The sequence below is a fragment of the Pseudomonas sp. MWU13-2517 genome, assembly GCF_023242545.1.
Classification (GTDB): Bacteria; Pseudomonadota; Gammaproteobacteria; order Pseudomonadales; family Pseudomonadaceae; genus Aquipseudomonas.
The window spans coordinates 55,983-169,292 of the sequence record NZ_JALMFA010000010.1; the positions used below are offsets into that span (position 1 = coordinate 55,983).

A 113,310-nucleotide genomic window follows, 5' to 3' on the forward strand; every position below is an offset into this window, starting at 1 on the left:
CCGCTTCAATGCCGAGGTGCCGCAGATCTGGCAGTGGGACGATCACGAAGTGGTCAATAATTGGTCGCCGAGCAAGCAACTGGATGAGCGTTATCAGATCAAGGACATCAACACGCTGGTGGGGCGCGCACGCCAGGCCTGGCTGGAATACTCACCGATGCGCCGACAGAGTGCCGACGGTGGCGGGCGCATTTATCGCAAGCTCAGCTATGGTCCTCTGCTGGATGTATTCGTATTGGATATGCGCAGTTATCGCGGGCCTAACGATGACAACCTGGGCGGCGAAAAAGCCTTTCTCGGACGCGAGCAATTGGATTGGCTCAAGCGTGAACTCAAGGGCTCGCAGGCGCAGTGGAAAGTCATCGCCGCCGACATGCCCATCGGCCTCGGCGTGCCTGACGGCGAGGTCCGCCCAGGCGTGCCGCGTTGGGAAGCCATCGCCAACAATGACCCGGGGGCACCCCAAGGGCGTGAGTTGGAAATTGCCGAGTTGTTGGGCTTTTTAAGGGAGCAAAAGGTACGCAACCACGTGTGGCTGACCGCTGATGTGCATTACTGCGCGGCGCATCACTATCACCCGGATCGCGCGGCGTTCCAGGATTTCGAGCCGTTCTGGGAGTTTGTCGCCGGACCGTTGAACGCGGGGAGTTTCGGGCCTAACCCACTGGACAAGACGTTCGGCCCCGAGGTGGTTTTCCAAAAGTCCCCGGCAGTGCAGAACAGCTCGCCGTTCGCCGGGTTCCAGTTTTTTGGCGAGGTGCAGATTGATGGGCAGACGGCGGAGCTGACGGTGATTCTTCGCGATCTGGATGGGGTGTCAGTGTTCGAGCAGAAGCTGCAACCCGCCTAAGCGTAAGTGCCACCTGTAGGAGCGAGCAAGCTCACTCCTACAAAAAGCCTTAACTGGGCTGGGATTATGCGACCCGCCTGACTTCGAATGCAGCCTGCATTGTGGGAGCGGACTTACTCCCACATTTGATCTCCAGCGTTATCAGGGGTCAGTAGACATCCCGACGATAACGACCTTGCGCAATCAAGCGTTCCACCGCTTCACTGCCGAGCACATCATGCAGCACGCGGTCCACGCCTGCTGCCATCCCCTGCAAACTGCCGCACACGTAGATGGCCGCGCCATCGGCCAGCCATTTGCGCAGGACGTCTGCCGACTCGCGCAGGCGGTCCTGCACGTAGATTTTCTCTTCCTGGTCCCGGGAAAACGCCAGGTCGAGCAGGGCCAGATCACCGCTGGCCAGCCAGCCTTGCAGTTCATCCTGACAGAGGAAGTCGTGCTTGATATTGCGCTCGCCGAACAGCAGCCAGTTACGCTGCTGGCCGTCGGCAATGCGCGCCTTGAGCAAACTGCGTAGCCCCGCCAGGCCGGTGCCATTACCCAGCAATATCAGCGGCACCGGTGTGTCTGGCAGGTGGAAGCCGCTGTTGCGGCGCAGGCGCAGGCTGATGCCCGAGCCGATCGCGGCGTGTTCGGTCAGCCAGCCGCTCGCCAGGCCCAGGCTGCCGTCGGGGTGGCGTTCCTGGCGCACGATCAGCTCCAGCACGCCATCGCTGGCAATCGAGGCGATGGAGTATTCGCGCATGCCCAGCGGCACCAGCGCGTTCACCAGCGCCTGGGCGTGCAGGCCGACCAGATGCGCGCGATGGGTCGGCAGCTGGCGGCTGGCCAGGGCTTGATCGAGGGGTTGCGTCAAACCGTCGATGACCACGGCGTCGCTGCCGGTGAGGCCCAGGCCTTCAAGGAAATGTTCGACGGCCCGCGGGCAGTTGCGCGGCAGCACTTCCACCAGGTCACCCGCCAGCCAGCTTTGCGGCGAAGGTGCGGTAAGGCCGAGCAGGTAAATATCGGCGCCGACGCTGTCGCGGTTGAGCAGGGTACGTTGGCTGAGCGTCCAGTTCTCATACGGTGCTGCCTGCCAGGCCGCTGCAGGCGTATGGCCAGTGAGTTGGCCCAGTTGTTGTTGCCAGGTCGACAGGGCTGCGGTGTCGCCGCTGTCGACTTCCACCGGGGCAAACAAGGCATTGCCGCCCTGATGGGTCAGCCAGAAATGCAGGCGACGGGCAAAGCCGCAGAAATGTTCATATTGACGATCGCCCAGGGCCAGCACCGAGTAGTTCAAGCCTTTGAGGGACAGGTCCTGGCCGAGCACGCTGCGCTCAAAACCACGGGCGCTGTCTGGCGCTTCACCGTCACCGAAGGTACTGACCACGAACAGTGCATTTTCCGACTGGCTCAAATCGCTTTGGCTGACGCTGCCCAAAGGCTGCACCTTCACCGGCAACCCTGCGGCCTGCAATTGCCCGGCCGTTTGCCATGCAAGTTGTTCGGCAAAGCCACTCTGGCTGGCAAAGCCGATCAACCAGGCCGGCGCGCTGCCCGGGTTGGCGCCCTGGCTCAGGCCCTGGCGTGCATCGCGCACCTGGCGTTTTTTGCGGCGACGGTCGAGGTACAGCAGCCATCCCGTGATAAAAAACAGCGGCATCAACAGCGAGCTGACGGTGAGGATGATCCTGCCGGTCAGGCCGAAGTAGCTGCCGGTGTGCAACGCGTAGATGCTGGTGAGCCATTGGGACTTGAGAGTCTTGGCGGCGTACTGGTCGTGGGATTTGACCTCACCGGTGGTCGGGTCCAAGTTGATCTGGTTCAACGCCTGGTTGTGGGGCGATGAGTCGAGCAAGTAGTAGACGATGGCCGGTTGCCCTGCGACGGCCGGCATACGGATGTTGTAAGCGCTCAAGCCGGGGCCGGCATTGGCGTAGATGCTGCTCCAGATGGCGTCGTAGTTGGCCACCGGGGCCGGGCCCTCGGGCGGCGGCCCACGTTTGCGCATCCGCTCGTTATGCGGGGCGTCTGACAGCAGGTTGGTCAGCCCCTGCCGGTACCAGTCGTAGGACCAATACAAGCCGGTCAGCGCCGAAAACAGATAGAACAACAGGCACCAGGTGCCGAACACCGAGTGCAGGTCCCAGTTGAAACTGCGACCCTTTTTGCGCCAGTCCAATGTCAGCCAGGCACGCCAATTCGCCACTTGGCGCGGCCAGCGCAGGTACAGGCCGGAGAGGCAGAAGAACACCAGGATCAGCGTGCAGGCGCCGGTGATGTTGCGCCCGGTTTCGCCCATGGCGAGGAAGCGGTGCAGTTGCAGAATGAAGCCGAGGACGTCCTGGCCGACGGCATCGTCCCTGTAGTCGCCGGTGTAGGGGTCGAAGTAGCGCATCTGGCCACGCCGCTCGCCCGGCGGCGGGGTGAAGAATACGCGGGCGGCATTGCCGCTTTCGATTTCCACCCACAACATCGACACGGTCTTGCCTTCGCGGGCTTCGAGCTTGCGTACCAGCTCTGCGGGCGGCAATACGCCAGCCTCGCGTTTTTCCACGCTCAGTACCGTGGGGTTGAGCGCCCGCAGGATTTCATCCTGAAACGACACCGCAGCCCCAGTAATCCCCATCAACGCCAGCACCAGCCCGGCCGTGATGCCGAAGAACCAGTGCAACTGAAACAGGGTTTTCTTCAACACGTCTGACCGCCTCGCTCATCTGGGTTTGTTCGTCACGGCGCGCATTATGCCGTGAGTTTTCGAGAAACATTCTGTTTTACATGCAAAAGCCCCGCGCATCCGATGCGTGGGGCTTTCAGCAGAGCGTTGACCGTTTTTTAGAAGTGGAAGCTGGTGGTCAACAGCGCCGTACGACCGGCCGCCTGGTTGGCGAAGTGCGCCGCGTAGGCTTTGTCGTAGTAGGTCTTGTCGGTCAGGTTTTGCACGTTCAATTGCAGGTCGATGTTCTTGGTCAGCTTGTAGCTGGCCATGGCGTCGTAGCGGGTGTAGGACGGCACGTAGACGGTGTTGGCCGCATCGCCGTAAACCTGGTCGACGTAGAACGCGCCGCCGCCGATGGTCAGCTTTGGCGTGATGTCGTAAGTGGTCCACAGGCTGAAGGTGTTCTTCGGCGTGTTGGGCATTTCGTTGCCTTTGTTGGAACCGCTGCTGACGACACCATTACGGCCGTTGAGACCGGCATCCACCAGTTCGCTTTTCAGGTAGCTGTAGCCGGCAAACACCTGCCACTGGTCAGTGAGCTTGCCGCTGGCGGACAGCTCCAGGCCGTCAACGCGGGACTCACCGGCGTTTTGGTAGGTCATCGAATCGACCAGGATTCGCGTGTTTTTCTTCTCGGTGCGAAATACCGCGGCGGTCAGGGACAGGCGGTTGTGGAACAGGTCCCACTTGGTACCCAGCTCGTAGTTGACGGTTTCTTCCGGTTGCAGGTCGCTGGTGGCGGCGCCGGCCGACAGTGGGTTGCCATCGGCGCCTTCACCGACCAGGCCACCGGCAGGGGAGGCCGAGGTGGCGTAGGAGGTGTAGATGCTGCCGTTCTCCATCGGCTTCCAGACCAGGCCCGCCTGCCAGTTGAAGAATTGGCTGTCGTCCTTGATTTTGCTGCGACCGGTGGTTGCATTGGTATTGGCGACGGTGTCGAAGGTGTCGTAGCGCAGGCCCACGTTCAACAGCCATTTCGGATCGAGTTCTATAGTGTCGAACACATACGCGGCGCGGCTGGTGGCCTTGGTGTTGGTGCCGTTGTAATTGCGCGCGACGCTGCCGTTCCACGCATCGTCCGGGTTCGGGTTGCTCAATGACGTGCACTGACCGCCCAGGCTGCCCTTGGCTACGGTGCAAACAGGGTTGGCGTTGGGGCTGACGGTGTAGCCGCTGACACGGGTTTCTTCACCGGTGAATTCCAGCCCGGTGGAGTAGGAGTGCTTCATCCCCGCCAGTTGGAAATTACCAAACAGATCGGTTTGGTTGGTGGTGGTTTCGGTGGTCGAAACACGGGTGTTGGCGCGGCGCCATACCGTACCGAACTGGTTGACGTTGTGCTGGCTGTCATCCGGCTGGGTAAGGATGTAGTCCTGGCCGGTGCTGCCATGGCGCAAGGTGTTCTTCAGCGTCATGTTGTCGTTCAAGTCATGCTCGACGGAGAACGTGCTGATGTCGGCGCGCGTCTCGCGGAAGTCTCGGTCTTTCAAACCATAGAAGTTGCTGCTGTTGCCACCGTCGGTGGGTTTGTCGTGCACATGGACGGCTTTGGCGCCGCTGTTGCTGTAGCCGTAGGGAATGCCCGAGTCCGGCAGATCATCGCTTTCCATGTGGTAGTAGCTGAGGTTGACGCGGGTTGGGGTGCCCAGGCCGAACGTCAGCGACGGCGCCACGCCCCAACGGTCGTAATTGATCGCATCGCGGCCGGCCACGTTCTGCTCGTGGCTCATCAGGTTCAGGCGGAACGCGGCGTTGTCGAGGAACTGACGGTTCACGTCGAGTACGTAGCGGCGGGTCTGGTCGGAGCCGTAGGTGAAGCCACCGTTGGTGAAGTCCCGCGCCTGGGGCGTCTTGCTCACCAGATTGAGGCTGCCGCCTGCCGAGCCGCGGCCGCCGAAAGACGAGTTCGGGCCTTTACTGACTTCAATCGATTCGATGTCGAAGATCTCGCGGCTCTGGCCGCCGGTATCGCGCACGCCGTCCAGGTAGGTGTCGCCCTGAGCGTCAAACCCACGGATGAACGGGCGGTCGCCTTGAGGGTTGCCGCCTTCACCAGCACCGAAGGTGATTCCCGGGACGGTACGCAGCGCATCTTGCAGCGAAGTGGCGGCAGTGTCTTTCAGCACTTGTTGCGGCACCACGGTGACCGAGCGCGGAGTGTCCACCAGCGGTGCGGTGTACTTCTGCGAGGAGGCTTTTTCCACCTGGTAGGACGTGTTGTCCTGTTCCTGGCCGGTAATGCTGGTGGCGCCGAGGGAGATGCTGTTGCGCTCACCTTTTTGTTCGGTGTCTTCAGCCGCTTGCGCCAGGTGGGCGACAGAGCTGGCACTGAGGGCGACGCCGATGGCCGAAGCCAGCATGCGTGGTGAACTGGCGGGTGTTTTTGTAGTGGTGCGCGACATGACGTGTCCTTTCCCCAAGGATGTGAGGCCGCGAAATATAGGGTCAACAAGACTTTCTATCAATTGCGATACATTGCTATTTGCATTGAATTTACATTCTTTACACTTTTGGCTTACGGTTTCTGCGAACTCGTTCGTCCGGTGTTTTACACAGAGGATAAGAATCAATACCATTAGCGCCTTTCCGTTTTCAGGATTGCCCCCATGCTGCTGCACATACCCGGCCTGTTCTCTCGTGAGGAAGTGCAGCGCATTCGCCAGGCCCTGGAAACCACTGAATGGGCCGATGGCAAGATCACCGCCGGGCATCAGTCGGCCAAAGCCAAGCACAACCTGCAATTGCCCGAAGGCCACCCGCTGGCCAAGGAAATTGGTGCGGCGATGCTGGAGCGGTTGTGGAAAAACCCGCTGTTCATGTCAGCGGCGTTGCCGCACAAGGTCTTCCCGCCGTTGCTTAACTGTTACACCGCCGGCGGCAGTTTCGACTTTCATATCGACAACGCCGTGCGCCAGGCGCGGGGCAGTCACGAGCGGGTGCGTACTGACCTGTCGTCGACCCTGTTCTTCAGCGACCCGGATGAATACGACGGTGGCGAATTGGAAATCCAAGACACCTTCGGCCTGCAGCGCGTCAAGTTGCCGGCCGGCGACATGGTGCTGTACCCCGGCTCCAGCCTGCATAAAGTCAACGCCGTGACCCGTGGTGCGCGCTATGCCTCATTCTTCTGGACTCAAAGCCTGGTGCGTGAAGACAGCCAGCGCACCTTGTTGTTCGAGATGGACGGCGCCATCCAGCAGTTGACCCGCGACGTCCCCGACCACCCGGCCCTGATCCAACTTACCGGCACCTATCACAACCTGTTGCGGCGCTGGGTCGAGGTCTGACATGGGCTTTTTATTGCGCCGCGAAGAAGTGCTTGATGTCGAGCAACTGCAACGCATGCTCGACGATTCCCCAGTGCGCGCCGCCCAGGCGATCCTGATGGCGGCGAAGGAGGGCGTGATCGACGCTCAAGCGTTGCTGGGGCAAATCTTGCTGGACGGGCGCGGCATCGAACGGGATGAAGCGTTGGCACTGCGCTGGTTCCGGATTGCAGCCAAGGGCGGCCATTTAATGGCGCGCAACATGGCTGGGCGTTGCCTGGAACAGGGTTGGGGTTGTGCCGTCGATGAGAGGGCGGCTGCGCGGGAATATCGTCTGGCGGCAGAGGCCGGGCTGGATTGGGGCCAGTACAACTATGCCAACCTGCTGGCAACCGGCCGAGGCGTCGCTGAAGACCGAGCGCAAGCGTTGGTGTTTTATCGCCTGGCGGCAGAGCAGGGTCATGCCAAATCCATGAATCTGGTGGGTCGTTATCTGGAAGACGGGCAGTTTTGCCCAAGGGATCTGGATGCCGCTGTCGAGTGGTACCGCCGCTCCGCCCAGGGCGGTGATTTTCGCGGGCAGTTCAGTTACGCAGCGGTGTTGGCTGATCGCGCCCAGACCGATGAAGCGTTGGATTGGCTGCGCAAAGCGCTGGCGGGCGGCAATCTCAAGTTTCTGCAAACGGCTCAAAAAACGTTGGCCGCGGCCAATGATCCGCAGATCCGCGCCATGGCGGACGCTTACCGGCAACGCGCCGCTAGCCTGTCGTGAGGCATAAAAAAACCCATGACATGTCATGGGTTTTTTGTGTGCGGTGGCGTTATACGTAGTAAGACTTCAACGGTGGGAAGCCGTTGAATTCAACCGCGCTGTAGCTGGTGGTGTACGCGCCGGTCGACAGCCAGTACAAACGGTCGCCGATCGCCAGGTTCAGCGGCAGGCCGTACTTGTAGTTTTCGTACATGATATCGGCGCTATCGCAGGTAGGGCCGGCGATGACCACTTCTTCCATCTCACCTTTCTTCTCGGTCCAGATCGGGAATTTGATGGCTTCGTCCATGGTTTCGATCAGGCCGGAGAACTTGCCCACATCGGTGTACACCCAACGCTCGACGGCGGTACGGGACTTACGTGCCACCAGCACCACTTCGCTGACCAGGATACCGGCGTTGGCGATCAGCGAACGGCCCGGCTCCAGGATGATTTCCGGCAGGTCGTCGCCGAAGTCCTCCTTGAGGAAGCGGATGATTTCCTCAGCGTAGGTTTCCAGGCTGTTGGTGCGGGTGATGTAGTTGGCCGGGAAGCCGCCGCCCATGTTGATCAGCTTGAGGTGGATGCCGTCTTCTTCTTTCAGGCGCTCGAAGATCACTTTGACCTTGGCAATCGCCGCGTCCCAGACGCTGATGTCGCGCTGCTGCGAACCCACGTGGAACGAGATGCCATAGGGAACCAGGCCCAGGTCGCGGGCGAGGATCAACAGGTCCATGGCCATGTCGGTCTGGCAACCGAATTTACGCGACAGAGGCCAGTCGGCCGTGGTGGAGCCTTCGGTAAGGATACGCACATACACTTTCGAGCCCGGCGCAGCCTTGGCGATGTTGCGCAGGTCGGCTTCGGAGTCAGTGGAAAACAGGCGCACGCCTTTTTCGAAGAAGTAGCGGATGTCCTTGGATTTCTTGATGGTGTTGCCGTAGCTGATACGGTCCGGGCTGACGCCGCGGCCCAGTACCTTGTCCAGCTCGTAGATCGAGGCGATGTCGAAGCTCGAGCCTTTGTCCTTGAGCAGGTCGATGATCTCGACCGCCGGGTTGGCCTTGACCGCGTAATAGACTTTGGCGAATTCGAAACCTGCACGCAGGTCATCATAGGCCTGGCTGATCATCGCGGTGTCGATCACCACGAATGGGGTTTCTTGCTTGTCGGCGAACGCCTTCATTTTGTCAAAAGTGGCGCGCGCGAAATAATCTTCGACCTGAATCGACATGCTGGGAACTCCTAAGGGCAAACTGAAATTAGCAATGGGTGCAAATGAACGTCCTCCGTATCCCCACTTTGGTTCGCCTACTTCCCAAGGCATGTCGCCGAAAGCAAAAAGGCCATGGGTTCAACCGCTTCCCTTGGCCTTGCTGTCTCGTCGTCAGTACTTGAGCCGGATGGATCGTTTCCAGCATGGACGTTCGGCGCGAACTTTAGGACGTGAGGGGCTATAGATCAACAAAAAATGTCGCGTTTTTGCACGCGTTCGTCGCAGCACCCCGTGCAGCTACCTATGTAACCGACCGGTATGACGGATTGATGTTCCCAAGAGGGGCCAAATTGGCGGGAATCGGGGTGGCTTTTGTGGCGAGGGAGCTTGCTCCCGCTGGGCCGCGAAGCGGCCCCCTAACAGCGCGACACCCTATACCTGACACAATTGAGTCGTCTGTTCTGGGGCTGCTGCGCAGCCCAGCGGGAGCAAGCTCCCTCGCCACAAGGGGGTTGTGTCAGGCCAGGGCAGTCTCGGCAGGCGACGCAATGCTGGTCTTACCCCCACAGGACTCAAGAGTGGGCCAATTGGCCGGAATCGGGGCGGCTTTTGTGGCGAGGGAGCTTGCTCCCGCTGGGCCGCGAAGCGGCCCCCTAACAGCTCGACACCCTATACCTGACACTATTGAGTCGTCTGTTCTGGGGCTGCTGCGCAGCCCGACGGGAGCAAGCTCCCTCGCCACAAGGGGGTGTGTCAGGCCAGGGCAGTCTCGGCAGGCGACGCAATGCTGGTCTTGCCCCCACAGGACTCAAGAGTGGGCCAATTGGCCGGAATCGGGGTGGCTTTTGTGGCGAGGGAGCTTGCTCCCGCTGGGCCGCGAAGCGGCCCCCTAACAGCTCGACACCCTATACCTGACACAATTGAGTCGTCTGTTCTGGGGCTGCTGCGCAGCCCAGCGGGAGCAAGCTCCCTCGCCACAAGGGGGTGTGTCAGGCCAGGGCAGTCTCGGCAGGCGAAACGATACTGGTCTTGCCCCCACGGGACTTGCCCGAGCTCAGGTACTCGGCAATCGACTCCTGAGTCACTTCACCCAGAAACACCCGCTCCGCATCCATCACCGGCAACCAGGAGCGGTTGAATTCGTACATGCGCGACAACAGGATGCGCAAATGCTCGTCATACGCTGCCGTGGCGTTGAACTCGCGCAGGTATTGACCGCAGGTGCCGGTCTGACGGTGCAGATCACGACGTCGTACATATCCCAGCGCCTTGTTCTCGGCACAAGTCACCACCACGTAGCGACGGTCGTGTTCGTCCATCAACTCCAGCGCATCGGCCACCGGGGTTTCCGGGCTCACCGATGGGGCGTTGTCGGCCGCATCCTCGGCTTTCACCAGCAGCAGGCGCTTGAGGGTGCTGTCCTGGCCCACGAAGTTGCTGACGAACTCGTCGGCCGGGTGGGCCAGCAGGGTGTCCGGGTGATCGATCTGCAGCAGTTTGCCGGCGCGGAAGATCGCGATCTTGTCACCCAGCTTGATCGCCTCGTCAATGTCGTGGCTGACCATGATCACGGTCTTGTTCAACGCTCGCTGCATCTCGAAGAACTCGTTCTGGATCATCTCGCGGTTGATCGGGTCGACCGCGCCGAACGGCTCATCCATCAGCAGCAACGGCGCATCGGCCGCCAAGGCGCGGATCACGCCGATCCGCTGTTGCTGGCCGCCGGACAGTTCACGCGGGTAGCGATGCAGGTACTGCTTGGGTTCCAGCTTGATCATGCTCATCAACTCACGGGCGCGGTCGTGGCATTTCTGCTTGTCCCAGCCGAGCAGTTTCGGCACGACCACAATGTTTTCCTCGATGGTCATGTTGGGGAACAGGCCGATCTGCTGGATCACATAGCCGATGTTGCGGCGCAGGGTCACTTCGTCGAGGTCGGTGGTGTCTTCGCCGTTGATCAGAATCTTGCCCGACGTGGGCTTGATCAGGCGGTTGATCATCTTCAGCGTGGTGCTCTTGCCGCAACCCGACGGGCCGAGGAATACGCAAATTTCGCCTTCGTTGACGGTCAGGCTTACATCGTTGACGGCAGTGATGGTCTTGCCGTTGCTTTGGAAGGTCTTGGACAGGTTTTGAAGTTCGATCATTTGAGCAATCCTTTTGGAGTCAGCGAGCGTTGCAGCCATTGCAGAAGCAGGTCGGCGAAGATGGCCAGGAGACTGACCAGCACGGCGCCGACAATCAGCATCGACATGTCGCTGCGGCTGATGGAAGCCAGAATAAGTACACCCAGGCCACCGGCGCCGATGGTGGCGGCGATGGTCATCACACCGATATTCATCACCACGGCAGTGCGCACGCCGGCGAGGATCACCGGTACGGCGATGGGCAATTCGACCATGCGCAGGCGCTGGCTGAAGGTCATGCCGATGCCGCGTGCGGCTTCGCGAATGCCCGGTTCCACGCCGGTCAGGGCCAGGTAGGTGTTACGCATGATCGGCAACAAGGAGTAGAGGAACACGGCGGTGATCGCCGGCATCGGCCCCAGGCCCTGGCCGAACTTGGAGTAGAACGGCAGCAGCAGGCCGAACAGGGCGATGGACGGCACGGTCAGCAGCACCGTGGCGCTGGCCTGCAAGGGGCCGGCGAGTGTCGGGAAGCGGGTCATCAGGATGCCCAGGGGCACGCCAATGAAGATCGCCAGCAACACGGCGATGCCGACCAGCGTGATGTGCTGCCAGGTCAGGTGCAGGACTTGCGCCCAATCAAGATGGGAAAAGGCGTTCAGGAATTCCATGTCTTCTCCTCTTATTGGCTGATGGGGTGTTGGCGCAGGAAGTCTGCAGCCACGGCGGACGGGCTTTCATGGTCGACGTCGACTCGCGCGTTCAGCTGGCGCATGGTTTGGTCGTCGAACAGTGCGGCCAGCGGCTTGAGGTCCGCCGCCAATTGCGGATGGGCATCGAGATAAACCTGACGCACCACCGGCGCAGCGGTGTAGTCCGGGAAGTAGTGCTTGTCGTCTTCCAGCAGCGTCAATTTGAAGGCATTCAGGCGACCGTCGGTGGTGTAGACCAAACCGGCGAATACCTGGCCATTACGCAACGCGGTGTAGACCAGGCCCGCGTCCATCTGCCGGGTGTTTTTGCGCGTGAGGTTCATGTCATACAGCTTGACCATGCCGGCAAGGCCGTCGGAGCGGTTGGCGAACTCGGTGTCCAGGGCCACCAGACGGTGGTCCTTGGTGTGTTCGGCCATGGCTTTCGTCAGGTCGCTGATGCTCTTGATGTCTGGATGTGCCTTGGCCACTTTCTCGGGCAGCGCCAGCGCATAGGTGTTGCTGAAGCGCGATGGCGCCAGCCAGACCAGGCCCTTTTTCGCATCGAGCTCTTTTACTCGGGCGTAGGACTGCTCACTGTCGAGTTTCTCGTCGATGTGGTTATAGGCCACCAGCGACACGCCGGTGTATTCCCAGATCAGGTCCAATTGCCCGCTTTCCTGGGCACTGCGTGCCAGGTTGCTGCCCAGGCCGCCGGTCACGCGGGTGTCATAGCCTTTGGTGCGCAGGTATTGGGAGGTGATTTCCGCGAGCAGGGTCTGTTCGGTGAACACCCGGGCGCCGATGCGGATGACGGGTTTTTCAGCCGCCTGTGCAAAACCTGCAAACAGCAGGACGCAGCTCAGTATCAAGGTCAGTTTTTTCATGTCGGTTCCTTAGGACGCACGCAGCCCGCGTTCCAGCCAGAGGCGGCTGGCCAGGGTCACCAGACCGTCAAGCAGCAACGCCAGCAGTGCGGTGCACGCGGCGCCGAGCAGCAGTTGCGGCTGATTGTTCAGGGCGATACCGGGGAAGATCAGGCTGCCCAGGCTGTTGGCGCCAATCAGGAACGCCAGCGGCGCCGTACCCACGTTGATCGCCAGGGCCACGCGCACGCCACCGATGATGATCGGCACGGCGTTGGGCAGTTCCACGCGAAACAGCACCTGGCGCGGCGTCATGCCGATGCCGGTGGCGGCTTCTTTGAGGGAACCCTGGACGTTTTTGAGACCTTCGTAGGTGTTGCGCACGATGGGCAGGAGGGAGGCGAGGAACAACGCGAAGATGGCCGGGCCGCTGCCGATGCCGAGGACGCCAAGGGCGATGGCCAGGACGGCCAGGGGAGGGACGGTGTTGCCGATGTTGAATATCTGCATGAAGCGTTCTGCGCGCCCGACCATGTGCGGTCGGCTGAGCAGGATACCGGCGGGGATGCCCACAACGAGGGCGGCCAGCATGGAGACAAGAACGAGGATCAGGTGAGCTTGCAGGTAAAACAACAAATCGTCGCGGTACAGTTCGATCGTGTTGATGCCGATCCAGTGGACCAGCAGGGCCAGGAGAGCGACGACAACCGCTCCTCCTATCAGCCCTTTGCCATAGCGAATAGCCACAGGCGGACTCCTTTTTTTCTTCTGTCGGCGAACACATTCCTTCGTGGCATGCCATTGCTGGCTGTCGTCGAATGTGTTCGCGAAAAGCAGCTCGCCGATACCGGCAACGCGGTATGCGATCGAGCCATGAGCGCAGCCTCGTCAGGCTAACTTGCTGATTTTTCAGCCCCTGTTCCGAGTGCGGTAGCAGGGGAGTGGACGTCTCTACCTTTTAAAAGGTTCCACACTTGGCAGCATTTAGCCACCCCCAATCGGGTGAACGGTGGTCCGGCCCGCGGGGTTTGCGCTATACTCGCCGCCCTTTTTTGACTCACCTGCCAGGCGATTTCCCATGACCCACCAGGCCGCCGAAGTCGCGAAACGCCGCACTTTCGCCATTATTTCCCACCCCGATGCCGGTAAAACCACTATCACCGAGAAGCTCTTGCTGATGGGCAAGGCAATCGCGGTGGCCGGCACGGTGAAATCCCGCAAATCCGACCGCCATGCCACCTCTGACTGGATGGAGATGGAAAAACAACGGGGTATTTCCATTACCACGTCGGTCATGCAGTTCCCGTATCGCGACCATATGGTCAACCTGCTCGACACCCCCGGCCACGAAGACTTCTCCGAAGACACCTACCGCACCCTGACTGCGGTGGACTCGGCGTTGATGGTTCTCGACGGCGGTAAAGGTGTCGAGCCACGTACCATCGCGCTGATGGACGTGTGCCGTCTGCGTGACACGCCTATCGTCAGCTTCATCAACAAACTCGACCGTGATATTCGCGACCCCATCGAGCTGTTGGATGAAATCGAAGCCGTCCTGAAGATCAAGGCCGCGCCGATCACCTGGCCGATCGGTTGCTACCGTGACTTCAAGGGCGTGTACCACCTGGCCGACGACTACATCATTGTCTACACCGCCGGCCACGGTCACGAACGCACCGAAACCAAGATCATCGAGAAGCTGGACTCGGACGAAGCCCGCGCCCATCTGGGCGATGAGTACGACCGTTTCGTCGACCAGCTGGAGCTGGTGCAAGGCGCCTGCCACGAGTTCAACCAGCAGGAGTTCCTCGACGGCCAACTGACGCCGGTATTCTTCGGCACCGCCCTGGGCAACTTCGGTGTCGACCACGTGCTCGACGCCGTGGTGGACTGGGCCCCGCGCCCGCTGGCGCGTGTAGCCAACGAGCGCACCGTGGAGCCGGTGGAAGAGAAGTTCTCGGGCTTCGTGTTCAAGATCCAGGCGAACATGGACCCCAAGCACCGTGATCGTATCGCCTTCATGCGTATCTGCTCCGGCAAATACGAAAAAGGCATGAAGATGCGCCACGTACGCACCGGCAAGGACGTGCGCATCGGCGACGCCCTGACGTTCTTCTCCTCCGAGCGTGAACAGCTCGAAGAAGCCTACGCCGGCGACATCATCGGCCTGCACAACCACGGCACCATCCAGATCGGCGACACCTTCACCGAAGGCGAAACCCTGGGCTTCACCGGTATCCCGCACTTTGCGCCGGAACTGTTCCGCCGCGTACGCCTGCGCGACCCGCTGAAATCCAAGCAACTGCGCCAGGGCCTGCAGCAGTTGGCGGAAGAGGGCGCCACCCAGGTGTTTTTCCCCGAGCGCAGCAACGACATCATTCTCGGCGCTGTGGGTGTGCTGCAGTTCGATGTGGTGGCCAGCCGTCTGAAAGAGGAATACAAGGTCGAATGCTCCTACGAGCCGATCACCGTGTATTCCGCGCGCTGGATCGATTGCAGCGATAAGAAGAAGTTGGAAGAGTTCTCCAACAAGGCCGTGGAAAACCTGGCGATGGACGGCGGCGGTCACCTGACCTACCTGGCACCGACCCGGGTCAACCTGGCGCTGATGGAAGAGCGCTGGCCGGACGTGAAATTCCGCGCGACCCGTGAGCACCACTAAGGTCTGAGCGGTAGAGAAAGGGCGAAGCTGTCATGGCTTCGCCCTTTTTTATTGTCTGGCGCAAACAAGAAGATGGGAGGAGGCTGTTGCAGATAGCAGGGGGCCAGTGTCTGCAACAGTTGACTGACCCAGCGTAGCCGGACGCCAGCCCTTTCCCACATGTTGATCACCTCCAGGGGCCGGATTGGCGAGAACCTCACATTCCGTCTAGCGTTTCAAATATTTCACCCTTTCACCGACGGATCAGGAGACGCCCGTGCGTATAACTCAACGCATCACTCAACTGGTGCTGCTGTTCGCCTTGGGGCTGTGCGGCTCAATGGCGCTGGCGGATGCGGGCACACCCCAGTGGAAGGACACCGGGCCTGTAAGCAAAAAAAAGCAGAAGGAGGTCAACTCCGGTGGCTGGCAGCCCCAGGCTCAACCCGCGCCCAAGGAAGATGCGGAAAACCCCTACAACGAAGGCGAAGACAGCGAAACCTACGATGACGGTGATACGTAAGGCGCAAGTGGCGTAAAACCGGTATCGGAACTAGCTTAATCCACAGCGCCGGTCGAATGCTGGCGCACATGATTCACTGACTGGACGGAAATCGACCATGACTATCTTTCAACGTTTAGTGCTGATGCTAAAAGTGCTGGTGATGTTGTCCCTGGGCATTTCGTCTGCATGGGCCAATACGGCTGTGCAGAGCAAGGCCCCGGGGTACGTGACGGCGAAGACGGCCCAGGCCGCAGGCTTGCAACTGGCCAAGAGTGAATCGGAACCCGGTGATGAAGACCAGGGTGGCTCCAAGGATGACGACGATCAGCAAGCACCGCCGGACGACGATGACACCAGCGACGGTGACAGCGATACATAAGTCGACGTGAAAAAAAGCCCCGCCTGCCGGACTGATGCGCAATCCGACGGGTGGGGCGGTGGAACTCATCCAATGCTCCGGTCTCAACACCCGGAGCATTTTTATTGCGGGGTCAGGCGACGAACTGTTCCGCGTAGTGACACGCCACTTGGCGGTTATCCAAGGCGCGCAACTGCGGCTCCTCGCTGCTGCAGCGAGCCGTCGCGTACGGGCAGCGCTTGTGGAAGGCGCAGCCAGGTGGCGGGTTCAGCGGGTTGGGCAGCTCGCCGACGATCTTGATCTTCGGCTTGTTCGGGTCCGGGTGGATGGTCGGGGTGGCCGACAGCAGCGCCTGGGTGTACGGGTGCAGCGGGCGTGCATAGATGTCTTCCTTGGGGCCCACTTCCACCGGGCGGCCGAGGTACATCACCATCACGTCGTCGGCGACGTGCTGCACCACCGCCAGGTTGTGGGAGATGAACACGTACGCGGTGTTGAACTCCTGCTGCAGGTCCATGAACAGGTTGAGCACCTGGGCCTGGATCGACACGTCCAGCGCGGAAGTCGGCTCATCCGCCACCAGCACTTTGGGTTGCAGCATCATCGCCCGGGCCAGGGCGATACGCTGGCGCTGGCCACCGGAGAACATGTGCGGATAGCGCTGATAATGCTCAGGGCGCAGGCCCACTTGCTTCATCATCGCCTGCACTTTCTCGCGGCGCTCGCTGGCGGACAGGTTGGTGTTGATCAGCAAGGGCTCGGCCAGTTGATCACCGACTTTCTGGCGTGGGTTCAATGAGGCGTACGGGCTCTGGAATACCATCTGCACGTCTTTGCGCAGTTGCTTGCGCTGGGCCCTGTCGGCGCCCGCCACTTCCTGGCCGGCGATTTTCAGCGACCCTGACGATGGCTCTTCAATCAGCGTCAGTGCACGGGCCAGGGTGGATTTGCCGCAACCCGACTCGCCCACCACGGCGAGCGTCTTGCCGGCTTCCAGCTCGAAGGACACGCCATTGAGGGCACGCACCGTGGCGTGGCCCTTGAACAGGCCACGGGACACTTCGTAATGACGGGTAAGGTCGCGGGCGGTAAGAACGACGGCCATTACGCCACCTCCTGGTTCAGCGGGTAGAAGCAGCGGGCGAGGCTGTTGCTTTTCGGGTCAAGGCCTGGACGCTGGGCACGGCAGGAGTCCTGCACGTACGGGCAGCGCGGCGATAGCAGGCAACCCTGCGGGCGGTCATAGCGGCCGGGCACGATACCCGGCAGCGTGGCCAGGCGCGTGGCGCCAAGGCTGTGCTCGGGAATCGCCTTGAGCAGCGCTTCGCTGTAGGGGTGTGCCGGAATATCGAACAGTTGTGGCACCTGGCCGACTTCGACCGCCTGGCCTGCGTACATCACGCACACGCGCTGGGCGGTTTCAGCCACCACCGCCAAGTCGTGGGTGATCAGCACCAGGCCCATGTTCTGCTCTTTTTGCAGGGCCAACAGCAGGTCCATGATCTGGGCCTGGATGGTCACGTCCAGTGCAGTGGTCGGTTCGTCGGCGATCAGCAGCTTGGGTTCGCCGGCAATTGCCATGGCGATGGCCACACGCTGGCTCATACCGCCGGACAATTGGTGCGGGTAGGCATCCATACGGCTGGCGGCGCCTGGGATTTCCACTTTTTGCAGCAACTCGATAGCGCGTTTGCGTGCTTGCTTGCCGGACATCTTCAGGTGCAGACGCAGCACTTCTTCAATCTGGAAACCCACGGTGTAGCTGGGGTTCAGTGCGGTCATCGGGTCCTGGAAGACCATCGCCAGGTCCTTGCCGACGATCTGGCGACGCTGACGGTTGCTCAGCTTGAGCATGTCCTTGCCGTCGAAGGTCAGCGCGTCGGCGGTGACAATGCCCGGGTGCTCGATCAGGCCCATCAGCGCCATCATGGTCACGGATTTACCCGAGCCCGACTCGCCAACGATCGCTAGTACTTCGCCTTTGTCGACCGACAGGTCGAGGCCATCGACCACCGGTACGGCGGTCTTGTCGCCGAAGCGGACGTTGAGATTCTTGATTTCTAACAGTGACATGGGAATCTCCTCAGGCGGCGTTCTTGAGTTTCGGGTCCAGCGCATCGCGCAGGCCGTCGCCCATCAAGTTGATTGCCAGCACGCTGAGCAAAATGGTCAAACCAGGCAGGCTCACGACCCACCAGGCGCGTTCGATGTAGTCGCGGGCCGAGGCCAGCATGGTGCCCCACTCCGGGGTTGGCGGTTGCACGCCAAGGCCGAGGAAGCCCAGTGCCGCGGCATCGAGGATCGCCGACGAGAAGCTCAAGGTGGCCTGAACGATCAGCGGCGCCATGCAGTTGGGCAGCACAGTAATGAACATCAGGCGTGGCAGGCCGGCTCCGGCGAGACGGGCGGCCGTCACGTAGTCGCGGTTCAGTTCGCCCATCACGGCCGCGCGGGTCAGACGTACATAGGACGGCAGCGACACGATGGCGATGGCGATTACGGTGTTGATCAGGCCAGGGCCGAGGATCGCGACAATGGCAACGGCCAGCAGCAGCGATGGCAGGGCCAGCATGATGTCCATCAGACGCATGATGGTCGGGCCGAGCATGCGCGGGAAGAAGCCGGCGAACAGGCCCAGCAGGATCCCCGGGATCAGCGACATCACCACCGACGACAAGCCGATCAGCAGCGACAGGCGCGAGCCCTGGATCAGGCGTGAGAGCAAGTCACGGCCCAGTTCGTCGGTGCCGAGCAGGAACTGCATCTGCCCGCCTTCCAGCCACGCCGGAGGGGTCAGCAGGAAGTCACGGTATTGCTCGCTCGGGTTATGCGGTGCGACCCAGGGCGCGAAGATCGCGCAGAACACGATCAGCAACATGAACAGCAAGCCGGCAACCGCGCCTTTGTTCTTGGAGAACGCTTGCCAGAATTCTTTGTACGGGGACGGGTACAGCAGGCTTTGATCGACTGCTGACACTTGAGTAGGTGTGGTCATGGTCATGATCTCAGCGCTGGTGACGGATGCGTGGGTTGGCGAAGCCGTAGAGGATATCCACCACGAAGTTCACCAGGATCACCAGACAGGCGATCAACAGGATGCCGTTTTGCACCACCGGATAATCCCGTGCACCAATGGCTTCGATCAGCCATTTGCCGATGCCGGGCCACGAGAAGATGGTTTCGGTCAATACCGCACCGGCCAGCAGCGTGCCCACTTGCAGGCCGACTACGGTCAATACCGGGATCAGCGCGTTACGCAGGCCATGCACGAAAACTACACGCGTTGGCGACAGGCCCTTGGCCTTGGCGGTGCGGATGTAGTCCTCACGCAATACTTCGAGCATGGAGGAACGGGTCATCCGCGCAATCACCGCCAGCGGGATGGTGCCGAGCACGATGGCCGGCAGGATCAGGTGGTGCAGCGCATCGAAGAACGCGTCCGGCTCGTCAGCCAGCAGGGTGTCGATCAGCATGAAGCCGGTGCGCGGCTCGATGTCGTAGAGCAGGTCGATACGCCCGGAAACCGGGGTCCAGCCCAGGCTGACCGAGAAGAACATGATCAGGATCAGGCCCCACCAGAAGATCGGCATCGAATATCCCGCCAGGGAGATGCCCATCACCCCATGGTCGAACAGGGATCCTCGCTTCAAGGCCGCGATCACCCCGGCCAGCAGGCCCAGGATACCGGCGAACAACAGGGCGGCCATGGACAGTTCCAGGGTCGCCGGGAAGAGCGCGGTGAACTCAGTCCACACGCTGGTGCGGGTACGCAGCGATTCGCCAAGGTCGCCGTGGGCGAGTTTGCCGACGTAATCCAGGTATTGCGCATACAACGGTTTGTTAAGACCAAGGCGTTCCATTGCCTGTGCGTGCATCTCTGGGTCGACGCGCCGCTCGCCCATCATGACTTCGACAGGGTCGCCAGGGATCATGCGAATCAACGCAAATGTGAGCAACGTGATGCCGAAAAACGTGGGGATCAATAACCCCAGTCGGCGGGCAATAAAACTAAACATCGGGTTGTGTACCTCAATCAGCCGGTTAGGCAGGTCCGGCGCCGTCAATGTCGACGGCGCCGAGCGTTTTTCTTATTACTTCACCTGGGTGGTGGCGAAGTTATTGGTCGTCAGAGGGCTTTGGATATAACCCTCGACGTTCTTGCGCATGGCGGTGAACATTTTCGGATAGGCCATGGGGATCCAGGGTTGGTCCTTGTCGAAAACGTCCAGAGCTTGTTCATAGAGTGCCGCGCGCTGGGTCGGTTCAGCGTTGCCACGGGCTTTGTCGATCAAGTCCTGGAACTCTTTGTTACACCAACGTGCGTAGTTTTCGCCGTTTTTTGCGGCGTCGCAACTCAGGTTCGGGGTGAGGAAGTTATCCGGGTCCCCGTTATCCCCCGCCCAGCCGGCGGATACCATGTCGTGCTCGCCGGCTTTGGCGCGCTTGAGCATTTCGCCCCATTCCATGACCTTGATATTGACCTTCAGGCCGATCTGGGCCAGATCCGCTTGCATGCGCTGGGCGCCGAGCAGCGGGTTAGGGTTGGTCGGGCCGCCGCCGTTACGGGTGAACAGGGTGAACTCGGTACCTTCCGGCACGCCGGCTTCCTTGAGCAGGGCGCGGGCCTTGTCCAGGTCACGTGGCGGGTTCTTCAACTTGTCGTTGAAACCTAGCAAGGTCGGCGGATACGGGCCGGTGGCGTCGACGGCGTTGCCTTTGCCGTAGAGCGATTCGTTGTAGCCTTTTTTGTCGAACGCGATGTTGATCGCGTGGCGCACCCGCGCGTCGCTCATGTACTTGTGCGTGGTGTTCAGGGCGGTGTACGCGGTGGTCATCGCCGCCAGTTCATCGACTTTCAGGTTCGGGTCTTTCTTGATGCTCGGAATATCATCGGGCTTGGGATACAGCGCGACCTGGCATTCGTTGGCCTTGAGTTTCTGCAGGCGCACGTTGTTGTCGGTGGTGATTGCCAAAATCAGCGGATCAGCCGGCGGCTTGCCACGGAAGTACTCCGGGTTGGCCTTGAAGCGTACCTGGGCGTCCTTGGCATAGCGCGTGAAGATGAACGGCCCTGTGCCGATCGGCTTGGCGTTCAGGTCATCGGTGTTGCCGGACTTGAGCAACTGGTCGGCATATTCGGCGGAGTGGATCGAGGAGAATGCCATGGCCAGGTCGGCCAGGAAGGGTGCCTCAGGACGTGTCAGGGTAAAGACGACGGTGTAGTCATCGGTCTTCTCTACGCTCTTGAGCAGTTCCTTGAAGCCCATGCTTTCGAAGTAGGGGTAGCCCACAGCGGACTTTTTGTGCCAAGGGTGGTTCGGGTCCAGTTGGCGCTGGAAACTCCAAAGCACGTCGTCGGCGTTCATATTGCGCGTGGGTTTGAAATAGTCGGTGGTGTGGAACTTGACGTCGTCACGCAGGTGAAAGGTGTAGGTCAGGCCATCGGCACTGATATCCGGCAGGGCCTTGGCCAGTGCTGGAATCACTTCAGTGGTGCCGGGCTTGAAATCCACCAGGCGGTTGAACATGGTTTCAGCGGCGGCGTCGGCGGTGACGGCCGTGGTGTACAGAACCGGGTCAAAACCTTCCGGGCTGGCTTCGGTGCAGACCACCAGCGGTTTGGCCGAAACGCCGATCGCCACGCTCAGCAGCGCAGCGGCCATGGCGGCTTGTAACGGGAGCATTTTCATTCAGAACCCTCTGCAATCGATGGAGCCAGACAAGCGTAGACGGCAGGCTCGTCCTGAGCCCGCCGTGTACCTGGCGCTAATTAAAGAATATTGAACGGGATGGTGGTGACCAGGCGGAATTCACGGATGTTGCCGTCAGCCTGGTTTTCACTGGCGCGGTGGGTCACGTAGGTGCCACGAATGGTGGTTGCCTTGAGTGAGCCGCTCTGGATCGCGTAGGACGCGCCCACGCCATATTCCTGGTGGGTTTCGCCGTCCATCAGGCGCAGGTCGCTGCGGCGCACGCCCGATTCACCGTAGGCGGTGCCGGTGTAGTGAGTACCGTCGATACCCCAGCCGCGCGCCGAGTAGGCATTGAATTTCAGGCCTGGCACGCCGTATTCAGCCATGTTGAGGCCGTAGGCGATCTGGAAGGACTTCTCGTTCGGTCCGTTGAAGTCGGACGTCAGGGAGTTGGCCAGGTAGATGCCGTTGGTTTCGTGCAGGTAGTCGAAGTATTCGTCACCGTTGATGGCCTGGTAGGCGAAGGTCAGGCTGTGGGCCTGGTGAGTCAGGCCCAGAGACAACGAGTAAGTGTCGTTGTCGATCTTGCCCATCTTCTTGCTGCCGGTGTCGGTGGTTTTATAGTAGTTCAGGCCGGTGGTCAGACCCAGGACGCTGCTGTCGCCCAGTTCGTGAGTGGCGCCGACGTAGTACTGGTTCCAGAAGTCCTCGACGTTAGCCGCGAACACGCTGGTTTTCAGGCTCTTGAACGGCTGGTAGTTGAAGCCCAGGGTTTTCACCTTGTCGGTGGTCTGGCCGTTGCCGTATTCGGAACGGAACTTCGACAGGCTTTGTTCGGTACGCGGCGAAACGCGATCGAAGACGCCGCCCTGGAACGACAGGTTGCTGAATTCCTGGCTGTCGATCGAAATACCTTCAAAGCTCGAAGGCAGCGCACGGTTGCCGATGGTGTCGACGATTCCGCTGCTGAAGTTCTGACGACCGGCGGTCAGTGTGGTGTTCGAAGCGCGGAACTTGACGTTGGCCAGGCCCAGTTTGCTCCACTGGTCAACGGCGTCGCCGTTGGAGTCGGCCAGCGTACGGTTGGAACCACCCTTGATGTCGCGCTTGCTGCGATCCAGAACCAGGGCGTTATAGACGGCTACTTCGGTGCTCACGCCAATGGTGCCCTGGGTGAAGCCAGAGGTGCCGTTGAGGATGGTGCCTTGTACCCAGTTGGTGCGGTAGGCGTCGGTACGGGTCTCACCATGTTTTTCATAGGAGAATTTACCGCCACGGAATTTGTTTTCATTGGAAAACCAGTTCCGGGTGGTACCGCCCAGGCTCGCTCCGTCGATAAAGCCCTTGGCCTCGCTTTGGGCGCTGGTGCCGGCCAATGTGGTTGGAACGAAGTCCTGGCTTTGGGTTTCAGCGAAGGCGGTTGCCGTGATGCTGCTGATGGCCAGGGCCAGAAGCGCTTTGCTGCTCAATTTCATGGGTGGAGCTCCTTTGGTTCTCTTTTTATGCCGGTCTTTTTAGGTGAACCGGCTATTGGTGTGTAACTCGTTCAAGCTATTGCAAACGTTTGGCGTAGGAAAAATCCTAACAAAAGGCTGCGCGTTTGCAGCAGAGCCGTTCCCGCCCTGCGCAATCCGGTTATTTATTTTTATGGGTTGATACTGACGCCCGAGAACACGTTGCGGCCGAAGGGGCTTACCTTGAAGCCTTCGACTTTGGCGCTTAACGGCTGATTGACCGTCGAGTGGGCGACTGGCGTGATCGGCACCTGGGCTTTAAGCAGTTGCTGCGCCTGTTTGTACAGAACAGTCCTTTGTTCGCGGTCGGTAACGACCTTGGCTTGCTTGATCAGCTTGTCGTACGCCGGGTCGCACCACATGGAGTAGTTGTTCCCGCCGATGGCGTCGCAGCTGTAAAGGGTGCCCAGCCAGTTGTCCGGATCACCGTTGTCGCCGGTCCAGCCGATGAGGCTGATATCGTGCTCACCGTTCTTGGTGCGCTTGATGTATTCGCCCCACTCGTAGCTGACGATCTTGACCTTGAGGCCGATCTTGGCCCAGTCGTTCTGCAGCATCTCGGCCATCAGCTTGGCATTGGGGTTGTATGGCCGCTGCACGGGCATGGCCCACAAGGTGATCTCGGTGCCTTCCTTCACGCCGGCAGCCTTGAGCAGTTCCTTGGCTTTTTCCGGGTTGTAGGCGGCATCCTTGATGGTGTCGTCGTAGGACCACTGGGTAGGGGGCATCGCGTTGACCGCCAGTTGCCCGGCGCCCTGGTACACGGCGTTCAGGATGCTTTGCTTGTTGACTGCCATGTCCAGCGCCTGGCGCACTTCGAGCTGGTCGAAAGGTTTGTGGCGCACGTTGTAGGCGATGTAGCCGAGGTTGAAACCGGGCTTGGTCAACAGTTGCAGGTTCGGGTCGGCCTTGAGCGCGTCGACATCGGCCGGGCGCGGGTGCAGGGTCACCTGGCATTCGCCGGCCTTGAGTTTCTGCACCCGTACCGACGCGTCGGTGTTGATGGCGAAGATCAATTGATCGAGCTTGACCCGGCTCGGGTCCCAGTACTGTTTGTTCGCCACATAGCGGATCTGTGAATCCTTCTGGTAGCGCTGGAACACAAATGGGCCGGTGCCGATCGGCTTCTGGTTGATGTCGCTGGGCTTGCCTTCCTTGAGCAACTGCTCGGCGTATTCAGCCGAGAGGATCGCGGCGAAGCTCATGGCGATGTTCTGCACGAATGCAGCGTCGACCGTGTTCAGGGTCATCACCACGGTGTGCGGGTCGGTTTTCTCGACCTTGGCAATGTTCTTGTTCAGGCTCATCCCGTTGAAGTACGGAAACTCGGTGGGGTAGGCCTTGCGAAACGGATGGTCGGGGTCAAGCATGCGGTTGAAGGTGAACAGCACGTCGTCGGCGTTGAAGTCGCGCGTCGGCTTGAACTCCTTGTTGCTGTGGAACTTCACCCCTTCGCGCAGGTGGAAGGTGTAGGTCAGGCCGTCTTCGGAGATATCCCACTTGGTTGCCAGCCCAGGCACCACGTTGGTCGCGCCTTTTTCAAACTCGACGAGGCGGTTGTACAGAGGCTCTGCCGCATCGTTGTCGGTGGCGGTGGTGTATTGCGCAGTGTCGAACCCGGCGGGGCTGCCTTCGGAGCAGAACACCAGGCTCTTCTTGTCGGCGGCTTGGCCCATCGTGGCCACAGCCAGCAGGCTGGTGCCAAAAATTGCGGATAGAACGGTGGTATGGCGCATGACGATCCCGATCCTTGTTTGTAGTTATCAACCAGTCAGCAATCTCCCAGGCCTGGGGCCGAAGAGACCTGACTGATCCCACACACAGCAAGTGCCTTTCTCAGAATGAAGCTGCTGCTGTCCTACGACGTTATGGGTCGTGGATCCTGCAGTAAATGCGTCAAATCTGACTGACCTTGTAGGTAACGGAGCCGCGGATCGCAGTTCATTGCTGTAGGACGGCAATGAGTTCGCTGTGGTCTGTTTCCTACAGTCTCGGCGGATGTAATAACGGCGACGCTGGGAAGCGTCGCCGTTATAGATCCTTACTTGCCGCTTACGCTGACGCCGTAGAAGGAGTTCAAGCCAAACGGGCTGATCTTGAAGTCCTGCACGGTGTTGCGCATGGGTTGATACACCGTCGAGTGCGCGATAGGTGTCATCGGGACTGCATCTTTGAGGATATGTTGCGCCTGCTTGTACAGCTCGGTGCGTTTGGCGACATCCGATGTGGCCTTGGCTTCTTTTACGATGCCGTCGAATTTTTTGTCGCACCATTTGGAGAAGTTGTTACCGCTCAGCGAGTCGCAGCCGAACAGCACGTTCAGCCAGTTGTCCGGGTCACCATTGTCACCGCTCCAGCCAATGATCATGGCCTGGTTCTCGCCGCCTTTGGAGCGCTTGATGTACTCGCCCCACTCGTAGCTGGTGATTTTCACGTTGAGACCGATCTTCTTCCAGTCGTTCTGCAGCATTTCAGCCATCAGCTTGGCGTTCGGGTTGTACGGACGCTGAACCGGCATGGCCCACAGGACGATCTCGGTACCTTCCTTGATGCCGGCTTCCTTGAGCAGCGACTTGGCTTTCTCAGGATCGTACTTGGCGTCCTTGATGGTGGTGTCGTACGACCATTGGGTCGGCGGCATGGCGTTGACGGCCAACTGACCAGCACCCTGGTAGACGGAGTCGATGATCTGCTGTTTGTTCACCGCCATGTCCAGCGCCTGGCGCACGCGCAGGTCTGCCAGCGGGTTTGGCTGGTCACTGCCCTTGACCTTGTCCATGACGTTGTAAGCGATGTAGCCCAGGTTGAAACCGGCCTGGTGCGGCAGTTTCAGGTCCTTGTCTTCACCCAGCGCCTTGAGGTCGGCCGGACGTGGGAACAGGGTGACCTGGCATTCGTTTTTCTTGAGCTTCTGGATGCGTACCGATGGGTCGGTGGTGATGGCGAAGATCAGGTTATCGATCTTGACGTCCTCCGGCTTCCAGTAGTCTTTGTTGCCGGTGTAACGAATGTTGGAGTCTTTCTGATAGCTCTTGAACACGAACGGGCCAGTACCGACAGGCTTTTGGTTGATGTCGGCAGCTTTGCCTTCTTTCAACAGTTGCGCGGCGTATTCGGCCGACTGGATCGACGCGAAACTCATTGCCAGGTTCTGGATAAAGGCGGCGTCCACAGTGCCAAGGACGAACTTGACGGTGTGGTCATCGACTTTTTCGATGTTCTTGATGTTTGTGTCCATCCCCATGTCCGTGAAGTACGGGAACTCGGTGGGGTAGGCTTTGCGGAACGGATCGTCCTTGTTGATCATGCGGTTGAACGTGAAGAGCACGTCATCGGCATTGAAGGTACGCGTGGGTTTGAAGTACGGGGTGGTATGGAACTTCACGCCGTCGCGCAGGTGGAAGGTGTACGTCAGGCCATCTGGGGACACCTCCCAGCTGGTAGCCAGCCCAGGAGTTACAGCGGTGCCGCCGCGCTCGAACTGGGTCAGGCGGTTGAACATGGTTTCGGCCGAGGCATCGAAGTCTGTTCCGGTGGTGTACTGGCCCGGGTCAAAACCTGCGGGGCTGCCTTCGGAGCAGAACACCAGGTTAGTCGCCGCTTGGGCGAAAGGGGCTGCTGCCATAAGGCCAGCGCTGACTATTAGCGGAATGACTGCGTGTTTAAGCATGTTGGCCTCATGATTTGTTGTCATTTTTGGTGGTGAGGGCGACCTCGTGAGTCGGCCTGCGGATACTTATGCAGGGGCCATACCCATTGCAAGATGCAGAACCGTTGCGAGACTTAAAGTGTGGTACGAACGTACAGGAATGTCGCAATTATGAAAGTTTGTACATAATTACGTACGTATTGAGGTTTTTTTCGGTGCAGTGCGCGCACCAAAAAAGCCCAACCGAGGCGTCTGGCGCACTCGGTTGGGGCGGCGCTGTTACTTATCTAGACTGACACCATAGAACGGTGTGAGCCCAAAAGGGCTGATTTTGAAATCACGGACTTCCTTGCGCAGGGGCTGGAAAACCGTCGAGTTCGCAATAGGCGTTATAGGTACTTGTTCCTTGAGGATTTTTTGTGCCTGTTGATACCACTTGATGCGTTGCTCACGGTCGTTGCTGACCTTGGCCTGCTGCACCAGTTTGTCGTAGGCCGGGTTACACCATTTGGCGTAGTTGCTGCCCTTGACCGCGGCACAACTGTAGAGCACGCCGAGCCAGTTATCCGGGTCGCCATTGTCGCCGGTCCAGCCATAAATCATCGCATCGTGTTCGCCGTTTTTGGCGCGCTTGATGTATTCGCCCCACTCATAGCTGACGATGTTGGCTTTGATGCCGACTTTTCCCCAGTCCTGCTGGATCATTTGGGCGGACATCCGCGCATTCGGGTTGGAGGCGCGCTGGACAGTCATTGCCCACAGGTTGATGGTAGTACCGGGTGCAACTCCTGCTTCTTTTAGTAGCGCCCGGGCCTTGGTCGGATCATACGGGGCATCCTTGATTGCCGGGTCATAAGACCACTGCGCTGGAGGCAAGGCGTTTTGCGCCAATTGTCCGGCGCTCTGGTATACCGCCTTGATGATGGCCGGCTTGTCGATGGCCATATCCAGGGCCTGGCGTACTTTCAGCTGATCCAGTGGCGGGTGGGTCACGTTGTAGGCCAGAAACCCCAGGTTGAAACCGGCTTGTTGCAGCACCCGCAGGTTAGGGTCCTGCTTCATGACTTCGATATCGGACGGGCGCGGGTAACCGCTGACCTGGCATTCGCCGGCCTTGAGTTTCTGCAAGCGTGCGGCGGCGTCCGGGGTGATGGCGAATATCAGGTTGTCGAGCTTCACGTCCTCGGGCTTCCAATACTGCTTATTGGCCGCGTAGCGAATCTGCGAGTCTTTCTGATAGCGCTTGAACACGAACGGCCCTGTACCCACCGGCTTCTGGTTGATGTCTTCGGCCTTGCCTTCCTTTAATAACTGGGCGGCGTACTCGGCCGATTGCACGGAGGCGAAACTCATGGCCAGGTTCTGCACGAACGATGCGTCGACGTTGTTCAGGCTGAAACGCACGGTGTGCTCGTCGAGTTTGTCGACGCTCTTGATCGTGGTGTTCAAGCCCATGTCGGTGAAGTAGGGCGATTCGGATGGATACGCCTTGCGAAATGGGCTTTCAGCGTCCAGCAGGCGATTGAAGGTAAACAGCACATCGTCCGCATTGAAGTCGCGGGTGGGCGTGAAGTAATCGGTGGTGTGGAATTTCACCCCGTCGCGCAGATGGAAGGTATAGGTCAGGCCGTCGTTGGATACGTCCCAGCGGGTCGCCAGCCCGGGCTCGACTTCGGTGCCGCCGCGCTTGAACTGAGTCAGGCGGTTGAAGACCGTTTCGGCGGAGGCATCAAAGTCGGTACCGCTGGTGTACTGGCTGGGGTCGAAGCCGGCGGGGCTGGCTTCGGAGCAGTAGACCAGGGTGCTCGCCGCCTGGGCCATCGGCATGAAGGCCAGGAGTCCAGCGGCGAGGATGAGCGGTTTTACGGCGATTCTTTCCATGGAGACCCCTGAAATGGCAGGCATATATAAGCTGCCCAAACGAAAACGGCGGAACCGAGGTTACCGCCGTTAACGTTTGTCAGATAGGGGTCATTGCATCTGCACTTCGATCACGCCATCAGCGCTCATGTTGACCTGGCTGGTGCCGGCTTCGACTTGCGGGGTCGGCGCCGAATCCATCATGGCCGCCTTCATCATCATCCCGCCATTGCGGGCGTACGGTTGTGGGTAACCGTTGGTGTTGAAGTTCAGGTTGACGATCTTGTAGCCCTTGCCGCCCAGAGCATCAGTGGCCAGTTGCGCGCGGGCCTTGAAGGCGGCAACGGCCTCTTTGAGCAGGGCATCTTCACTGGCCTTGCGCGTGGCATCGGCGATGGCGAAGTCCATGTTTTCCATTTTCAGGGTGTTGAGCATTTCACCGGTGAGCTTGGACAGCGCCGGGAAGTCTGCGCTTTCCAGGCGCAGTTCGGCGCGCTCACGCCAGCCGGTGATCTTCTGGTTCTTGCTGTCGTAGATCGGGTAGCTGTTGCGGCTGCCCTGGCGCAGGGTCACCGCTTTGACTTCACGGGCCTGGTCCAGGGCCTTGTTCAGGGTGGTGGTGATTTCGGCAGCGAGTTTGGCAGGGTCGCTGTTTTGGGATTCGGTGTAGAGGGTGACGATCATCTTGTCGCGGGCAACCTCCTGGCTGGCCTCGGCACGCAGGGAAATCTGGTTGTAGTTCAGCCCTTCTGCCGCCATGGCCGGCAGGCTGGCCAGGGTGGCAACGCCGAGGGTGATAACAGCTGCACTGCGAATGAAACGAGACATGGAAGTTCCTTGTGAAAGTCGTGTTGGGACAGTCGTGTCCGGTATGACTGTAGACGGGAGCGGTGGGTTCTTCGGGTTTACACATTCGCTACAAGTTACGAGGGGCCGACGAGCGGTCATCTGCCCGGCCTGCGTCAAAGAGCCACACACGCCGTGCCGTGCGGTCTGCTTCGTTTATACTCCTGCCGATCCGCCTGCTGCGCTCACCGGGAGAGCTCATGCTCGCCGCCGTAAAACTGACTTCCGCCACCCGCCAGAACCTCTGGCGTCTGACGTTCATTCGCACCTTGGTACTGGCCGCCCAGGCCGGCTCCGTCGGGCTTGCGTATTGGTTTGACCTGTTGCCGCTGCCATGGCTGCAACTGGGCGTGACCCTGGCATTTTCCACGGTGCTATGCGCGTTCACTGCTATTCGCCTGCGTACCACGTGGCCAGTGACCGAGCTGGAATATGCCCTTCAATTGGCGTGCGACCTGTTTATCCACAGTGTCTTGCTGTATTTCTCGGGGGGGTCCACCAACCCCTTTGTTTCTTATTACCTGGTGCCGCTGACGATCGCTGCCGTGACGCTGCCGTGGCGCTATTCGGTGGTACTGTCGGGCATTGCGTTGACGCTCTACACCTTGCTGCTGGCGCAGTTCTATCCGTTGCAAACCTTCCCCATCGCCCGGGAAAACCTGCAGATCTACGGGATGTGGCTGAGCTTTGCGCTGTCCGCTGCCGTCATCACCTTTTTTGCGGCGCGAATGGCTGAAGAGTTGCGCCGCCAGGAGGAACTGCGCGCCATTCGCCGCGAAGAGGGCCTGCGCGACCAGCAATTGCTGGCCGTCGCGACCCAGGCCGCCGGCGCCGCCCATGAACTGGGCACGCCGCTGGCAACCATGAGCGTGCTGCTCAAGGAAATGACTCAGGATCATCATGACCCGGCCCTGCAGGATGACCTCAGTGTGCTGCAGGAGCAGGTCAAACAGTGCAAGCTGACCTTGCAGCAACTGGTGCGTGCTGCCGAAGCCAATCGCCGCCTGGCGGTTGAAATGCAGGATGTGACCCAGTGGATCGACGAAGCGCTGAACCGCTGGCATCTGATGCGCCCCGAGGCCAGTTACCGCTTTCATCTATTGGGGCAGGGCAGTGTGCCGCGCATGGCGCCGCCGCCGGACCTGACCCAGGCGCTGCTGAACCTGTTGAACAATGCGGCCGACGCCTGCCCCGAGGGCTTGGGCGTGCAGTTGGACTGGGACGCGGAAAACGTGACCATCAGCATTCGTGACCACGGTGCGGGCGTGCCGCTGGCCATTGCCGAGCAGATCGGCAAACCCTTCTTTACCACCAAGGGCAAAGGCTTCGGCCTGGGCCTGTTTTTGAGCAAGGCCAGCGTGACCCGCGCGGGCGGCTCAGTGAAGCTCTATAGTCATGAGGAAGGTGGCACGCTTACCGAGCTGCGCCTGCCCCGTGTCGCACGAGGAGATATCGATGAGTGACGAGATCCAAGTCGAAGGCGAAGAACTGCCGCACCTGTTGCTGGTAGATGACGACGCTACCTTTACCCGCGTCATGGCGCGGGCCATGAGCCGTCGCGGTTTTCGCGTGAGCACCGCCGGTTCCGCCGAAGAGGGCCTGACTATCGCCCAGGCCGACCTGCCGGACTACGCCGCGCTCGACCTGAAAATGGACGGCGACTCAGGCCTGGTGCTGCTGCCCAAGTTGTTGGAGCTCGACCCGGAAATGCGCGTGGTGATCCTCACCGGTTATTCGAGCATCGCCACCGCCGTCGAGGCGATCAAGCGCGGCGCCTGCAACTACCTGTGCAAACCGGCGGACGCCGACGACGTACTGGCCGCCTTGCTCTCCGAGCACGCCGACCTCGATACCCTGGTGCCGGAAAACCCGATGTCGGTGGACCGTCTGCAGTGGGAGCACATCCAGCGCGTGCTGACCGAGCACGAAGGCAATATCTCGGCCACCGCCCGCGCTCTGGGGATGCACCGCCGCACCTTGCAGCGCAAGCTGCAGAAGCGTCCGGTACGGCGCTGAACGCCGGCTGAACAATCTGTTTCAGGCTGTACGGAGCTGCGAACCGATCCTCTATGATCGGTTCAAACGCCTGCCATCTTTTCCTACCGAGCCTGAACGATGAATCAAAACGCTGAGTATTCTGCGGTCAATGACGCCGTGCGTGGGCAATTCTTTCGCCGAACCTGGGCGATGATCACGCCCTATTGGCGCAGTGAAGAGAAAGGCAAGGCCTGGTTGTTGCTCGCTGTCGTGATTGGCTTGTCGCTGTTCAGCGTGGCAATTTCCGTGTGGCTCAACCACTGGTACAAGGATTTCTACAACGCTCTGGAGAACAAGGACACGGCTGCCTTCTGGCGACAGATCGGCTACTTCTGCGGGATCGCGGCGGTGGCTATTCTCGGCGCGGTCTACCGCCTGTACCTGACGCAGATGCTGACCATTCGCTGGCGTGCCTGGCTCACCGAAAAGCACTTCGCCCGCTGGCTGGCCGACAAAAACTACTACCAGCTGGAGCAGGGCGGCTACACCGATAACCCCGACCAGCGGATTTCCGAAGACCTCAACACCTTCACCTCCAGCACGTTGAGCCTGGGCCTGGGCCTGTTGCGCAACGTGGTCAGCCTGGTGTCGTTCTCGATCATCCTGTGGGGCGTATCGGGCAGCATCGAAGTATTCGGCGTCACCATTCCCGGCTACATGTTCTGGTGTGCGCTGTTGTACGCCGCCGTCGGCAGTTGGCTGACGCACCTGATCGGCCGCCGCTTGATAGGTTTGAGCAACCAGCAACAACGCTTCGAAGCGGACCTGCGTTTCTCCATGGTGCGCGTGCGTGAGAACGCCGAGAGCATCGCCTTGTACAATGGCGAGCCGAATGAAAATCAACGCCTGAGCGCACGGTTCGGCAAGGTTTGGCATAACTTCTGGGACATTATGAAAGTGTCCAAGCGCCTGACGTTTTTCACCGCCGGCTACGAACAGATTGCCACCGTCTTTGCGTTTGTTGTGGCCGCGCCGCGCTACTTTTCCGGCAAGATCGAACTGGGTGAGCTGATGCAAATCAACTCGGCGTTCGGCAACGTGCAAGGCAACTTCAGTTGGTTCATCAGCGCTTATTCCGACCTGGCCGGCTGGCGCGCGACCAGCGACCGTCTACTGAGTTTTCAACAGGCCATGAGCGAAAACGAGCAACGCCCGGCGACTATCGACGTCAGTGCGCAGGGCGAACGCCTGGTGGTGCAAGGCTTGGGCATGAACCTGGCGGATGGTCGTCACCTGCTCACCGATGCCAACATGATCGTGGAGCCGGGTCAGCGCGTCATGCTCAGCGGCCGCTCCGGCAGCGGTAAAAGTACCTTGCTGCGTGCGATGGGGCACCTTTGGCCTGCCGGCCACGGCAGTATTCGCCTGCCGGACAAACGTTACCTGTTCCTGCCGCAGAAGCCCTACCTGCCGATTGGCACACTCAAGGCCGTGTTGAGTTATCCACAGGACGACAGCGTCTACTCGGCAGAACGTTATGCACAGGTCCTGGAAACCTGCCGCTTGCCGCATCTGGTTGGCTGTCTTGATGAGGCCAACCACTGGCAACGCATGCTTTCACCGGGGGAGCAGCAACGCCTGGCCTTCGCCCGCGCCCTGTTGTTCGCACCGCAGTGGCTGTACATGGACGAGGCTACTTCCGCCATGGATGAAGAGGATGAAGCAACGCTTTATCAGGCGCTTATCGATGAACTGCCGGGCCTGAGTATCGTCAGCGTCGGCCACCGCAGCAGCCTCAAGCGCTTCCATGGGCGGCATGTGCGGATTGAGGGTGGGTGGTTGCAGGAGCAGCCTGTGGCCTGAACGCGGTCAAAATGTGGGGCGAGCAAGCCCGCTCCCACAGCCGCTGGTCTTGAGAATGAGCACTTAACAAAAAGCCCGGCTGATCATCGATCAGCCGGGCTTTTTTTGTGCTTGGAGAAGACTTACTTCTTCAAGCCGTAATGCTCATCCAGCATGCCGGGGGCGTTCGGCGTTTTTGGCGCGTAGTCCCGTGGTGGCTCCTGGTTTTCCCGTGGTGGGGTCAGGCGCTCACGTGGGGCTTGCGGTGCATCGGAATGCAGCGCGGCCAGCAGGCGCTGACGGGTGATGTCGTCGAGGGCCAGGCGGTTGGCGCCATCGGCGAGGTGGTCCTGTACTTCCTGGTAGCTCTGGGTGAGCTTCTTGACCAGGGTCGCGGTGCTGTTGAAGTGGGTAACAACCTCGTTCTGATAACTGTCAAAACGTTCCTGAATGTCATCCAGCTGACGCTGCGTGCGGTTAGGCGCGGCATTTGGCAGCAGGCGAGCAACCAGGAATCCAATGGCGACACCGGCAACCAGGGCGAGAGTCGGCAACAACCAAACTAAGAGCGAGTGTTCCACGAGTCCTTCCTCTATAAACGGCTTTGCTTTACGTTAACGGCTCGGACCTGCGCTGTATACCGCGATTAAGCTCGCAATCATGCCATGCACAGACTTTTAGCTAGACGAGTCGACCCCTTGAGAGGTCACGGAGTTCATCCTTGCTCATGCGTGAAACCCCCGTTTTGATCGAAGGCCCGGTGGGTCAATTGGAAGCCTTGTACCTGGATCACCCCGAGCCACGTGGCCTGGCGCTGATCTGCCACCCCAATCCGGTGCAGGGTGGGACCATGCTCAATAAAGTCGTGTCGACCCTGCAACGCACCGCCCGCGATGCGGGTTTGATTACTTTGCGTTTCAACTACCGTGGTGTCGGTGCCAGTGCCGGTACCCACGACATGAGCACCGGTGAAGTGGATGACGCCGAAGCAGCCGCGACCTGGCTGCGGGAAAAACACCCGGACTTGCCGATCACGCTGCTCGGTTTTTCCTTCGGCGGCTATGTGGCTGCCAGCCTCGGCGGGCGCCTGGAAGCCAAGGGTGAAAAGCTTGCGCACTTGTTCATGGTGGCGGCGGCGGTGATGCGCCTGCGCGATACGGACCCGCTGCCGCTGGGCTGCCCACTGACCCTGATCCAGCCGGAAACCGACGAAGTGGTCGACCCCCAGACCGTCTACGACTGGTCCGCTGCCCTCAAACGCCCCCATGAGCTGCTGAAAGTGGCAGAATGCGGACACTTTTTTCATGGCAAGCTGACCGATCTCAAGGATCTGGTACTGCCGCGCCTCTCGAATTGATAGCAGTCTGATAAGCGATTACCCATGACGACTCGTACCCGTATCCTCACCGGCATCACCACCACCGGCACGCCGCACCTGGGCAACTACGCCGGCGCGATCCGCCCGGCGATTCTCGCCAGCCAGGACGCCAATGCCGATTCCTTCTACTTTCTGGCTGACTACCACGCCCTGATCAAATGCGATGACCCGCAGCGCATCCAGCGCTCGCGTATGGAAATCGCCGCGACCTGGCTGGCCGGCGGCCTGGATGTGAACCGGGTAACGTTCTATCGCCAGTCCGATATCCCGGAAATCCCCGAACTGACCTGGCTGCTGACCTGCGTGGCCGCCAAGGGCTTGCTCAATCGTGCCCATGCCTATAAGGCCTCGGTGGACAAGAACGTGGAAGCCGGTGAAGACCCGGATGCGGGCATCAGCATGGGCCTGTACAGCTACCCGGTACTGATGGCGGCGGACATCCTGATGTTCAACGCGCACAAGGTGCCTGTCGGCCGTGACCAGATCCAGCACGTGGAAATGGCCCGTGACATTGGCCAGCGCTTCAACCACCTGTTCGGCAACGGTAAAGAATTCTTCACCATGCCCGAGGCGTTGATCGAAGAAAGCGTCGCCACCTTGCCGGGCCTGGATGGCCGCAAGATGTCCAAGAGCTACGACAACACCATCCCGTTGTTCACCAGCGCCAAGGACATGAAAGACGCCATCTCGCGCATCGTCACCGACTCCCGTGCGCCCGGCGAAGCCAAAGACCCGGATAACTCGCACCTGTTCACCCTGTACCAGGCGTTTGCTACGCCGGCCCAGGAGCAGGAGTTCCGCGCCGAACTGCTGCAGGGCCTGGGCTGGGGGGAGGCGAAGAATCGCCTGTTCCAACTGCTGGATGGCCAACTGGGCGAAGCTCGTGAGCGTTACCATCAGCTGATGTCGCGCCCCTCGGACATGGAAGACCTGTTGCTGATCGGCGCCAAGAAAGCGCGCGCCGTGGCCGCACCGTTCCTGGCCGAGCTGCGTGAAGCGGTGGGCCTGCGTTCGTTTGTCGAACAGACAGCAGCGCCGGTCGCCGCCAAAAAGAAAGCGGCGAAAGCGGCGCGTTTCGTGAGCTTTCGCGAAGACGACGGCAGTTTCCGTTTCCGTTTGCTGGCGGCCGATGGCGAGCAACTGCTGCTGTCGCGCAACTTTGCCGATGGCAAAGCCGCGGGTGCGGTGACCAAGCAGTTGCAAAGCGGTGACCCACTGGACGTACGCAGCGAAGCCCTGGGCTTCACCGTATGGCTGGGCGGCGAGGCCGTGGCCGACAGTGCCAAGTTCGCCGACGAACAGTCGCGCGATGCGGCCATCGCCGCATTGCGCGTAGCGTTGACCCCTATCGAGGATTAACCCGACCAAGGGTTGATTGCCATTATCCAGGGCCGTCGCTACAGTGACGGCCCGTTTTTGTTGCCTTGCTAACGAAATTATGACGCCCCTAGAACGATATCAAGCTGATCTGAAACGCCCTGAGTTCTTCCATGACGCGGCTCAGGAAAATGCGGTGCGTCATTTACAGCGCCTGTACGACGACCTGCTCGCGGCCTCGCAAAGCAAGCCCGGGATGCTCAGCAAGCTGTTTGGCAAGAAAGACCGCACGCCGGTCAAGGGCCTGTACTTTTGGGGCGGCGTGGGGCGCGGCAAGACTTATTTGGTCGACACCTTCTTCGAAGCGCTGCCGTTCAAGGAAAAGGTGCGGACGCACTTCCACCGCTTCATGAAGCGTGTGCACGAAGAGATGAAGACCCTGCCGGGCGAGAAAAACCCCCTGACCATCATCGCCAAGCGGTTCTCCGAAGAAGCGCGGGTGATCTGCTTCGATGAGTTCTTCGTCTCCGACATCACCGACGCCATGATCCTCGGCACCCTGATGGAAGAGTTGTTCAAGAACGGCGTGACCCTGGTCGCGACTTCGAACATCGTGCCCGATGGCCTGTACAAGGACGGCCTGCAACGTGCGCGCTTCCTGCCGGCCATCGCGCTGATCAAGCAGAACACCGAAATCGTCAACGTCGACAGCGGCGTCGACTACCGCCTGCGTCACCTTGAGCAAGCCGAGCTGTTCCACTTCCCGCTGAACGAAGCGGCCCACGAGAGCTTGAAAAAGAGCTTCCGTGCGCTGACGCCGGAATGCACTCAGGCGGTGGAAAACGACAAGCTGATGATCGAAAACCGCGAAATCATTGCACTGCGTACGTGCGATGACGTGGCGTGGTTCGACTTCCGTGCGCTCTGCGACGGCCCGCGCAGCCAGAACGACTACATCGAACTGGGCAAGATCTTCCACGCGGTGATCTTGAGCGGCGTCGAACAGATGAGCGTCACCACCGACGACATCGCGCGGCGCTTTATCAACATGGTCGACGAGTTCTACGACCGTAACGTCAAGCTGATCATCTCGGCGGAAGTCGAGCTGAAGGATCTGTATACCGGCGGGCGCTTGAACTTCGAATTCCAGCGCACGCTGAGCCGTTTGCTGGAAATGCAGTCCCACGAGTTCCTGTCGCGCGGACACAAACCCTAAGACCAGCTTCTGTGGCGAGGGAGCTTGCTCCCGCTGGGCTGCGCAGCAGCCCCAAAAGCTTAGGAACGCTGCGCGCTGGAGCGCCAGCCCGGTCCAGCGGGAGCCAGCTCCCTCGCCACAGTAAATCTACGCCGCTTGCTGGAACTGCTGGCGGTATTGGTTCGGCGACAACTCGGTGTGCTGCCTGAACAACCGCGCAAAGAAACTCGCATCGTCATACCCCACCTCATAACTGATGGTCTTGATGCTCTTGCGGCTGCCCGAGAGCAGGCCCTTGGCCGTCTCGATTCGCAGGCGTTGCAGATAATGCAGCGGCTTGTCACCGGTGGCCGTCTGGAAGCGGCGCATGAAATTGCGGATGCTCATGCCGTGTTCGCGCGCGACATCTTCAAAGCGGAACTTGTCGGCGAAGTGCTCTTCGAGCCAGTGCTGGATCTGCAGGATGATCACGTCCTGGTGCAGCTTCTGCCCGCCAAAACCGATGCGTCCCGGTGCGTAGTTGCGCTGCACTTCGTAGAGGATATCGCGGGCCACGGCCTGGGCGATGTTGGCGCCGCAGAAACGTTCGATCAGGTAGATGTAGAGGTCGCATGCCGACGTGGTACCGCCGGCGCAATACAGGTTGTCGGCATCGGTGAGGTGTTTGTCCTGGTTGAGTTGGACCTTGGGGAAACGCTCGCTGAAGGCATTGAAGAAGCGCCAGTAGGTCGTCGCTTCCTTGCCATCGAGCAAGCCGGCCTCAGCCAGCCAGAACACCCCGGTGGCTTCGCCGCAGAGCACGGCGCCACGGCTGTGTTGTTCGCGCAGCCAGGGCAGCACTTGCGGGTAGCGCGTGCAGAGGGCACCGAAATCGTCCCAGAAGGCCGGCAACACGATGATGTCGGCGTTTTCCAGGCCGCCATCCACCGGCATGATCACATCGCTGAAGCTACGCACCGGTTGCCCGTCGGGGCTGACCAGGCGCGTTTCGAATGCCGGGGTCAGGCCCAGGCCCTGCTGTTTGCCATAGCGCAGGCTGGCGAGGTGGAAGAAATCCTTGGCTTGCATGAGGGTTGAAGCGAATACCCGATCAATGGCCAAAATGCTGACGCGCCGCAAGGGCGTGGAGATTTGGTTAGACATAATTTCATTTATTCTTATAGGGGAAAGTGGTCACCAGACGGCTGGATCGTCTTATTTTTTGTCGCATGTGTCCAGTGTCCCGTGACGCCATCGCGGCATAGTCTCTGTGGGCTCGTCCTTGTCCGACAATCCTTGCAGGTGACCCATGATTCCCAGAACCTTGTTCAGCCCGGAGCACGAACTCTTTCGCGAGAGTGTGCGCACCTTCCTCGAAAAAGACGCGGCGCCATTCCACGGGCAATGGGAGAAGCAGGGCTACATCGACCGTAATTTATGGCGCAGGGCAGGGGAGGCGGGAATGCTGTGTTCCCATCTGCCGGAGGCGTATGGCGGGCTGGGGGCAGACTTCCTCTACAGCGCGGTTGTGATCGAGGAAATCAGTCGCCTGGGTCTGACCGGAATCGGGTTCTCTTTGCATTCGGATATCGTTGCGCCCTACATCCTGCATTACGGCAGCGAGGCGCTGAAGCACAAATACCTGCCCAAACTGATCTCGGGCGAGATGGTCACGGCCATTGCGATGACCGAGCCGGGCGCCGGTTCCGACCTGCAGGGCGTTAAGACCACAGCAGTCCTGGACGGTGATGAGTACGTGATCAATGGCTCCAAGACCTTCATCACCAACGGCTACCTGGCCGAGTTGGTGATCGTCGTGGCCAAGACCGATCCCAAGGCCGGCGCCAAGGGCACCAGCCTGTTTCTGGTCGAAGCCGACACGCCGGGCTTTGACAAGGGCAAGCGTCTGGAGAAGGTGGGCATGAAGGCTCAGGATACCTCGGAGCTGTTTTTCCAGGACGTGCGCGTGCCCAGGGAAAACCTGTTGGGCCAGGCGGGCATGGGGTTCGCTTACTTGATGCAGGAGTTGCCCCAGGAGCGTTTGACTGTCGCGATTGGTGCCTTGGCGTCCGCCGAGGCTGCGTTGGAGTGGACCTTGGAATACACCCGAGAGCGCAAAGCGTTCGGCAAGGCCATTGCGGATTTCCAGAACACTCGCTTCAAGCTCGCAGAGATGGCGACCGAGATTCAGATTGGCCGTGTGTTCGTCGATAAGTGCATGGCATTGCATCTGGAGGGCAAGCTTGATGTGCCTACGGCGGCGATGGCCAAGTACTGGGCGACGGACCTGCAGTGCAAGGTGCTCGATGAGTGCGTGCAGTTGCATGGCGGTTACGGCTTCATGTGGGAATACCCGATTGCCCGGGCCTGGGCGGATGCGCGGGTGCAGCGGATCTATGCGGGTACCAATGAAATCATGAAGGAAATTATTGCGCGGGCGCTTTGAATGGGTGTGTGGCTGATGGCCTCATCGGAAGCAGGCCCACATTTGAACTATTCATCCATCAAATGTAGGGCTTGCTCCCGATAGCGGCCTAAAGGTCAATCAAGGCGCTGGATTCGGATGATCCTTCTGGATCGCCTCAATCCCTTCCAACACTTCCTTCGACAGCTTCAGGTCAGCGCTGGCAATGTTGCTGTCCAGCTGCGCAAGCGTTGTGGCCCCGATAATGTTGCTGGTCACGAACGGCTGCTGCGTCACGAATGCCAGTGCCATCTGTGCCGGGTCCAGGCCGTGTTCACGCGCCAGCGCGACGTAACGGCTGCACGCGGCTTCCGACTGCGGGTTGAAGTAGCGGCTGAAGCGGCTGTATTCGGTCAGGCGTGCCTTTGCGGGGCGTGCGCCGCCTTCGTACTTGCCGCTGAGCATGCCGAACGCCAGGGGTGAATAGGCCAGCAGGCCGCATTGTTCGCGAATGGCGACTTCCGCCAAGCCCACTTCGAAGCTGCGGTTGAGCAGGTTGTAGGGGTTCTGGATCGACACTGCACGGGTCCAGCCGCGCGCTTCAGCCAGCGCCAGGAACTTCATGGTGCCCCATGGGGTTTCGTTGGACAGGCCGATGTGGCGGATCTTGCCGGCCTTCACCTGTTCATCCAGTGCCTCGAGGGTTTCTTCCAGCGGGGTGAGGTCGTCTTCGTCCTTGTGCTTGTAGCTCAGTTGGCCGAAGAAGTTGGTGCTGCGTTCCGGCCAGTGCAGTTGATAGAGGTCGATCCAGTCGGTTTGCAGGCGCTTGAGGCTGGCATCCAGGGCTTCGACGATGTGCTTGCGGTTGTGGCGCAGGTGGCGGTCGCGGATGTAGTCGATGGTATTGCCGGGGCCGGCGATCTTGCTGGCCAGGACCCAGTCGGCACGGTCGCCGCGACTCTTGAAGTAGTTGCCGATATAACGCTCGGTGGTGGCGTAGGTTTCGGCCTTGGGTGGCACCGGGTACATCTCGGCCGTATCGAGGAAGTTGATCCCCGCGGCCTTGGCCCGTTCGATCTGCGCGAAGGCCTCTGCCTCGCTGTTCTGCTCACCCCAGGTCATGGTGCCCAAGGCTATCGCGCTCACGTTCAGATCCGTACGGCCCAGCTGTCGATAATCCATCGGGTACTCCTTCAGGGAAAACAATCATAAAAGCAGGTTGAATTTTTTTTCGCAATCTGCATAATTGCCCACCTCTTTCTGCAGTGGAAGTGATGCGCCGCCTGCCGAAGAATCTTGCCGTTGAACGGACGCGCCGACCCGAGCCCCCGATAGCGTCTGTATCCGGCTGCCTTTGACCTTGTCAAAGTACGCACTATTCAGTAAGATCCGCCGTCTAAATTTACAGGCGGCCCCTGAGGCTATTAAAGAATGACAACTTTTACTGCAAAACCGGAAACAGTTCAGCGCGACTGGTTTGTCGTCGACGCCGCTGGTCAGACCCTGGGTCGTCTGGCCACTGAAGTCGCCAGCCGTCTGCGTGGCAAGCACAAGCCTGAGTACACCCCGCACGTTGATACCGGTGACTACATCGTCATCATCAACGCTGAGCAGGTTCGTGTAACCGGCAACAAAGCAAGCGACAAAATGTACTACCGTCACTCCGGTTTCCCAGGCGGTATCAAGTCTTCCAACTTCGAAGGCCTGATTTCCAAGAAGCCTGAAGCCCCGATCGAAATCGCGGTCAAAGGCATGCTGCCGAAGGGCCCACTGGGTCGCGATATGTTTCGCAAGCTGAAAGTCTATGCGGGCGCAGCTCACCCTCATGCTGCTCAGCAGCCCCAAGAACTGAAGTTTTAACGGAATAGTTCATTATGTCGGCGACTCAAAATTACGGCACTGGCCGTCGCAAAACCGCAACCGCACGCGTTTTCCTGCGTCCGGGCACTGGTAACATCTCGATCAACAACCGCTCCCTGGATAACTTCTTCGGCCGCGAAACTGCCCGCATGGTAGTTCGTCAGCCGCTGGAACTGACCGAGACAGTTGAAAAGTTCGACATCTACGTCACCGTTATCGGTGGCGGTGTAAGTGGTCAAGCTGGCGCAATCCGCCACGGCATCACTCGCGCGCTGATGAGCTACGACGAAACCCTGCGTAGCGCTCTGCGCAAAGCTGGCTTCGTTACTCGCGATGCCCGTGAAGTTGAACGTAAGAAAGTCGGTCTGCGTAAAGCGCGTAAGCGTCCGCAGTACTCGAAGCGTTAATTCGCTTTACGTTCCACAAAAACGCCCAGTCTCCTCACGGAGCTGGGCGTTTTTTATTGCCTGCGATTTGTGCAGAAAATTTGCCGTGACAACTTGCCACATCCGTAGACCCCCTATACTACAAGGCTTGGAGAGGGAGCCCCGGGCAATTCCCTTGTCATACGTGGGGCTTTTCATTACCATCCGTCAAAATTTTTATAAGTAAAGATTCAACACTTAGTAGACGCCTGATTTAACAGGCCAAAAAGCTGATGGGAGAGGACTGAATGAGCAATGACGGCGTGAATGCAGGCCGGCGTCGCTTCTTGGTAGCAGCCACATCCGTGGTGGGTGCTGCAGGAGCGGTGGGGGCTGCGGTCCCGTTCGTGGGGTCATGGTTTCCCAGTGCCAAGGCGAAAGCCGCAGGTGCACCGGTGAAGGTGAATGTCAGCAAGATCGACCCAGGCCAGCAGATGATTGCTGAGTGGCGCGGTCAGCCAGTGTTCATCGTTCGTCGTACCGAGGAGATCCTGGGAAATCTGAAGAAAATCGAAGGTCAACTGTCTGACCCCGACTCGAAGAATTCCGACCAACCCGCTTACGTAGATAAGGAAATCCGTTCGATCAAGCCGGAGATTCTGCTGCTGATCGGTATCTGCACCCACCTGGGTTGCTCGCCTACTTTCCGCCCTGAAGTTGCTCCTGCCGACCTTGGCAAAGATTGGGTCGGTGGTTATTTCTGCCCTTGCCACGGTTCTCACTACGACCTGGCTGGTCGCGTCTACAAAGCACAACCCGCACCCTTGAACCTGCCAGTTCCGCCACATCATTACGAGACTGACAGTGTCATTGTCATTGGCGTCGACGAGGGGGAGAAAGCCTGATGAGCAAGTTCATGGATTGGGTGGATGCGCGCTTCCCCGCCACTAAAATGTGGGAAGACCATCTCAGCAAATATTACGCACCAAAAAACTTCAACTTCTTCTATTTCTTCGGCTCCCTGGCACTGCTGGTGCTGGTCAACCAGATCGTCACCGGCGTCTGGCTGACGATGAGCTACACCCCGTCGGCGGAAGAGGCGTTCGCCTCCGTCGAATACATCATGCGTGACGTCGAGTACGGCTCGATCCTGCGCCTGCTGCACTCCACAGGCGCTTCGGCGTTCTTCATCGTCGTCTACCTGCACATGTTCCGTGGCCTGCTCTACGGTTCGTACCAGAAGCCCCGCGAACTGGTGTGGGTCTTCGGCATGCTGATCTACCTGGCGCTGATGGCCGAAGCCTTCATGGGTTACTTGCTGCCATGGGGCCAGATGTCGTACTGGGGCGCCCAGGTGATCATCTCGCTGTTTGGCGCGATCCCGGTCATCGGCAACGACCTGACCCAGTGGATCCGTGGTGACTACCTGATCTCCGGCATCACCCTGAACCGCTTCTTCGCCTTGCACGTCGTGGCCTTGCCGATCGTGATTCTCGGCCTGGTAGTGCTGCACATCCTGGCGCTTCACGAAGTGGGTTCCAACAACCCGGACGGCGTGGATATCAAGAAGCACAAAGACGAAAACGGCGTACCGCTGGATGGCATTCCATTCCACCCGTACTACACCGTGAAGGACATCGTCGGCGTAGTGGTCTTCCTGTTTATCTTCTGCTCGATCGTGTTCTTTTTCCCGGAGATGGGTGGTTATTTCCTGGAGAAGCCTAACTTCGAACAGGCCAACGCTTTCAAGACCCCCGAGCATATTGCACCGGTCTGGTACTTCACGCCGTTCTACGCCATCTTGCGGGCAATCCCCGACAAGCTGATGGGCGTGATGGCGATGGGCGCTTCGATCGCGCTGCTGTTCGTGCTGCCGTGGCTTGATCGAAGCCCGGTCAAGTCCATGCGCTACAAAGGCTGGCTGAGCAAAATCTGGCTGTGGGTATTCTGCATCGCCTTCGTGATCCTGGGTGTATTGGGTGTACTGGCGCCGACCCCTGAGCGTACGCTGCTGTCGCAGATCTGCACCTTCCTGTACTTCGCTTACTTCATTCTGATGCCGTTCTACACCCGGCTCGAGAAGACCAAACCGGTTCCGGAAAGGGTGACTGGCTGATGAAAAAGTTATTCGTTGCTTTGATGCTTGCGGCGCTGCCGCTCCTGTCCTTCGCGGCCGAGCATGGGCCTGATCTGGAAAAAGTCGACATCGACGTATCCGACAAAGCTGCCCTGCAAGACGGTGCGCGCACCTTCGCCAACTACTGCATGGGCTGCCATAGCGCCAAGTTCCAGCGCTATGAGCGCGTTGCCGATGACCTGGGCATCCCACACGAAGTGATGCTCGACAAGCTGGTGTTCACCGGTGCCAAGATTGGCGACCACATGAACATCGGCATGCAGCCGGCGGACGCCAAGGCCTGGTTCGGTGCCGCACCGCCCGATCTGACCCTGGTAGCGCGCGTGCGTGGGACCGATTGGTTGTATGGCTACCTGAAATCCTTCTATGAAGACCCGGCGCGCCCATGGGGTGTGAACAACAAAGTGTTCCCGAACGTCGGTATGCCTAACGTTCTGGTCAGCCTGCAGGGCCGGCAAGTGGTAGGATGCAAACAGGTTCAGGTCGTTGAAGATGGGAAGAAGCAATATGATCCGTTGACCGGTACGCCTTTGACTCATGAAGCGTGCGATCAACTGACCATCGTGCCCAAGACCGGTACGCTGAACGAAGAGCAGTTCGACGAGAAGGTCAAGAACCTGGTGACCTTCCTGGCCTACTCGGCCAATCCGGTCAAACTGCAGCACCAACGTATCGGCACCTATGTATTGCTGTACCTGGCTTTCTTCTTCGTATTCGCTTATCTGCTCAAGCGCGAATACTGGAAGGATGTGCATTGATCCAACCGTAAGCAATTGCTGTTAATCTTGCGCGCCCAGCGGCATCTCTGAACATGTAGCAGTCTGGTTGAACCGGACGTTACGGAGATGCTCACTGGGCGCGCTCGTTTTTGAGCTTTCGATAATTTCAACAAGCGAGGAGGACCGCCATGGGCGTGACCAATCGGTTGGCCTGTTACTCCGACCCCGCCGACCACTATTCCCACCGAGTGCGTATCGTGCTCGCAGAGAAGGGTGTCAGCGCCGAGATCATCAGTGTGGAGGCGGGCCGTCAGCCGCCGAAGCTGATCGAAGTGAACCCTTACGGCAGCTTGCCCACGCTGGTCGATCGTGACCTGGCATTGTGGGAGTCGACTGTGGTGATGGAATACCTGGATGAGCGTTACCCGCATCCACCTCTGCTGCCGGTGTACCCGGTGGCGCGTGCCAACAGTCGCCTGCTGATCCACCGGATCCAGCGTGACTGGTGCGGGTTGGTGGATGTGATTCTGGATTCGCGTACAAAAGAAGCCGTTCGAGTGCAGGCGCGCAAGGAGTTGCGCGAGAGCTTGACCGGTGTGTCCCCGCTGTTCGCTGATAAACCTTTTTTCCTCAGTGAGGAACAAAGCTTGGTGGACTGCTGCCTATTACCGATACTCTGGCGCTTGCCGATTCTCGGTATTGAATTGCCGCGGCCGGCCAAGCCGTTGCTTGATTACATGGAGCGCCAGTTTGCGCGTGAAGCTTTCCAGGCGAGTCTGTCTGGTGCCGAACGCGATATGCGCTAAGGCTTAAGGAGCCGCTGATGAACTCCAGTCGACCCTACCTGGTCCGCGCGCTCTATGAGTGGATTGTGGACAACGATTGCACCCCGCACGTACTGGTCAACTCTGAATTTCCCGCGGTTCAGGTACCGCAGGGTTTCGCCAGTGACGGGCAGATCGTCCTGAACGTATCGCCCAGCGCCGTGCGCCATTTGCACATGGACAATGAAGCGATCAGCTTCGAAGGGCGTTTTGGTGGCGTGCCGCATACGCTGTACGTGCCGATTGGCGCCATTCTTGGGATCTATGCCCGTGAGAATGGCCAAGGCATGGTATTTGATCTGGAGGCGCCTTTCAGCGATGACGAATCGATTGAAGGCGAAGACGGTGATGATGTGCCACCACCGGACACCGAGCCACCGCGTCCCAGCGGCCGGCCGAGCCTGAAAGTGGTGAAGTAACCGGTTTACCCTGGGTGGTAATCCTGGAAAATGCCTCGACCTGCGTCGGGGCATTTTTTTGCGCAGATGATAAAGATGAAAGTCGCGACGGGACGGTGATCGTACAACCGCCATGGGCTATCATGCGTGCTCAAGTTCGCCGAGAAAGATGATTCATCATGGATAACACCCACACCGCCCCGCGTCTTCCCCGCAAGCGCCGCAGTCTTGCCCAGGAACTGGTCACGGTGTTGTCCGAGCAGATCCGCGATGGGCAACTCAAGCGCGGCGATAAATTGCCGACGGAGTCGGCGATCATGGACGCCCATGGGGTCAGCCGTACCGTGGTGCGTGAAGCGATCTCGCGATTGCAGGCCGCAGGGCAGGTGGAAACCCGCCACGGTATCGGCACTTTTGTGTTGGATACGCCAAGCCCCAGCGGCTTTCGGATTGACCCGGCCACGGTCGTGACGCTGCGTGATGTGTTGGCGATTCTGGAGCTGAGGATCAGCCTGGAAGTGGAGTCTGCCGGGCTCGCGGCCCTGCGCCGTAGCGATGAACAATTGGCGGCCATGCGTGCAGCCCTCGATGCCCTGAATGAAAGCGCGGCCCATGCGGGTGATGCGGTGGCCTCTGACTTTGCATTCCACCTCGAGATTGCGCTCTCTACCGGCAACCGTTACTTCACCGACATCATGACCCACCTGGGCACCAGCATCATTCCGCGAACGCGTTTGAACTCCGCACGCCTGGCCCACGATGACCAGCAGCACTACATGGACCGCTTGAGTCGTGAACACGAAGAGATTTATGAGGCGATTGCGCGGCAGGATTCGGATGCCGCGCGGGCAGCCATGCGGTTGCATCTGACCAATAGTCGGGAGCGGCTGCGCCATGCCCATGAAGAGGCGCAGGCGCAGCGCGGTTAACGGTTACGCGGGTTGGTTGGGCTTATAGTCCTTGAGTAGCAGATAGGTGCTCCATCCCCACCAATCATTCGTCCAGTGTTTGTCGTTCAGGTCATTCACGTCCTTTCGACGCAGCACTTTGTCGCCGTCCATCTTGAACAGCGGCGAAAAGTTATTCGCCGGGTTCTGCGCGGCATTCAGATCAGGCACGTACAGCGGTGCCTTGAAGTTGGCCGGGGAGGGCGCGACACCACTGATAAACGTGTCGAAAATCTCATCCGCCGAAGCCTGCACCGCACGTTTGACCTGCACCCGATTGTCCGCGTCGATCGCATCGAAATAGCGTTTATCCCCATACGCGTGCCACTGATCGCCCATGGCATTGCGCACCTTGAGCCCGAATTTGCTGTCTTCGTCGTGCATGAAGCGACTGATCAGTGAACCCAGTTCGCCGGGAGTCACCACGGCCGCCAGTTGTTTGCGCGGCACACGCAAGTGGCCGGCGGAGAACAGGTCAGTCAAGAAGTGATCCGCGAAGCTGTTCATGGCATACGCCAGCTCCAACGCCTGGTCGGTGCCAGTCTGATGAGCGACGACGGCTTGTTGAAGTGCTGCCGTGTGCCCCGCCAGATAGGCCGAAAGTGCCCACTCGCCGAAATGGTCGGCATTGTCCGCCGCCAACTTCAAGTAGCGTCCCAGTGGGATCAGCGCCGAAACCGCACTGCCGCCGCCGGTGATCCGGTTCCATTCTTCAGATAACGTATCACCCAGGGCGTCATACGCTTCATGGGGCTGCTTGCCGTCTTTGATGGCCTGGTTGACCGCGTTGATCTCCTTTTGCATCACCGCCAGAATTTTCCTGGCCTCTTCCCGCGATGCCGGTAGCACGGCCAGCGAGTTAAACGCTGCGCTAAAGCGTTGCACACGGTCGGCAGGGGAAGCACCATCGCTGATGGGTTGGCCGGGGATGCCATAGAAGTCGCCACCCAAGGCGATCACTTGGCCATACGTCAGCGCCAGGCCGTTGGGCAGGTGCAACTCGACCTGGTGTGCCGGAATCGCCGGAGCGTCTTTGACGAAGCGCAACAGGGTGTCGTCGCCGATGGCGGTGTGTTCACCCCCTTCGAAGCGCAGGGTAGGTGGGTTTTTTTCGGGTGCAGCGAGTTCAAGACCTGACATGTTAGCTCCTTGCTATGTCGTAGGAATCTTCCTTGATAACTGTATGCATATACAGTTAATCGAAGAGTAGAGGAAAAATTTCCTACGTCAAGAAGGAGCGTCTCAACACCGCACAGAATGAAGTCTGATGAATTGCAGTTGACGAATCTTTTTATAGTTGTACGATGACGTACGACATCGCCAAACCAACAACAACCTTTCACAGAAGTCTTTGCCAGGGTGTTCGAATAATGAATCCACAAGAACTGAAGTCCATCCTTTCCCACGGTCTGCTGTCTTTCCCGGTGACCGATTTCAATGCACAGGGTGACTTCCATCAGGCGGGCTACATCAAGCGCCTGGAATGGCTGGCACCCTACGGCGCCACCGCGTTGTTCGCCGCCGGTGGTACCGGTGAGTTTTTTTCCCTGGCCGCCAGCGAATATTCCCAAGTGGTGAAAACCGCCGTTGATACCTGCGCCACCAGTGTGCCGATCCTCGCCGGCGTGGGCGGTTCGACCCGCCAGGCCATCGAGTACGCCCAGGAAGCCGAACGCCTCGGTGCCAAAGGCTTGCTGCTGTTGCCGCACTACCTCACCGAAGCCAGCCAGGACGGTGTTGCCGCCCACGTTGAAGCGGTGTGCAAATCGGTCAAAATCGGCGTGGTGGTCTACAACCGCAACGTTTGCCGCCTCACTGCGCCATTGCTTGAGCGCCTGGCCGAGCGCTGCCCGAACCTGATCGGCTACAAGGATGGCCTGGGTGACATCGAGTTGATGGTGTCGATCCGCCGTCGTCTGGGCGACCGTTTCAGCTACCTCGGCGGCCTGCCGACTGCCGAGGTTTACGCTGCGGCCTACAAGGCCCTGGGCGTTCCGGTGTACTCCTCCGCGGTGTTCAACTTCATCCCGAAAACCGCGATGGACTTCTACCACGCGATTGCCAAGGACGATCACGCCACGGTCGCCAAGATCATCGACAACTTCTTCCTGCCTTACCTCGACATCCGTAACCGCAAGGCGGGCTATGCCGTGAGCATCGTCAAGGCCGGCGCCAAAATCGCCGGCTACGACGCAGGCCCGGTCCGTACCCCGCTGACTGACTTGCTGCCGGAAGAGTACGAAGCCCTGGCCGCGCTGATCGACAAGCAAGGTCCGCAGTAACTTATCAACAAGGCCGCTGAGCAATCAGCGGCCTTTTGCGTCAGGAGAAGATTTGTGTCCCAAGCCAAGCGTTTTGAAAACTACATCAACGGCGAGTGGGTGGCCGGTGCCGACTATTGCGTCAATCTCAACCCGTCGGAGTTGTCTGATGTCATCGGCGAATACGCCAAGGCTGACGTCGCCCAGGTCAATGCGGCTATTGATGCCGCCCGTGCCGCGTTCCCTGCCTGGTCGACATCCGGTATTCAGGCTCGACACGATGCCCTGGATAAAGTCGGCAGCGAAATCCTCGCCCGTCGTGAAGAGCTCGGCACTCTGTTGGCTCGGGAAGAGGGCAAAACCCTGCCCGAAGCCATCGGCGAAATGACCCGCGCTGGCAACATTTTCAAGTTCTTCGCCGGTGAATGCTTGCGCCTGTCGGGCGACTACGTGCCGTCGGTGCGCCCAGGCGTGAACGTTGAAGTGACCCGCGAGGCATTGGGGGTGGTCGGCTTGATCACGCCGTGGAATTTCCCGATTGCTATCCCCGCCTGGAAAATCGCCCCGGCCCTGGCCTATGGTAATTGCGTGGTGATCAAGCCTGCCGAGTTGGTGCCGGGCTGTGCCTGGGCCCTGGCGGAAATCATCTCTCGCGCCGGTTTCCCCGCCGGCGTGTTTAACCTGGTGATGGGCAGCGGCCGTGTGGTCGGCGACGTGCTGGTCAACAGCCCGAAAGTCGACGGCATCAGCTTCACCGGCTCGGTGGGCGTGGGTCGCCAGATCGCTGTGAGCTGCGTGTCGCGCCAGGCCAAAGTGCAGTTGGAAATGGGCGGCAAGAACCCGCAGATCATCCTCGATGACGCCGACCTCAAGCAGGCTGTCGAGCTGTCAGTACAGAGCGCGTTCTACTCCACTGGTCAGCGTTGCACCGCATCCAGTCGCTTGATCGTAACGGCTGGTATCCACGACCGGTTCGTCGCGGCCATGGCCGAGCGCATGAAGTCGATCACCGTCGGCCACGCCCTGAAAAGCGGCACCGATATCGGCCCGGTAGTGTCCCAGGCCCAGTTGGACCAGGACCTGAAATACATCGACATCGGCCAAAGCGAAGGCGCACGGCTGGTCAGCGGTGGCGGCCTGGTGACCTGCGACACCGAGGGCTACTACCTGGCACCGACGTTGTTTGCCGACAGTGAAGCCGCCATGCGCATCAGTCGTGAAGAGATCTTCGGGCCGGTGGCCAACGTGGTACGCGTAGCGGATTACGAGGCGGCGCTGGCCATGGCCAACGACACCGAATTCGGTTTGTCAGCCGGTATTGCCACCACGTCGCTGAAGTACGCCAACCACTTCAAGCGCCACTCCCAGGCCGGGATGGTCATGGTCAACCTGCCGACCGCAGGTGTGGACTACCACGTTCCTTTCGGTGGCCGTAAAGGCTCATCCTATGGTTCGCGTGAGCAAGGTCGCTATGCGCAAGAGTTCTACACAGTGGTGAAAACCAGCTACATCGGGTCGTAAGACGTACCCGCAGTAGGAGCCGGTAGCCTGCCGGTTCCTACACCCAACACAGAAATGCTTACCCGCAAAAAAAATAATTAGTGGGAGTACATCTTCATGCAAGCGACCAAGCCGACCCACGTCCGCTATTTGATCCTGCTCATGCTGTTTCTGGTGACGACGATCAACTACGCCGACCGGGCCACTATCGCAATCGCCGGCTCCAGCCTGCAAAAAGACCTCGGCATCGACGCGGTCACCCTCGGTTACATCTTCTCCGCATTCGGTTGGGCCTACGTAGCCGGGCAAATTCCCGGTGGCTGGCTGCTGGACCGCTTCGGCTCGAAAAAAATCTATGCCTTGAGCATCTTCACCTGGTCGCTGTTCACCGTGCTGCAAGGTTATGTTGGTGAGTTCGGGGTTTCCACTGCGGTGGTCGCGCTGTTCATGCTGCGTTTCCTGGTGGGCCTGGCCGAAGCGCCGTCGTTTCCCGGTAATGCCCGTATTGTCGCGGCGTGGTTTCCTACGGCGGAGCGCGGTACGGCATCGGCGATCTTCAACTCGGCGCAATACTTCGCCACCGTGCTGTTTGCACCGCTGATGGGCTGGATCGTCTACACCTTCGGCTGGCAACACGTGTTTATCGTGATGGGTGCGATCGGCATCATCTTTTCGCTGGTCTGGCTGAAAGTGATCCACAGCCCGCGCCACCATCCGATGATCAACGAAGCCGAGTTCAATCACATCGCCGCCAATGGTGCGATGGTCGATATGGATCAGGACAAAGGGAAGGGCAAAAAAACCGACGGTCCGAAGTGGGATTACATCCGCCAGTTGCTGACCAACCGCATGATGCTCGGTGTATACCTGGGCCAATATTGCATAAACGGTATCACGTACTTCTTCCTCACCTGGTTCCCGGTGTACTTGGTGCAGGACCGTGGCATGACCATCCTCAAGGCCGGTTTCATTGCCTCGTTGCCAGCTATCTGCGGGTTTATCGGCGGTGTACTGGGTGGGGTGATTTCCGATTATCTTCTGCGCAGGGGCCATTCGCTGACCTTCGCGCGCAAGGCGCCGATCATTGGTGGCCTGTTGGTTTCCAGCAGCATCGTGGCCTGCAACTATGTGGATATCGAATGGATGGTGGTGGGCTTCATGGCCTTGGCGTTCTTCGGCAAAGGCGTTGGCGCACTGGGCTGGGCGGTAGTGTCCGACACTTCGCCGAAACAAATCGCCGGCCTCAGCGGCGGCTTGTTCAACACCTTCGGTAACCTCGCGTCGATTACCACACCGATTGTCATCGGCTACATCATCAGCTCCACCGGTTCCTTCAAGTGGGCCCTGGTGTTTGTAGGGGCAAACGCGCTGGTGGCGGTGTTCAGTTACCTGGTCATCGTTGGCCCAATCAAGCGTGTAGTACTCAAAGAGCCTCCAAGCAAAGGGCCTGAGCTGACCAACCTAACCGAAGCGCATTCCTGAGGGGCCGTGTGATGCAATTGATTGAACATGCCGATTCGCCGCGCTCGATTCGTTTGCACGAACGCGACAATGTGGTGATCGTGGTCAACGATCAGGGCGTACCGGCCGGGACCGAGTTTCCTGACGGCCTGGTGACGGTGGAGTTTATTCCCCAGAGCCATAAGGTGACCCTGGAGGATATTCCCGAAGGCGGTCGGATTATTCGTTATGGCCAGACCATTGGTTACGCCCTGGCGCCGATTCCGCGTGGCAGTTGGGTGCAGGAAGACCAACTGCGCATGCCCACCGCGCCGCCGCTGGACAGCTTGCCGCTGTCCACCGAGGTACCCGAAGCCCAGGCGCCGCTGGAGGGCTTTACATTCGAGGGGTATCGCAACGCGGACGGTACTGTGGGGACGCGCAATATCCTCGGCATCACCACCACGGTGCAGTGCGTCACCGGTGTGCTGGACCATGCGGTCAAGCGCATCAAGGACGAACTGCTGCCCAATTACCCGCACGTCGATGATGTGGTGGCGCTCACCCATAGCTACGGCTGCGGCGTGGCGATCACCGCGACGGATGCCTACATCCCGATCCGCACGGTGCGCAATCTGGCACGCAACCCGAACCTGGGCGGCGAGGCGCTGGTGATCAGTCTGGGGTGCGAGAAACTGCAGGCCGGGCAAGTGATGCATGAGAACGACAGCTCCGTCGATCTGAGCGAGCCGTGGTTATACCGCCTGCAGGACTCCAGCCACGGTTTCACTGAAATGATCGAGCAGATCATGGCACTTGCCGAAACCCGCTTGAAGAAGCTCGACCAGCGACGCCGTGAAACCGTGCCGGCCTCGGAGCTGATCCTGGGAATGCAGTGCGGTGGTAGTGATGCGTTCTCCGGCATCACCGCCAACCCGGCGCTGGGCTACGCCTCGGACCTATTGTTGCGAGCCGGGGCGACGGTGATGTTTTCCGAAGTGACTGAAGTCCGGGACGCCATCTACCTGCTGACTTCTCGTGCCCAGGACAAGGAAGTAGCCCAGGCGCTGGTCAGGGAAATGGACTGGTATGACCGTTACCTGGCCAAAGGCGAAGCGGATCGCAGTGCCAATACCACGCCGGGCAACAAGAAGGGTGGATTGTCGAATATTGTCGAGAAGTCCCTGGGCTCCATCGTCAAATCCGGCAGCAGCGCGATCAACGGCGTGCTGGGCCCTGGCGAGCGCTTCAAGGGCAAGGGCCTGATTTTTTGCGCGACCCCGGCCAGTGACTTTGTGTGCGGCACGTTGCAGCTGGCGGCGGGCATGAACCTGCATGTGTTCACCACTGGGCGTGGCACGCCTTACGGGCTGGCGATGGCGCCCGTGGTGAAGGTCTCAACCCGTACCGAGCTGGCGCAGCGCTGGCCAGACCTTATCGACATCGACGCCGGGCGCATCGCCACCGGGCGTGCGAGCATCGAGGAGTTGGGCTGGGAGCTGTTTCACTTCTATCTGGACGTGGCCAGCGGCAAGAAGAAGACGTGGGCCGAACATCACAAGCTGCATAACGACATCACTCTGTTCAACCCGGCACCCATTACCTGAGACCGCGTCGACGGCCTTCGCGAGCACGCCCGCTCCCACTTTTTGACCGCATTTAACCTGTAGGAACGCGGTCAGGTGTGGGAGGGGCTTGCCCCCGATAGCGTTAGACCGGACGGCGCGGGTTGCATGGCTTATCATTAGCCACCTGACGACGCTCACCAAGGTTCCCCCCGGCATGCTGGCTATTTTCCTCACCACCCTGACCATCACCGCGCCGGTGTTTGCCATGCTGTTCCTGGGTGTGTTGCTCAAACGCATCAACTGGATCAACGACAACTTTATCCACACCGCCTCGTCCCTGGTGTTCAACGTCACCATGCCGGCGCTGCTGTTTTTGGGCATCCTGCATGCCGACCTGCACTCGGCGCTCAAGCCGGGTTTGCTGATCTACTTTGCTGTCGCCACATTGCTCAGCTTTGCCATGGCCTGGGGGTGGGCGATTTTTCGTTGCCCGCCTGAAGATCGCGGCATTTATACCCAGGGCGCGTTTCGCGGCAATAACGGGGTCATCGGCCTGGCGCTGGCCGCCAGCATGTACGGGGACTACGGCATCTCTCTCGGCGCTATTCTCGCGGCGCTGGTGATCCTGTTCTACAACACGCTGTCGACCATTGTGTTGGCGGTGTATAGCCCGGTGATCAAGTCCGACCCGTGGAGCATCTGCAAGAGCGTAGTGGCTAACCCGCTGATCATCAGTGTGATTGCGGCCACGCCGTTCGCAGTGTTCCAGATTGGCTTGCCGGGCTGGCTGGAGTCCTCGGGGCAGTACCTGGCGGACATGACCTTGCCGCTGGCGCTGATCTGCATCGGTGGCACCCTGTCACTGGCCGCATTGCGCAAAAGCGGGAGCATGGCCCTGAGTGCCAGCCTGGTGAAAATGATCGGCTTGCCGGTGGTGGCGACGCTGGGCGCCTGGCTACTGGGCTTTCGTGGGCCGGAACTGGGGATTCTGTTTCTGTATTTCGGCGCGCCGACGGCAGCCGCGAGTTTCGTGATGGCCAGGGCGGCCGAGGGCAATCATGAACTGGCGGCGGCGATTATCGTGATCACCACCCTGATGGCGGCGGTGACCACGAATATCGGGATCTTTGTGTTGCAGGCGGGAGGCTGGATCTAGCCTTCTTTCTGGTAGCTGTCGATCACTTCCTGGGCCGCACGAAACGCATCAATCGCAGCCGGCACCCCGGCATACACCGCGCAATGCAGCAGCGCTTCGCGGATTTCTTCCACGGTGCAGCCATTATTCAGTGCGCCGCGCACATGGCCTTTGAGTTCCTGCGGGCATTTGAGCGCGGTCAGCGCGGCGAGAGTGATCAGGCTGCGGGTCTTCAGTGGCAAGCCTTCGCGATTCCACACACTGCCCCATGCGTGTTCGTTGACGAAGTCCTGCAGCGGCTGGGTGAACTCGGTCGCGTTGCCCAGGGCACGGTCGACGAACACATCGCCCATCACTTGGCGACGCATTTCAACCCCGGGCTTTTTCTGATCGGTCATTGCGATTCCCTCTTGTGTTGGCGGCGCCAGGCTCGTAGCGATGTGAACAACAGCAACGCCACCAGTACCGGCAGGACGTAATACAGCATCAATTGTTCGAGTTTATTCGCCAGCGGCATGCCGGTGGTAAACGCCATCACATGCAGGCCATACGCAACGTACAGCCCCAGCAGAACCAGGCCTTCGGCGCGAGTGACGCGGTAGCCGGTATAGAACACCGGCAAGCACAAGGTGATTGCACCCAGCATCACCGGCAGATCGAAGTCCAGGGCGTTGGGGGACACCGACAACGGCGACGGTGCAACCAACGCCGTAAAACCCAGTACACCCAGCAGGTTGAACAAATTGCTGCCGATCACGTTGCCCACGGCTATTTCCCGTTCGCCACGCAGGGCTGCGATCAATGAGGTTGCGAGGCACGGCAGAGAGGTGCCGACGCCGATCAGCGTAAGGCCGATGATGCGTTCCGACAGGCCCAGGTCTGCGGCGACATCCACCGCCGCGCCCAGCAGCAGATGCCCGGCCAGTACCAGCACCAGGAACCCGCTCAGCATCAGCAATGCGCTGCTCAACCAGGGCGCTTTGGCCACGGTGTCCAGTGTGCGCGGGCGGCGTGAGTGACGGGTCTGGTAATGCAGCATGCCCAGGTAGCCCGCCAGGGCGGCGAGCAGTAGCAGGCCGTCGAATGGTGTCAGCGCTTCATTGGCCGCCAGGGCGAACACCAGCAGCCCGGCGAGGATCATCAGCGGAATGTCCAGGCGAACCAGTTGTCGCGACACCCGCAGTGGGATGATCAGCGCAGACAAACCCAGGGTGACCAGGATGTTGAAGATGCTGCTGCCGATCACGCTGCCCACGGCAATATCGGTGTTGCCGGCCAGGGTGGCTTGCAGGCTGACGGTCATCTGCGGTGCGCTGCTGCCGAAGGCGACGATACTCAGGCCAATGATCAGCGGCCGTACCTTGAGGCTGGCGGCCAGGCGCACGGCGGCGCGCACCAGGATTTCCGCACCGACGATCAGCAGCAGCAGGCCGCTGATCAGTTCAGCCAGGCTCCAGGGCGAGAGTGCGTTCAATCCGAAAATACTCAAGGCTGCCTCGATCAGTTGCTCATGGCTTGCACACGTACGCGTGCAGTGCCGCTGCCCAGCATACCCAGTTGCTCGGCCGCTTTGCGCGACAGATCGATCAAGCGCCCACGGGTATGCGGGCCACGGTCATTGATGCGTACCACTACGGATTTGTTGTTGGCCAGGTTAGTCACCTTGACCCGTGTGCCGAAGGGCAACCGCCGATGGGCGGCGCTCAGGGAGTTCTGGTTGAAGGGTTCACCGCTGGCGGTCTTTTTGCCATGGTGCTTGGCCCCGTAATAAGAGGCGGTGCCGGTTTCGTCATAGCCGTTGGGGTCAATGAGGCCGCTGGCGCAACCGGCCAACAGGGAGAACAGGGCCAGGAGGCCGAGTAGACGCTTCATTATCAAAGTGCCCCGTTACAAAGTGGAAGGGGGCTTGCCCCCGATAGTGGCGTGTCAGTCGCTACTGGTTTGACTGAATCGCCGCTATCGGAGGCAAGCCCCCTCATACGGTGTGTCCGAGTCAAGCATGAAGTTTCACTCGGAGCACTCACCGCTGTCAGCCTTCGAGCTTGCTTTTAAGCAGTTCGTTCACCTGTTGCGGGTTGGCCTTGCCTTTGGACGCTTTCATCGCCTGGCCGACAAAGAAGCCGAACATCTTGCCGCGTTTGGCTTCGTCCGCCGCACGGTACTGTTCGACCTGCTCGGCGTTGGCCGCGAGCATTTCATCAAGAACCGCGGAAATCGCACCGCTGTCGGTCACTTGCTTGAGGCCGCGCTTCTCGATGATCTCGTCGGCGCTGCCTTCGCCTGCGGCCATGGCTTCAAACACGGTCTTGGCGATTTTGCCGGAGATAGTGTTGTCCTTGATACGCAGCAGCATGCCGCCCAGTTGCTCGGCGGTGACCGGGGCTTCGTCGATTTCCAGGCCCTGTTTGTTCAACAGGCTGCCCAGCTCAACCATCACCCAGTTGGCCGCCAGTTTGGCGTCGCCGGCGATGCTCACCACTTTTTCGTAGTAGTCGGCTTGTTCACGGCTGGACGCCAGGACGCTGGCATCGTAGACCGACAGGCCGAACTGCTCCTGGAAGCGCTCGCGTTTCTGCTGCGGCAATTCCGGCAGGGTGGCGCGGATGTCGTTGAGGAACGAATCCTCCAGAACGACCGGCAACAGGTCAGGGTCGGGGAAGTAGCGGTAGTCGTTGGCTTCCTCCTTGCTGCGCATGGCGCGGGTTTCGTCTTTGTTCGGGTCGTAGAGGCGGGTTTGCTGGATGACCTTGCCGCCGTCTTCGATGAGTTCGATCTGACGACGCACTTCGCTGTTGATCGCCTTTTCGATGAAGCGGAACGAGTTGACGTTCTTGATCTCGCAGCGGGTGCCGAACTCGACCTGGCCCTTTGGGCGGACCGATACGTTGCAGTCGCAACGCAGCGAGCCTTCGGCCATGTTGCCGTCGCAGATGCCCAGGTAACGCACCAGCGCGTGGATCGTCTTGACGTAGGCTACGGCTTCCTTGGCGCTGCGCATGTCCGGCTCGGACACGATCTCCAGCAGCGGTGTGCCGGCACGGTTCAAGTCGATGCCGGTAGCGCCCGGGAATTCTTCGTGCAGGCTTTTGCCGGCGTCTTCTTCCAAGTGGGCACGGGTTACACCGACTCGCTTGATCGTGCCGTCTTCCAGAGGGATGTCCAGGTGGCCCTTGCCGACGATCGGCAGTTCCATCTGGCTGATCTGGTAGCCCTTGGGCAGGTCCGGGTAGAAGTAGTTCTTACGCGCGAACACGTTGTGCTGGCCGATCTCGGCGTCAATCGCCAGGCCGAACATCACCGCCATGCGCACCGCTTCCTGGTTCAGCACTGGCAGTACGCCGGGCATGCCCAGGTCAACCAGGCTCGCCTGGGTATTGGGCCCTGCGCCGAATGTGGTGGCGCTACCGGAGAAAATCTTCGATTGGGTGGCGAGCTGGGTATGAATCTCCAGCCCGATCACAACTTCCCATTGCATAGTGTTCTCCTCAGAAGCCGGTAGGGGTGCGAGTGTGCCAGTCAGTGTTCAACTGGTACTGATGCGCCACATTGAGCAAGCGGCCTTCCTGGAAATACGGGGCGAGCAACTGCACGCCTACCGGCAGGCCATCGACGAAACCGGCCGGCATGGACAGGCCCGGCAAGCCCGCGAGGTTGGCGGTGATGGTGTAGAAGTCTTCCAGATACTCGGCGATCGGGTCGTTGTTCTTGGCGCCGATCTTCCAGGCCGGGTTAGGCGTGGTTGGGCCGAGAATCACGTCGACTTCATTAAAGGCTGCCATGAAGTCGTTCTTGATCAGGCGACGGATTTTCTGCGCCTTGAGGTAGTACGCATCGTAGTAACCGGCCGACAGAGCGTAGGCGCCCACCATGATCCGGCGCTGTACTTCTACGCCGAAGCCTTCGCCACGAGAGCGTTTGTACAGGTCGGTCAGGTCTTTCGGGTTTTCGCAACGGTAGCCGAAGCGCACACCGTCGAAACGCGACAGGTTGGAGGACGCCTCAGCCGGGGCGATCACGTAGTAGGCTGGAATCGCATGCTGGTTGTTCGGCAGGCTGATTTCCTTGATCACGGCACCGAGCTTTTCCAGCGCCTTGACGCAGTTGTGCACGCTCTCGGCGATTCGCGGGTCGAGGCCGGCGCTGAAGTACTCCTTCGGCAAACCGATGCGCAGGCCCTTGATCGAGGTATTGAGGCTGGCGCTGTAGTCCGGCACCGGCTCATCGATGCTGGTGGAGTCCTGTTTATCGAAGCCTGCCATGCCTTGTAACAAAATCGCGCAGTCTTCAGCGGTCCGAGCCAGTGGGCCACCCTGATCCAGGCTGGATGCGTACGCGATCATGCCCCAGCGGGAAACGCGACCGTAGGTCGGCTTCAGGCCAGTAAGGTTGGTGAACGCGGCAGGCTGGCGGATCGAACCGCCGGTGTCGGTGGCGGTGGCTGCGGGCAGGAAGCGCGCGGCAACGGCGGCAGCCGAGCCACCGGACGAACCGCCGGGCACGTGTTCCAGGTTCCACGGGTTTTTCACCGCGCCGTAGTAGCTCGACTCGTTGGCCGACCCCATGGCGAATTCGTCCATGTTGGTCTTGCCCAGGGTCACGGCCCCGGCGGCGGCCAGCTTGGACACTACGGTGGCGTCATAGGGCGCCTTGAAATTGTCGAGCATCCTGGAGCCGCAGCTGGTGCGAATGCCCTGGGTGCAGAACAGGTCTTTGTGGGCGATAGGGGCACCCAGCAGTGCGCCATTTTCACCGTTGGCGCGCCGTACGTCGGCAGCCTTCGCCTGGCTCAAGGCCAGCTCCTCGGTGAGGCTGATGAAGCTGTTGACCTTGGGATCGTGCTCGGCGATGCGCGCCAGCAGGGTCTTGGTCAGCTCTTCGGAAGAAAACTTTTTGTCGGCGAGACCGCGGGCGATCTCGGCCAGAGTCATGTGATGCATGAAAGGCTCTTTCCCTTTAGTCGATGACTTTCGGAACCAGATACAGGCCGTTTTCGACCGCTGGCGCGATGGACTGGTAGGCCTCGCGATTATTGTGCTCGGTCACGACGTCTGCGCGCAGGCGCTGGCTGGCTTCCAGCGGGTGAGCCAGGGGCTCGATACCGTCGGTATCCACGGCCTGCATTTGGTCAACCAGCCCGAGAATGCTGTTCAGGGCTGCGGTGGTCTGTGGAAGATCGGCGTCATTCAGGCCAAGCGAGGCCAGATGCGCGATTTTTTCCACGTCGGAGCGTTCAAGCGCCATGGGATTCTCCAGTGGAAAACAGAACGGAGGGCGTCCGTGTGTTAGATTGTCGGAACACTACCGCATTTCTACGGTCATATGGCCGCGATTGTGGGGGTTGGTGCACAGAAAGTCGGCCAATTTAGCACATTGGCGCCTTGCCCAAAATCCCTGTCGTTGTTAGAGTTTGCCGCACTTTTTTACCCACGCGTTGCCTAGGGTCCCTTTCCCATGTTCAAGAAACTGCGTGGCATGTTTTCCAGCGATCTTTCCATTGACCTGGGCACTGCCAACACCCTTATTTACGTGCGCGAGCGCGGTATCGTCCTGAATGAACCATCGGTTGTGGCTATTCGGACCCATGGTAATCAGAAAAGTGTCGTTGCCGTCGGCACCGAGGCCAAGCGCATGCTCGGCCGTACACCAGGCAATATTGCTGCCATTCGTCCGATGAAAGACGGCGTGATCGCCGACTTCAGTGTCTGCGAGAAGATGCTGCAGTACTTCATCAACAAAGTTCACGAAAACAGTTTTCTGCAGCCCAGCCCTCGTGTGCTGATCTGCGTCCCGTGCAAGTCCACCCAGGTGGAGCGTCGTGCCATCCGTGAATCGGCCCTTGGTGCCGGTGCCCGCGAAGTGTTCCTGATCGAAGAGCCTATGGCTGCCGCTATCGGCGCCGGCCTGCCGGTTGAAGAAGCGCGCGGTTCGATGGTGGTGGATATCGGTGGTGGTACCACTGAGATCGCCCTGATTTCCCTGAACGGTGTGGTCTACGCCGAATCCGTGCGCGTAGGCGGCGACCGCTTCGACGAAGCGATCATCACTTATGTACGCCGCAACTACGGCAGCCTGATCGGTGAGTCCACCGCCGAACGCATCAAGCAGGAAATCGGTACCGCTTATCCGGGTGGTGAAGTGCGCGAAGTCGATGTTCGCGGTCGCAACCTGGCCGAAGGTGTTCCACGTGCCTTCACGCTGAACTCCAACGAAGTGCTGGAAGCGTTGCAAGAGTCCCTGGCCACTATCGTTCAGGCAGTGAAAAGCGCCCTGGAGCAATCGCCGCCGGAACTGGCTTCGGATATCGCCGAGCGTGGCCTGGTATTGACCGGTGGTGGCGCCTTGCTGCGTGACCTCGACAAGTTGCTGGCCCAGGAAACCGGCCTGCCGGTGATCGTCGCCGAAGACCCGCTGACCTGCGTTGCCCGCGGCGGTGGCCGTGCACTGGAAATGATGGATAAACACACCATGGACCTGCTCTCCAGCGAATAAGATCGCCTGGATGGTTCATGCTTCGTTGGCAGGCAGCACTTTGCAGTGCTGCCTGTTGGCGTTTATCTTCTTCAATCTGCATCCAGGCCGGTTAGATGCCGTATGAATAAAGAGAACATTTGCCTGGGAGGAGCGGCTTATTAAACCGCTTTTCGCCAAAGGCCCCTCATTGGGCGTGCGCTTGTTGGTGCTGGTCGTGCTTTCGGTCGCGCTGATGGTGGTCGATGCCCGCTTTGCACTGCTCAAGCCTGTGCGTAGCCAGATGTCGCTGGTGTTGATGCAGACTTACTGGATCACCGACCTGCCGCAACGTCTCTACCAGGGCGTGGCCAGCCAATTTGGCAGCCGCACCGAGCTGGTCGCCGAGAACGAAAAACTCAAGACTGAAAACCTGTTGCTGCAGGGGCGCATGCAAAAGCTCGCGGCCCTTACCGAGCAGAACGTTCGGCTGCGCGAGTTGCTCAATTCCTCCGCACTGGTCAACGAAAAGGTCGAAGTGGCCGAGTTGATCGGCATGGACCCCAACCCCTTTACCCACCGCATTATCATCAACAAAGGTGAGCGTGACGGCGTGGTGCTTGGCCAGCCGGTGCTCGATGCCCGTGGCCTGATGGGCCAGGTGGTCGAGCTAATGCCCTACACCTCGAGAGTATTGTTGCTGACGGATACGACCCACAGCATTCCGGTGCAGGTCAACCGTAACGGCTTGCGTGCGATTGCCAGCGGCACGGGTAACCCGGAGCGCCTGGAGTTGCGGCATGTAGCGGATACCGCCGACATCAAGGAGGGCGACCTGTTGGTCAGCTCCGGTCTTGGTCAGCGGTTCCCGGCAGGGTATCCCGTAGCGACGGTCAAGGAAGTAATCCACGATTCCGGCCAACCGTTCGCCATTGTGCGCGCCGTGCCGACCGCCGCCCTGAACCGCAGCCGTTACCTGCTGCTGGTCTTCAGTGACAACCGCACTCCGGAAGAGCGCGCCAATGATGCCGCTCAGGCTCAGGAGGCGGAAGACAAGCAGAACGGCACTACGCCGATCGTTCCGGCGACGGTGCCGAAACCGGCATTCGTGGGGCCGCCTGCACCGGCAGCCGTTCCGGCAGCGCCCGTAGCAACCCCGGCCAAGCCGGCAGCCCACACTGCGCGCCCCGCTAAACCTGCGGCGGCTAAACCACCAGCGGCGACGCCGGCAGCCAAGCCTGCGGCAACCACCCCGGCATCTACGCGGCAGAGGGAGGAATAATGGCCGGTACTCATTCGCGCAATGGCTGGATCGTCTGGCTGACCTTTGCCATCGGCTTGCTGCTCAGCGTCTCGCCACTGCCGCAATTCATGGAAATCCTGCGCCCGCTGTGGCTGGCGTTGCTGCTGGCCTTCTGGTCGCTGAACCTGCCGCACAAAGTGGGCATGGTGACCGCGATGTTTCTCGGCTTGGCGGAAGATGTGCTCTATGGCACTTTGCTAGGGCAGAACGCGTTGATCCTGACCCTGATCACCTTTCTGGTGCTGTCGTTGCAACAGCGTCTACGCATGTTTCCGATGTGGCAGCAGTGCCTGGTGATCCTGGTGATCTTCGGCCTGGCGCAGTTGGTGCAACTCTGGCTCAGCGCCTTGACCGGTAACCGTCAGCCGACCCTGGCGTTGGTATTACCGGCCCTGGTCAGTGCGCTGCTGTGGCCGTGGATCAGTTTCGGTCTACGTGGGTTACGTCGTCGCTATAAAATCAATTGAATGGATTGCGAGGCTCTGCCTGGTTATCGAACTCTGCAGGGAGAGTCTGGAATGAATTCGCTTTATCTGGCTTCGGGCTCTCCGAGGCGACGTGAGCTGTTGACCCAGATCGGTGTGCCCTTCACCGTGGTCGGCGCCTCCATCGATGAAACGCCTATTGCCAACGAACCCGCTGTTGCCTACGTCGAGCGTCTTGCGCGCGGCAAGGCCATGGCGGGTTTTGCTGCGCTTGAACAACCTTCCGATGTTTGCGTGCTGGGTGCTGATACGGCTGTGATCGTTGACGGTCGGATCCTCGGCAAGCCTGTTGATCAGGCCGACGCCCTGGCGATGTTGATGGCCCTTTCGGACCGCGAGCATGAAGTCCTCACCGCCATTGCCCTCACTGATGGGCAGCGCTGTGAAACCCGATGTGTAAGCAGCCGTGTACGTTTTCGAAGGGTTTCTGTCGAGGAGGCTACAACTTACTGGCACAGTGGCGAACCCCAGGACAAGGCGGGGGGCTATGCTATTCAAGGGCTGGGGTCGGTATTCGTGGCCGGTCTCAGTGGCAGTTATTCAGCCGTGGTCGGCTTGCCGGTGTGCGAAACCGCGCAACTGCTGGACCAATTCGGCATACCCTGTTGGCAAAACCTTACCGTGCGCTGATCGCTTGACTCCAGCGCCCAGCCTAAAGCGATCGGTCACTATTGTGAAAACGCCTGAACGAGACCCAGCCATGAGTGAAGAGATTCTGATCAATATCACGCCGATGGAATCGCGCGTGGCGGTGGTAGAGAACGGTGTTCTGCAAGAAGTGCACGTCGAGCGTACCCAGAAGCGCGGGATCGTTGGCAACATCTATAAAGGTAAAGTGGTGCGCGTGTTACCGGGGATGCAGGCCGCATTCGTCGACATCGGCCTGGACCGTGCCGCGTTTATCCACGCCTCGGAAATTTCCCTGCGCGAAGGCCCGGCAGTGGAAAGCATCAGCGCCCTGGTGCATGAAGGGCAGAGCCTGGTTGTGCAAGTCACCAAGGACCCCATCGGCTCCAAAGGCGCACGTCTGACCACCCAACTGTCGATTCCATCGCGCTACCTGGTGTACATGCCTCGCACTGCCCATGTTGGCATCTCTCTGAAAATCGAAGATGAAGCTGAACGTGAACGCCTGAAGAAGGTGGTAAGCGATTGTGTGGCGGCCGAGGGTATCAAGGAGGCGGGTGGTTTTATCCTGCGCACTGCCGCTGAAGGCGCAGGCGCTGATGAAATCTTGATGGACATCCGGTACCTGCGGCGCTTGTGGGACCAGATTGGCGCCCAGATCAAGACCATTGGCGCGCCAAGCGTCATCTATGAAGATTTGGGCTTGGCGCTGCGTACCCTGCGTGACTTGGTCAGTCCAAAGATCGAGAAAATCCGCATCGACTCGCGGGAAACCTTCCAGCGCACTACGCAATTTGTTGCCGAGTTGATGCCGGAAATTGCCGATCGCCTGGAACACTACCCTGGCGAACGCCCAATCTTTGACCTGTATGGCGTCGAAGATGAAATTCAGAAAGCCCTGGAGCGCAAGGTGCCGCTCAAGTCCGGAGGCTATCTTGTGGTAGACCCGGCCGAAGCCATGACCACTATCGACGTCAATACGGGAGCGTTCGTGGGGCACCGCAACCTTGAAGAAACCATCTTCAAGACCAACCTCGAAGCGGCTACTGCGATTGCTCGCCAACTGCGCCTGCGCAACCTCGGCGGCATTATCATCATCGACTTCATCGACATGGAAGACGAAGAGCACCAGCGTCAGGTGTTGCGTACGCTGGAGAAGCAGCTGGAGCGCGATCACGCCAAGACCAATATCATCGGTATCACCGAGCTTGGCCTCGTGCAGATGACCCGCAAGCGGACCCGCGAAAGCCTTGAGCAAGTGCTGTGCGAGCCTTGCAGCAGTTGCCAGGGCCGCGGCAAATTGAAGACCCCTGAAACGGTTTGCTACGAGATTTTCCGGGAAATCTTACGGGAGGCGCGAGCCTACCAGGCCGAAGGTTATAGAGTGCTCGCCAACCAGAAAGTGGTCGATCGATTGCTGGATGAGGAGTCCGGTAACGTCGCGGAGCTGGAGGGTTTTATCGGGCGCACGATTCGTTTTCAGGTTGAAACCATGTATTCCCAGGAACAATACGACGTGGTGCTGCTCTGATCCCCATTCGCTTTCTTTTCGTGAGACCGGCAGGCCATGATCTGCCGTCCGCCAACTGCCTTGAGGGTCGCCTGACATGGAGCGTCTGATACGCTTTTTTGCCGCTTTGACCCGTTGGAGCCTGGGCCTGTGTGCGTTGCTGCTGGTATTGGCGGCGGTGTATGTGAGCCTGGGTCGTCAACTGACGCCGCTGGTGGCCGAATACCGTGCGGAAGTTGAGGCCAAGGCCCAGGCCGCGGTTGATATTCCCTTGCACATCGGCAGCCTCGAAGGCCGCTGGAGTGGCTTCGCCCCGGTATTGCTGGCCCACGACGTCATGGTCGGCGAGGGCAGTAGTGCCTTGCGCCTGGACCAGGTCGAAGTGGTGCCGGATATCTGGGCCAGCCTGATGGCCCGGGAAGTGCGCATCGCCCACCTGGAAGTCAGTGGGTTGCAATTGAGCGTCAAGGAAGACAAGGACGGTCACTGGGCCCTGCAAGGCCTGCCGGTGCAGAATGACCAGCCACTGGACCCGGAGCAGGTGTTGACGCGCATGCAAATGGTCAAGCGCGTGTCACTGCTGGACAGCCAGGTCACCTTCCAGCCGTTCGATCAAGCGCCGTTGACCGTGACTTATGTCGGCTTGAGCCTGCATACCGGCATGACTCGGCAACGCCTGGACGCACGCTTGACGCTGCCTGACGGTCAACCGCTTGCCGTCAGCCTGCGCAGCCGCATTCGTGCCAGCCAATGGCGAGACGCAGAAGTTGAGGCCTACCTCAGTCTGCCCCAAAGCGACTGGGCCAAATGGATTCCCGCGAAGCTGACTCAGCAATGGAAGCTCACGCAGTTCCAGGCCGGCGGTGAGTTTTGGCTGAGCTGGGCCAAAGGTACTGTCCAAAGTGCTGCGGTACGTCTCAATTCGCCGCAAGTGAAGGGCAGCTACGCCGATCGCAAGCCTGTGCATATCGAGAATCTGGCCCTGACGGCTTATCTGCAACGCAGTGAGAACGGCCTCAAGGTGCTGTTTGATTCGCTCGCGATGAACCTGGGCGAGACCCGCTGGGAATCACATGTGCAATTGCAGCAAACCCTGGCCACGGACAAGGACCAGGAAGTCTGGAAGCTCCAGGCCGATCGCCTCGATCTGACGCCCATCACACCCTTGTTGAATGCCTTGGCGCCGTTGCCGGAAGGCTTCGCCAAGACCCTTGAGCATCTGAAGGCTACGGGTGTGCTGCGCAATGTGCTGGTGGATTTGCGCCCCCAGGACACCACTGACCGCAAAGTCAGCTTCGCCGCCAACCTTGAGCGCATCGGCTTTGATGCGTACTTCGGTGCGCCGGCCGCGCGTAATGTGTCCGGCAGCATCAGCGGCGATCTGGGCCATGGCGAATTGCGCATGGACAGCAAGGACTTTTCCCTGCATCTGTTCCCGATCTTCGCCAAGCCTTGGCAGTACAACCAGGCCAATGCGCGGCTGACCTGGAAGCTGGATAAAGAAGGCTTCACCCTGATAGCGCCTTACATCAAGGTATTGGGCGAGGAAGGCAAAATCGCTGCCGACTTCCTGATTCGCCTGCATTTCGACCACAGCCAGGAAGACTACATGGACCTGCGGGTGGGCATGGTTGATGGTGATGGTCGCTTCACTCCCAAGTATCTACCCGCTGTACTGAGCCCGTCGCTGGATGAGTGGCTGCGCACAGCCATTCTCATGGGGGCGGTTGACCAAGGTTTCTTCCAGTACCAAGGTTCGCTGAATCACGACGCGCTGCCGGCTTCGCGCAATATCAGCCTGTTCTTCAAGGTGCATGACGCTGAGTTGGCGTTCCAGCCGGGTTGGCCTCATGTGAGCAAGGTCGACGGTGAAGTGTTCGTCGAAGAGAGCGGTGTGCGCATCCTGGCCAGCAAGGGCCAGTTGCTCGACACCAAGGTCAAGGATGTCTACGTCAATATTCCCCACGCACCTGCCGGCCAGGACAGCCACCTGCTGCTGACCGGAGGGTTTTCCGGTGGCCTGGGCGATGGCCTGAAAATCCTCCAGGAAGCGCCAATAGGCACCGCCTCGACGTTCGCCGGCTGGAAAGGCGATGGCGATCTGCAAGGCAACCTGGACCTGGACGTGCCCCTGGCCAAGGGGACCGACCCCAAGATCGTGGTGGATTTCAAGACCGACAAAGCCCGACTGCAACTGGCGGAACCGTCCCTTGACCTGACCCAGCTCAAGGGCGACTTCCGCTTCGACAGCGCCAAGGGTCTGAGCGGCCAGAATATCTCGGCACAGGCGTTCGATCGCCCCATCACCGCGCAGATTGTTGCCGATGGCAAGCCCGGCAATATCAGCACCCGCGTGACCGCCAAAGGCCAGGTTACGGTCAAGCGTCTGACGGATTGGTTGAAGATCAGCCAGCCGCTGCCGGTTTCCGGTGACATTCCGTACCAATTGCAACTGACGCTGGATGGCGCTGACAGCCAACTGATGGTCAGCTCCAATATGAAGGGCGTCGCGGTAGATTTGCCCGCGCCCTTTGGCATGCCGGCCAGCCAAGGGCGTGACAGCGTATTCCGCATGACCTTGCAAGGCGCCGAGCGCCGCTATTGGTTCAGTTACGGCGAACTGGCTAACTTCACGTTTGCTGCGCCGCCGGACAAGCTCAATGACGGTCGCGGCGAGTTGTTCCTCGGCGATGGCAACGCGTTATTGCCCGCGGCCAAGGGCCTGCGCATTCGGGGCGTACTGTCGGAGTTGGATATCGACCCATGGAAAAAACTGGTGAGCCGATACGCGGGCAACGATCCGGGCGGCAGCGCCAAGCAACTGCTCAGTGGTGCCGATTTCAAGGTGGGCAAGCTGACGGGCTTCGGTTCCCAGTTGGATCAGGTCAACCTGCAGCTTGATCGCAAGCCGGCTGCCTGGGGCTTGCAGCTCGACAGCCAGCAGGCTAAAGGCACGGTCAACCTGCCGGACGCCAGGGGCGCGCCGATTGCGATCAAGCTGCAATACGTGAAATTACCTGCGGTGGACCCGACGGTACAGGCGGATGAAAACGCTCCTGACCCGCTGGCCGATATTGATCCGAAGGATATTCCGGCACTGGATATCGGTATCGACAAGCTGTATCAGGGGCCGGACCTTGTAGGGGCCTGGTCGCTGAAGATCAGGCCGACCGCCAAGGGCCTGGCGTTTACCGATCTGGACCTGGGACTCAAGGGCATGCTGCTCAAGGGCGCCGGTGGCTGGGAAGGTGCGCCAGGTGCCAGCAACAGTTGGTACAAAGGGCGCCTGGATGGCAAGAACATTGCCGATGTGCTGAAGGGCTGGGGCTTTGCGCCGACCGTGACCAGCGAGGACTTCCACCTGGACGTGGATGGTCGTTGGCCGGGCTCGCCGGCGTGGGTCGGGCCCAAGCGTTTCTCCGGCAGCCTGGATGCATCGTTCCGTAAAGGTCAGTTTGTCGAAGTGGAAGGTGGCGCCCAGGCGTTGCGGGTGTTCGGCCTGCTGAACTTCAACTCTATCGGTCGTCGTCTGCGCCTGGACTTCTCGGACCTGCTCGGCAAGGGTTTGAGCTATGACCGGGTCAAAGGTTTGCTGGCGGCCAGTGACGGTGTGTTCGTGACTCGTGAGCCCATTACCATGACCGGGCCGTCGACCAATCTGGAACTCAACGGCACCCTCGACCTAGTGGCTGATCGTGTCAACGCCAAGCTGTTGGTTACCTTGCCTGTGACCAACAACCTGCCCATCGCGGCGCTGATTGTCGGTGCGCCGGCCATCGGTGGTGCGTTGTTCCTGATCGATAAACTGATCGGTGACCGGGTTTCGCGCTTCGCCAGCGTGCAATACAAAGTGGAAGGGCCTTGGAAAGACCCGAAAATCACCTTCGACAAGCCATTTGAAAAACCAAACTGAGAGACTGTGGAGTAGCATGGCCCCATGCCAATCGTGGAGTGTGGGCCCATGTCCTTTGCAGTAATTCAAATGGTCAGCCAAAGCGATGTGCTGGCCAACCTGGCCCAGGCCCGGCGTTTGCTGGAGCAAGCGGCGCTGCGCGGTGCGACGCTTGCGGTGCTGCCGGAGAACTTCGCGGCCATGGGGCGCCGTGATGTGGCCGATATCGGCCGCGCCGAGGCCTCGGGTGAAGGCCCGATCCTGCCGTGGTTGAAACAGACCGCCCGCGACCTCACCTTATGGATAGTGGCCGGCACATTGCCGTTGCCTCCCGAAGGCCAGCCGAATGCCAAGCCCAACGCCTGCTCGCTGCTGATTGACGATCAGGGTGAGATTGTCGCCCGTTACGACAAGCTGCATTTGTTCGACGTCGATGTCGCCGATGCTCGTGGTCGTTATCGGGAATCTGACGACTATGCTTTCGGTGGCAAGGTGGTGGTGGTGGATACGCCGGTGGGTCGATTGGGGCTGACCGTGTGTTATGACCTGCGTTTTCCCGAGCTGTACAGTGAGTTGCGCGCAGCGGGCGCAGAGTTGATCACCGCCCCCTCGGCTTTTACTGCCGTGACTGGGGCGGCGCATTGGGACGTGTTGATTCGCGCGCGCGCCATCGAAACCCAGTGTTACGTGCTGGCGGCCGCACAAGGCGGCGTGCACCCAGGGCCACGGGAAACCTTTGGGCATGCGGCGATTGTCGACCCTTGGGGGCGTGTGCTGACACAACAGGATCAAGGCGAAGCGGTGTTGTTGGCCGAGCGCGACAGCAGTGAACAGGCGTCGATACGGGCGCGCATGCCGGTGGCGAACCATCGGCGCTTTTTCTCGCAGGGCGCACAGCGGCCTGCTTCAGAACGATGAATTTAAGGCCAAACCTATGAGCGAGTTGTTGTCCTCAGTCAGTGAACACCTCCTGGCACCCGGTGGCGTGACCATCGAAAGCTTGCAAACCGTGCTGGGCGATCTGGCCGGGCCGGGCATCGATGCAGCCGACCTGTATTTTCAGGGGCAGATTTCCGAGTCCTGGGCGCTTGAAGACGGCATCGTCAAGGAAGGCAGTTTCAACCTTGACCAGGGTGTAGGCGTGCGAGCGCAATCGGGTGAGAAAACCGGTTTTGCCTACAGCAATGCAATCACACTGGAGGCCCTGGGCCTGGCGGCCCGTGCGGCGCGTTCGATTTCTCGTGCCGGGCAAAATGGCACGGTACAGGCGTTCAGCACCCAGGATGTCGCCCAGCTATATGCACCGGATAACCCCCTGGAAGTGATCAGCCGTGCGGAAAAGGTTGAGCTGCTCAAGCGCGTCGACGCGGCCACCCGTGCCCTGGACCCGCGTATTCAGCAGGTCACCGTAAGCATGGCCGGTGTGTGGGAGCGCATCTTGGTGGCGTCCACCGACGGCGGGCTGGCGGCGGATGTGCGGCCACTGGTGCGTTTCAATGTCAGCGTGATCGTCGAACATAATGGGCGCCGCGAACGCGGTGGTCATGGCGGCGGCGGTCGTACCGACTACCGTTATTTCCTTACTGACGACCGTGCCATGGGCTATGCCCGTGAAGCGCTGCGCCAGGCGTTGGTCAACCTGGAGGCGATTCCGGCACCGGCGGGTACCTTGCCGGTGGTGCTGGGTTCGGGTTGGTCCGGGGTTTTGCTGCACGAAGCGGTGGGGCATGGCCTGGAAGGCGACTTCAACCGTAAGGGCAGCTCCGCCTACAGCGGGCGCATGGGCGAGATGGTTGCCTCCAAGCTGTGCACCATTGTCGATGATGGCACTTTGGCGGGCCGTCGGGGCTCGCTGAGCGTTGATGACGAAGGTACGCCGACCGAGTGCACCACGCTGATCGAGAACGGCGTACTCAAGGGCTACATGCAAGACAAGCTCAACGCCCGCCTGATGGGCGTGGCACGTACCGGCAACGGCCGCCGCGAATCTTATGCGCACCTGCCGATGCCACGCATGACCAACACCTACATGCTCGGTGGTGAAAGCGACCCGGCGGAAATCATCGCGTCGGTTAAGCGCGGGATCTACTGCGCCAACCTTGGCGGCGGGCAGGTGGATATCACCAGTGGCAAGTTTGTGTTTTCCACCAGCGAGGCGTACCTGATCGAAGACGGCAAGATCACCGCGCCGGTCAAGGGCGCGACGTTGATTGGTAACGGGCCGGAAGCGATGAGCAAGGTGTCGATGGTCGGTAATGACCTGTCGCTGGATAGTGGCGTCGGCACGTGCGGCAAGGATGGGCAGTCGGTGCCGGTGGGTGTCGGCCAGCCAACCCTGAAAATTGATGCGATTACCGTAGGGGGGACGGGGTCGTAAGCCGCGGAGCTTCGGGTGGCGAAGGTCGCCACCCGGGGAAGAGGATCAGCGCAGACCGCGTTGAGTCTCGTCCAGCTCTCGGATGTACTTGAAAATTTTACGGCTGGTGGCCGGCGGCTTGTTATGCGCCAGTTCGTGTTGAGCCTGACGGATCTGGGAACGCAGTTGCTGGCGGTCCGCGTCCGGGTACTCCGCTACGAATTTCTCCAGCACGGCATCATCGCCCGATATCAGGCGGTCACGCCAACGTTCCAGGTTATGGAAGCGTTCGTTGTACTGGCGAGTGGAGGCATCGGTTTGATCAAGCAACGCCAGAATCGCGTCAGTGTCCTGGTCGCGCATCAGCCTGCCGATAAACGCGATATGCCGTTTACGCGCGATATTCGCGGTGTGCTTAGGCGCATCGGCCAGAGCCCGGCGCATTTCGTCGGTCAGTGGCAGTTTTGCAATCAAGTCTTTCTTGAGCGTTGTGAGGCGCTCGCCAAGATCAACCAGAGCATGCAGCTCGCGTTTGACTTGGGATTTGCTTTTCTCCCCATCGAGGGAGTCGTCGTAAGAATCAACCATGGTGGCAGTCCGCAAAGAAACGCCGCCATGATAACCAGTCGGGGGCCTCTTGTCCGGCCCGGTCGCTCGATGGCCTTAACCGAAAGCAGAGTTTGAGTGGAGAAAACCATGAGTGCAGCCCAAAGCGTCGGTCCGCAAGCGTTACCGGCACTGCAGGAACAAGTCGAGCAGATCCTTGCCGAAGCCAAGCGCCAGGGGGCCAGCGCCTGTGAAGTAGCTGTGTCGCTGGAGCAGGGGCTGTCTACTTCGGTGCGTCAGAGGGAAGTGGAAACCGTTGAGTTCAACCGCGACCAGGGGTTTGGCATCACTTTGTATGTGGGGCAGCGCAAGGGCTCGGCCAACACGTCGGCCAGCGGCCCGGAGGCGATTCGCGAGACCGTCGCGGCGGCTTTGGCCATCGCCAGGCACACTTCTGAAGATGAAAGCTCTGGCCTGGCCGATAAGGCGTTGATGGCCAAGGACTTGAAGGATTTCGACCTGTTCCATGCCTGGGATATCACGCCTGAGCAAGCTATTGAGCGGGCGCTGATATGCGAAGCGGCTGCGTTTGACGCTGATGCGCGCATCAAGAACGCCGATGGCACCACCTTGAGTACCCATCAGGGTTGCCGTGTTTACGGCAACAGCCACGGTTTTATCGGTGGTTATGCGTCTACACGTCATAGTTTGAGCTGTGTGATGATCGCCGAAGCCAATGGCCAGATGCAGCGTGATTATTGGTATGACGTGAATCGTCAAGGCGATCTGCTGGCCGACCCGGTCAGCATTGGTCAGCGCGCCGCACAACGTGCCGCCAACCGCCTGGGCGCACGCCCGGTGGCGACCTGTGAAGTGCCGGTGCTGTTCTCGGCGGAGCTGGCCGGTGGTTTGTTCAGCAGTTTTCTGGGGGCGATTTCCGGCGGTAACCTGTACCGCAAGTCCTCGTTCCTTGAAGGCACCATCGGCCAGAAGCTGTTCCCTGAGTGGCTGACCATCGACGAACGCCCGCACCTGATGCGTGCCATGGGCAGCTCGGCGTTCGATGGTGACGGCCTGGCGACGTATGCCAAGCCATTTGTCGAGCAGGGCGAGTTGGTGTCCTACGTCCTGGGTACTTACGCCGGCCGCAAGCTTGGCTTGCCAAGTACTGCCAACTCCGGTGGCGTGCATAACCTGTTTGTGACCCATGGTGACGAAGATCAGGCAGCATTGCTGCGTCGTATGGGCCGAGGCCTGCTGGTGACCGAGTTGATGGGCCATGGTTTGAATATGGTGACCGGGGATTACTCTCGAGGCGCGGCAGGTTTTTGGGTGGAAAATGGTGAGATTCAGTTCGCCGTCCAGGAAGTGACCATTGCCGGCAACATGCGGGACATGTTCAAGCAGATCGTTGCAGTGGGTAACGACCTGGAACTGCGCAGCAACATTCGCACCGGGTCTGTCCTGATCGAGCGGATGACCGTCGCTGGCAGTTGATCCCGCATCGCTTCACAAAAAGGCGCGCCATCCTCAGGATGGCGCGCCTTTTTTGTGGCTGTCTAGAAAGCGGATTAATCGGCTGTGCTTGTTTTGATTCTTAATATCATTTAATAATGAATATCATTACTGGATGAGTGTGGATCATGAGTTCTGTCCTGCATGAGGATCCGTACCTGGAAAGCTGGCGTTGGATGAGCCGTCAGATCCGTTGCGGCCTCGATCCCAATGAACCTCGCCTGATCGAACATTACCTCAATGAAGGCCGATACCTGGCGTGTTGCACCGCGACCCATCCCTGGACGATCGCTGAAACTTCATTCCGTCTCTTGATCGACACCGCCAGTGATATCGCCTTGCCGTGGCACTGGCGATCCCTATGCCTGGACCAGGCATGGCGCCCCTTGCGTGATCTGGAAAAACTCTCGCGCTGCGCCTGCCGCCTCAAGCGCTGGCAGACCTTTGCCTGGCAATTGGCGACCTGCGAGTTGCTGCCATCACTTTCTCACTCTGACCTGGTGCAAGGATCTAACGATGAGTAACACCCGTATCGAACACGACAGCATGGGCGAGCTTCAGGTGCCTGCCGACGCCCTGTATGGCGCGCAAACCCAGCGCGCGGTGAACAACTTCCCGATCAGCAAGCAGCGTATGCCGACGCAATTCATTCGTGCCTTGATTCTGGCCAAGGCCGCTGCCGCCAAGGTCAATGTCGACCTCAAACAGATCAGCGAAGCCCAGGGCAAGGCGATCGTCGATGCCGCCCAGGGCTTGCTGGAAGGCGATTTTATGCCGCATTTCCCGGTGGATATCTTCCAGACCGGGTCCGGCACCAGTTCCAACATGAACGCCAATGAAGTGATTGCGACCCTCGCCACCCGCTTGCTCGGTGAGGTCATCAACCCAAACGATCACGTTAACTGCGGCCAGAGCAGCAACGACATCATTCCGACCACTATTCACGTCAGCGCCGCGTTGGTTCTGCATGAGCAAACGCTGCCAGCCCTGCTGCATCTGGTTCAGGTGATTGAGCAGAAGGCTGAAGCCGTTCACCCCTTCATCAAGACCGGTCGCACTCACCTGATGGATGCCATGCCCGTGCGCATGAGCCAGGTACTCAACGGCTGGGCGCAGCAACTCAAGTCCAATATCGGGCATTTGCAGGACTTGCTGCCAAGCCTGCAGGCCCTGGCCCAGGGAGGCACAGCTGTCGGCACCGGGATTAATGCACACCCTGAATTCGCGGCACGTTTCAGCCAGCAGTTGAGTCATCTGACCGGCGTGAAATTTACACCGGGCAAGAACCTGTTTGCGTTGATCGGTTCCCAGGACACGGCTGTCGCCGTTTCCGGCCAATTGAAAGCCACCGCCGTCTCACTGATGAAAATCGCCAACGATCTTCGCTGGATGAACTCCGGCCCCCTCGCCGGTCTTGGTGAAATCGAGCTGGAGGGCTTGCAACCGGGTTCCTCGATCATGCCTGGCAAGGTCAATCCGGTGATCCCGGAAGCGACCGCCATGGTGGCCACGCAAGTGATTGGTAATGACACGGTCATCACCGTTGCCGGGCAGTCGGGCAACTTCGAACTGAACGTGATGCTGCCGATCATCGCCCAGAATCTGCTCAGCAGCCTCGAGTTGCTGGCCAATTCAAGCCGATTGCTGGCGGACAAGGCCATCGCCAGCTTCAAGATCAATGAAGCCAAGCTCAAGGAAGCGCTGTCGCGTAACCCAATCCTGGTCACTGCACTCAATCCGATCATCGGCTACCAGAAGGCCGCCGAAATTGCCAAGAAAGCCTATCAGCAAGGTCGCCCGATCATTGAGGTCGCCCTTGAGCACACTGACTTGCCCCGTAGTCAGCTGGAAATTCTGCTGGATCCGGAAAAACTCACGGCCGGTGGCGTGTAATCACCGACTCTGCTTTGGAGGCTCACCATGGAGCATTGGAAACGCACGATCGAACGAGCCAATCGCTGCTTTATGCAGGGCGAACTGGTCGACGCTCGCGAGGCCTATTTGCAAGCCCTGGCCCTGGCTCAAGTGTTATTCGAGCGCTGGTCGGACGCTGACGAGGCAGTGGCGGCTTGCGTCATTTCCCATCACAACCTGGCGGACCTGCACCTGCGCCTGAACCAGCCAGAGGAAAGCGCGGAATACCTCTGTGCCATTCACCAGCGTCTGTTGCAGACCATGCAGGACTCGCGTCTGAGCCCGCAACTGCGCGAGGCGGCGCTGCGCCAGAGCAGCAAGACCTATGTTGAGTTGTTGAATTTCATCAGCGATCACGGTGAGTACCCACGTACTCATCGCTTGTTGGGCGGCGCTGCGGCGCAACCGAATGCGCCGGCCCGCAACAGCCCTTATTACGGAGCTCATTGATATGACCTACGCCTTGCCTGCCTTGCCTTATGCCTACGATGCCCTGGAGCCGCATATCGATGCGCAGACCATGGAGATTCACTACACCAAGCATCACCAAACGTATATCAACAACCTCAACGCGGCGGTTGAAGGCACCGAGTTCGCAGGTTGGCCGGTAGAGAAACTGGTGTCCAGCGTCCAGCAACTGCCAGAAAAACTGCGTGCTGCAGTGATCAATCAGGGTGGCGGTCACGCTAATCACTCGCTGTTCTGGGCCGTGATGTCACCCAAAGGCGGTGGCAAGCCCGAGGGCGTGCTGGGCCAGGCTATCGATGAGCAACTGGGTGGTTTTGACAGCTTCAAGGAAGCCTTCACCAAAGCTGCGTTGACACGTTTCGGCAGTGGCTGGGCCTGGCTCAGTGTTACCCCACAAAAGACCCTGGTAGTGGAAAGCAGCGGCAATCAGGACAGCCCATTGATGAGCGGCAACACGCCGATCCTCGGGCTGGATGTCTGGGAGCACGCCTACTACCTGCTGTATCAGAACCGTCGCCCGGAATACATCAATGCCTTCTACAGCGTCATCAATTGGCCAGAAGTCGCCGCTCGTTATCAGGCTGCCTTGGCCTGACGCTCACTCCCTATAACAAGATCTAAGGCCGACTATGGGCACTGAAACACTGACGATCGGCAGCGGACGCATGTTTCGCTATGCATTTGGCTCGCTGCTGCTATTGGCAGGAACTGCTTTGCTGGTGGCCCACGGGCTGGCCTGGCTGGACTTGCAGCCGCGCATCCTGCGTGCCCTGCAAGGCGGGGCGATCTGTGCGCTCGGTACGGCGTTGGGTGCGGTCCCGGTGCTGGTGATTCGGCGGATGCCGTTGGCGCTGAGCGATTCCCTGCTGGGGTTCGGTGCCGGGGTGATGCTGGCGGCGACTGCGTTTTCGTTGATCGTGCCAGGCATTTCTGCTGCCCAGAACCTGGGGCTATCATCCTGGGGCGCGAGTGGGTTGATCAGCTTGGGCATTATGCTGGGCGCTTTCGGTTTGTATCTGGTTGACCGTAAGGTCTCTGGTGCCGGCCCCGAAATGTTGCTGGGCACGCCAGGCAAACCGGTGATCCCGCCACGCATTTGGCTGTTTGTGTTCGCCATCATTGCGCACAACATTCCAGAAGGTATGGCGGTGGGCGTGTCTGCCGGCGGTGGCATGCCGGATGCCGACAGCCTGGCCATGGGGGTTGCCCTGCAGGATGTGCCCGAAGGTCTGGTGATTGCGCTGGTATTGGCAGGGGCGGGGATGTCGCGGGTCAAGGCGTTCTTGATCGGTGCCGCCTCAGGGTTGGTCGAGCCTGTTTTCGCGGTGACTTGCGCATGGCTGGTCAGCCTGGCCGAACTGCTATTGCCTTTGGGGCTGGCGTTGGCCGCGGGTGCGATGTTGTTGGTGGTGACCCATGAAGTGATCCCCGAATCGAGGCGCAACGGTCACGAAAAGCTCGCCAGCCTGGGGCTGTGTATCGGGTTTTGCCTGATGATGGTTATGGATACTGCCTTGGGGTGACGCCTTTTCAGCGTCACGCAGTGTTCTAGGGTGAGTTTACTCACCCTCATCGAAGTAGTTGTTGATCAACTTCACCAAGGCGTCCATCGCTTCCTGTTCCTGCTCGCCTTCCGTCTTCAGGTGAATCCGCGTGCCCTTGCCGGCAGCCAGCATCATCATGGCCATGATGCTTTTACCATCGACCATGGACTCGGGGGTGCGCCCGGCGCGAATCTGGCAGGGGAACTGCCCGGCAACGCCGACGAACTTGGCAGAGGCCCGGGCATGCAAGCCCAGCTTGTTGATGATTTCAATTTCCAGAGCGGGCATCGCGGGGGTGTTCCTTTCAGCTAAGGTCGCGGTGGCGAACCTGGACGTTCTTGAGGGTTTGTTGCAAAGCCTGGCCCAAGCGTTCGGTCAGATAGACGGAACGGTGATGGCCTCCGGTGCAACCGACGGCAATCGTGACATAGGCCCGGTTGCTTGCGGCGAACCGCGGCAACCATTTGATCAGGTAGCTGTAAATGTCCTGGAACATCTCCTCCACATCCGGCTGCGCTGCAAGGTAATCGGCTACGGGTTGATCCAGCCCGGACTGATCACGCAGTTCTGGCTTCCAGTAGGGGTTAGGCAGGCAGCGGACATCGAACACCAGGTCGGCATCCACCGGCATGCCGCGCTTGAAGCCGAACGACTCCACCAGAAATGCGGTGCCGGGCTCGGGCTGGTTTAACAGGCGCAGCTTGATTGCGTCGCGCAGTTGGTACAGGTTGAGGCTGGTGGTGTTGATCTTGAGGTCGGCGAGGTCAATGATCGGCCCAAGCAGCTTGGTTTCGTCCTCGATGGCTTCGGCGAGGGAGCGATGCGGGCTGCTGAGCGGATGGCGCCGCCGGGTTTCGGAGAAGCGCTTGAGCAGCGTCTCTTCGTCGGCATCCAGATACAGCACGTCGCAATGAATATGCTTGGCGCGAACTTCCTCGAGCAACTCAGGGAACCGGGAGAGGTGGCTGGGCAGGTTGCGGGCATCAATCGATACGGCCACCAACGGTTGCGCGAGTTCAGTATGGATCAATGCACGTTCCGCCAATTCCGGCAGTAGACCGGCGGGCAAGTTGTCGATGCAATAAAAGCCGTTGTCCTCAAGAACATTGAGAGCAGTGCTTTTACCTGAGCCGGAACGGCCGCTGACGATGATCAAACGCATGATTACTGCCCGTTTTGTTCATCCAGGACAACCTGATAGAGCGCCTCGTTGCTGGCGGCACTGCGCAATTTGTCGCGTACTTCCTTGCGGTCGAGCATGCTGGCTATCTGCCGAAGCAATTCCAGGTGCGCATCGGTGGCGGCTTGTGGGACCAGCAAAACAAACAACAGGTCGACAGGGGCGCCGTCGATGGCGTCGAAATCGATGGGGGCTTCCAGGTGCAGCAGGGCGCTCACCGGGGACTCGCAGCCTTTGAGTCGGCAGTGAGGAATGGCGATGCCGTTGCCAAAACCGGTGGAACCGAGTTTTTCACGGGCAACCAGTGCCTCGAAGACATCCTGCATCTCCAGATCCGGCACTTCGCGGTGGATCAGGTTGGCAATTTGTTCGAGGGCTTTTTTCTTGCTGCCGCCCGGCACGTTCACGAGGGAACGGCCGGGGGTCAGGATGGTTTCAAGTCGGATCATGGGGAGGGAGTTAGCGACCTGTACCTTGCATCAGGTGCAGATTCTTTTCCTTATGCTTTTTAAGTTGGCGGTCAAGCTTGTCGGTCAGGGCATCGATAGATGCATACATGTCTTCATGCTCAGCGTTGGCGACTACTTCTCCGCCGGGAATCTGCAGGGTTGCCTCGATTTTCTGCTGAAGCTTGTCGACCTTCATGATGACTTGCACATTGGTGATCTTGTCAAAATGACCCTCGAGCCGCTTCAGCTTTTGCTCGACATAGTCGCGCAATGGAGGGGTGACTTCTACATGGTGTCCACTGATGTTGACTTGCATACAGCTTCTCCTTCGTTGCCAGTGCATAAAGCGGCAGGTAGGAATACCTGCCACTGGAACGCTATGGCCCGCCCGTCACATCAAACGCTTACGCTCGCTGGAAGGCGCGATCCCGAGGGACTCGCGGTACTTGGCGACGGTTCGACGGGCGACCTGAATGCCTTGTGCCTCCAGTAAACCAGCGATCTTACTGTCACTCAATGGCTTTTTCTGATTTTCCGCGGCAACCAGTTTTTTGATGATCGCGCGGATTGCCGTGGACGAGCATTCGCCGCCTTCGGAGGTGCTGACGTGGCTGGAGAAAAAGTATTTCAACTCATAAATACCCCGTGGGGTATGCATGAATTTTTGCGTGGTTACCCGGGAGATCGTCGATTCGTGCATGCCCACTGCTTCTGCGATGTCGTGCAGGACAAGCGGCTTCATCGCTTCGTCGCCATACTCCAGGAAGCCGCGCTGGTGCTCGACGATCTGGGTGGCCACCTTCATCAGGGTTTCGTTGCGGCTTTGCAGGCTCTTGATGAACCAGCGCGCTTCCTGCAGTTGGTTACGCATGAAGGTATTGTCGGCGCTGGTGTCGGCGCGGCGTACAAAACCCGCGTATTGCGGGTTGACTCGCAGGCGCGGCACCGACTCCTGGTTGAGTTCGACGAGCCAGCGCTCATTGTCCTTTCGAACGATTACATCGGGAACGACATACTCGGCTTCGCTGGACTCGATCTGTGAGCCTGGACGCGGGTTGAGGCTCTGTACCAGCTCGATCACCTGGCGCAGGTCATCTTCCTTGAGCTTCATGCGGCGCATCAGCTGGCTGTAGTCGCGGCTTCCCAGCAGGTCGATATAGTCGGTGACCAGGCGTTGGGCCTCGGTGAGCCAAGGGGTCTTGGCGGGCATTTGGCGCAGTTGCAGCAGCAGGCACTCGCTGAGCGTGCGGGCGCCTATGCCGGCGGGTTCGAACTGCTGGATGCGGTGCAGGACGGCTTCGATCTCGTCCAGCTCGATGTCCAGTTCCGGGTCGAATGCCTCGAGGATTTCCTCAAGGGTTTCGTCCAGGTAGCCCTGGTTGTTGATGCAATCGATCAGGGTGACGGCGATCAGGCGGTCGGTGTCGGACATCGGTGCCAGGTTCAATTGCCACAACAAATGACTTTGCAGGCTCTCGCCGACGGACGTACGGGTAGTGAAATCCCACTCGTCATCGTCGTTGCTGGGCAGGCTGCTGGCGCTGGTCTGGTAGACGTCTTCCCACGCGGTATCCACGGGAAGATCGTTGGGAATACGTTCGTTCCATTCGCCATCCTCCAGGTTGTCCACCGTAGGGGCGGTTTCCTGATAGGAAGGTTCCTGCACGTCGGCGTTGGGTTTTTGCTCGATGTTATCGGCCAGCGGGTCTGTATTATCGAAGTCGTCGCCTTCTTCCTGGCGTTCGAGCATCGGATTGGACTCCAGCGCCTCCTGGATTTCCTGTTGCAGGTCCAGGGTTGACAATTGGAGCAGGCGGATGGCCTGTTGCAGCTGCGGTGTCATCGTCAGCTGCTGGCCCATTCTCAGGACTAGCGATGGTTTCATGGCAGGGGCTTAACACCTTATTCGCCGGCGCATTGCGCCATCCACGACAGGGCGCGTGAGCGCCAAACATAAGCAAATTATATGCCTGATATCGGGGGCTTTGCCTAGAGCACGGTAACAATAAAAAGCCTGAGGTTTTTATTGACTACCGCGCGCATTGGCGAACAGCCGTGACACCGCGGTGTTTACAGGCGGAACTCGTGGCCCAGGTACACTTCCTTGACCAGTTCGTTGGCCAGGATGGTTGCCGAGTCACCTTCGGCGATCAACTGACCATCGTTGACGATATAGGCGGTTTCACAGATATCGAGCGTCTCGCGAACGTTGTGGTCGGTGATCAACACGCCGATGCCCTTGGCCTTCAGATGGTGGATGATCTGTTTGATGTCGCCAACCGAGATCGGGTCGACACCGGCAAACGGTTCGTCCAGCAGGATGAACTTCGGTGCGGTGGCCAAGGCGCGGGCGATCTCCACTCGGCGCCGCTCACCACCGGACAGGCTCATGCCGAGATTGTCGCGAATGTGGTTGATGTGGAATTCCTGCAGCAGGCTTTCCAGTTCCTTGCGGCGGCCATCGCGGTCGAGTTCCTTGCGGGTCTCCAGGATCGCCATGATGTTGTCGGCTACCGACAGTTTGCGGAAGATCGACGCTTCCTGGGGTAGATAGCCGATACCGGCCCGAGCACGACCGTGCATTGGCTGGTGACTGACATCCAGGTCATCGATCAATACGCGACCCTGATCCGCCTGGACCAGGCCGACGATCATATAGAAGCAAGTGGTCTTGCCGGCACCGTTGGGGCCGAGCAAGCCGACGATCTGGCCACTGTCGATCGAAAGGCTGACGTCGCGCACGACCTGACGGCTTTTATAGGCCTTGGCCAGATGCTGGGCTTTCAGGGTTGCCATTACTCGGCCTTCTTCTTCGGCTGGATAACCATATCGACACGCGGACGCGGTGCGCTGACCTTGTTGCCATTGGCGCGGCCGGCGTTGGCGATCTGTTTCACGGTGTCATAGGTGATTTTTTCACCTTCCGTGGAGTTGCCGTCGGTGCTGATCACTTTGGCCTGATCGATCAGGATGATGCGGTTTTGCTGGGCGTGGTACTGGATGGTCTTGCCGTAGCCCTTCATCGGTCCCGGATCGGCCGCGGCTTGTTTCTGCTCGAAGTAAGCCAGATTGCCCACCGAAGTCACCACGTCAATGTCGCCGGCCGGGGTACGCGTCAGCGTCACCGTGTTGCCGGTGATTTTCATCGAGCCTTGGGTGATGATCACATCGCCCGTGTAGGTAGCAATGCCTTTCTTGTCATCCAATTGGGCATCGTTGGCCTGAATATGGATCGGTTGCTGGCTATCGTTCGGCAGAGCCCAGGCGCTCACGCTTCCCAGTGCTGCGCCCAGACCGAGCAAAATAGGGAGGGTTTTAACGAGCCTCATACTGTCCTCTTACGTTCGATAGCAGGTGTATCCTGCTTTCTTTCAAATACGCTTTCATTCCCTTGCCAGTCGATACACCGCCAGCGCCGTCGATTCTAACGTCTTGCTCGGTCTGCGCATATTGCTGTTGTGGGAATACGGTCATACGACTACTGGTGATGATGGTGTCGCGTTTCTGCTCGTCGGTGCGCGCAACGCGTACCGAGTCGATCAACTCTACCTGGGTTCCGTCCGGGTTGACTTCGCCACGCAGGCTGGTGACATGCCAGGGGAACTCGGTGCCACGGTACAGGTTCATGTCCGGGTTGGTCAGCAAAGTGACCTCGGAGGCTTTCAAATGTTCGACCTTGTCGGCCGTCATCTCGTATTGCACCTTGCCATCGGGCAGGAACTGCACGCTGTAGGCTTTGGTTGCGTAATAGTCGATAACGCCTTCATCAACCTGTACCACAGGTTTGTCGAGGAAGCGCTCCGGGCTGATATTCCAGTAGCCCACCGCCAGGAAGATCGCGGCGATGACTCCGAATAACAGGAAGTTGCGAATCTTTTTACTCAGCATAAAACGCTCTATAGGTAGGCGGCGTGGGCCGCTTCAAGACTGCCCTGGGCGCGCAGGATCAATTCGCAGAACTCGCGGGCAGCACCCTCGCCGCCACGGGCGGTGGTAATGCCATGGGCGTGTTCACGCACAAAGGCTGCGGCGTTCGCGACGGCCATGCCCAGGCCCACCCGGCGAATGACCGGGAGGTCGGGCAGGTCATCGCCCAAGTAGGCGACCTGCTCATAGCTTAGGTTGAGTTGGCCAAGAAGCTCGTCCAGAACCACCAGTTTATCCTCACGGCCCTGATACAGGTGAGGAATCCCCAGGTTTTGTGCGCGGCGTTCCACAACGGGGGTCTTTCGACCGCTGATAATCGCTGTTTGCACGCCCGCCGCCATCAACATTTTGATGCCTTGGCCGTCAAGCGTGTTGAAGCTCTTGAATTCGCTGCCATCTTCAAGGAAGTACAGGCGGCCATCGGTCAGCACGCCGTCAACGTCAAAAATGGCCAGTTTGATGTTTTTGCCGCGTTGCAGCAGGTCGTCGGTCATTTACATCACTCCCGCACGCAGTAAGTCGTGCATGTTCAGCGCGCCAATCGGGCGATCGGCGCTATCGACTACCACCAGCGCGCCGATCTTGTGGTCTTCCATGATCTTCAGGGCTTCGGCCGCCAGCATTTCCGGGCGAGCCGTCTTGCCGTGGGGCGTCATCACCGCGTCGATGGTCGCGGTGTGGATATCAATGGTGCGGTCCAGGGTGCGGCGCAGGTCACCGTCGGTGAAGACCCCGGCCAGGCGCCCGTCGGTCTCAAGGATCACGGTCATGCCCAGGCCCTTGCGGGTCATCTCCATCAAGGCGTCCTTGAGCAACGTGCCGCGTTGAACGTGGGGCAGTTCGTCGCCGGCATGCATGACGTTTTCCACCTTCAGCAGCAAGCGACGACCCAGGGCGCCGCCCGGGTGGGAGAACGCGAAGTCTTCAGCGGTAAAGCCGCGAGCCTCCAGCAGCGCTACGGCCAGGGCATCGCCCATGACCAGGGCGGCGGTGGTGGAAGAGGTCGGCGCCAGGTTCAGTGGGCAGGCTTCATGGGCGACATGTACGTTCAGGTTGACTTCGGCAGCCTTGGCCAGCGTCGATTCCGGGTTGCCGGTGATGCTGATCATCTGGATGCCCAGGCGCTTGATCAGTGGCAGCAAGGTCACGATTTCGTTGGTGGTGCCGGAGTTGGACAGCGCCAGGATGATGTCATCCTTGGTGATCATGCCCATGTCGCCATGGCTGGCTTCGGCCGGGTGTACGAAAAAAGCCGTGGTGCCGGTGCTTGCCAGGGTGGCGGCAATCTTGTTGCCGACATGGCCGGATTTGCCCATGCCGACCACGACAACGCGGCCTTTACTGGCCAGGATCATCTCGCAGGCGCGCACGAAATCCGCGTCGATATGGGCCAGTAAACCTTCTACGGCTTCCAGTTCGAGGCGAATGGTACGTTGTGCGGATTGAATGAGGTCGCTGGATTGGCTCATGTCTGAAGTCGTATAGCCTGACGAAAAGTCGGCGATTATAGCGGTAATGATCAATTCCCTCACGCAAGTTCGTCAGGCTTTATTCGCGCAGGGCTTGAGATTCATGCTCAGCAACGTTTTTTCCCTGTCGTGAATCTGAACAAGCGCAGTTCCGGCCTTGGGGGCTCTGTACCAGCAGTGATATAGTTCGCCGCCAGTTCGGTCCGCCCAGCCCATGTGGATAATTATTGCGCAGGCGTTGCTAACGAAAGTCGCAAGCATGGTGTCTGAGTGAAAGGCTGCATCCCAAGGAGATTAGATGAGTGCCGATAACGCCTACGCGGTCGAGCTGAAGGGCCTTACCTTCAAGCGCGGGACGCGCAGCATCTTCAATAACGTCGATATTCGCATTCCCCGTGGCAAGGTCACGGGAATCATGGGGCCTTCCGGTTGTGGCAAAACCACCCTGTTGCGCCTGATGGGCATGCAGTTGCGCCCCAGTGCCGGTGAAGTGTGGGTCAACGGCCAGAACCTGCCGACGCTGTCGCGCAGCGATCTGTTCGATGCGCGCAAGCACATGGGCGTACTGTTCCAGAGCGGCGCGCTGTTTACCGACCTCGATGTTTTCGAAAACGTGGCGTTTCCGCTGCGGGTGCATACCCAGCTGTCCGATGAAATGATTCGTGACATCGTGTTGTTGAAGCTGCAGGCCGTGGGGCTTCGTGGTGCCATCGACCTGATGCCCGACGAATTGTCCGGCGGCATGAAGCGCCGGGTTGCGCTTGCGCGGGCGATCGCCCTCGACCCACAGATCCTCATGTATGACGAGCCTTTCGTCGGTCAGGACCCAATCGCCATGGGCGTGCTGGTGCGTCTGATCCGTCTGCTCAACGATGCGCTGGGGATCACCAGCATCGTGGTGTCCCACGATCTGGCCGAAACCGCGAGTATCGCCGACTACCTCTATGTGGTGGGTGATGGCCAGGTGCTGGGGCAGGGTACGCCGGAAGAGCTGATGAATGCCGATAACCCGCGTATCCGCCAGTTCATGACTGGCGATCCCGATGGCCCGGTGCCTTTTCACTTTCCGGCGGCGGATTACCGCTCAGATCTTCTGGGGAAGCGCTGATGCGCAAGACATCTCTTATCGAGAAGGTTCGCCTTTTCGGCCGCTCAGGCATCGACATCGTCGAAGTGCTGGGCCGCTCGACTATTTTCCTGTTTCACGCCTTGCTCGGTCGCGGCGGCATTGGCGGCGGCTTTGGGCTGCTGGTCAAGCAACTGCATGCGGTCGGCGTGATGTCGCTGGTGATCATCGTCGTTTCGGGCGTGTTCATCGGCATGGTGCTGGCATTGCAGGGCTTCAATATTCTTTCCAGCTACGGTTCGGAACAAGCGGTAGGGCAGATGGTTGCCCTGACGCTGTTGCGTGAGCTCGGTCCGGTGGTTACGGCGCTGCTGTTCGCCGGGCGTGCCGGTTCGGCGCTGACCGCCGAGATCGGCAACATGAAGTCCACCGAGCAACTGTCGAGCCTGGAAATGATTGGCGTAGACCCGCTCAAATACATTGTTGCGCCGCGCCTGTGGGCCGGCTTCATTTCCCTGCCGCTGCTGGCGATGATTTTCAGCGTGGTGGGTATCTGGGGCGGTTCGTGGGTAGCGGTGGACTGGCTGGGGGTCTATGACGGCTCTTACTGGGCCAACATGCAAAACAGTGTGACGTTCAGTGGTGACGTGCTCAACGGCATCATAAAGAGCATCGTTTTCGCTTTTGTAGTGACCTGGATCGCCGTATTCCAAGGCTACGACTGTGAGCCCACTTCAGAAGGGATCAGTCGCGCCACCACCAAGACCGTTGTGTACGCCTCGCTGGCTGTACTGGGCCTTGACTTTATTTTGACCGCCTTGATGTTTGGAGATTTCTGATGCAAAACCGCACTGTGGAAATCGGTGTCGGCCTTTTCTTGCTGGCTGGCATCCTGGCTTTACTGTTACTGGCGCTGCGAGTCAGCGGCCTTTCGGCCAGCCCCACCGCCGATACTTATAAACTTTACGCCTACTTCGACAATATCGCCGGTTTGACGGTCAGAGCTAAAGTGACCATGGCCGGTGTGACCATCGGCAAGGTCACGGCAATCGATCTGGATCGCGACAGCTTCACCGGTCGAGTGACGATGCAGGTGGACAAGAAGGTAGATAATCTGCCGACTGACTCCACTGCATCTATCCTCACTGCGGGTCTGCTGGGCGAGAAGTACATCGGTGTCAGCGTGGGCGGGGAAACAACCCTGCTCAAGGAAGGTTCTACCATCCACGACACACAGTCGTCGCTGGTGCTTGAGGACCTGATCGGTAAATTCCTGCTCAATACGGTCAATAAAGACGCCAAATGAGGAATCTGTTCATGATCTCTACCTTGCGACGTGGTCTGCTGGTGTTGCTCGCAGCGCTGCCGCTGATGGCTAACGCGGCAGGTTCTGCGCACGATCTGGTGCAGGACACGACCAACAAGATGCTGGCTGACTTGAAGGCCAACAAAGAGCAATACAAGCAGGACCCCACCCGCTTCTACGAGGCGCTGAACACCATTGTCGGGCCTGTGGTTGATGCCGAAGGTATTTCCAGGAGCATCATGACGGTCAAGTATTCGCGCAAGGCAACCCCGGCGCAGATGCAGACCTTCCAGGAGAACTTCAAGAAGGGCTTGTTCCAGTTCTACGGTAACGCTCTGCTCGAGTACAACAACCAGGGTATTACCGTTGATGCTCCAAAGGATGAGTCCGGCGACCGCACCAGCGTCGGCATGACCGTCAAGGGCAACAACGGCGCCGTCTACCCTGTGCAATACACGCTGGAGAAGGTCAACGGCGAGTGGAAGCTGCGCAACGTGATCATCAACGGCATCAATATCGGCAAGCTGTTCCGTGACCAGTTCGCCGATGCCATGCAGCGCAATGGCAATGACCTGGACAAGACCATCAATGGTTGGGCCGGTGAAGTGGCCAAGGCCAAGGAAGAAACCGACAAGCAATCTGCCGGGAAGCCTGCGCAATGACCGAGTCGGCCGTTCGTCTTGGCGCTGCCGGCGAGCTTCTGCTCAGCGGCGTGCTGGATTACCGCACCGGGCCTGAGCTGCGCAAGCAGGGCCAGGCGCTGATCAAGGCCAGCACGGCGTCTGCGCTGGTGCTGGATTGTTCGGCCGTCACCAAATCCAGCAGCGTCGGTTTGTCGTTGTTGCTGTGCTTCATGCGCGATGCCGCAGATGCCAAAAAAGCCGTGAGCATCCGCGCGCTTCCCGAAGATATGCGTGAAATTGCCCAGGTCAGTGGCCTGACCGAGCTGTTGGCGCATCCTTGATCCCACTTATCAATAAAGCCCCCCGTCAGAGTCCTGCTATGCGGGGTTCGCAGGCGCGGGGCTTTTTTGTATGATGTGCGACCCGTGCGCACTGGGCGCCGATAGAGGTTGAGCATGCAGGCCCTAGAAGTTAAGAGCTTCCTTGAAGGAAAGCTGCCGGAAACGATCGTAGAAGTTGAAGGCGAAGGCTGCAATTTCCAGCTGAATGTGATTAGCGATGAACTGGCGGCATTGAGCCCGGTCAAGCGTCAACAGCAGATCTATGCCCATTTGAACCCGTGGATCACCGATGGCAGCATCCATGCGGTCACTATGAAATTTTTCAGCCGCGCGGCTTGGTCCGAGCGCACCTGAGCCCCCAAGGCGTCGAGATTCTTATGGATAAATTGATTATTACCGGTGGTGTCCGCCTTGATGGCGAGATCCGCATTTCCGGTGCGAAAAACTCCGCCTTGCCGATCCTGGCAGCGACCCTGCTGTGCGATGGCCCGGTGACCGTGGCCAACCTGCCGCACCTGCACGACATTACCACCATGATCGAGCTGTTCGGTCGCATGGGTATCGAGCCGGTCATCGACGAAAAACTGGCGGTCGAAATTGACCCCCGCACTATCAAGACCCTGGTCGCCCCGTATGAACTGGTGAAAACCATGCGTGCGTCGATCCTGGTACTGGGCCCGATGGTTGCCCGTTTCGGCGAGGCCGAAGTGGCCCTGCCTGGCGGTTGCGCCATTGGTTCGCGTCCGGTTGACCTGCACATCCGTGGTCTCGAAGCCATGGGCGCGACAATCGACGTCGAAGGCGGTTACATCAAGGCCAAGGCGCCGGAAGGCGGCCTGCGTGGCGCTAACTTCTTCTTTGATACCGTCAGCGTGACCGGTACCGAGAACATCATGATGGCCGCAGCCCTGGCCAATGGTCGCAGCGTCCTGCAAAACGCCGCGCGCGAGCCTGAAGTCGTCGACCTGGCCAACTTCCTGATCGCCATGGGTGCCAACATCACAGGCGCCGGCACCGACACCATCACCATCGATGGCGTGAAGCGCCTGCACTCGGCCACCTACAAAGTGATGCCGGACCGTATCGAGACCGGCACCTACCTGGTCGCCGCCGCCGTGACCGGTGGCCGTGTGAAGGTCAAGGACACCGATCCGACCATCCTCGAAGCCGTTCTGGAAAAACTCAAGGAAGCCGGTGCTGAAATCACCACCGGTGAAGACTGGATCGAGCTGAATATGCATGGCAAGCGGGCCAAGGCCGTCAACTTGCGCACCGCTCCGTACCCGGCGTTCCCGACCGACATGCAAGCGCAGTTCATCTCCTTGAACGCGATTGCCGAAGGCACGGGTGCAGTGATCGAGACCATCTTCGAAAACCGCTTCATGCACGTGTACGAATTGCACCGCATGGGCGCCAAGATCCAGGTCGAAGGCAACACCGCCATCGTCACCGGCATCGATAAGCTCAAGGGCGCGCCTGTCATGGCGACCGACCTGCGTGCTTCGGCCAGCCTGGTGATCTCGGCACTGTGCGCCGAAGGCGATACCCTCATCGACCGTATCTACCACATAGATCGTGGCTACGAGTGCATCGAAGAAAAACTGCAGATGCTCGGCGCGAAAATTCGCCGCGTACCGGGCTAGTCGCTGTCATTGCAGTGGGCGGGCAACCCCGCTCACTGCACGTTGTGAAGAAGCAGTATGCTGAGTTTGTTTCAAATCGAGGCTGTAATGGCCTCGATCTGTGTCTGGCGCCGTTCGCGACCGGACAGCAATAGCCTGATGAAGGACTGACGTTTCCCATGTTGACCATCGCACTGTCCAAGGGCCGCATCCTTGACGACACTTTGCCGCTTCTGGCTGAAGCGGGCATCGTGCCGACCGAGAATCCGGACAAGAGCCGCAAGCTGATCATCCCCACGACCCAGGACGACGTTCGCCTGTTGATCGTGCGGGCTACCGACGTGCCGACTTACGTTGAACATGGTGCGGCCGACCTCGGTGTCGCCGGTAAAGACGTGCTGATGGAATACGGCGGCCAGGGCCTGTACGAGCCGTTGGACCTGCGTATTGCCCTGTGCAAGCTGATGACGGCCGGTCGTGTCGGCGACGTCGAACCCAAGGGCCGTCTGCGGGTTGCCACCAAGTTCGTCAACGTTGCCAAGCGCTACTACGCCGAACAGGGGCGCCAGGTCGACATCATCAAGCTCTACGGTTCGATGGAGCTGGCGCCGCTGATTGGCCTGGCCGACAAGATCATCGACGTAGTCGACACCGGCAATACACTGCGTGCCAACGGTCTGGAACCCCAGGATTTCATTGCTGACATCAGCTCCCGCCTGATCGTCAACAAAGCCTCCATGAAAATGCAACACGCCCGTATCCAGGCGTTGATCGACACCCTGCGCAAGGCAGTGGAGTCTCGACACCGCGGTTGACTCACCCGCGCGGCCTCAGGTCGCGCCCGTCTATCCGCCTCATAGCCAGAATTCTCAGGTGCCCAAGCGGATCGACTGCTAACTTTCGGCGCCTGAGCATTTTTGCCAATCCTATGAGGCCCTCGCTATGACCACGTCCACTGCAATTGCCCGACTCAACGCTGCCGATCCGGATTTCGCCCATCATCTGGATCATCTGCTGAGCTGGGAAAGCGTGTCCGACGACTCGGTCAACCAGCGAGTGCTCGACATCATCAAGGCTGTGCGCGAGCGCGGTGACGCGGCGCTGGTGGACTTCACACGCCAGTTCGACGGCCTGGACGTCAAGTCCATGGCCGACCTGATTCTGCCCCGCGAACGCCTGGAGCTGGCCCTGACGCGCATCACCGCCACTCAGCGTGAAGCCCTGGAAGTCGCGGCGGCGCGGGTGCGCAGCTACCACGAAAAGCAGAAGCAGGACTCGTGGAGCTACACCGAAGCCGACGGCACGGTGCTGGGCCAGAAGGTTACGCCGCTGGATCGCGCCGGCCTGTACGTGCCGGGCGGCAAAGCCTCGTACCCGTCCTCGGTGTTGATGAACGCGATCCCGGCCAAGGTGGCGGGTGTGACCGAGGTGGTCATGGTGGTGCCAACCCCGCGTGGTGAAATCAACGAGTTGGTGCTCGCGGCGGCGTGCATCGCCGGTGTTGACCGCGTGTTCACCATCGGCGGCGCCCAGGCCGTTGCGGCCTTGGCCTACGGCACCGAGAGCGTACCGAAGGTCGACAAGGTCGTGGGCCCGGGCAACATCTACGTGGCCACCGCCAAGCGCCATGTGTTTGGCCAGGTGGGGATCGATATGATCGCCGGTCCATCGGAAATTCTCGTCGTGTGCGACGGCCAGACCGATCCGGACTGGATCGCCATGGACCTGTTCTCCCAGGCCGAACACGACGAAGACGCCCAGGCAATCCTGGTCAGTCCGGACGCCGAGTTCCTCGACAAAGTCGCCGCGAGCATCAATAAGTTGCTGCCGACCATGGAGCGCGCCGAGATCATCGAGAAGTCGATCAATGGCCGTGGCGCGCTGATTCTTGCCCGCGACATGGAGCAAGCCATCGAAGTGGCCAACCGCATCGCACCGGAACACCTGGAGTTGTCCGTAGCCGACCCACAGGCCTGGCTGCCGTCCATTCGTCACGCCGGGGCGATCTTCATGGGCCGCCACACCAGCGAAGCCTTGGGCGACTACTGCGCCGGCCCTAACCACGTGCTGCCGACGTCCGGCACCGCGCGTTTCTCGTCGCCGCTGGGGGTGTATGACTTCCAGAAGCGTTCGTCGATCATCTTCTGCTCGCCGCAGGGTGCCTCCGAGCTGGGTAAGACCGCCTCGGTGCTGGCCCGTGGTGAATCGCTGAGCGCGCACGCGCGCAGCGCCGAATATCGCATCCTCAAGGGGGAATAAGGCATGAGCAAATTCTGGAGCCCTTTCGTCAAGGACCTCGTGCCTTACGTGCCCGGCGAGCAGCCCAAGTTGACCAAGCTGGTCAAACTCAACACCAACGAAAACCCCTACGGCCCGTCGCCCAAGGCACTGGCAGCCATGCAGGCCGAGTTGAACGACAATCTGCGCCTGTACCCGGACCCCAACAGCGACGTGCTCAAGCAGGCCGTGGCCAAGTATTACGGGATTGACGCCGGCAAGGTATTTCTCGGCAACGGTTCCGATGAAGTCCTGGCGCACATCTTCCATGGTCTGTTCCAGCACGACCTGCCGCTGTTGTTTCCGGACATCAGCTACAGCTTTTATCCGGTGTACTGCGGCCTGTACGGCATAAAATCCGACCCGGTGCCGTTGGACGAGCAGTTCCAGATTCGCGTGGCCGATTACGCCAGGCCTAACGGCGGGATCATTTTTCCCAACCCTAACGCGCCTACCGGCTGCGTGATGGCATTGGAGGCGGTAGAGCAGATGCTCAAGGCCAGCCCGGATTCGGTCGTGGTGGTCGATGAAGCCTATATCGACTTCGGCGGCGAAACCGCGATCAGCCTGGTGGATCGTTACCCGAACCTGCTGGTGACCCAGACCCTGTCCAAATCGCGCTCACTGGCCGGCTTGCGTGTGGGCCTGGCGGTGGGCCACCCGGACCTGATCGAGGCGCTGGAGCGGGTCAAGAACAGCTTCAACTCCTACCCGCTGGATCGCCTGGCGATTGTTGGCGCGGCGGCGGCGTTCGAGGACCGTGAGTACTTCGAGAAGACGTGCAAGCAGGTAATCGACAGTCGCAATACGCTGATCGCACAGCTGGAAGGCAAAGGCTTTGAAGTGCTGCAGTCGGCAGCCAACTTCATCTTTGCCCGTCACCCAAGGCACGACGCTGCTGGCCTGGCGGCCAAGTTGCGCGAGCAGGGTGTGATCGTGCGGCACTTCAAGCAGGAGCGGATTGCCCAGTTCCTGCGGATCAGCATCGGTACACCCGAGCAGAACCAGGCGTTGATCGACGGGCTTGGTGAGCTCTAAGCCACACTGAAGGTCTAAAAAATGTGGGAGCGGGCTTGCTGTGGCGAGGGAGCTTGCTCCCGCTGGAGTGCGAAGCGCTCCCAAGATTTTTGGAGTCGCTTCGCGCCCAGCGGGAGCAAGCTCCCTCGCCACAAAAGCCCTTCCCACATGCGTACAACGATGTTGGTTAGATCAGCGGCTCATCCGACTTCTTGTTCTTCCAGCCATCATTGCCCGGTAGCAGCAAATTCAAACCAATCGCTACCACCGCACACAGGGCGATGCCCTTGAGGCCGAAGTCATCCGGGCCGGTGCCGGTACCTACCAAGACACCGCCAATCCCGAACACCAACGTCACAGACACAATCACCAGGTTGCGCGCTTCGCCGAGGTCGATCTTGTGGCGAATCAAGGTGTTCATCCCCACCGCGGCGATCGAGCCGAACAGCAGGCACAGGATGCCGCCCATCACCGGCACCGGAATGCTCTGCAGCAATGCCCCGAACTTACCGATAAACGCCAGGCTGATGGCAAAGACTGCCGCCCAGGTCATGATTTTCGGGTTGTAGTTCTTGGTCAGCATCACCGCGCCGGTCACTTCGGCATAGGTGGTGTTCGGCGGGCCCCCGAACAGACCGGCGGCCGTGGTGGCGATCCCGTCACCCAGCAGGGTGCGGTGCAGGCCGGGCTTCTTCAGGTAATCGCGACCGGTCACGCTGCCTACCGCAATCACGCCGCCGATATGTTCGATCGCCGGGGCCAGGGCTACCGGGACGATAAACAGAATCGCCTGCCAGTTGAACTCCGGCGCAGTGAAGTGGGGCAGGGCGAACCATGGGGCCGCGGCGATTTTCGCCGTGTCGACCACGCCAAAGTAGAACGACATGGCAAACCCCACCAGTACACCGGCGATGATAGGCACCAAGCGGAAAATACCCTTGCCGAACACTGCCACGATCAAGGTGGTCAGCAACGCCGGCATCGAGATCATCATGGCGGTCTGGTAGTGAATCAGCTCGCTGCCGTCACCGGCTTTACCCATCGCCATATTGGCGGCAATCGGCGCCATGGCCAAACCGATGGAGATGATGACCGGGCCAATCACCACGGGTGGCAGCAACCGGTCGATGAAACCGGTGCCTTTGATCTTCACCGCCAGGCCCAGGAAGGTATAAACGAAGCCGGCCGCCATCACGCCGCCCATGGTCGCGGCGAGGCCGAACTGGCCCTTGGCGAGAATGATCGGGGTGATAAAGGCGAAGCTCGATGCCAGGAACACCGGCACCTGTCGCCCTGTCACCACCTGGAACAGCAGCGTGCCCAGGCCTGCGGTGAACAGTGCGACGTTTGGATCAAGACCTGTGATCAGCGGCATCAACACCAGCGCACCAAATGCCACGAAGAGCATTTGTGCGCCAGACAGGATCTGGCGCCAAAGCGGGTCGTTGAATTCATCCTGCATGTTCACGCGTCCTTCTGTTTGGTGCCGAAGATCTTGTCACCGGCATCGCCCAGGCCAGGGATGATATAGCCGTGTTCGTTCAGGCGCTCGTCGATGGATGCGGTGTAGATCTGCACATCGGGGTGGGCCTTCTCGACGGCGGCAATGCCTTCGGGGGCGGCGACCAGCACCATGGCGCGGATGTCCTTGCAGCCGGCTTTTTTCAGCAGGTCAATAGTGGCGACCATTGAGCTACCTGTGGCGAGCATCGGGTCGATGATCATTGCCAGGCGCTCATTGATTTCAGGGACAAGCTTTTCCAGGTAGGTGTGGGCCTGCAGGGTTTCTTCATTGCGGGCCACGCCGACGGCGCTGACTTTGGCACCCGGGATCAGGCTGAGCACGCCTTCGAGCATGCCGATACCGGCACGCAGGATCGGCACCACGGTGATCTTTTTACCGGCGATTTTCTCGACCTGAACGGGACCGGCCCAACCTGGAATCTCGTAGCTTTCCAGGGGCAAATCCTTGGTGGCTTCGTAAGTGAGCAGTGCTCCAACTTCCTGAGCAAGTTCACGGAAGTTCTTGGTACTGATATCGGCACGGCGCATAAGGCCGAGTTTGTGTCGGATCAGCGGGTGGCGGATCTCGCGAGTGGGCATGGGGAAGGCTCCGGCAGCGGGCAAAAAAACCGGCCTAGAGTAATCTATCCGAGGGTGTTGTCCTATAGACATCAAGTACGTTAGTCCATAAAGGCTTGATTGGAGCGCACGAGAAGCGTACCTTCGCCCGCTTTTCTTGCCACAGCACCCCTTGGAGAGCGCCATGTCCGCTGATCTCGAGCATATCCGTCAAATCATGCGCGAGGCTGACTGCCTGTACACCGAAGCGCAAGTCGAAGCAGCGATTGCCAAGGTTGGAGCGCACATCACCCGCGAAATGGCCCACACCAACCCTGTAGTGTTCTGCGTGATGAACGGTGGCCTGATTTTCGCCGGCAAATTGCTGACGCATCTGCAATTTCCGCTGGAGGCGTCCTACCTGCACGCTACGCGCTATCGCAACGAAACCAGCGGCGGTGATCTGTTCTGGAAAGCCAAGCCGGAAGTCTCGTTCATCGACCGCGACGTGCTGATCATCGATGATATCCTCGATGAGGGACACACCCTGGGTGCGATCATAGACTTCTGCAAACACGCCGGCGCGCGCAAAGTGCACACCGCTGTGCTGATCGACAAAGACCATGACCGCAAAGCCCGCCCGGACCTGAAAGCCGATTATGTCGGCCTGCCGTGCATCGACCGCTATATCTTCGGCTATGGCATGGATTACAAAGGCTACTGGCGTAACGCCAATGGCATCTTCGCCGTTAAAGGAATGTAATGAATGGCCCGTTTTCTTGATCAATCGCTGTTTGCTGAGTTGGCCGAGAAAGCGGCCGCCAGCCCTCGTGGTCGACAGCACCTCAACTTCCATGGCATGGAAGAACCCTGCCATCGCATGGCAGTGGGCTTGCAGCCGAACACGTATGTGCCGCCTCATTGCCATCTGAGCGCTGACAAGGCCGAAACGTTGCTGGTACTGAAAGGGCGTCTGGGTATCCTGATCTTCAACGACGTTGGTGAGGTGCTTGACAAGCGGGTTTTGCAGGCCGGCGGAGAGTGCCAGGGTGTCGATCTGCCATCCGGGGTTTTCCATGGTCTGGTCGCGCTGGAACCTGACAGTGTGATGTTTGAGTGCAAAGCCGGCCCTTACCGCCCTGTGGGGGAGGGTGAGCTGGCCAGTTGGGCGCCTCGCGAGGGCGATGCTGGCATGGCTGATTATCATCGCTGGATGCTTGCCCAGTTCGATTGAGCTACAGTGCTGGGCCCTCTCATATGGAGCGGCCCATGAGCCTGTTGATACGCACCTGCGCCGTTCTGGCGCTGACCTTTAGCCTGCCGCTGGCGGCCGCCCCGATGCACAGCCAATTCCTGCCGCCGGACGAACTGGCCTTGCGTGCCGAAACGCCTGACCAGCAGCAGTTGTTGCAAGTCACCGAGTACGCCGTGGTGGCGGGCAGCCAGCGCCAATCCACGCAACAGCCAATCCCGATCACGTCGCCGTTGATGATTCGCCTCAGGGGCAAATCGTTGAATAAAGGCGCGACGATCAACCAGGTGGTGCTCAATTTTGACGCCGAAAGCAAAAGCCTGAAAAAACCGGTCTTCGATGACGCCAGCAAGACCCTGACGTTGTCTTATCCGATGACACAGTACCGCGTGATTATCGACCTGTTGCGCAATGACACGGTGTATGTGCAGTTCCTCAGTTACGCCAACGGTCATATCTGGGCGGACCTGCATACCGGGGCCGTCAAGTCTCAATAGGCGGCGCCTACACAATACCGAGTCCCGCAGGTAGACTTCGACCTCCGTGTAAATGTCTGCAGGCTGGAGTCGGTAATGCGTAAAGATAAGAAACAGGTGATTGGTGATGAGATCGGTGACGATCAGATCAAGTTGTTCCTGGATTTCGAGCCGGTTGACGCGACTTCACCGTCCCTGCACAAACTGATCAAGGCTTACCGTGGCCTGCGTATCGACGATTTCGAGCGGTTCCTGGGCTTTTTCAAGGCAGCGGGCCTGGATCTCGATGGCAAGGATGAACATGGCCAGACCTTCGTCGATCTGATCAAGGATCAGCGTAACGCGGACGAGTACATCGAGTTGGTCGAAAAAGCTCGCGGCTGATTATCCGAGACATAAAAAAACGCCCCGTCCTCATGCAGAGGGCGGGGCGTTTTTTATGGCTTGAACGCCTTAAGCGTAACTCTCGGTCTCGGCCGCAGGCTCAACCAGTTCCAGGCTGATATTGTTCTGCGCGTTGATCTTGCGATACAGCTCGGCATCCGTCTCCAGTACTTTTTCCCGGGCCGGGAAGATTTCGTGCAGCTTGGCCGCCCACTCACCACTGGCTTTTTGCGGGAAGCAGCGCTCGATCAGCTCCAGCATGATCGAAACCGTTACCGATGCGCCCGGAGAAGCACCCAGCAGCGCCGCCAGCGAGCCATCCTTGGCCGCGACCAGCTCGGTGCCGAATTGCAGCACGCCGCCTTTCTTCGGGTCTTTCTTGATGATCTGCACCCGTTGGCCGGCCACTTCCAGGCGCCAGTCTTCGGCCTTCGCCTCAGGGTAGAAGCGGCGCAGGGATTCCAGGCGTTGCTCCATGGACTGCATCACTTCGCTGACCAGGTACTTGGTCAGGTCCATGTTGTCCCGGGCGACGGCGAGCATCGGGCCGATGTTGCCGGCGCGGACCGACAGTGGCAGGTCAAGGAACGAGCCGTGCTTGAGGAACTTGGTGGTAAAGCCGGCGTATGGCCCGAACAACAGGGACTTCTTGCCTTCCACCACGCGGGTGTCCAAGTGTGGGACGGACATTGGTGGCGAACCCACCGCCGCCTGGCTGTAAACCTTGGCCTGGTGGTGCTTGACTACTTCCGGGTTGTCGCAGCGCAGCCACTGGCCGCTGACCGGGAAGCCCCCGAAACCTTTGCTTTCTTCGATACCCGAAGCTTGCAGCAATGGCAACGCCGCGCCGCCGGCACCGAGGAATACGAACTTGGCGTCCACCTCACGGCTATTGCCGCTGTTGACGTCCTTGATGCTCACGGTCCAGCCCGCGCCGTTGCGCTTGAGGCCGGTGACACGCTTGCTGTATTTGACCTGGGCGTCTGCCGAGCTGGTCAGGTGGCTGAGCAGTTGGTTGGTCAGGGCGCCGAAGTTGACGTCGGTGCCGTTCATCACACGGGTGGCGGCGATTTTTTCGTCAAGCGGGCGACCAGGCATCATCAGCGGCATCCACTCGGCCATTTCGCTACGGTCTTCGGTGTAGTGCATGTCCGAAAACGCGTGGTGCCGGCTGAGGGTTTCAAAACGCTTCTTGAGGAAGGACACACCTTTTTCACCCTGCACGAAGCTCAGGTGCGGCACCGGGCTTATAAAGGACTTGGACGAGCCAAAGGTGCCTTTCTTGGTCAGGTACGCCCAGAACTGCTTCGACACCTCGAATTGGGTGTTGATGTGCACCGCTTTCTTGATGTCGATGGAGCCGTCAGCCGCCTGCGGTGTGTAGTTCAGCTCACACAGCCCGGCGTGGCCGGTACCGGCGTTGTTCCACGGGTTGGAACTTTCTGCGGCACCCGAGTCCATCAGCTCAACGACTTCCAGCTTGAGGCCGGGGTCGAGCTCTTTGAGCAGTACGGCCAGGGTGGCACTCATGATGCCGGCCCCTACCAGTACTACGTCGACTGCTTCGTTATGCGCCATTTAACGCGTCTCCAAAATCTGCAGCACCAAATTGACGGCATGGCTGCCAGGAGTGACGGGGCGGTTCACGTGTTGCCCCAGGTTACCCATGGCCAGGATCGCCATGTCCGATTCTTCGCAATTTTTTTGCAACTTCAGCGCGCGCTTCCTGCCGGGCTAATCTGCCTATGAACGCATTCATGGGCGCCTGTGGCAATTCGACTTATGGTCAAAGCGTGCGATTCGTGCAACCAAATCCGTAGCGGACAGGTTTCAAGCTCCAGTTTTCGGGGAGTTATCGGTCCTGTGTTGGGCTGTTCCAGACGCTGATGGTGCTTGTACAAACGCCAAACTATTCATTTGCTCGCCACACTCTTGTGAAGTTGTGAAAACCCGTTTTTTCACGCTCTTTTGAAGACGTGAACCTCAAAAAAGGGCTGCCCCAGCCTGGCACCTTGGCCCGAGGTACTTGCCGACATGCGGCAAAACGGGCAAACAACTCAAGTGGCCGAGCGCAATGGCAGCTCTGGCAGATTCGGTAAAGGCGGGTGGTTTGCAAAAAAACAGCAAGCGCGCCGGCTTCACTTGGTCTGTGTGGGCGGCTCTCTGTGGGCGATTGGGGGGTTAATGCCAGGGCATTAACGATGCTGCGAGGCCCGATCAGGAGACGTCCTTATAATCGGGGGGAGATTGTAGCGAAGAACGCCAGGGAAATGGGCGTGTTTTATGACTTTTATTAGCGCCTCGGTCAGGAGGCCAACGCTTGCTGTGGTTGCGCCTGCACGCCCAGTGGGTTGAGCCGGGCACTGGCGGGTAACGGGCGGTTCATCCATCCCAAGTGCGTTTCTGCCACTTCTACCCAGCCTTCACCGACGGGCGGCAAGCTGCATTGCTTGAATGCCACGCAGCGGCCATGGGGGTCGAGCAGGGCAAAGTGGCGATGATGGGCGTGTGACATGAACAATGATTTGAGAAGGCGCATGGCTTTGTACCTGTTACGTTACATGCTTGAAGGTTGCCAGTGTGCCATGACACTGGAGTGACGAAATTATGTGAAATTGTAATTTCCACATGCCTTCAGCTGACGTTCAGGATCGCTGGTGAGCGGCGCACCTGCACCGTTATACTGGCGCCCTGTTTGCACCTAGTCCTGGAGAAATGAGTATGTTGCAACGCCTGTTGTTCGGTTTGATCACTGTGACCAGTTTGACGCTGGTTGGCTGCGCCAACAGCCCGCAACAACTCAGCCCGCAACCTAAAGTCACTGCGCAGTTGGCGCCCGTGGGGCACGGCCAGCCGGTGTCGGTGCGCGTAGTGGACGGTCGTCCGTCGCCTACCCTTGGCTCTCGTGGTGGCCTGTACCCTGAGACCGCGCTTATTTCGGTGACCGGTCAGGATGTGCTGCCCAAGCTGCAAGCCCAGGCGGAAGCCGCTGTACGCCTGCTGGGTTTCACGCCTGCCAACTCGCCGGGTGCGCCTCAACTGACCATCACCTTGGCCGAACTGAAGTACCAGTCGCCAAAAGAAGGCTTGTATGTGACTGAAGCGTCTATCGGCGCGACGTTCAAGTCCGACGTCAGTGCCGGCACCCGTCGCTACAGTGGCCGTTACGGCGCGTCCCTGAACCAGCGTTTCGGTATGTCGCCGAACCAGGAAACCAATACCAAGCTGGTCAGCGACGTGCTCAGCGACGCCCTGACCCGTCTGTTCAAAGACCCAAGCATCGGCCAGTTGCTCAGCTCGCAGTAATCGCCGATCGAAAAAGAACCGGGCTCGGTCATGAGCCCGGTTTTTTATGCCTGTCGCTTTTATGCCGCCGTTTCGACATACAGCTCCAGCACACTCACCCCTGTAAGCAAATCCAGCTCCGGCAGGTCGGCATGCTGATGCCCGGCGAGGGCGCAGTACACCAGCCAATGGCGGTCTTGAACGTTGAACGCCAGGCTGCCGGCCAGCGCCTCTTGCTCTTCGCTTTGGGCGATCAAATACAGTCGATCCTGGTTTTGCGCGTGCAGCATGACAAGCTCCTGAGCGTTCGAAGGGCAACAGAGTGGCTTGTTAAGGTGACGTTCAGGTGACGCTGTAAATTACTGGATACATTAGCGGTTATGGGGGATGGAGCAGGAAGGCGCAGGAGGCGATTATCGCTCAGGTTTGTATCTGAGCTGATACCAGGCCACTGATACATCGAGGTTTGCGATGGCACTGCCCGCACTGCTCATCAATGCTGCTGCGCTGTTGGTTGCCTGCCCGGGCGCCGCGCTGCTATTCATTACCCGCCTGCGATCACAGCGGGCGATGGCCGACCTTACCGCGCGAAGCGAAGAACGTGCCGTTGACCAACCGATGCTGTTTCTGGATGTACGCACCGAACGGGCGTATCGCCTTGCCTACCGCGTAGGGTTTGCCTGTCTTGGGCTGGCACTGGCCATCTCCTGGCTCAGCACCCATCTGTAAAACCACTGCCGATCAGATGCAGGAAGGGAGCAATCCCCTCCCACCTATCTGATTGCCGCTTACAGAGGCATTCCGGCCTTGATCCGATACTGATTGCGCACCGGTGTTGCATATTGCACCACCAGGTAGGGGCGGTGCTCGGCCGGGCATTCGTTCAAGCGCCGCTCCCATTCCGCTTTTGCCTTGGCCAGTTCATCGGCCGGGAACAGGTCTGCTGCCTTCGGCACCTGCAGTTGCGGGTCGGCATCACTCCACTGTGCGTAAGCCAGGTAGTGCACCGGGAACAGTCGATACCCGCTCAGGATCTGCCGGTCCATTTCCACGGCGAGCAACTTGGTGTCTTCAAAACGCTCGGTGATCGGCGGCGCAAAGTTTATGTGTACCCGGCCCTTGTAGCCGGTGATGCCCAAGGCAATGCTCACATCGTCCTCACCTGGGGCCTTGCTGTAGGTGCCGGTGGTAGCGCGGATGTACAACTCGCGGGCCTTGGCTGCATCGCACGGGTCATATTCGTAGCTGATGGATACCGGCGTCAGGTTCAGCGACTGGATAACCTCGGCAAACGGCTCGTCCTTGCGGCTGACGTGGAACATCTTGAGGATCGCCGATTCGGTGCGATCATCGCCATCCTTGGCCCGGCCTTCGGCCTGGGCAATCCAGATCGACTGGCCGTCAGTGCGAATCGAATGGTTGATGTAGGCCGACAGCAGTTGGTAGGCCGCCATTTTCTCCTTTCGCCCGGTGATCGAGCGGTGCACGATAAAGCTCTTGTTCAGGCGCATGAGGTCGCTGACAAATGGCTTTTGCAGCAGGTTGTCGCCAATGGCAATGCGTGGGGTCGGCAGGCCGGCGTGATACACGGCGTAGTTGACAAAGGCCGGGTCCATCACGATATCGCGGTGGTTGGCCAGAAACAGATAGGCGGTGCCCGATTTGAGCTGTTCGACGCCGGTATAGGTCACGCCGTCGGTTGCGCGGTCGATCGTGTGGTCGACGTAATACTCGACCTTGTCCTGCAGCGTCGCCACGGTGGTGACGCCGGCAAACTCACGGCGCAACTTGCGGGCGATCAGCGGTTTGAGCAACCAGCCCAGAGGGCCGGCAAAGCGCGGGAAGCGGAAGTGGGTCAGGATGTCCAGAAAGGCCTTGTCACTGAACAGGCGTGCCAGCACTGCCGGGACTTCACTGTCGTTGTAAGGTCGGATGGTATCGAATTCGCCCATCATGCTCTCTTGTTAGAAACGGCTAGGGTAAGTAAAGGAAATATCAGGGTGCGGCCGCACTATATATTGGCTCTGCCGCGAATAGCCCTGTAAATAGACCGGCGATTATACGCACAAGTCACCTGGGAGACCGCGATGCTGGAAACTGCGCTGTACGATTGTCCTTATTGTGGCGAAGAGGTCGAGACAACCGTGGATTTGTCCGGCGGTGACCAGACTTACATAGAGGACTGCCAGGTGTGTTGCCGGCCGGTCATTTTCAGCCTGCAAGTCCATGGTGACGAGTGGATGCTGGACACCCGCAGCGAGAACGAATGACAGGTACGCCCATGCAGCGAATCTACGAACCGGAAAACCTGATGGAAGGCGAGTTGCTGCAGCAAATGCTTGCCAGCGAAGGTATCGAGGCGCACCTGGTGGGGCGCCATTTGCTCGGAGGTACGGGGGAGCTGCCGATTTTCGGGCTGCTGGGCCTGGACGTGGACAACGATCAGGCCGCCTATGCCCGTGAGCTGATTACCGCCTACATCGGCGCGCAACCCTTGCCCGGCGACGAACCCGACAGCTTCCCTGACGTGCTGGTCTGTTAGGCTGTCGGTCGGTTTACCCCCAAGAGTCGTGTTGCCCCATGTGTGGACGTTATGCCTTGTTTCGCTGGAACCCCGCTTTTGCTGCGTTGCCGGGCTTCCCGGCCGATCAGCAGGCCCAGTGGAATATCTCCCCCAATGATTCGGTGCTGATCCAGCGCTTGAGCGAGGGCCAGCTCACCCTGGCGCGTGCGCGTTGGGGCCTTACGCCACCCTGGCTGACCGATATGTCGCGCACCCCGGCCCATGCCCGTGCCGAAACCCTGGCCGAACAACCGATGTTTCGCGAAGCGTTTCGCCAGCGCCGCTGCCTGCTGCCGGCCAACGGGTTTTATGAATGGCGCGGTACCCAGCGCAAGCGTCCGTATTGGCTCACGCCGGGGGAGGGCTCTGCGTTGTTTTTTGCCGCCATCTGGGAAGCGTACCCGGTGCAGGAGCAGGTGTGGCTGAGCACGGCAGTGGTGACCCAGGCCGCGCAAAACCAGCGGCGTCCGTTGATTCTGGACGCGCAGGGGCAGGAAGCCTGGCTCAACCCGGAAACGCCCCTGCCTGTACTGCAAGCCTTGCTGGCCAGTGAGCCCGCCGCATTGCGCGAACGGGTCCTGGCCAATATGGTCAACGATCCCAAGCTCAATGGGCCGGAGTGTCTGACTCCGGCCTAAACCTTGAACTGATTGATCAAGCGCCGCTGCTGTTCAGCCAATTTGGTCAGGTCCGCACTGGCCGCACTGGACTCATCCGCGCCGCCCGCCACTTCATTGGCCACCTGGCCGATATTGATCACGTTGCGATTGATGTCCTCGGCCACCGCGCTCTGTTCCTCGGCGGCGCTGGCGATCTGGGTATTCATGTCGTTGATCACCGACACGGCCTGGGTGATGGTCTCCAGCGCTTCAGCCGCCTTGGCGGCGTGCTGCACGCTTTCGTCGGTGCGGTTCTGGCTGTCTTCCATCACCCGTACCACATCGCGCGTACCTTGTTGCAACTGCTGGATCATGGCCTGGATTTCTTCGGTGGCTTTCTGGGTTTTTTGCGCCAGATTGCGCACCTCATCCGCGACCACCGCAAAACCGCGCCCTTGCTCACCGGCCCGCGCCGCTTCGATGGCCGCGTTGAGTGCGAGCAAGTTGGTCTGCTCGGCAATCCCGCGAATCGCCGTGAGAATCGCATTGATGTTCTCGCTGTCCTTGGCCAGGGTCTGCACCACGCCCACGGCTTTGCCGATTTCTTCGGCAAGCGCACCGATGGAGGTTGAGGTATCGCGCACAATGCGCATGCCCTGGCTTGCCGCCTGGTCGGCATGGCTGGCGGCTTGCGCCGCCTGGGTAGCGTTGCGCGCCACATCCTGCGCGGTGGCGGTCATCTCGTGCACGGCGGTTGCCACCTGATCGATCTCGACCATTTGTTTGTGCACGCCCTGGTTGGTGCGAATCGCGATGTCAGCGGTGTGTTCCGACGAGTCGCTGACCTTCTGCACCGAACTCACCACTTGCGTGATCATGCCTTGCAGCTTGATCAGGAAAGTATTGAAACCGCTGGCGATCGCGCCCAATTCGTCGGCGCGGTCACTGGTCAGGCGGCGCGTGAGATCGCCTTCGCCCTGGGCGATGTCATTGAGCATGGCCACCATTTGTTTGAGCGGGCGGGCGATGCCGTGGCCTACCAGCCAGATCACCACCAGGCCGAGGCCCGCGATCGCCAGGCCGACCATAGCCATGCCGAAGATATCGGTCTTGCGCTGGGCTTGCAGGTCACTTTGCAGTTTGTTCGAATCCGCCATCACGGCGCTCAGGGGTAGTTGCAGCATCAAGGTCCAGCGCGCTTCAGCCTCGCCGATGTTGAACGGCAGGAACAGCTCGATATGCCCGTGTTCCTTGTCGACGTCGTAGCGCACTTCGCCGACTTTCAATTGGCCGAGATTGGACAGCTCCTGGCTGTCGAGCAGGTCGCCGGCCTTCTCGCCGAGTTTGCTGGCGTCCTTGGTATAGGCCACCAGGCGTCCATTGTTGGAGATCAGCGCCAGTTCGCCGGCGCCGTCGTAGAGGCTCTGGTCGGCGCGGGCCAGCATGTCCTGGATGAAGTTCACCGACAGGTCGGCACCGACGATGCCCTGGAACTTGCCGTCGATCATGATCGGCTCGATAAACGACGCCAGCATCACCATGGCATTGCCCACCTTATACGGGGCAGGGTCAATGGCGCAGGGTTTCTGGCTTTCCTTGGAGCACAGGTAGTACTCGCTGGCGCGTATACCGGTGGAGAGGATTTTCTGGTCGTTGACGTCGGCGAGTTTGTCCAGGCCCAGGCTGCCATCGGCGTTGCGGTACCACCACGGCAGGAAGCGACCGTCGGTGCCCATGCCGACGATCGGGCTGTTCACGTAATTGGCGTCGTTGTGATCGATTGCGTTGGGTTCCCAGCCGATGTAGGCGCCGAGAATTTTCGGGTTACGCACCACCGTTTCATGCAGCAGGCTGATCAGTTGCTCGCGGCCCATCTGCAACGCGGGTTCGCCCTTGGCGTCTTTCATGCCGAGCAGGGCGTTGGTGGTGGCCAAACCTTTGGCGGTCACCAATGGCGCTTCCAGTTCGCGCTGGACCAGTGTGGCCTGGGTCTGCATCAGCGCGGTAAGCCGCTCCTTGATGATTTGCTCGAATTGGGTTTGGGTGCGCTCCTGCACCATTTCCTGCGTGCGCGCACCGGAAAACAAGGCGTAGAGCACCAGCACTGCGACCACGCTCAACACGATGGCGCCAGTAAGTGCCGCCACGGAAAACTGAATCGACTTGAATTTCATGAAGGCTCCGGGCACAGAGAGGGTTGGCTAATGCCAGTCAGTTAAGCGATAGAGCGGACAACGAGTAACCTGTGGCGAGGCAGCTTGCTCCCGTTGGACTGCGTAGCAGGCCCAGTCTTTTCAAGCCCAAAGCTGGGGCCGCTTCGCGACCCAGTGGGAGCACGCTCCCTCGCCACAGTGACTATGCTCATCCTTAACTGACTGCCATTAGGGGGCTCATTTTTTATCGGCCATGCCGCAGGGAGTCTTAAGGTTTGTCCTGCAAATTAGTCGGTGGCGTCGCAAATGGGATGATCACTGGCGTTGTGAGATGTATCCGAAATTTGACGGTTACACGTCTGTTGTATCTGGCTTCTCTATAAATGACCGCCTACGATACGCGCCTGATTTTCAGGGAGAGTGTCATGAAGAAAATAGTGGCGGTAAGCCTACTCGGTTCAGCGGTGCTGCTGGCAGGTTGCCAGTCGGTCAACACCACCAGTGGCGGCGCCGTGGGAGTCGAGCGTAAGCAGTACATGTTCAGCATGTTGTCGAGTCAGGAAGTCGACCAGATGTATGCCCAGTCCTACCAGCAGACCCTGGGTGAGGCGAGCGGCAAGGGTTTGGTGGACAAGACCAGCGCCAACGCCAAACGCGTACAGGCCATTGCCAACCGTTTGATCGCCCAGGCGCCGACCTTCCGCCCGGATGCGGCGCAGTGGAAGTGGGAAGTGAACCTGATCAAGAGCGATGAGATGAACGCCAACTGCGGGCCTGGCGGCAAGATCTTCGTGTACAGCGCGTTGATCGACAATCTCAAGCTCACCGATGACGAGCTGGCTGCGGTAATGGGTCATGAGATTGCCCACGCCTTGCGTGAACACGGCCGTGAAGCCATGTCCAAGGCATATGGCATCGAGATGGCCAAGCAGGGCGCTGGTGCGCTGTTCGGCCTGGGCCAGGACAGCCTGGCACTGGCCGATACGGTCACCAACTACGGCATGACCTTGCCTAACAGCCGCGCCAATGAAAACGAAGCAGACCTGATCGGCCTGGAGCTTTCGGCCCGCGCCGGCTACAACCCGAACGCCGCCATCACGTTGTGGAACAAGATGGCCAAGGCGTCAGAAGGTGCGCCACCGGAGTTCATGAGTACTCACCCGGCGTCCGACAGCCGGATCGCCTCGTTGCAGGCGGCGATTCCGAAGGTGATGCCGCTCTACCAGCAGGCCAAAAAATCCTGATCTTGTAGAAAATCCAATGCGGGAGCGGCTTTCCGCTCCCGCATTGGATCGGGTTTACCGCCTTAGATCCAGCCGCTGCTCTGCATGGCCTTGTACACCGCCACGATCGCCAGGATGAAAAACGCCGAAGCCGCCAGTCGACGAATCAAGGTCAGCGGTAGTTTTTCCGCCGCAAAGTTCCCCGCTAATACCACCGGTACGTTGGCAATCAGCATGCCCAGGGTGGTGCCGATAATCACCAGCCACAATTCCGGGTACTGCGCTGCCAGCATCACCGTGGCGATTTGTGTCTTGTCGCCGATTTCGGCAAGGAAGAACGCGATCAGCGTGGTCAGAAACGGCCCGAATTTGCGTGTGGTACTGGCTTCGTCATCGTCGAGTTTGTCCGGCACCAGGGTCCACAGTGCCGTGGCACAGAAGCTCGCCGCCAGGATCCAGTGCAATACCGCATCCGAGAAGAAACTGCCGAACCAGGCCCCCACGGCACCGGCCGCCGCATGGTTGGCGAGGGTTGCGGCAACGATACCCGCGATGATCGGCCAAGGCTTGCGAAAGCGTGCGGCGAGGATGAGTGCGAGCAGTTGCGTCTTGTCGCCGATTTCGGCCAAGGCAACGATTGCGGTAGGAACGAGTAATGAATCCAGCATCAGGTAGGTTTCCAGGGGCGGGTCGACACGGCTATGACACGTACAGCCTTCCCGCCCCGGGTAAGGTGTGCGTGTCATAGGTCTTGTCAAACCCCGGTCCGTCTGTGCGGACTCCTGGGTCGCATACGCCATGGTCTGCTGACCAAGTATGTTGACGTATGCCGGACGAGCGTGGCGCTCGTGGGAGACTACTCCCCTAGGACGGAGCGGATTCTGCCTAGGCAAAACGCATTCGGCAAGCCTTCTTTTTCAAACGCCCGTCAGCCGCGCTTGGCACGGTAAATGCGAAAGCCGTTGCTTTCGGCCTTGATCGCACAGACCCCGAGATGCTCTTCGATCAGCGGCTGATACTTCAGGAAGCTGTTGGCAACTAACCGAAGTTCGCCACCTTTTGCCAGGTGTTTCGCAGCTTTTCGCAGCAGGTTTTCGGTGGCGAAATAATCGGTGTGCACCCCGACATGGAACGGTGGGTTGCTCAGGATTGCATTCAAACCCATCGGCGCAGCGTCGATTCCGTCGCCGGTCAGCACGTCGGCTTCCAGGCCGTTGGCGGCCAATGTCAGGCGGCTGCTGGCGGCAGCGAATGCGTCCACGTCCAGCAGGGTTACGCTGTTGTGCGGGTAGCGGCGCTTGACCGCGGCCCCCAACACACCGGCGCCGCACCCGAAGTCGAGCAAATGACCGCCCGGCAGCTTGTCCAGATGCTCCAGCAACAGCTCGGTGCCGCGATCAAGGCGCCCGTGGCTGAACACGCCCGGCAGGCTCACGACCTTGAGCGGCCCTTCGGCCAGCGGCACGTCGAACACCTGGGCCAGGCTTTCCAGCTCGACCGCTTGCGGAACGTTGGCCACCGTGACTTGCCACAGCTGGCAATGCCGTGCGTTATCGAGCTTGCGCGGTTTGCCGAAGGGGATCATCTGTTTGGCGGCGCTTTCGATGCCGGCTTTTTTCTCCCCCACCAGAAACAGCTCGGCGCCGGGCAGGCGTGCGGCCACGGCGTTGAGCAGGTAGTCGGTGAGGTCCTTGGACTTGGGCAGGAAGATCACTGCCGCATCGAACGAACGCTCAGGCACGTTTACGCCGAACTGGCTGCGCTCGGGGAAGCGTGCATCGAGCGCGGCCTGGTCGCCGGCGTGCCAGCACCAGCCGTGGGCGTTGGGCAAGCGGCCCAGCAGGTCGTCGGCCGGCAAACCGACCAGCAGCAGGTTGCCTTGAAAAAGTTCGGCCTGACGAAGCAGTACTTCACTGCGCGGGTCCATGGTCTGCTCCTTGAAAAGGGGCGCAGTTTATCAACTGACGACGCGCAACGGGGCGCCGTTGAAAAAGCCTTGGGCGTTTTCCACCAGTTGGCCGACGATCCGCTGTCGGGCTTCGCGGCTGCCCCAGGCGCTGTGAGGTGTGACGATCAGCCGAGGAATATCGCCGGCCAGCAGCGGGTTGCCATGCACCGGTGGTTCCACGCTCAGTACATCGGTGGCTGCACCGCCCAGGTGGCCGCTGCGCAAGGCGTCTGCCAGCGCCTGTTCATTGATCAAGCCACCGCGTGCGGTATTGACGATAAAGGCGCCAGGCTTGAGCAATGCCAGTTCGCGGGCACCGATAAAATCGCGGGTGTGTTCATTGAGCGGGCAGTGCAAGGTCAAGGCGTCTACCTGTGCAAGCAATTCGTCCAGCGGCACGCGATCGGCGCGGGCAGGGCGCCCGGGAATCGCGCCGAGCACCACGCGCATGCCAAAGGCTTCAGCCAGGCGCGCCACGGCACTGCCCAGTTCGCCATGGCCGAGCAGCCCGAGGGTTTTGCCTTGCAGTTCGATAATGGGGTGGTCCAGCAGGCAGAACTGCTTGGCTTGCTGCCATTTACCTGCCGCCACATCCCGTTGATAGTCCTGCAAGCGGGTCGCCAGGTTGAGCAGCAACATGATCGTGTGCTGCGCCACCGACGGCGTGCCATAGCCCTGGCAGTTACTCACGGTGATCGCGTGGGCGCGGGCGGCTTCGAGGTCGACATTGTTGGTGCCGGTGGCCGATACCAGGATCAGTTTGAGTTCAGGGCAGGCTGCCAGGGTTTCGGCGTTGAGCACGATCTTGTTGCTGATCACCACTTGGGCGCCTTGCACACGTTCAAGCACATTCTGTGGCGTGGTGTCTGTGAACAGTTGCAGCTCGCTGAAGCTGTTGTGCAACTCGCCGAGGTCGAGGTCGCCTAAATCCAGGGACGGGTGATCGAGGAAGACGGCGCGGCGATTGTTCATTCAACTGTACCTTTTGTGACGAGGTTCGAAGGCGTAATCTGCCGAGCCTATCAGATGAAATAATCAGTTACTTAATGGAGTAAGCATGTACGTCGCCGAGTTTTTGACCGTAGCGCTGATTCACCTGTTGGCAGTGGCCAGCCCCGGCCCGGATTTCGCCGTAGTCGTGCGCGAGAGCGTAACCCATGGCCGGCGCGCCGGGACTTGGACGGCCCTGGGCGTCGGCTCGGCGATTTTCCTGCATGTGGGTTACTCGTTGCTCGGTATCGGCTTGATCGTTTCTCAGTCCATCGTGCTGTTCAATGCTCTGAAATGGGCGGCCGCAGCCTATCTGCTGTACATCGGTTTCAAGGCCTTGCGCGCGCAGCCGGCCAAGCCTGCCGCTGAGGGCGAGTTGCACCGCGAAGCGGGCGAGCGCACCCCGCGCGGCGCGTTTACCGCCGGCTTCGTGACTAATGGCTTGAACCCCAAGGCCACATTGTTTTTCCTCTCCCTGTTCACTGTGGTGATCAATCCACATACGCCGCTGGCCGTTCAAGCCGGTTACGGTGTGTACCTGGCGGTGGCGACGGCATTGTGGTTCTGCCTGGTGGCCATGTTGTTCAGCCAGCAGCGCGTGCGCGCCGGGTTCGCACGGATGGGCCATTGGTTCGACCGCACCATGGGCGCGGTATTGATCGCCATTGGTGTGAAGCTGGCCTTCACCAGCATGAAATAATTTTTCAGTTGCCGGATGCTGGCGTAAAGCTAGCACCCACTGGGGTCTGCAAATCATTCCTTTGGCTGATTTGGCTGACACATAAGCTCTCTAAAGTGCAGGTCTTCAAGCCAAGACCGTGCAGTCAGATAAGGGATTCGTATGTTGCAGACCCGTGTTATCCCGCCCGCCGAAGGTGCGTACCACTACCCACTGTTGATCAAACGCCTGTTGATGTCCGGCACCCGTTACGAGAAGACCCGGGAGATCATCTACCGCGACAAACTGCGCTATACCTACCCGACCCTGATCGAGCGGGTCGCGCGGCTGGCCAATGTGTTGACCGAAGCGGGCGTCAAGGCCGGTGATACCGTGGCGGTCATGGATTGGGACAGCCACCGTTACCTGGAATGCATGTTTGCTATCCCGATGATCGGTGCGGTGATCCACACCATCAACGTGCGCCTGTCGCCGGAGCAGATCCTCTATACCATGAACCACGCCGAGGACCGCTTCGTGTTGGTCAACAGCGAGTTCGTGGGCCTTTACCAGGCAATCGCCGGGCACCTCACCACTGTCGACAAGACCTTGCTATTGACCGATGGCGATACCCAGACCGCCGAGCTGCCGAACCTGGTGGGCGAGTATGAAAGCCTGCTGGCCGCCGCCAGCGCGAAGTACGACTTCCAGGACTTCGACGAAAACTCGGTAGCGACGACCTTTTACACCACCGGCACCACCGGCAACCCCAAGGGTGTGTACTTCACCCATCGCCAACTGGTGCTGCACACCATAGGTGTGGCGACCATCATGGGCAGCGTCGACAGTGTGCGCCTGTTGGGTACCAACGACGTTTACATGCCGATCACGCCGATGTTCCATGTGCACGCATGGGGCCTGCCGTATGTGGCGACCATGCTGGGGTTGAAACAGGTCTACCCCGGCCGCTACGACCCGGAATACCTGGTGGAGCTGTGGCGCAAGGAAAAGGTCACGTTCTCCCACTGCGTGCCGACCATCCTGCAAATGGTGCTCAACGCCAAGGCCGCCCAGGGCGTGGATTTCGGCGGTTGGAAAATCGTCATTGGCGGCAGCGCGCTGAATCGTTCGCTCTATGAAGCCTCCAAGGCCCGCGGCATTCAGCTGACCGCCGCGTATGGCATGTCTGAGACCGGGCCGTTGGTGTCCTGTGCCCATCTCAACGAAGAGTTGATGGCCGGCAGCGAAGACGAACGCACCACCTACCGCATCAAGGCCGGCGTGCCCGGGCCGTTGGTGGAAGCGGCGATTGTCGACGGCGACGGCAATTTCCTGCCCGCCGATGGCGAAACCCAGGGCGAGTTGGTGTTGCGCGCGCCGTGGCTCAGCGAAGGGTATTTCAACGAGCCGCAGAAGGGCGCCGAGCTGTGGGCCGGCGGCTGGATGCATACCGGCGACGTGGCCACCCTGGATGCCTTTGGGGTGATCGATATCCGTGATCGCATCAAGGACGTGATCAAGACCGGCGGCGAATGGATCTCCTCCCTGGCGCTCGAAGACCTGGTCAGCCGTCACCCGGCGGTACGCGAAGTAGCAGTGGTGGGCATCGCCGACCCGCAATGGGGCGAGCGCCCGTTTGCGTTGCTGGTGGTGCGTGATGGCCATGTGATAGGAGCGCGTGAGCTCAAGGAACACCTCAAGCCTTTCGTCGAGCTGGGGCACTTGAGCAAGTGGGCCATTCCAAGCCAGATCGCGGTTGTTACTGAAATTCCCAAGACCAGCGTAGGAAAACTCGACAAAAAACGTATCCGTCTCGACATCATCGAATGGCAGGCCAACAACAGTACATTCCTGTCGACCCTTTGACGTCCTTCGCCGCGCCCGTTCGGGCGCGGCAATGCTCTATCTCAAGCCTTCACGCTTGTGATTTATCGATTTTCAGCCATCCTTGCCGCGCCGGCCTTCGTCGGCGTGGCGAAAGGGTTGTGGCAGACGGGTTGGTGATACAAATCACACTTTAGAGGGATCAAGCGCTACCCCCTGCTGGCTATAGTCCCTTCCAGAGTTATTCGCGGATGTTGCGCTTCGGGCCATGGGAGCTCGGTTGCCATGCAGCATTGGGATCGTTGTATCCCGGCTGTTACATGCATCTGTAAGAAAGAACTCACTGCCATAACAATAATGCACATGGAGTAGCGTCGATGACCTCAGTAAACCAGTTCTGGCGCCGGGCGAGATTGCCTCTGGCCGTCAGTCTCGCTTCTACGCTTGCCGGGCCCGCATTCGGCGTCAGTTTCAATATCGGTGAAGTCGAAGGTAGTTTTGACTCGTCGCTTTCTGTGGGGGCGAGTTGGTCGACAGCCAAGCCTAACCGAGACCTGATCGGTGCCAACAACGGCGGCAAGGGCTTGTCCCAGACCTCCGATGACGGCCACTTGAACTTCAAGCGCGGCGAAACGTTCTCGAAGATCTTCAAGGGCATCCACGATCTGGAACTGAAATACGGCGACACCGGCGTGTTTGTGCGCGGCAAGTACTGGTACGACTTCGAACTCAAGGACGAAAGCCGTCCGTTCAAGGACATCAGCGACAACAACCGCAAGGAAGGCGCCAAGTCCTCTGGCGGGCAGATCCTCGATGCGTTCATTTACCACAACTACACCATCGCCGATTTGCCGGGCAACGTGCGTTTCGGCAAGCAGGTGGTGAGCTGGGGTGAAAGTACCTTCATCGGCGGCGGCATCAACTCCATCAACCCGATAGACGTGTCCGCATTCCGTCGTCCAGGCGCTGAGATCAAGGAAGGCTTGATTCCGGTCAACATGTTTTATGTGTCGCAGTCATTGACGGATAACTTGTCGGCTGAGGCGTTTTATCAGCTGGAGTGGGACCAGACGGTGACCGATAACTGCGGCACGTTCTTCTCCCAGCCCGATGTAATTTCGGATGGCTGCGACAACAACCTGCGTGTCCTCAACAAGCGTTCGACCATCCCAGGCGCTGCGTTGCCGACGCTCAATGCCCTGGGTGTGGACGTCAACAACGAAGGCGTGC

111 protein-coding genes and 1 riboswitch (2 of these 112 running past the window's edge) are annotated in these 113,310 nt (G+C 59.6%); of the genes, 63 read left to right on the forward strand and 48 right to left on the reverse strand.

Going from position 1 to position 113,310, the window contains the following annotated elements:
• On the forward strand, positions 1-850 hold the 3' portion of the coding sequence (locus M5B97_RS15880; RefSeq protein ID WP_248731986.1) for an alkaline phosphatase D family protein. 692 nt of this gene lie to the left of the window's left edge; the window shows 850 of its 1,542 coding nt (coding positions 693-1,542); the start codon falls outside the window, past its left edge; it ends in the stop codon at positions 848-850.
• Between the two features lie 148 nt (positions 851-998).
• Here the strand turns inward: M5B97_RS15880 and M5B97_RS15885 are convergent, their stop codons facing one another.
• Positions 999-3,530, reverse strand: coding sequence for a sulfite reductase flavoprotein subunit alpha (locus M5B97_RS15885; protein WP_248731987.1), 2,532 nt, complete (start codon positions 3,528-3,530; stop codon positions 999-1,001).
• Between the two features lie 137 nt (positions 3,531-3,667).
• Positions 3,668-5,953 (reverse strand): TonB-dependent siderophore receptor, encoded by a 2,286-nt coding sequence (locus M5B97_RS15890; RefSeq protein ID WP_248731988.1) that lies wholly within the window; start codon positions 5,951-5,953, stop codon positions 3,668-3,670.
• Between the two features lie 204 nt (positions 5,954-6,157).
• Between M5B97_RS15890 and M5B97_RS15895 the strand changes: the two genes are divergently transcribed.
• Together M5B97_RS15895 and M5B97_RS15900 are read left to right on the forward strand one after the other, a co-directional pair.
• Positions 6,158-6,838 (forward strand): Fe2+-dependent dioxygenase, encoded by a 681-nt coding sequence (locus M5B97_RS15895; RefSeq protein ID WP_025856255.1) that lies wholly within the window; start codon positions 6,158-6,160, stop codon positions 6,836-6,838.
• A 1-nt stretch (position 6,839) separates the two neighbouring features.
• Positions 6,840-7,589, forward strand: coding sequence for a tetratricopeptide repeat protein (locus M5B97_RS15900; RefSeq protein WP_134658719.1), 750 nt, complete (start codon positions 6,840-6,842; stop codon positions 7,587-7,589).
• A gap of 49 nt (positions 7,590-7,638) precedes the next feature.
• On the opposite strand, the gene M5B97_RS15905 is transcribed toward M5B97_RS15900, so the two are convergent.
• The 5 genes from M5B97_RS15905 to M5B97_RS15925 form a co-directional block, all read right to left on the reverse strand.
• Complete coding sequence (locus M5B97_RS15905; RefSeq protein ID WP_060754887.1) at positions 7,639-8,802, reverse strand: type III PLP-dependent enzyme; 1,164 nt, start codon at positions 8,800-8,802, stop codon at positions 7,639-7,641.
• A 971-nt stretch (positions 8,803-9,773) separates the two neighbouring features.
• On the reverse strand, positions 9,774-10,931 hold the full coding sequence (locus M5B97_RS15910; RefSeq protein WP_135307767.1) for an ABC transporter ATP-binding protein: 1,158 nt from the start codon (positions 10,929-10,931) through the stop codon (positions 9,774-9,776).
• On the reverse strand, positions 10,928-11,581 hold the full coding sequence (locus M5B97_RS15915) for an ABC transporter permease (protein WP_123714541.1): 654 nt from the start codon (positions 11,579-11,581) through the stop codon (positions 10,928-10,930). Before M5B97_RS15915 ends, M5B97_RS15910 begins: the two co-directional genes overlap by 4 nt.
• An 11-nt stretch (positions 11,582-11,592) precedes the next feature.
• Positions 11,593-12,489, reverse strand: a complete 897-nt coding sequence (locus tag M5B97_RS15920) for a glycine betaine ABC transporter substrate-binding protein (protein ID WP_248731989.1) — start codon at positions 12,487-12,489, stop codon at positions 11,593-11,595.
• A gap of 9 nt (positions 12,490-12,498) precedes the next feature.
• On the reverse strand, positions 12,499-13,215 hold the full coding sequence (locus tag M5B97_RS15925) for an ABC transporter permease (protein ID WP_033903365.1): 717 nt from the start codon (positions 13,213-13,215) through the stop codon (positions 12,499-12,501).
• A 331-nt stretch (positions 13,216-13,546) separates the two neighbouring features.
• Between M5B97_RS15925 and M5B97_RS15930 the strand changes: the two genes are divergently transcribed.
• The 3 genes from M5B97_RS15930 to M5B97_RS15940 all read left to right on the forward strand — a co-directional run bounded on the left by M5B97_RS15930 (position 13,547) and on the right by M5B97_RS15940 (position 15,993).
• Positions 13,547-15,130, forward strand: a complete 1,584-nt coding sequence (locus M5B97_RS15930; protein ID WP_123714543.1) for a peptide chain release factor 3 — start codon at positions 13,547-13,549, stop codon at positions 15,128-15,130.
• A gap of 256 nt (positions 15,131-15,386) precedes the next feature.
• Positions 15,387-15,632: a hypothetical protein gene (locus M5B97_RS15935; RefSeq protein ID WP_134658714.1), complete on the forward strand. Its 246-nt coding sequence runs from the start codon at positions 15,387-15,389 to the stop codon at positions 15,630-15,632.
• A gap of 97 nt (positions 15,633-15,729) precedes the next feature.
• A complete protein-coding gene (locus tag M5B97_RS15940; RefSeq protein ID WP_248731990.1) occupies positions 15,730-15,993 on the forward strand; it encodes a hypothetical protein in 264 nt (87 codons plus the stop codon).
• A gap of 112 nt (positions 15,994-16,105) precedes the next feature.
• Here the strand turns inward: M5B97_RS15940 and M5B97_RS15945 are convergent, their stop codons facing one another.
• From M5B97_RS15945 to M5B97_RS15990, 10 genes are all read right to left on the reverse strand, one after another.
• Complete coding sequence (locus M5B97_RS15945; RefSeq protein ID WP_123714546.1) at positions 16,106-17,077, reverse strand: peptide ABC transporter ATP-binding protein; 972 nt, start codon at positions 17,075-17,077, stop codon at positions 16,106-16,108.
• On the reverse strand, positions 17,077-18,045 hold the full coding sequence (locus tag M5B97_RS15950; RefSeq protein ID WP_123714547.1) for an ABC transporter ATP-binding protein: 969 nt from the start codon (positions 18,043-18,045) through the stop codon (positions 17,077-17,079). The genes M5B97_RS15945 and M5B97_RS15950 overlap by 1 nt, the downstream gene beginning before the upstream one ends.
• Before the next feature lie 10 nt (positions 18,046-18,055).
• On the reverse strand, positions 18,056-18,967 hold the full coding sequence (locus M5B97_RS15955; RefSeq protein WP_248731991.1) for an ABC transporter permease subunit: 912 nt from the start codon (positions 18,965-18,967) through the stop codon (positions 18,056-18,058).
• Positions 18,968-18,977: 10 nt separating this feature from the next.
• Positions 18,978-19,988: an ABC transporter permease subunit gene (locus M5B97_RS15960; protein ID WP_123714548.1), complete on the reverse strand. Its 1,011-nt coding sequence runs from the start codon at positions 19,986-19,988 to the stop codon at positions 18,978-18,980.
• Between the two features lie 75 nt (positions 19,989-20,063).
• Positions 20,064-21,662 (reverse strand): ABC transporter substrate-binding protein, encoded by a 1,599-nt coding sequence (locus M5B97_RS15965; RefSeq protein WP_248731992.1) that lies wholly within the window; start codon positions 21,660-21,662, stop codon positions 20,064-20,066.
• An 80-nt stretch (positions 21,663-21,742) separates the two neighbouring features.
• Positions 21,743-23,140, reverse strand: coding sequence for an OprD family outer membrane porin (locus M5B97_RS15970; RefSeq protein WP_134658710.1), 1,398 nt, complete (start codon positions 23,138-23,140; stop codon positions 21,743-21,745).
• 170 nt (positions 23,141-23,310) lie between these two features.
• Positions 23,311-24,915 carry an ABC transporter substrate-binding protein gene (locus tag M5B97_RS15975; RefSeq protein WP_248731993.1) on the reverse strand — a complete coding sequence of 535 codons (1,605 nt, stop codon included), beginning with the start codon at positions 24,913-24,915 and terminating at the stop codon, positions 23,311-23,313.
• Positions 24,916-25,220: 305 nt separating this feature from the next.
• Positions 25,221-26,849 (reverse strand): ABC transporter substrate-binding protein, encoded by a 1,629-nt coding sequence (locus tag M5B97_RS15980; protein WP_134658708.1) that lies wholly within the window; start codon positions 26,847-26,849, stop codon positions 25,221-25,223.
• A 258-nt stretch (positions 26,850-27,107) separates the two neighbouring features.
• The gene (locus tag M5B97_RS15985) at positions 27,108-28,709 is read right to left on the reverse strand and encodes an ABC transporter substrate-binding protein (RefSeq protein WP_248731994.1); all 1,602 of its coding nucleotides are present in this window, start codon (positions 28,707-28,709) and stop codon (positions 27,108-27,110) included.
• A 90-nt stretch (positions 28,710-28,799) separates the two neighbouring features.
• A complete protein-coding gene (locus M5B97_RS15990) occupies positions 28,800-29,516 on the reverse strand; it encodes an SIMPL domain-containing protein (protein WP_123714554.1) in 717 nt (238 codons plus the stop codon).
• Positions 29,517-29,734: 218 nt separating this feature from the next.
• On the opposite strand from M5B97_RS15990, the gene M5B97_RS15995 reads away from it, so the two are divergent.
• The 3 genes from M5B97_RS15995 to M5B97_RS16005 all read left to right on the forward strand — a co-directional run bounded on the left by M5B97_RS15995 (position 29,735) and on the right by M5B97_RS16005 (position 33,374).
• On the forward strand, positions 29,735-30,997 hold the full coding sequence (locus tag M5B97_RS15995; RefSeq protein ID WP_248731995.1) for an ATP-binding protein: 1,263 nt from the start codon (positions 29,735-29,737) through the stop codon (positions 30,995-30,997).
• Positions 30,990-31,550: a response regulator transcription factor gene (locus M5B97_RS16000; protein WP_003171731.1), complete on the forward strand. Its 561-nt coding sequence runs from the start codon at positions 30,990-30,992 to the stop codon at positions 31,548-31,550. The genes M5B97_RS15995 and M5B97_RS16000 overlap by 8 nt, the downstream gene beginning before the upstream one ends.
• A gap of 99 nt (positions 31,551-31,649) precedes the next feature.
• Complete coding sequence (locus M5B97_RS16005) at positions 31,650-33,374, forward strand: ABC transporter ATP-binding protein/permease (protein WP_248731996.1); 1,725 nt, start codon at positions 31,650-31,652, stop codon at positions 33,372-33,374.
• Between the two features lie 122 nt (positions 33,375-33,496).
• Here the strand turns inward: M5B97_RS16005 and M5B97_RS16010 are convergent, their stop codons facing one another.
• A complete protein-coding gene (locus M5B97_RS16010) occupies positions 33,497-33,934 on the reverse strand; it encodes a DUF1043 family protein (protein ID WP_017138275.1) in 438 nt (145 codons plus the stop codon).
• 146 nt (positions 33,935-34,080) lie between these two features.
• Here M5B97_RS16010 and M5B97_RS16015 point away from each other — a divergent pair, with 146 nt between their 5' ends.
• The 3 genes from M5B97_RS16015 to zapE all read left to right on the forward strand — a co-directional run bounded on the left by M5B97_RS16015 (position 34,081) and on the right by zapE (position 37,264).
• Positions 34,081-34,710 carry an alpha/beta fold hydrolase gene (locus tag M5B97_RS16015; protein WP_248731997.1) on the forward strand — a complete coding sequence of 210 codons (630 nt, stop codon included), beginning with the start codon at positions 34,081-34,083 and terminating at the stop codon, positions 34,708-34,710.
• Between the two features lie 24 nt (positions 34,711-34,734).
• Entirely contained in the window at positions 34,735-36,090 is a 1,356-nt protein-coding gene (locus M5B97_RS16020) for a tryptophan--tRNA ligase (RefSeq protein WP_123714558.1), read from the forward strand.
• Positions 36,091-36,169: 79 nt separating this feature from the next.
• Positions 36,170-37,264 carry a cell division protein ZapE gene (zapE, locus tag M5B97_RS16025; protein ID WP_248731998.1) on the forward strand — a complete coding sequence of 365 codons (1,095 nt, stop codon included), beginning with the start codon at positions 36,170-36,172 and terminating at the stop codon, positions 37,262-37,264.
• Positions 37,265-37,390: 126 nt separating this feature from the next.
• On the opposite strand, the gene M5B97_RS16030 is transcribed toward zapE, so the two are convergent.
• Positions 37,391-38,311, reverse strand: a complete 921-nt coding sequence (locus tag M5B97_RS16030; protein ID WP_248732063.1) for a GlxA family transcriptional regulator — start codon at positions 38,309-38,311, stop codon at positions 37,391-37,393.
• 220 nt (positions 38,312-38,531) lie between these two features.
• On the opposite strand from M5B97_RS16030, the gene M5B97_RS16035 reads away from it, so the two are divergent.
• Entirely contained in the window at positions 38,532-39,668 is a 1,137-nt protein-coding gene (locus M5B97_RS16035) for an acyl-CoA dehydrogenase family protein (protein ID WP_248731999.1), read from the forward strand.
• A 99-nt stretch (positions 39,669-39,767) separates the two neighbouring features.
• Here the strand turns inward: M5B97_RS16035 and M5B97_RS16040 are convergent, their stop codons facing one another.
• Entirely contained in the window at positions 39,768-40,808 is a 1,041-nt protein-coding gene (locus M5B97_RS16040; protein WP_123714562.1) for an NADP(H)-dependent aldo-keto reductase, read from the reverse strand.
• A 249-nt stretch (positions 40,809-41,057) separates the two neighbouring features.
• Between M5B97_RS16040 and rplM the strand changes: the two genes are divergently transcribed.
• The 8 genes from rplM (at position 41,058) to M5B97_RS16080 (ending at position 46,858) form a co-directional block, all read left to right on the forward strand.
• A complete protein-coding gene (rplM, locus tag M5B97_RS16045) occupies positions 41,058-41,486 on the forward strand; it encodes a 50S ribosomal protein L13 (RefSeq protein WP_060754914.1) in 429 nt (142 codons plus the stop codon).
• Positions 41,487-41,500: 14 nt separating this feature from the next.
• Positions 41,501-41,893, forward strand: a complete 393-nt coding sequence (gene rpsI, locus M5B97_RS16050) for a 30S ribosomal protein S9 (RefSeq protein WP_016971570.1) — start codon at positions 41,501-41,503, stop codon at positions 41,891-41,893.
• Positions 41,894-42,159: 266 nt separating this feature from the next.
• On the forward strand, positions 42,160-42,756 hold the full coding sequence (gene petA / locus M5B97_RS16055) for a ubiquinol-cytochrome c reductase iron-sulfur subunit (protein ID WP_123714563.1): 597 nt from the start codon (positions 42,160-42,162) through the stop codon (positions 42,754-42,756).
• Complete coding sequence (locus M5B97_RS16060; protein WP_123714564.1) at positions 42,756-43,967, forward strand: cytochrome bc complex cytochrome b subunit; 1,212 nt, start codon at positions 42,756-42,758, stop codon at positions 43,965-43,967. Before petA ends, M5B97_RS16060 begins: the two co-directional genes overlap by 1 nt.
• A complete protein-coding gene (locus tag M5B97_RS16065; protein ID WP_123714565.1) occupies positions 43,967-44,746 on the forward strand; it encodes a cytochrome c1 in 780 nt (259 codons plus the stop codon). The genes M5B97_RS16060 and M5B97_RS16065 overlap by 1 nt, the downstream gene beginning before the upstream one ends.
• A gap of 149 nt (positions 44,747-44,895) precedes the next feature.
• Positions 44,896-45,513 carry a glutathione S-transferase N-terminal domain-containing protein gene (locus M5B97_RS16070; protein ID WP_123714566.1) on the forward strand — a complete coding sequence of 206 codons (618 nt, stop codon included), beginning with the start codon at positions 44,896-44,898 and terminating at the stop codon, positions 45,511-45,513.
• A gap of 17 nt (positions 45,514-45,530) precedes the next feature.
• On the forward strand, positions 45,531-45,950 hold the full coding sequence (locus M5B97_RS16075; RefSeq protein ID WP_123714567.1) for a ClpXP protease specificity-enhancing factor: 420 nt from the start codon (positions 45,531-45,533) through the stop codon (positions 45,948-45,950).
• Positions 45,951-46,108: 158 nt separating this feature from the next.
• Positions 46,109-46,858: a FadR/GntR family transcriptional regulator gene (locus tag M5B97_RS16080; RefSeq protein WP_123714568.1), complete on the forward strand. Its 750-nt coding sequence runs from the start codon at positions 46,109-46,111 to the stop codon at positions 46,856-46,858.
• Positions 46,859-46,861: 3 nt separating this feature from the next.
• On the opposite strand, the gene M5B97_RS16085 is transcribed toward M5B97_RS16080, so the two are convergent.
• Positions 46,862-48,016, reverse strand: a complete 1,155-nt coding sequence (locus M5B97_RS16085; protein ID WP_248732000.1) for a phospholipase — start codon at positions 48,014-48,016, stop codon at positions 46,862-46,864.
• Positions 48,017-48,246: 230 nt separating this feature from the next.
• On the opposite strand from M5B97_RS16085, the gene kdgD reads away from it, so the two are divergent.
• From kdgD to M5B97_RS16110, 5 genes are all read left to right on the forward strand, one after another.
• Positions 48,247-49,158 (forward strand): 5-dehydro-4-deoxyglucarate dehydratase, encoded by a 912-nt coding sequence (kdgD, locus tag M5B97_RS16090; RefSeq protein WP_106578655.1) that lies wholly within the window; start codon positions 48,247-48,249, stop codon positions 49,156-49,158.
• A gap of 54 nt (positions 49,159-49,212) precedes the next feature.
• A complete protein-coding gene (locus M5B97_RS16095) occupies positions 49,213-50,658 on the forward strand; it encodes an aldehyde dehydrogenase family protein (RefSeq protein ID WP_248732001.1) in 1,446 nt (481 codons plus the stop codon).
• A gap of 96 nt (positions 50,659-50,754) precedes the next feature.
• A complete protein-coding gene (locus M5B97_RS16100) occupies positions 50,755-52,119 on the forward strand; it encodes an MFS transporter (protein WP_134658679.1) in 1,365 nt (454 codons plus the stop codon).
• A gap of 11 nt (positions 52,120-52,130) precedes the next feature.
• A complete protein-coding gene (garD, locus tag M5B97_RS16105; protein WP_123714573.1) occupies positions 52,131-53,684 on the forward strand; it encodes a galactarate dehydratase in 1,554 nt (517 codons plus the stop codon).
• 175 nt (positions 53,685-53,859) lie between these two features.
• Positions 53,860-54,801 carry an AEC family transporter gene (locus tag M5B97_RS16110; RefSeq protein WP_123714574.1) on the forward strand — a complete coding sequence of 314 codons (942 nt, stop codon included), beginning with the start codon at positions 53,860-53,862 and terminating at the stop codon, positions 54,799-54,801.
• Here M5B97_RS16110 and M5B97_RS16115 read toward each other — a convergent pair.
• From M5B97_RS16115 to gatC, 6 genes are all read right to left on the reverse strand, one after another.
• Positions 54,798-55,178, reverse strand: a complete 381-nt coding sequence (locus M5B97_RS16115) for a carboxymuconolactone decarboxylase family protein (protein WP_248732002.1) — start codon at positions 55,176-55,178, stop codon at positions 54,798-54,800. The two genes, M5B97_RS16110 and M5B97_RS16115, sit on opposite strands and share 4 nt — an antisense overlap.
• Entirely contained in the window at positions 55,175-56,230 is a 1,056-nt protein-coding gene (locus M5B97_RS16120; protein WP_248732064.1) for a calcium/sodium antiporter, read from the reverse strand. The genes M5B97_RS16115 and M5B97_RS16120 overlap by 4 nt, the downstream gene beginning before the upstream one ends.
• 50 nt (positions 56,231-56,280) lie before the next feature.
• Entirely contained in the window at positions 56,281-56,652 is a 372-nt protein-coding gene (locus M5B97_RS16125; protein WP_123714576.1) for a septal ring lytic transglycosylase RlpA family protein, read from the reverse strand.
• A gap of 157 nt (positions 56,653-56,809) precedes the next feature.
• Positions 56,810-58,255 carry an Asp-tRNA(Asn)/Glu-tRNA(Gln) amidotransferase subunit GatB gene (gatB, locus tag M5B97_RS16130; protein WP_123714577.1) on the reverse strand — a complete coding sequence of 482 codons (1,446 nt, stop codon included), beginning with the start codon at positions 58,253-58,255 and terminating at the stop codon, positions 56,810-56,812.
• A gap of 10 nt (positions 58,256-58,265) precedes the next feature.
• Positions 58,266-59,717 (reverse strand): Asp-tRNA(Asn)/Glu-tRNA(Gln) amidotransferase subunit GatA, encoded by a 1,452-nt coding sequence (gene gatA, locus M5B97_RS16135; protein ID WP_248732003.1) that lies wholly within the window; start codon positions 59,715-59,717, stop codon positions 58,266-58,268.
• Positions 59,718-59,733: 16 nt separating this feature from the next.
• On the reverse strand, positions 59,734-60,021 hold the full coding sequence (gatC, locus tag M5B97_RS16140; protein ID WP_123714579.1) for an Asp-tRNA(Asn)/Glu-tRNA(Gln) amidotransferase subunit GatC: 288 nt from the start codon (positions 60,019-60,021) through the stop codon (positions 59,734-59,736).
• Between the two features lie 210 nt (positions 60,022-60,231).
• Between gatC and mreB the strand changes: the two genes are divergently transcribed.
• The 8 genes from mreB (at position 60,232) to tldD (ending at position 71,421) form a co-directional block, all read left to right on the forward strand.
• On the forward strand, positions 60,232-61,269 hold the full coding sequence (gene mreB, locus M5B97_RS16145; protein ID WP_002555108.1) for a rod shape-determining protein MreB: 1,038 nt from the start codon (positions 60,232-60,234) through the stop codon (positions 61,267-61,269).
• A 139-nt stretch (positions 61,270-61,408) separates the two neighbouring features.
• Positions 61,409-62,509 carry a rod shape-determining protein MreC gene (mreC, locus tag M5B97_RS16150; protein WP_349292531.1) on the forward strand — a complete coding sequence of 367 codons (1,101 nt, stop codon included), beginning with the start codon at positions 61,409-61,411 and terminating at the stop codon, positions 62,507-62,509.
• On the forward strand, positions 62,509-62,997 hold the full coding sequence (gene mreD, locus M5B97_RS16155; protein WP_003171788.1) for a rod shape-determining protein MreD: 489 nt from the start codon (positions 62,509-62,511) through the stop codon (positions 62,995-62,997). The genes mreC and mreD overlap by 1 nt, the downstream gene beginning before the upstream one ends.
• A 51-nt stretch (positions 62,998-63,048) precedes the next feature.
• On the forward strand, positions 63,049-63,645 hold the full coding sequence (locus tag M5B97_RS16160; RefSeq protein WP_248732005.1) for a Maf family protein: 597 nt from the start codon (positions 63,049-63,051) through the stop codon (positions 63,643-63,645).
• A gap of 70 nt (positions 63,646-63,715) precedes the next feature.
• Positions 63,716-65,173: a ribonuclease G gene (gene rng, locus M5B97_RS16165; RefSeq protein ID WP_010213134.1), complete on the forward strand. Its 1,458-nt coding sequence runs from the start codon at positions 63,716-63,718 to the stop codon at positions 65,171-65,173.
• Positions 65,174-65,249: 76 nt separating this feature from the next.
• Entirely contained in the window at positions 65,250-69,065 is a 3,816-nt protein-coding gene (locus tag M5B97_RS16170) for a YhdP family protein (RefSeq protein WP_248732006.1), read from the forward strand.
• A gap of 48 nt (positions 69,066-69,113) precedes the next feature.
• Positions 69,114-69,962, forward strand: coding sequence for a carbon-nitrogen hydrolase family protein (locus tag M5B97_RS16175; RefSeq protein ID WP_248732007.1), 849 nt, complete (start codon positions 69,114-69,116; stop codon positions 69,960-69,962).
• A gap of 16 nt (positions 69,963-69,978) precedes the next feature.
• Positions 69,979-71,421, forward strand: a complete 1,443-nt coding sequence (tldD, locus tag M5B97_RS16180; protein ID WP_134658665.1) for a metalloprotease TldD — start codon at positions 69,979-69,981, stop codon at positions 71,419-71,421.
• Between the two features lie 45 nt (positions 71,422-71,466).
• Here the strand turns inward: tldD and yjgA are convergent, their stop codons facing one another.
• Entirely contained in the window at positions 71,467-71,988 is a 522-nt protein-coding gene (gene yjgA / locus M5B97_RS16185) for a ribosome biogenesis factor YjgA (protein WP_123714584.1), read from the reverse strand.
• A 108-nt stretch (positions 71,989-72,096) separates the two neighbouring features.
• Here yjgA and pmbA point away from each other — a divergent pair, with 108 nt between their 5' ends.
• From pmbA to M5B97_RS16215, 6 genes are all read left to right on the forward strand, one after another.
• Positions 72,097-73,443, forward strand: a complete 1,347-nt coding sequence (pmbA, locus tag M5B97_RS16190; protein WP_248732008.1) for a metalloprotease PmbA — start codon at positions 72,097-72,099, stop codon at positions 73,441-73,443.
• A gap of 146 nt (positions 73,444-73,589) precedes the next feature.
• Complete coding sequence (locus M5B97_RS16195; RefSeq protein ID WP_123714586.1) at positions 73,590-73,985, forward strand: FagA protein; 396 nt, start codon at positions 73,590-73,592, stop codon at positions 73,983-73,985.
• Positions 73,978-75,354 (forward strand): class II fumarate hydratase, encoded by a 1,377-nt coding sequence (locus M5B97_RS16200; protein ID WP_248732009.1) that lies wholly within the window; start codon positions 73,978-73,980, stop codon positions 75,352-75,354. The genes M5B97_RS16195 and M5B97_RS16200 overlap by 8 nt, the downstream gene beginning before the upstream one ends.
• A gap of 27 nt (positions 75,355-75,381) precedes the next feature.
• On the forward strand, positions 75,382-75,825 hold the full coding sequence (locus M5B97_RS16205; protein WP_123714588.1) for a hypothetical protein: 444 nt from the start codon (positions 75,382-75,384) through the stop codon (positions 75,823-75,825).
• 1 nt (position 75,826) lies between these two features.
• Positions 75,827-76,438, forward strand: a complete 612-nt coding sequence (locus M5B97_RS16210; protein WP_248732010.1) for a superoxide dismutase — start codon at positions 75,827-75,829, stop codon at positions 76,436-76,438.
• Between the two features lie 34 nt (positions 76,439-76,472).
• On the forward strand, positions 76,473-77,366 hold the full coding sequence (locus tag M5B97_RS16215) for a ZIP family metal transporter (protein WP_248732011.1): 894 nt from the start codon (positions 76,473-76,475) through the stop codon (positions 77,364-77,366).
• A gap of 36 nt (positions 77,367-77,402) precedes the next feature.
• Here M5B97_RS16215 and M5B97_RS16220 read toward each other — a convergent pair whose 3' ends face one another.
• From M5B97_RS16220 to M5B97_RS16265, 10 genes are all read right to left on the reverse strand, one after another.
• Entirely contained in the window at positions 77,403-77,675 is a 273-nt protein-coding gene (locus tag M5B97_RS16220) for an HPr family phosphocarrier protein (protein WP_060754944.1), read from the reverse strand.
• A gap of 16 nt (positions 77,676-77,691) precedes the next feature.
• Positions 77,692-78,549: an RNase adapter RapZ gene (rapZ, locus tag M5B97_RS16225; RefSeq protein WP_248732012.1), complete on the reverse strand. Its 858-nt coding sequence runs from the start codon at positions 78,547-78,549 to the stop codon at positions 77,692-77,694.
• Between the two features lie 2 nt (positions 78,550-78,551).
• Complete coding sequence (ptsN, locus tag M5B97_RS16230; protein ID WP_123714592.1) at positions 78,552-79,016, reverse strand: PTS IIA-like nitrogen regulatory protein PtsN; 465 nt, start codon at positions 79,014-79,016, stop codon at positions 78,552-78,554.
• 10 nt (positions 79,017-79,026) lie between these two features.
• Positions 79,027-79,332, reverse strand: coding sequence for a ribosome-associated translation inhibitor RaiA (gene raiA, locus M5B97_RS16235; RefSeq protein ID WP_123714593.1), 306 nt, complete (start codon positions 79,330-79,332; stop codon positions 79,027-79,029).
• Between the two features lie 75 nt (positions 79,333-79,407).
• Positions 79,408-80,901, reverse strand: a complete 1,494-nt coding sequence (locus tag M5B97_RS16240; protein ID WP_123714594.1) for an RNA polymerase factor sigma-54 — start codon at positions 80,899-80,901, stop codon at positions 79,408-79,410.
• A 185-nt stretch (positions 80,902-81,086) separates the two neighbouring features.
• The gene (gene lptB / locus M5B97_RS16245; RefSeq protein ID WP_003171806.1) at positions 81,087-81,812 is read right to left on the reverse strand and encodes an LPS export ABC transporter ATP-binding protein; all 726 of its coding nucleotides are present in this window, start codon (positions 81,810-81,812) and stop codon (positions 81,087-81,089) included.
• Positions 81,812-82,345: a lipopolysaccharide transport periplasmic protein LptA gene (lptA, locus tag M5B97_RS16250; RefSeq protein WP_123714595.1), complete on the reverse strand. Its 534-nt coding sequence runs from the start codon at positions 82,343-82,345 to the stop codon at positions 81,812-81,814. Before lptA ends, lptB begins: the two co-directional genes overlap by 1 nt.
• A complete protein-coding gene (gene lptC, locus M5B97_RS16255; protein ID WP_248732013.1) occupies positions 82,332-82,904 on the reverse strand; it encodes an LPS export ABC transporter periplasmic protein LptC in 573 nt (190 codons plus the stop codon). The genes lptA and lptC overlap by 14 nt, the downstream gene beginning before the upstream one ends.
• Before the next feature lie 8 nt (positions 82,905-82,912).
• Positions 82,913-83,437, reverse strand: coding sequence for an HAD family hydrolase (locus M5B97_RS16260; RefSeq protein WP_123714597.1), 525 nt, complete (start codon positions 83,435-83,437; stop codon positions 82,913-82,915).
• The gene (locus M5B97_RS16265) at positions 83,438-84,412 is read right to left on the reverse strand and encodes a KpsF/GutQ family sugar-phosphate isomerase (RefSeq protein ID WP_248732014.1); all 975 of its coding nucleotides are present in this window, start codon (positions 84,410-84,412) and stop codon (positions 83,438-83,440) included. It lies immediately after the preceding gene.
• 298 nt (positions 84,413-84,710) lie between these two features.
• On the opposite strand from M5B97_RS16265, the gene M5B97_RS16270 reads away from it, so the two are divergent.
• From M5B97_RS16270 to hisC, 10 genes are all read left to right on the forward strand, one after another.
• Positions 84,711-85,520, forward strand: coding sequence for an ATP-binding cassette domain-containing protein (locus M5B97_RS16270; RefSeq protein ID WP_003171811.1), 810 nt, complete (start codon positions 84,711-84,713; stop codon positions 85,518-85,520).
• Positions 85,520-86,317: a lipid asymmetry maintenance ABC transporter permease subunit MlaE gene (mlaE, locus tag M5B97_RS16275; protein WP_060754952.1), complete on the forward strand. Its 798-nt coding sequence runs from the start codon at positions 85,520-85,522 to the stop codon at positions 86,315-86,317. The genes M5B97_RS16270 and mlaE overlap by 1 nt, the downstream gene beginning before the upstream one ends.
• Entirely contained in the window at positions 86,317-86,784 is a 468-nt protein-coding gene (mlaD, locus tag M5B97_RS16280; RefSeq protein WP_123714599.1) for an outer membrane lipid asymmetry maintenance protein MlaD, read from the forward strand. Before mlaE ends, mlaD begins: the two co-directional genes overlap by 1 nt.
• A gap of 11 nt (positions 86,785-86,795) precedes the next feature.
• Positions 86,796-87,446: an ABC transporter substrate-binding protein gene (locus tag M5B97_RS16285; protein WP_123714600.1), complete on the forward strand. Its 651-nt coding sequence runs from the start codon at positions 86,796-86,798 to the stop codon at positions 87,444-87,446.
• A complete protein-coding gene (locus M5B97_RS16290; protein ID WP_123714601.1) occupies positions 87,443-87,748 on the forward strand; it encodes an STAS domain-containing protein in 306 nt (101 codons plus the stop codon). The genes M5B97_RS16285 and M5B97_RS16290 overlap by 4 nt, the downstream gene beginning before the upstream one ends.
• Before the next feature lie 114 nt (positions 87,749-87,862).
• On the forward strand, positions 87,863-88,102 hold the full coding sequence (locus M5B97_RS16295) for a BolA family protein (RefSeq protein ID WP_060754955.1): 240 nt from the start codon (positions 87,863-87,865) through the stop codon (positions 88,100-88,102).
• 23 nt (positions 88,103-88,125) lie between these two features.
• Positions 88,126-89,391 (forward strand): UDP-N-acetylglucosamine 1-carboxyvinyltransferase, encoded by a 1,266-nt coding sequence (gene murA, locus M5B97_RS16300; RefSeq protein WP_123714602.1) that lies wholly within the window; start codon positions 88,126-88,128, stop codon positions 89,389-89,391.
• Between the two features lie 158 nt (positions 89,392-89,549).
• Positions 89,550-90,185, forward strand: coding sequence for an ATP phosphoribosyltransferase (gene hisG, locus M5B97_RS16305; protein WP_003188599.1), 636 nt, complete (start codon positions 89,550-89,552; stop codon positions 90,183-90,185).
• A gap of 127 nt (positions 90,186-90,312) precedes the next feature.
• Positions 90,313-91,629 carry a histidinol dehydrogenase gene (gene hisD / locus M5B97_RS16310; RefSeq protein WP_123714603.1) on the forward strand — a complete coding sequence of 439 codons (1,317 nt, stop codon included), beginning with the start codon at positions 90,313-90,315 and terminating at the stop codon, positions 91,627-91,629.
• Positions 91,630-91,632: 3 nt separating this feature from the next.
• On the forward strand, positions 91,633-92,685 hold the full coding sequence (gene hisC, locus M5B97_RS16315; RefSeq protein WP_248732015.1) for a histidinol-phosphate transaminase: 1,053 nt from the start codon (positions 91,633-91,635) through the stop codon (positions 92,683-92,685).
• A 166-nt stretch (positions 92,686-92,851) separates the two neighbouring features.
• Here the strand turns inward: hisC and M5B97_RS16320 are convergent, their stop codons facing one another.
• Together M5B97_RS16320 and upp are read right to left on the reverse strand one after the other, a co-directional pair.
• Positions 92,852-94,126 (reverse strand): uracil-xanthine permease family protein, encoded by a 1,275-nt coding sequence (locus M5B97_RS16320; RefSeq protein WP_123714605.1) that lies wholly within the window; start codon positions 94,124-94,126, stop codon positions 92,852-92,854.
• Positions 94,127-94,128: 2 nt separating this feature from the next.
• On the reverse strand, positions 94,129-94,767 hold the full coding sequence (gene upp / locus M5B97_RS16325; protein ID WP_024073483.1) for a uracil phosphoribosyltransferase: 639 nt from the start codon (positions 94,765-94,767) through the stop codon (positions 94,129-94,131).
• Positions 94,768-94,930: 163 nt separating this feature from the next.
• Between upp and M5B97_RS16330 the strand changes: the two genes are divergently transcribed.
• The 4 genes from M5B97_RS16330 (at position 94,931) to M5B97_RS16345 (ending at position 96,837) form a co-directional block, all read left to right on the forward strand.
• Positions 94,931-95,488: a hypoxanthine-guanine phosphoribosyltransferase gene (locus M5B97_RS16330; protein ID WP_123714606.1), complete on the forward strand. Its 558-nt coding sequence runs from the start codon at positions 94,931-94,933 to the stop codon at positions 95,486-95,488.
• A gap of 3 nt (positions 95,489-95,491) precedes the next feature.
• Complete coding sequence (locus M5B97_RS16335; protein WP_123714607.1) at positions 95,492-95,959, forward strand: WbuC family cupin fold metalloprotein; 468 nt, start codon at positions 95,492-95,494, stop codon at positions 95,957-95,959.
• A gap of 35 nt (positions 95,960-95,994) precedes the next feature.
• Positions 95,995-96,474 (forward strand): hypothetical protein, encoded by a 480-nt coding sequence (locus M5B97_RS16340; RefSeq protein WP_248732016.1) that lies wholly within the window; start codon positions 95,995-95,997, stop codon positions 96,472-96,474.
• A 75-nt stretch (positions 96,475-96,549) separates the two neighbouring features.
• Positions 96,550-96,837: a PA4642 family protein gene (locus M5B97_RS16345; protein WP_123714609.1), complete on the forward strand. Its 288-nt coding sequence runs from the start codon at positions 96,550-96,552 to the stop codon at positions 96,835-96,837.
• A 69-nt stretch (positions 96,838-96,906) separates the two neighbouring features.
• On the opposite strand, the gene mqo is transcribed toward M5B97_RS16345, so the two are convergent.
• Positions 96,907-98,415: a malate dehydrogenase (quinone) gene (gene mqo, locus M5B97_RS16350; RefSeq protein WP_248732017.1), complete on the reverse strand. Its 1,509-nt coding sequence runs from the start codon at positions 98,413-98,415 to the stop codon at positions 96,907-96,909.
• 727 nt (positions 98,416-99,142) lie between these two features.
• Positions 99,143-99,376, reverse strand: coding sequence for a hypothetical protein (locus tag M5B97_RS16355; protein WP_248732018.1), 234 nt, complete (start codon positions 99,374-99,376; stop codon positions 99,143-99,145).
• A 182-nt stretch (positions 99,377-99,558) separates the two neighbouring features.
• Between M5B97_RS16355 and M5B97_RS16360 the strand changes: the two genes are divergently transcribed.
• Positions 99,559-100,143: a YajG family lipoprotein gene (locus M5B97_RS16360; RefSeq protein WP_053254440.1), complete on the forward strand. Its 585-nt coding sequence runs from the start codon at positions 99,559-99,561 to the stop codon at positions 100,141-100,143.
• A 59-nt stretch (positions 100,144-100,202) separates the two neighbouring features.
• On the opposite strand, the gene M5B97_RS16365 is transcribed toward M5B97_RS16360, so the two are convergent.
• The gene (locus M5B97_RS16365; RefSeq protein ID WP_123714612.1) at positions 100,203-100,412 is read right to left on the reverse strand and encodes a hypothetical protein; all 210 of its coding nucleotides are present in this window, start codon (positions 100,410-100,412) and stop codon (positions 100,203-100,205) included.
• A gap of 181 nt (positions 100,413-100,593) precedes the next feature.
• Here M5B97_RS16365 and M5B97_RS16370 point away from each other — a divergent pair, with 181 nt between their 5' ends.
• Positions 100,594-100,851, forward strand: a complete 258-nt coding sequence (locus M5B97_RS16370) for a hypothetical protein (RefSeq protein ID WP_123714613.1) — start codon at positions 100,594-100,596, stop codon at positions 100,849-100,851.
• Between the two features lie 59 nt (positions 100,852-100,910).
• Here the strand turns inward: M5B97_RS16370 and M5B97_RS16375 are convergent, their stop codons facing one another.
• A complete protein-coding gene (locus M5B97_RS16375) occupies positions 100,911-102,074 on the reverse strand; it encodes a 1-acyl-sn-glycerol-3-phosphate acyltransferase (RefSeq protein WP_185021835.1) in 1,164 nt (387 codons plus the stop codon).
• 135 nt (positions 102,075-102,209) lie between these two features.
• On the opposite strand from M5B97_RS16375, the gene M5B97_RS16380 reads away from it, so the two are divergent.
• Genes M5B97_RS16380 through M5B97_RS16390 form a run of 3 tightly spaced genes read left to right on the forward strand, consistent with a single transcriptional unit; the run spans position 102,210 to position 103,323 of the window.
• Positions 102,210-102,392 (forward strand): CPXCG motif-containing cysteine-rich protein, encoded by a 183-nt coding sequence (locus M5B97_RS16380; protein ID WP_123714615.1) that lies wholly within the window; start codon positions 102,210-102,212, stop codon positions 102,390-102,392.
• Positions 102,393-102,403: 11 nt separating this feature from the next.
• Complete coding sequence (locus tag M5B97_RS16385) at positions 102,404-102,664, forward strand: DUF2007 domain-containing protein (protein WP_123714616.1); 261 nt, start codon at positions 102,404-102,406, stop codon at positions 102,662-102,664.
• A gap of 38 nt (positions 102,665-102,702) precedes the next feature.
• Complete coding sequence (locus M5B97_RS16390) at positions 102,703-103,323, forward strand: SOS response-associated peptidase (RefSeq protein WP_248732019.1); 621 nt, start codon at positions 102,703-102,705, stop codon at positions 103,321-103,323.
• Here the strand turns inward: M5B97_RS16390 and M5B97_RS16395 are convergent.
• Positions 103,320-105,458, reverse strand: coding sequence for a methyl-accepting chemotaxis protein (locus M5B97_RS16395; protein ID WP_248732020.1), 2,139 nt, complete (start codon positions 105,456-105,458; stop codon positions 103,320-103,322). The two genes, M5B97_RS16390 and M5B97_RS16395, sit on opposite strands and share 4 nt — an antisense overlap.
• A gap of 404 nt (positions 105,459-105,862) precedes the next feature.
• Here M5B97_RS16395 and M5B97_RS16400 point away from each other — a divergent pair, with 404 nt between their 5' ends.
• A complete protein-coding gene (locus M5B97_RS16400) occupies positions 105,863-106,681 on the forward strand; it encodes a M48 family metallopeptidase (protein WP_248732021.1) in 819 nt (272 codons plus the stop codon).
• A gap of 62 nt (positions 106,682-106,743) precedes the next feature.
• Here M5B97_RS16400 and M5B97_RS16405 read toward each other — a convergent pair whose 3' ends face one another.
• The 3 genes from M5B97_RS16405 to M5B97_RS16415 all read right to left on the reverse strand — a co-directional run bounded on the left by M5B97_RS16405 (position 106,744) and on the right by M5B97_RS16415 (position 109,580).
• Positions 106,744-107,328, reverse strand: coding sequence for a TMEM165/GDT1 family protein (locus M5B97_RS16405; protein ID WP_016978300.1), 585 nt, complete (start codon positions 107,326-107,328; stop codon positions 106,744-106,746).
• Positions 107,329-107,417: 89 nt separating this feature from the next.
• Positions 107,418-107,537: riboswitch (yybP-ykoY riboswitch) on the reverse strand.
• Positions 107,538-107,588: 51 nt separating this feature from the next.
• A complete protein-coding gene (locus tag M5B97_RS16410; protein ID WP_248732022.1) occupies positions 107,589-108,587 on the reverse strand; it encodes a class I SAM-dependent methyltransferase in 999 nt (332 codons plus the stop codon).
• A gap of 30 nt (positions 108,588-108,617) precedes the next feature.
• The gene (locus M5B97_RS16415; protein ID WP_248732023.1) at positions 108,618-109,580 is read right to left on the reverse strand and encodes a 2-hydroxyacid dehydrogenase; all 963 of its coding nucleotides are present in this window, start codon (positions 109,578-109,580) and stop codon (positions 108,618-108,620) included.
• 85 nt (positions 109,581-109,665) lie between these two features.
• Between M5B97_RS16415 and M5B97_RS16420 the strand changes: the two genes are divergently transcribed.
• From M5B97_RS16420 to M5B97_RS16430, 3 genes are all read left to right on the forward strand, one after another.
• A complete protein-coding gene (locus tag M5B97_RS16420; RefSeq protein ID WP_003188636.1) occupies positions 109,666-110,298 on the forward strand; it encodes a LysE family transporter in 633 nt (210 codons plus the stop codon).
• Positions 110,299-110,439: 141 nt separating this feature from the next.
• Complete coding sequence (locus M5B97_RS16425; RefSeq protein ID WP_248732024.1) at positions 110,440-112,122, forward strand: fatty acid--CoA ligase; 1,683 nt, start codon at positions 110,440-110,442, stop codon at positions 112,120-112,122.
• 335 nt (positions 112,123-112,457) lie between these two features.
• Positions 112,458-113,310, forward strand: the 5' portion of a protein-coding gene (locus tag M5B97_RS16430; RefSeq protein WP_248732025.1) for a DUF1302 domain-containing protein. 1,007 nt of this gene lie beyond the right edge of the window; 853 of the gene's 1,860 nt are visible here — the first part of the coding sequence; the start codon lies at positions 112,458-112,460; its stop codon lies off the right edge, out of view.

Coding starts and splice junctions, on each gene's coding strand:
- mreD (WP_003171788.1), top strand. CDS start 62,509: ATGGCCGGTACTCATTCGCGCAATGGCTGGATCGTCTGGCTGACCTTT.
- M5B97_RS16060 (WP_123714564.1), top strand. CDS start 42,756: ATGAGCAAGTTCATGGATTGGGTGGATGCGCGCTTCCCCGCCACTAAA.
- mlaD (WP_123714599.1), top strand. CDS start 86,317: ATGCAAAACCGCACTGTGGAAATCGGTGTCGGCCTTTTCTTGCTGGCT.
- M5B97_RS16215 (WP_248732011.1), top strand. CDS start 76,473: ATGGGCACTGAAACACTGACGATCGGCAGCGGACGCATGTTTCGCTAT.
- gatB (WP_123714577.1), bottom strand. CDS start 58,255: ATGCAATGGGAAGTTGTGATCGGGCTGGAGATTCATACCCAGCTCGCC.
- M5B97_RS15895 (WP_025856255.1), top strand. CDS start 6,158: ATGCTGCTGCACATACCCGGCCTGTTCTCTCGTGAGGAAGTGCAGCGC.
- M5B97_RS15910 (WP_135307767.1), bottom strand. CDS start 10,931: ATGATCGAACTTCAAAACCTGTCCAAGACCTTCCAAAGCAACGGCAAG.
- M5B97_RS16000 (WP_003171731.1), top strand. CDS start 30,990: ATGAGTGACGAGATCCAAGTCGAAGGCGAAGAACTGCCGCACCTGTTG.
- M5B97_RS15940 (WP_248731990.1), top strand. CDS start 15,730: ATGACTATCTTTCAACGTTTAGTGCTGATGCTAAAAGTGCTGGTGATG.
- M5B97_RS16015 (WP_248731997.1), top strand. CDS start 34,081: ATGCGTGAAACCCCCGTTTTGATCGAAGGCCCGGTGGGTCAATTGGAA.
- M5B97_RS15970 (WP_134658710.1), bottom strand. CDS start 23,140: ATGAAATTGAGCAGCAAAGCGCTTCTGGCCCTGGCCATCAGCAGCATC.
- M5B97_RS16420 (WP_003188636.1), top strand. CDS start 109,666: ATGTACGTCGCCGAGTTTTTGACCGTAGCGCTGATTCACCTGTTGGCA.
- zapE (WP_248731998.1), top strand. CDS start 36,170: ATGACGCCCCTAGAACGATATCAAGCTGATCTGAAACGCCCTGAGTTC.
- M5B97_RS16170 (WP_248732006.1), top strand. CDS start 65,250: ATGGAGCGTCTGATACGCTTTTTTGCCGCTTTGACCCGTTGGAGCCTG.
- M5B97_RS16370 (WP_123714613.1), top strand. CDS start 100,594: ATGGCACTGCCCGCACTGCTCATCAATGCTGCTGCGCTGTTGGTTGCC.
- mqo (WP_248732017.1), bottom strand. CDS start 98,415: ATGGCGCATAACGAAGCAGTCGACGTAGTACTGGTAGGGGCCGGCATC.
- M5B97_RS15960 (WP_123714548.1), bottom strand. CDS start 19,988: ATGTTTAGTTTTATTGCCCGCCGACTGGGGTTATTGATCCCCACGTTT.
- gatA (WP_248732003.1), bottom strand. CDS start 59,717: ATGCATCACATGACTCTGGCCGAGATCGCCCGCGGTCTCGCCGACAAA.
- lptC (WP_248732013.1), bottom strand. CDS start 82,904: ATGCTGAGTAAAAAGATTCGCAACTTCCTGTTATTCGGAGTCATCGCC.
- M5B97_RS16085 (WP_248732000.1), bottom strand. CDS start 48,016: ATGTCAGGTCTTGAACTCGCTGCACCCGAAAAAAACCCACCTACCCTG.
- M5B97_RS16070 (WP_123714566.1), top strand. CDS start 44,896: ATGGGCGTGACCAATCGGTTGGCCTGTTACTCCGACCCCGCCGACCAC.
- M5B97_RS16005 (WP_248731996.1), top strand. CDS start 31,650: ATGAATCAAAACGCTGAGTATTCTGCGGTCAATGACGCCGTGCGTGGG.
- M5B97_RS15930 (WP_123714543.1), top strand. CDS start 13,547: ATGACCCACCAGGCCGCCGAAGTCGCGAAACGCCGCACTTTCGCCATT.
- yjgA (WP_123714584.1), bottom strand. CDS start 71,988: ATGGTTGATTCTTACGACGACTCCCTCGATGGGGAGAAAAGCAAATCC.
- mreB (WP_002555108.1), top strand. CDS start 60,232: ATGTTCAAGAAACTGCGTGGCATGTTTTCCAGCGATCTTTCCATTGAC.
- M5B97_RS16295 (WP_060754955.1), top strand. CDS start 87,863: ATGCAGGCCCTAGAAGTTAAGAGCTTCCTTGAAGGAAAGCTGCCGGAA.
- kdgD (WP_106578655.1), top strand. CDS start 48,247: ATGAATCCACAAGAACTGAAGTCCATCCTTTCCCACGGTCTGCTGTCT.
- hisD (WP_123714603.1), top strand. CDS start 90,313: ATGACCACGTCCACTGCAATTGCCCGACTCAACGCTGCCGATCCGGAT.
- M5B97_RS15900 (WP_134658719.1), top strand. CDS start 6,840: ATGGGCTTTTTATTGCGCCGCGAAGAAGTGCTTGATGTCGAGCAACTG.
- M5B97_RS16345 (WP_123714609.1), top strand. CDS start 96,550: ATGCGTAAAGATAAGAAACAGGTGATTGGTGATGAGATCGGTGACGAT.
- petA (WP_123714563.1), top strand. CDS start 42,160: ATGAGCAATGACGGCGTGAATGCAGGCCGGCGTCGCTTCTTGGTAGCA.
- gatC (WP_123714579.1), bottom strand. CDS start 60,021: ATGGCGCTTGAACGCTCCGACGTGGAAAAAATCGCGCATCTGGCCTCG.
- M5B97_RS16320 (WP_123714605.1), bottom strand. CDS start 94,126: ATGCAGGATGAATTCAACGACCCGCTTTGGCGCCAGATCCTGTCTGGC.
- M5B97_RS16330 (WP_123714606.1), top strand. CDS start 94,931: ATGTCCGCTGATCTCGAGCATATCCGTCAAATCATGCGCGAGGCTGAC.
- M5B97_RS16335 (WP_123714607.1), top strand. CDS start 95,492: ATGGCCCGTTTTCTTGATCAATCGCTGTTTGCTGAGTTGGCCGAGAAA.
- lptB (WP_003171806.1), bottom strand. CDS start 81,812: ATGGCAACCCTGAAAGCCCAGCATCTGGCCAAGGCCTATAAAAGCCGT.
- M5B97_RS16395 (WP_248732020.1), bottom strand. CDS start 105,458: ATGAAATTCAAGTCGATTCAGTTTTCCGTGGCGGCACTTACTGGCGCC.
- M5B97_RS16285 (WP_123714600.1), top strand. CDS start 86,796: ATGATCTCTACCTTGCGACGTGGTCTGCTGGTGTTGCTCGCAGCGCTG.
- M5B97_RS16175 (WP_248732007.1), top strand. CDS start 69,114: ATGTCCTTTGCAGTAATTCAAATGGTCAGCCAAAGCGATGTGCTGGCC.
- M5B97_RS16385 (WP_123714616.1), top strand. CDS start 102,404: ATGCAGCGAATCTACGAACCGGAAAACCTGATGGAAGGCGAGTTGCTG.
- M5B97_RS15920 (WP_248731989.1), bottom strand. CDS start 12,489: ATGAAAAAACTGACCTTGATACTGAGCTGCGTCCTGCTGTTTGCAGGT.
- ptsN (WP_123714592.1), bottom strand. CDS start 79,016: ATGATCCGACTTGAAACCATCCTGACCCCCGGCCGTTCCCTCGTGAAC.
- M5B97_RS16065 (WP_123714565.1), top strand. CDS start 43,967: ATGAAAAAGTTATTCGTTGCTTTGATGCTTGCGGCGCTGCCGCTCCTG.
- pmbA (WP_248732008.1), top strand. CDS start 72,097: ATGAGTGCAGCCCAAAGCGTCGGTCCGCAAGCGTTACCGGCACTGCAG.
- M5B97_RS16100 (WP_134658679.1), top strand. CDS start 50,755: ATGCAAGCGACCAAGCCGACCCACGTCCGCTATTTGATCCTGCTCATG.
- M5B97_RS16035 (WP_248731999.1), top strand. CDS start 38,532: ATGATTCCCAGAACCTTGTTCAGCCCGGAGCACGAACTCTTTCGCGAG.
- M5B97_RS16080 (WP_123714568.1), top strand. CDS start 46,109: ATGGATAACACCCACACCGCCCCGCGTCTTCCCCGCAAGCGCCGCAGT.
- M5B97_RS16425 (WP_248732024.1), top strand. CDS start 110,440: ATGTTGCAGACCCGTGTTATCCCGCCCGCCGAAGGTGCGTACCACTAC.
- M5B97_RS15980 (WP_134658708.1), bottom strand. CDS start 26,849: ATGCTTAAACACGCAGTCATTCCGCTAATAGTCAGCGCTGGCCTTATG.
- hisC (WP_248732015.1), top strand. CDS start 91,633: ATGAGCAAATTCTGGAGCCCTTTCGTCAAGGACCTCGTGCCTTACGTG.
- M5B97_RS16405 (WP_016978300.1), bottom strand. CDS start 107,328: ATGCTGGATTCATTACTCGTTCCTACCGCAATCGTTGCCTTGGCCGAA.
- M5B97_RS15890 (WP_248731988.1), bottom strand. CDS start 5,953: ATGTCGCGCACCACTACAAAAACACCCGCCAGTTCACCACGCATGCTG.
- M5B97_RS16200 (WP_248732009.1), top strand. CDS start 73,978: ATGAGTAACACCCGTATCGAACACGACAGCATGGGCGAGCTTCAGGTG.
- M5B97_RS16020 (WP_123714558.1), top strand. CDS start 34,735: ATGACGACTCGTACCCGTATCCTCACCGGCATCACCACCACCGGCACG.
- upp (WP_024073483.1), bottom strand. CDS start 94,767: ATGCCCACTCGCGAGATCCGCCACCCGCTGATCCGACACAAACTCGGC.
- M5B97_RS15985 (WP_248731994.1), bottom strand. CDS start 28,709: ATGGAAAGAATCGCCGTAAAACCGCTCATCCTCGCCGCTGGACTCCTG.
- tldD (WP_134658665.1), top strand. CDS start 69,979: ATGAGCGAGTTGTTGTCCTCAGTCAGTGAACACCTCCTGGCACCCGGT.
- M5B97_RS16265 (WP_248732014.1), bottom strand. CDS start 84,412: ATGAGCCAATCCAGCGACCTCATTCAATCCGCACAACGTACCATTCGC.
- M5B97_RS16270 (WP_003171811.1), top strand. CDS start 84,711: ATGAGTGCCGATAACGCCTACGCGGTCGAGCTGAAGGGCCTTACCTTC.
- murA (WP_123714602.1), top strand. CDS start 88,126: ATGGATAAATTGATTATTACCGGTGGTGTCCGCCTTGATGGCGAGATC.
- hisG (WP_003188599.1), top strand. CDS start 89,550: ATGTTGACCATCGCACTGTCCAAGGGCCGCATCCTTGACGACACTTTG.
- garD (WP_123714573.1), top strand. CDS start 52,131: ATGCAATTGATTGAACATGCCGATTCGCCGCGCTCGATTCGTTTGCAC.
- M5B97_RS15975 (WP_248731993.1), bottom strand. CDS start 24,915: ATGCGCCATACCACCGTTCTATCCGCAATTTTTGGCACCAGCCTGCTG.
- M5B97_RS16415 (WP_248732023.1), bottom strand. CDS start 109,580: ATGAACAATCGCCGCGCCGTCTTCCTCGATCACCCGTCCCTGGATTTA.
- raiA (WP_123714593.1), bottom strand. CDS start 79,332: ATGCAAGTCAACATCAGTGGACACCATGTAGAAGTCACCCCTCCATTG.
- rplM (WP_060754914.1), top strand. CDS start 41,058: ATGACAACTTTTACTGCAAAACCGGAAACAGTTCAGCGCGACTGGTTT.
- M5B97_RS16355 (WP_248732018.1), bottom strand. CDS start 99,376: ATGCGCCTTCTCAAATCATTGTTCATGTCACACGCCCATCATCGCCAC.
- M5B97_RS16160 (WP_248732005.1), top strand. CDS start 63,049: ATGAATTCGCTTTATCTGGCTTCGGGCTCTCCGAGGCGACGTGAGCTG.
- lptA (WP_123714595.1), bottom strand. CDS start 82,345: ATGAGGCTCGTTAAAACCCTCCCTATTTTGCTCGGTCTGGGCGCAGCA.
- M5B97_RS16195 (WP_123714586.1), top strand. CDS start 73,590: ATGAGTTCTGTCCTGCATGAGGATCCGTACCTGGAAAGCTGGCGTTGG.
- M5B97_RS16260 (WP_123714597.1), bottom strand. CDS start 83,437: ATGACCGACGACCTGCTGCAACGCGGCAAAAACATCAAACTGGCCATT.
- M5B97_RS16360 (WP_053254440.1), top strand. CDS start 99,559: ATGTTGCAACGCCTGTTGTTCGGTTTGATCACTGTGACCAGTTTGACG.
- rpsI (WP_016971570.1), top strand. CDS start 41,501: ATGTCGGCGACTCAAAATTACGGCACTGGCCGTCGCAAAACCGCAACC.
- M5B97_RS15990 (WP_123714554.1), bottom strand. CDS start 29,516: ATGTCTCGTTTCATTCGCAGTGCAGCTGTTATCACCCTCGGCGTTGCC.
- M5B97_RS15995 (WP_248731995.1), top strand. CDS start 29,735: ATGCTCGCCGCCGTAAAACTGACTTCCGCCACCCGCCAGAACCTCTGG.
- M5B97_RS16340 (WP_248732016.1), top strand. CDS start 95,995: ATGAGCCTGTTGATACGCACCTGCGCCGTTCTGGCGCTGACCTTTAGC.
- M5B97_RS16115 (WP_248732002.1), bottom strand. CDS start 55,178: ATGACCGATCAGAAAAAGCCCGGGGTTGAAATGCGTCGCCAAGTGATG.
- rng (WP_010213134.1), top strand. CDS start 63,716: ATGAGTGAAGAGATTCTGATCAATATCACGCCGATGGAATCGCGCGTG.
- M5B97_RS16380 (WP_123714615.1), top strand. CDS start 102,210: ATGCTGGAAACTGCGCTGTACGATTGTCCTTATTGTGGCGAAGAGGTC.
- M5B97_RS16205 (WP_123714588.1), top strand. CDS start 75,382: ATGGAGCATTGGAAACGCACGATCGAACGAGCCAATCGCTGCTTTATG.
- M5B97_RS16400 (WP_248732021.1), top strand. CDS start 105,863: ATGAAGAAAATAGTGGCGGTAAGCCTACTCGGTTCAGCGGTGCTGCTG.
- M5B97_RS16290 (WP_123714601.1), top strand. CDS start 87,443: ATGACCGAGTCGGCCGTTCGTCTTGGCGCTGCCGGCGAGCTTCTGCTC.
- M5B97_RS16220 (WP_060754944.1), bottom strand. CDS start 77,675: ATGCCCGCTCTGGAAATTGAAATCATCAACAAGCTGGGCTTGCATGCC.
- M5B97_RS15915 (WP_123714541.1), bottom strand. CDS start 11,581: ATGGAATTCCTGAACGCCTTTTCCCATCTTGATTGGGCGCAAGTCCTG.
- M5B97_RS16040 (WP_123714562.1), bottom strand. CDS start 40,808: ATGGATTATCGACAGCTGGGCCGTACGGATCTGAACGTGAGCGCGATA.
- M5B97_RS16390 (WP_248732019.1), top strand. CDS start 102,703: ATGTGTGGACGTTATGCCTTGTTTCGCTGGAACCCCGCTTTTGCTGCG.
- M5B97_RS16110 (WP_123714574.1), top strand. CDS start 53,860: ATGCTGGCTATTTTCCTCACCACCCTGACCATCACCGCGCCGGTGTTT.
- M5B97_RS16365 (WP_123714612.1), bottom strand. CDS start 100,412: ATGCTGCACGCGCAAAACCAGGATCGACTGTATTTGATCGCCCAAAGC.
- M5B97_RS15950 (WP_123714547.1), bottom strand. CDS start 18,045: ATGTCACTGTTAGAAATCAAGAATCTCAACGTCCGCTTCGGCGACAAG.
- M5B97_RS16125 (WP_123714576.1), bottom strand. CDS start 56,652: ATGAAGCGTCTACTCGGCCTCCTGGCCCTGTTCTCCCTGTTGGCCGGT.
- M5B97_RS16375 (WP_185021835.1), bottom strand. CDS start 102,074: ATGGGCGAATTCGATACCATCCGACCTTACAACGACAGTGAAGTCCCG.
- M5B97_RS15945 (WP_123714546.1), bottom strand. CDS start 17,077: ATGGCCGTCGTTCTTACCGCCCGCGACCTTACCCGTCATTACGAAGTG.
- M5B97_RS15905 (WP_060754887.1), bottom strand. CDS start 8,802: ATGTCGATTCAGGTCGAAGATTATTTCGCGCGCGCCACTTTTGACAAA.
- mlaE (WP_060754952.1), top strand. CDS start 85,520: ATGCGCAAGACATCTCTTATCGAGAAGGTTCGCCTTTTCGGCCGCTCA.
- rapZ (WP_248732012.1), bottom strand. CDS start 78,549: ATGCGTTTGATCATCGTCAGCGGCCGTTCCGGCTCAGGTAAAAGCACT.
- M5B97_RS16410 (WP_248732022.1), bottom strand. CDS start 108,587: ATGGACCCGCGCAGTGAAGTACTGCTTCGTCAGGCCGAACTTTTTCAA.
- M5B97_RS16075 (WP_123714567.1), top strand. CDS start 45,531: ATGAACTCCAGTCGACCCTACCTGGTCCGCGCGCTCTATGAGTGGATT.
- M5B97_RS15955 (WP_248731991.1), bottom strand. CDS start 18,967: ATGACCACACCTACTCAAGTGTCAGCAGTCGATCAAAGCCTGCTGTAC.
- M5B97_RS15965 (WP_248731992.1), bottom strand. CDS start 21,662: ATGAAAATGCTCCCGTTACAAGCCGCCATGGCCGCTGCGCTGCTGAGC.
- M5B97_RS16240 (WP_123714594.1), bottom strand. CDS start 80,901: ATGAAACCATCGCTAGTCCTGAGAATGGGCCAGCAGCTGACGATGACA.
- M5B97_RS16030 (WP_248732063.1), bottom strand. CDS start 38,311: ATGCAAGCCAAGGATTTCTTCCACCTCGCCAGCCTGCGCTATGGCAAA.
- M5B97_RS16210 (WP_248732010.1), top strand. CDS start 75,827: ATGACCTACGCCTTGCCTGCCTTGCCTTATGCCTACGATGCCCTGGAG.